A 108,635-nucleotide genomic window follows, 5' to 3' on the forward strand; every position below is an offset into this window, starting at 1 on the left:
GAGTCTCGACTTCGCTCGACACGAACGGGTGTGATCAGCTTCCGCGCATCCGCTTCCTGAGCGCCAGCGCATAGATCACCAGCGCCACGCCCGCGAAGAGGAACCACTGCACCGCATAGGCGAGGTGGTTGTTGGGGATGTCGTTCGGGTCAGGCCTCGCGTTGGCGTCCAGCCCGGCCACCGGCGGATCGGCCACCAACCTTGGTCCGGGTGCGATCCAGCCCGTCACACGGCCACCCTTCCAGACCGGCGTCGAAGGATCGCGCGACCAGCCTAGTACGACTGTTGCTGTCGAACCTTCCGGCGTCTGGCACTGCGCGGAATGCGCAAGGCCAGCTTCCCCCTTGGCATTGCGACCAGAGAGCGTCGTCATGCTGAGCACGATGTCGCAGTCAAGACTGCTGCGATGGTAATAGTTCATTTCGGCCAGCATCGGCGGAATGAGGAACGGCACTTCGGTGCCAGAGCTTTGCGCAGCCTGATACCGCGCCAGCATCGCTTCCTTCTGCCCCAGCCGGTCAAGCTGCCAGAGGCCGAGGTGGACCATGTAGGCGACCGCCAGCAGCACAATCAGCGTCGGCACAATCGGAATACGCTTCACGCCACAACTCCCGCCGCACGCAGCCGCGCTATCAGCAAGGCCGCCTTCATCAGCCGCAGTGTGCCGAAGATCACGCCCGGCACCACCACCACGATCAGCGCCAGCATCAGCCACAAAGGCGGGCGCACCAGATCATCGAGCTTCAACGCCCCCGCAATCAGCAGGAATGTCAGCGGCAGCAGCACGAAATAGAGCCCCCGCCCGCGCGGTTCATAATCCTCAAACACCAGACCGCAGGCCCGGCAGGACGGCGCAAAGGCTGCGGGCGCATCCCACAAGCTCCGCGCCCCGCAGCGGGGGCACAAACCGAAAAGGGCAGCGCGGGTAAGCCCGCCCTGCCCTTTCGTTGCTTGTTCGGTGCTGTCTGTCACCGGGAACCGATCACTCGATCGGCGCGCCCCAGCCGCCCCACACGTAGATGGCGACGAAGAGGAACAGCCACACGACGTCGACGAAGTGCCAGTACCACGCCGCCGCTTCGAAGCCGAAGTGCTGGCGCGGCGTGAAGTGGCCCTTGTAGGCGCGCGCCTGGCACACTGCGAGGAAGATGGTGCCGACGATCACGTGGAAGCCGTGGAAGCCGGTCGCCATGTAGAACGCCGAGCCATACGTGTTCTCGCCGAAGGGGAACGGCGCGTGCATGTATTCGTAGGCCTGGATCGAGCTGAACAGCAGGCCGAGCGCGATAGTCGCCCACAGGCCGGTCTTGAGGCCTTCACGGTTGCCGTGGATCAGTTCGTGGTGCGCCCAGGTCAGCGTCGTGCCCGAGCAGAGCAGAATCAGCGTGTTGAGCAGCGGCAGGTCGAAGGGGTTCATCACCGCTTCGATGCCCTTGGGCGGCCACTTGCCGCCGACCACTTCCACCAACTGGTTGGGGAACAGCGAGAAATCGAAGAAGGCCCAGAACCAGCCAACGAAGAACATCACTTCCGAAGCGATGAACAGGATCATGCCATAGCGCTGGTGCAGCTGCACGACCGGGGTGTGATCACCCGCATGCGCTTCCTTGATCACTTTGCCCCACCACGAGAACATCGTGAGCGCGACGCCGAACACGCCGAGCCACAGTGCGATCTTGCCGCCGGCCATGCCGTGCATGGCAAACACGCCGCCGCTCGTCATCGTGAGCGCGGACAGCGCGCCGACGAAGGGCCAGATGTCCGGCGGCAGAATGTGATAATCGTGGTTCTTCGTGCCGGCCATGTTCGTCTTTTCAACCCCCGTCTTTTGGGACTTGCCGGATCGCCGCCCGAAGGCACGATTCAGCTTGTTTGCAAACGCCTTTATCGAGGCCTTGCGGTGCGGTCCAGAGGCTTTCCTACCTCTTGCCACCCTGTTTTTCAGGCGGTGCGGCCACGCTGTCCGCTGCTTCCATGAAGGTGTACGAAAGCGTGATCTCGGGAACGTCCTTCGCGTTCGGGTCGTTCAGCATCTCGGGATCGACGTAATAGATCACCGGCATGCGAACTTGCTCACCGGGTTCGAGCCGCTGCTCGTTGAAACAGAAGCACTGGATCTTGTGGAAATAGGCGCCGGTCTGCTCCGGTGTGACGTTGAAGATCGCGCGGCCGACAATGGGCCGGTTCGAGGTGTTCTTCGCGATGAAGAAGGCCATCTTGCGCTCGCCGATGTGCCCGTCCTGCGTCACCTGCTCCGGACGGAACTGCCATGGCATGCCCGAGGTCACGTTGCCATCGAAGCGGATCGTGATCGGGCGCGCGGTGGTCTTCACCGAAGCCGCCTGCGCCGCTGTCGCGCGCTGGGTCGTGCCGTTGAAGCCCGTGGCCTGGCAGAACATCCGGTAAAGCGGCACCGAGGCAAATCCGAGGCTGAGCATCGCCGCCGCGCCGAACGCAGCGATCGCGGCAACCTTGCGGTTGCGCCGGTTTGCTACATCGAGCGCCAGCGCCATCAGGAATGCTCCGCCTGCTCTGTGCCTTCTGCCGGTGCATGTTCCGGCTTGGCGGTGATCTTCACGATGGAGATCGCGAAGAACAGGACCACCAGGAAGCCGAGGATCAGGCCCATGACCTTGTTGCGCTCACGCTGGCGCGCGCGCAGCGCATCGGTTTCAGCAGCAGTGAGCGGGCGGTCATTGAAAGGCTGGTTCATGCTTGCAGACCCAGGATCGTCGCGAAGCGGTCGGCGACCAGCATCGCGAACAGGATGAACAGGTAGAAGATCGAATAAGCGAACAAGCGCTTCTCCGGCTTCATGCCATCGCCGGGGGCCGAGGTGCGCAGGCCCACCTTGAACGACAGCCACAGGAACATCCCGCTGAGCAGGAGCGCGGAAAGGCCATATATCCAACCCGTTCCGCCGATGAACCAGGGTGTCATCGAAAGCGGAAGCAGCACGGCGGCATATGCCAGAATTTGCCACCGGGTGGAGCGTTCGCCTGCCACGACCGGCATCATCGGGATGCCCGCCTTGGAGTAATCGATCTGCACGAACAGGGCGAGTGCCCAGAAGTGTGGCGGTGTCCACATGAAGATGATCAGGAACAGCAGCACCGGCATCCACGTGATGTGGCCGGTCACCGCGATCCACCCGATCAGTGGCGGAAACGCGCCCGCACCGCCGCCGATCACGATGTTCTGCGGCGTGCGCGGCTTGAGCCACACGGTGTAGAGATAGGCGTAGTAGAAGATCGAGAAGGCGAGGATCCCCGCCGCGAGCCAGCTGATGGCGAGCCCCATCGTCATGACCGAGATGCCCGAGAGCGCGAAGCCGAAATCGCGCGCGGAAGTGCGATCCATGCGGCCGCCGGGAATGGGGCGCTTGGCGGTGCGCTTCATCACCGCATCCAGATCGGCTTCCCACCACTGGTTCAGCGCCGCAGCGCCGCCTGCGCCCACTGCGATGCACAGGATCGCGGTGAAGGCGAGCACGGGGTGGATGGTGCCGGGCGCCGCCAGCATGCCGCACACCGCGGTGAAGATGACGAGCCGCATCACGCCCGGCTTGGTCAGCGCGAAGAAGTCGCGCCAGTCGGCGGGCATGATCAGGGCCTGAGGGTTCGCGGTGGTCATGATGGGCGGCCTATAGGCCTGCATTCCGTGAAGGGAAAGCGAAACGGCACCGGGCTTTGGTGCCAAAGTTTGTCTCATGGGACGACCAACGCAAAAGGGCCCCGGATCACTCCGGGGCCCCTCTGTGTGTGCAGACCCCCAGTTGAAACCGGGTATCCGATCAGTGCGCGTGCGCGTCCTCGATCACCGGGAGCGTTTCGAACTGGTGGAACGGCGGCGGGCTGGAAAGCGTCCACTCGAGCGTGGTGGCGCCTTCACCCCAGTAGTTGCCTTCCGCCTTCTTGCCGGCCACCAGCGAGTAGCCGATGTTGACGAAGAAGATCACCATCGAGGCAGCCATGACCATGTAGCCATTGGTTGCGATCGTGTTCCAGAACTCGAACGCCGGGGCGTAGTCCGGATAGCGACGCGGCATGCCCTGAACGCCGAGGAAGTGCATCGGGAAGAAGATCAGGTTCACGCCGATGAAGAACACCCAGAAGTGCAGGTGGCTGAGGAACTCGCTGTGCATGCGGCCGCTCATCTTCGGGAACCAGTAGTAGAACCCGGCGAAGAGCGAAGTGACCGCACCCAGCGACAGCACGTAGTGGAAGTGCGCCACGACGTAGTAGGTGTCCTGGAGGTTGTCGTCGATGCCGCCGTTGGCGAGCACCACGCCGGTCACGCCGCCGACGGTGAAGAGGAAGATAAAGCCGATTGCCCAGACGAGCGGCGACTTGAACTCGAGGCTGCCACCCCACATCGTCGCGATCCACGAGAAGATCTTGATGCCGGTGGGCACCGCGATGACCATGGTGGCGGCGGTGAAGTACATCTTCGTGTTAACGTCGAGGCCGGTGGTATACATGTGGTGCGCCCACACGATGAAGCCCACCGCACCGATCGCGACCATGGCGTAGGCCATGCCGAGGTAGCCGAACACCGGCTTCTTCGAGAAGGTCGAGATGATCTGGCTGATGATGCCGAAGCCCGGCAGGATCATGATGTAGACTTCGGGGTGGCCGAAGAACCAGAACAGGTGCTGGTAGAGCACCGGATCACCGCCGCCAGCCGGGTTGAAGAACGTGGTGCCGAAGTTGCGATCGGTGAGCAGCATGGTGATCGCCGCGGCCAGAACCGGGAGCGAGAGCAGCAGCAGGAACGCGGTGACGAGCATCGACCACACGAACAGCGGCATCTTGTGCAGGGTCATGCCCGGTGCGCGCATGTTGAAGATGGTGGTGATGAAGTTGATCGCGCCGAGGATCGAGCCAGCACCCGCAAGGTGCAGCGAGAAGATCGCGAAGTCGACCGCCGGGCCGACCGAGCCCGAGGTTGAAAGCGGGGCATAGACCGTCCAGCCCGTGCCTGCGCCCATGCCGGTACCACCGGGCATGAAGGCCGAGATCATCAGCGAGCAGAAGCCCGAGACGGTCAGCCAGAACGAGATGTTGTTCATCCGCGGGAAGGCCATGTCCGGCGCGCCGATCATCAGCGGGACGAACCAGTTGCCGAAGCCGCCGATGAGAGCTGGCATGACCATGAAGAACACCATGATCAGGCCGTGGGCCGTGATCAGCACGTTCCACAGGTGGAGCGTCGCGTTGAAGTCCTGGTCGTTGCCGCCAAGGAAGTGGGTCCACCAGCCGAGATACTGGATGCCCGGGTGCGCGAGTTCGGCGCGCATGATGCCCGAGACGCCGCCACCGATGATGCCCGCGATAATCGCGAAGATCAGGTAGAGCGTACCGATGTCCTTGTGGTTGGTCGACATGAACCAGCGCGCGAAGAACGCGGGCTTGTGGTCATGATCGTGCGCCTCGTGGTGGGCGTCGAAGCCTTCGTGGGCTGGAATGCTGGCCATGGTGGTCTAACCTTGTCCTCGAAATCTGTTACGCTGCGGGCGTGGTCTTGGCGGGCGCTGCGGCCGCCGTGGTGGTGGCGCCGGCCGCCGGAGCACCGACAGTACCGCCCTGGGTCTTCACCCACTCTTCGAACTTGGGCCGGGGCAGCGCCTCGACCACGATCGGCATGTAGCCGTGGCGGGCACCGCACAGCTCGGAGCACTGGCCGTAGTAAACGCCCGGTTCCTTGATGAAGAGCACCTTCTCGTTGATGCGGCCCGGCACGGCGTCGAGCTTGAACCACAGCGAGGGCACGGCGAAGGCGTGGATCACGTCTGAACCGGTCGTCTGCAGGCGGATCGGCTCACCAGCGGGGACGACCATGCGGTTGTCGGCGGCCAGCTGCGGCTGCTCGCCGCGCTTCAGCGCTTCCGCATCGGGCAGAATGTTCGAGATCACCTCGAAGCCGCCGTTGTCCGGATACGTGTAGCCCCAGTACCACTGGTAACCAGTGGCCTTAACCGTCAGCGCGCCCTTGGGCGCGGGCGCATACTGGTGCGCCAGCAGGCGGATCGAGGGCACCGCGATCACGACGAGGATCAGCACCGGAACAACCGTCCAGATGATCTCGATCGTGGTGTTGTGGCTGGTCTTCGATGCGACCGGGTTGGCGGCGCGACGGAAGCGGACCATGACCAGAAGCAGGAGGAGCAGGACAAAGAGCGTGATCACGACGATGACCGGCATCAGCAGGTAATCGTGCATCGCCAGGGCTTCCTGCCCGATCGGCGAATACTGATCCTGGAAGGTCCACGCCTTGGCGACCGGCTGGCCCTTGCCATCGGTCGGCTTCATCGGGGTGTAGGAACCCTTGTCCACCGGCGCGGCAGCATCTGCCGGAGCGGCGCTGGCGGCGGGAGCAGGCGTCACTGCAACCGGGGCGGCAGGCGCCGGAGCCACTTCGGCTGCGGGTGCCGGAGCGGCAGCAGCCATGGCCTGGGGCGCGAATGCAAGCGCGGCAGCCAGGCTGAATGTCCGGATCGCACCCGTCACGGCGCGGGCAACATGGGAAAGACTCATCGTGTGCAACTCTCGATTTTTTGCTTCTGCGCCGGACCTTTGCTCCGACACTCCACACCCCAAATCCCTTAATTCAAGGGGGCCTATACGCGCGCTCGCCCCAAGCCTCAAGCGCCTCAACGTATATTTTTGGGGCAATGGGGTTTGCCCTAAAGCTCTAAGGCGCAAGCGAATAACGGGAATCGAGCAGTCCGGCATAGCGCCGCGCCCCTCCCTTCGCTATTGACCCACCCCTGAAGCACCTCCTGCGGGCTCCGACGCCCGCTCATGATGAGACAACCATGCTCGAAGACGAGATCCTCTCCGAATTCCGCGCCAGCGAGGCCCTGCTAGAGGGGCACTTCCTGCTCTCTTCGGGCCGCCACAGCGCGCACTATCTGCAATGCGCCCGCGTGCTGATGGACCCGATGCGTGCCTCTCGCCTTGCCGCCGCACTCGCCGCGACTCTGCCGCGCGAACTGCGCCAGCAGATCGGCAAGGTCATTTCGCCCGCGATGGGCGGGGTGATCATCGGCCACGAAATGGGCCGTGCGCTGGGCGTCGAGGCCATGTTCGTCGAGCGCCCGACCGGCACGTTCGAACTACGGCGCGGCTTTTCGCTCAAGGCCGGCGAGAAGGTGCTGATGGTCGAGGACGTCGTGACCACCGGCCTTTCCAGCCGCGAAGCCATCGCCGCGATCGAGGCGGCGGGCGGCATCGTGGTGGCCGGCGCGGCGCTGGTCGATCGCTCGGGCGGCACGGCAGACCTCGGCGTGCCGTTCTACCCGCTCGTCAGCCTCAGCTTCCCGACCTACGCGCCCGACGAGCTTCCACCCGAACTCGCCGCGACTCAGGCGATCAAGCCCGGCAGCCGCGCCGCCTGATGTTCGCGCAGGTGAGAGCCGCTGCGGGAGCCCTGCCAAGGTGCATTCTGGGCGCGCTGCTGGTGTCGATCATGGCGCCGATTGCCGTCGCGCAGACGCCGGACACCGGCACGGCTCCTGCGATCAACGAACCGCGCCTGGCCGCTGTCATCAAGGCGGCAGACTTTGCCGGCACGCTGCTCATCGCCCGTGGCGACCGAATCCTGCTCGAACGCGCATATGGGATGGCCGAGCCCGGCGGGACCGCGCCGCACCGGCTTGGCCGGATCTGGCGCTGGGCGTCGGTTACCAAACAGGTCACCGCCACGATTGCCATGCAGGAAGTCGCCGCAGGCCGGCTCGATCTCGACCAGCCGATCGCGCGCTATCTGCCGCGCAGCCGGGCACCCCACGCCGATACCCTCACCTCGCGCATGCTCATGCAGCACGTCTCGGGCCTGCGCCACGCAGACGATTTTGCGCCGCAGGACAATGACGGCTGGGCCTATTTCTACAGAGCGCCACTTGGCAGCCCGGCCACCGGCGTCACCTGGTGCGAAGGACCGACCGGCAAGCCCGACAATGTCCCGCCAGCGGACTTCCGCTATGGCGATTGCGATTTCATCATGATGGGCGCGGTGCTCGAAGCGATCACCGGCAAGACCTATGCCGCGCTGGTCGAGGAGCGCATAGCGAAGCCGCTCGGGCTGCGTACTTTGGGCGTGTTTCCCAAGGCCCCGTCCAAACTCTCCAGATCAGCTGTCGCGGGATTCGAAGGCGATAAACCTGAGTCGCGCGCTTTCCATCTTGCCAATTTCGGCCCGGCTGGTGCGCTCTATGGGACCACGCATGATCTTCTGGCGTTCGACCGCGCGTTGATGTCAGGCAAGCTGCTGCCACCCGCCCAGCGCGCCGTGATGTGGACAGGCCAGCCGCGCTACGGATACGCGGCGCTCGGGCAATGGTCCTATGAAGCCGCGCTCAAGGGATGCGAGGGCGCAGGCGTGCACCTTGTCGAACGACGCGGCCATATTGGCGGGGTATCCTTGCGAAACATCATTCTTCCGGAGCTTGATATGGTGGTGATCATGACCTGGAACCGCGGCAACGCCGAGGAGGCTTTCGGCGAAGTGTGGCAGCAAGCCGGGCTGACGCACGACGTTCTGGCCGCAGCTTTGTGCAAGTCATTGTGACACAGGGCATCATGACACAGCAGACCTTCTCCAACGCCGGCAGGCTGCAGCGCCTGCGGCTCGGCGTGAACATCGACCACGTCGCCACGATCCGCAACGCGCGCGGCGGGGAACATCCCGATCCGGTCCGCGCAGCGCAGATCGTCGCCGAAGTCGGCGGCGATGGCCTTACGGCGCACCTGCGCGAAGACCGCCGCCACATCCGCGACGAGGACCTTGCGCGCATCCAGGCCGCGACCAACCTGCCGCTCAACCTTGAAATGGCCGCGACGGAGGAAATGCTCGCCATCGCGCTGCGGCACAAGCCGCACGCCGCCTGCATCGTGCCCGAACGGCGCGAGGAGCGCACCACCGAGGGCGGGCTGGACGCCGCCGGCCAGCACAACCGCCTCGCCCCGATCGTCAGCCGACTCGCCGATGCCGGCATCCGCGTCAGCCTGTTCATCGCTCCCGATCCGCGCCAGATCGAAGCGGCGATGAAGCTCGGCGCGCCCGTCGTCGAACTCCACACCGGCGAATACGCGCACGCTGAGGGTGAGGCCCGCGCGGTGGAACTGCGCCGCATCGCGGACATGGCCGCGCTGGCCGCCAAGAACGGCATCGAGCCCCACGCCGGCCACGGCCTCACTTACGACAACGTCAGCGCCATCGCCGCGATTCCCCAATTGGCCGAGCTTAACATCGGCCACTACCTGATCGGCGAGGCGATCTTCACCGGGCTCGAAAACGCGGTGCTCAGGATGCGCGAACTGATGGACGCGGCACGGTGAGGAGCGGGCGGTGAGGAGCGGGCAGTGATCATCGGCATGGGCTCCGACCTCTGCAACATAGAGCGCATCCAGGCCTCGCTCGACCGCTTCGGCGAGCGTTTCGTGCAGCGCGTGTTCACGCCAACAGAACAGGCCAAGGCCGCGCGCCGCTCCTATACCAAGGCGGGCACGCTGGCGAAGCGCTTTGCTGCCAAGGAGGCGTTCTCCAAAGCGGTCGGCACTGGCTTCAAGGCGGGCGTGTTCATGAAGGACATCGGCGTGGTCAACGCGCCCTCCGGTGCGCCGACGCTGGCGCTGACGGGCGGCGCCGCCGCGCGCCTTGCCGCGATCACCCCGGCGGGGCATGTGGCGGTGGTTCACCTGACGCTCACCGACGATCACCCATGGGCGCAGGCCTTCGTCGTGATCGAGGCGCGACCCCTTTCTGAAGGTGCTGCTTGAGCGACATTACCGAAACCGCGCCGGTCCCCGAAGCAGAGCAGCCGGAAAACACGGCACCCGAAAGTGGAGCTGGCGAACCCGAGGGCACCAACTGGCTCGCCGAAATGCGCGGCCTGCTGCTCATGCTGCTGGCGGTGATCGGCTTCCACAGCTTCGTGGCCAAGCCCTTTTACATCCCGTCGATTTCGATGATGCCGAACCTGCTTGTCGGCGATCAGCTGGTCGTCTCGAAGTATCCCTATGGCTGGTCGTGGGTTTCGGCCTCGATGCACTTCCTGCCGCGCTCGAAGACGCGCATTCTTCCCTCGACTCCGGCCTATGGCGATATCGTCATCGTCGTCCCGCCGGATCGCGATGAGGACTATATCAAGCGCGTCGTCGCGCTGCCGGGCGACCGAATTGCCGTCGTGAACGGCCAGATCATCCTCAACGGCAAACCCGTGCCGCAGATCGCCGAAGCCCCGCTCGAGCTGCCGGTCGATCCCAACCAGCCCTGCGATCCCGATGATTTCGCCGGACTTCGTTACCGCGCGGCAGACGGCAAGCAGGTCTGCGAATTGCCGATCTTCCGCGAAACCCTGCCAAACGGCGCGACCTACCGGATCATCGATCACCGCCAGCAGCCGCTCGACAACTATCCCGAGACCAAGGTCCCGGCAGGCTATGCCTTCCTGATGGGCGACAACCGCGATCATTCTGCCGACAGCCGCGCGCCGATCATCGAAAAAGGCCTCGGCGGGCCGGTTCCGCTGGCCGATATCGGCGGGCGCGCCGAATTCATCACGTATTCGCTCAATGGCACCGAGACGTGGAATCCTTTGACATGGTACGGTGCCTTGCGGGGTAACCGCGCTTCGCTCAAACTGCGACCGATGATCCTGCCGCAAAGGGCCCCGACCAAGCGATGAGCGACGTACCGACCACCGTTCCCGAGACCGCCCCGCAGCACAGCGCCGGGCCCACCGATATCCGCGACGATCTCGTCCGGCAGGAAATCAAGCGCGCGGCGGTGTGGATCGGCATGGCCGGGCTGGCCGCCCTGGCGGTATATCTTGCGCATCCGCTGCTGGTGATCTTCGGCGGTTTCGTGTTCGCCATGCTGATCGACGGCGGTCAGCGGCTGCTCGGCCGAGTGCTGCCCATCGGACGCTCATGGCGCGTGGCGGTGGTCCTACTGCTGACGGTCGCTTTCCTTGTCTGGGTGGTCGAGTTTGCCGGCAGCCAGATCATGACCCAGGCCGCAGAAATGCCGCCGCTCGTCACCCGGCAGGCCCAGCGCGCGCTCGATTGGGCCTCTGCGCATGGCCTCACCATGGGCCGCAGCGATGTCAGCAGTCTGGTGCAGCAACTGCTCGGCGGGGTCGGTCAGGTGACTCAGGCGCTCGGCGGGCTGTTCGGCGGCGTCACCACGCTGCTGATCATCGTCATCCTCGGCATCTATTTCGTGCTCGAGCCCGATCTGTACCAGCGCGGCCTGGCGTGGATGCTGCCGGCCGGAAGCCGCGAGTACTTCCACGGCACCACGCACCGCATGGGCCGCACGCTGCGCATGCTGCTTGCGGGGCGCATGCTCGGCATGGTGATCGAAGGCGTCGCCACCTGGATCGCACTCGCAGTCTATGGCGTGCCGATGGCCGCGCTGCTTGGCCTGCTCACCGGCCTGCTCGTGTTCCTGCCCAATATCGGCGCGCCGATTTCGGGCATTCTGATGATCCTCGTCGGCTTCTCGGGCGGCACGGCGATGGGGATCTACTGCATCATCGTCTACGTCGTGGTGCAGACTGTGGACGGCAACGTGATCGTGCCCATGGTCGCCAAGCGCACTGCCGATCTTGCCCCGGCGCTCGTGCTGGGCGCGCAGTTGATCTTCGGCGTGCTGTTCGGCATCCTCGGCCTTGCGCTCGCCGATCCGCTGGTGGTCATGCTGAAAATCGCGCTCGAACGGCAGGCCGAACACAACACCCGCCGCGTAGAACAGACAGAATAGGCGTCGATGGCCCGCAAGTTCCTCTATTTCATCGCGCTGCTGATCGTCATGGTCATCGCCGCGCTGCTGGCCCTGCGCATCTGGTCAGTCGAACTGACCCGGTTCGCCTTCGTGCCGCGCGGCGCCTTCGAAGCGCAGGCGCCCTTGCGCGCAGGCATCTACGACGATCCAGCCATGTGGGTATCACGCCCCGGCACCGCCAATGATCCCGCGCAGTATCACCCCGAAGGCACCCCCGCCGCACCGCAGGGCAAGGCCTTTGTCTTCTTCATCCACCCGACGAGCTACCTCGCGCGCGATCACTGGAACGGCCCGATCGAGGACGAGGACGCGCGCTATCGCACGGCCCTGTTCATGCGCGGCATGGCGAGCGCCTTCAATGGCGAAGCGGCCGTTTTCGTACCTTACTACCGGCAGGCAGCCTTCGGCAGCTTCCTCGTCAACCGGCCAGAGACGCTGAAGGCCCGCGCGGTTGCCTATGGCGACGTGCGCGCTGCGTTCCGGACCTTCCTGGCCCAAGTTCCCGCTGGCGCGCCCATCGTGCTCGCGGGCCACAGCCAGGGCGCGATGCACCTCATGCACCTGCTGCAGGACGAAGTGAGGGGCAAGCCTCTCGCCAGCCAGATCGTCGCGGTCTACGTGATCGGCTGGCCGGTCTCACCCGCGCACGATCTGACCGCGACAGGCTTTCCCGCTTGCGCTGCGCCCGTTTCTTTCGGCTGCGTGATGAGCTGGATGAGCTTTGCCGAACCGGCCGACGCAGGCCAGATGCTCGACACCTACCGCGCCGAGCCGGGGCTTGATGGCAAGGCCAAGGGCAGCGAACCCGTGCTGTGCACCAATCCGCTGACCGGCGGCGCCGCGCCCGACGCACCCGGCGCAGCCAACCTCGGCACCATGCTCCCTTCGATGGATCTCAAGACGGGCAAGCTCTTGAAGCTTGGCATCCCTGCCCGCTGCGACGCGAAAACGGGATTGCTGATGATCGGCGACCCACCGGACCTCGGCCCCTATGTGCTGCCCGGCAACAACTACCACGTCTATGATATCCCGCTGTTCTGGGCCAATGTCCGTGCCGATATCGCGCGGCGCGAGGCATCATGGTTCACGCCGGTCGAATGATCACCACCAGTGCGGCCGAACTGCGCGGCGCCCTGCCCGAAGGCGGCGCGCTGATGGGCCTCGATCCCGGCACCAAGACCATCGGTGTCGCGCTGTGTGACCGCGACTGGCGCTTCGCCACCGCCGGCCAGACGATCCGCCGCCGCAAGTTTGCGCAGGACAAGGCCGAACTGGCAGCGCTGATTGCCGCGCGCAGCGTGAAAGGCCTCGTCATCGGCCTCCCGCTCCACATGGACGGCGGCGAAAGTCCGCGCAGCCAGGCCGCCCGCGCGATGGCGCGCAACCTTGCCGATCTTGGCCTGCCCATCCTGCTGTGGGACGAACGCTGGACCACGCAGGCCGCCGAACGCGCGATGATCGAGCAGGATTTCAGCCGCGCAAAGCGGGCGGAACGCATCGATTCGCACGCCGCCGCGCTCATCCTGCAAGGCGCGCTCGATGCCATGGTCGGCAGTGCGTTCTGACTTCAGGCCACAAATGATGGTTGTCAGCAAAGCGGCACCCCGGCAGGACGTCAGCCATGAGCAAGGATGAGAAGGCCGCCGGCCTCATGAAGACGATCATGCCGGAAGGGTTCGTGTTCGATCCCGAACGCGGCGCCCGCTGGTTCACCCGCGCTGGCCACACCGGCTTCCTCGGCATGGAATATCACGATCACGGCGAGGACTGGATCGAGCTTGCCCTGCCCTGGCGCGAGGATCTCGTCGGTGTAGAGGAAACCGGGGTGCTCGCCTCGGGGCCGATCATCAGCCTGCTCGACAACGCCACCTCGATGTCGGTCTGGACGCGGCAGGGCACTTTCAACCCGCAAGTCACGCTCGACCTTCGCATCGACTATGTGCGCGCCGCCACGCCGGGCAAGACGGTGATCGCGCGCGCCGAATGCTATCAGGTGCGCCGCTCGATGGCCTTCGTGCGCGGGATCGCCCACGATGGCGACATAACCGATCCGGTCGCGCACACCGCCGGCATCTTCATGCTGGTGAGCAGCGAAGGGTGGTCGAAGCCATGAGCGGTTACAATCTGCCTCCCTATGCCCGAACCATGGGCATGGAAGTCGATCACATCGAGGACGGCGCGCCGGTCATCGCGATGGACTTTGCCGAGCGTGTGCAGGGCCGCCCGGGCTTCCTCCACGGCGGCGCAATCGGCGGACTGCTGGAGATGGCCGCCCACGCTGCCCTCCGCGCAGAGCTCGATCGGCAGGGCAGCGCATCCCGCATCAAGCCGGTCAACATCAGCATCGAATATCTGCGCGGCGGCGTGCAGGAACGCACTTTTGCGCGCGGCGAGGTCATCCGCGCCGGCCGCCGCGTGGCGAACGTCCGGGTCGAGGCCTGGCAGGGCGACCGCAGCAAGCTGGTCGCCAGCAGCTGGATGAATTTCCTGCTCGCTGCGCCCAAGGAAAGCTGACCGTAAATGGCATAATTGCGGCCCGTAAGGATGCACGCTGCCGCACCCACGGCCGAATTGTCTTGCAATTTTTGCACAGGCTTCTAAAGAAAACTCGCCTCACGTCGATTGCGACGGAATTTGACGGCTGCTTTGTCAGCGTCCTTTCCTTTTCAAGATGCCTGGCTTTTTCAACCGGCAAGCGCCGGTCTTTCCATGCTGCTCTCGTTGAAGTGAGACGGGCATCGACGTTTTGATTTGAGCTGCAGGAACCCGGTTCCGGCATCTCCGACTCCCTCGATTTCCTTTCAAGTGACGACCAGACGCACGACCCCGTCGGCATTCGCGCCGGCGGTCACTCCCGTTTCTTGAAAGGAAGCGACCATGACTATCGGAACCGTAAAATTCTTCAACGAAGACAAGGGCTATGGCTTCATCCAGCCGGATGACGGCGGCAAGGACAGCTTCGTCCACATCTCCGCCGTGCAGGCCGCAGGCCTCGCCACGCTGAGCAAGGACCAGCGCGTCAGCTATGACGTCGAGACCGGCCGCAATGGCAAGGAATCGGCGATCAATCTCGCCAGCGCGAACTGATCGAGGCGAGCCCGCAGCAGCCAGTTCGCTGGTCGCTGCGGGCGCCTACCTTCCGCCTGCCTCTTTTGCGGAGTCGACGTAGATGGCGTTGTCCTATGAATTTCTCGTCGAACGCGCCGATCAGGCGGCAACCGAAGCATCGGGTGCCAAGCTCGACAACGTGCGTGATCGTGCGCTGCGTTCCGAGAAGGCATGGCGCGCCATGGCCGATCAGCTGCGCGAAGTTGCCGAAGGCCGGGAACGTTCGCGCCTGGAACGGCTCGCCGACAGCCCCAGTCCGGCCTGAATGACCGATCTGCCCGATCTTGATCTTCCCCAGCTCTTTGCGGCGCTGGAAGTCTCTGACATTTGTGCGATCAACGGCATCGCCAGCCTTGCCAACATCCTGCGCCAGCGCGGCATGCTCACGATCACCGAAGCATCGGCGCTGCACCAGAGCATGAGCCTGCCGCTGAGCCTCCCCCGCCACGCAAACAATCCGGCGGTGCAGGAACTTCAGCTACACCTCGACCAGCTCTTCGCGCACATCGTCGCGCCGGACTAGGGTTCGATCACCACCACGATGCCGCCTTCGGGCTCGGCATCCCCGGGCGCAATGCGCATCGCATCCGCCCGCACCCGCGCCAGCACCGCACCCGGCACCAGCGGACCCGCCACAACTGCATCGGCCTGCCCCAGCAGCCGCGCCTCGCGCAGTGTCAGATCATCGGGATCAGGTGAGCGCAGCCGGATCGTGAACCGGCCAGCCGCGCCATCCGCGCCGCCCTCCAGCCAGCCCAGCACCCGCGCCGCGCCACCTTCACGCAGCGGATCGAGCGCGCCGCCATCTTCCAGCGCCGCATCGAGCGCGCGCCTGCGTTCCGGCCCTGTTGGCCAGCGCGAACGCATTGCGCCGCGCGCCGCGTAGAGCGCTTCCGCCAGCGCCCCCAGCCCTTGCGGCAACAACCGTTCCAACCGTAGCCGCAGCGCCTTGGCGAGCCCCGCCGAAGCCCCGCCTGTGCCCACCGCGATCAGCACGGGCGCACGGTCGATGATCGAAGGCGTGGTGAAATCGCACAGCGCCGGCTTGTCGACGACATTGACCAGCAGCCCTGCCCCGCGCGCGCGGATCGCATCGGCCTCGCAGGCCCGATCGTCCTCGTGCGCGATGAAGGCCAGCCGCGCGCCCGTATCGATGCCTTCGGCCAGATCCTCGATCACTTTGCCGCCCGCGCGCAACACCAACCGCCGCTTCGCCTCCGCCGCCTCGCCATGGCCCAGCACCACCACCGGCTGCCCGGCAAGGCGATGAAACAGCGGGAGGCTTGGGAGCGTCATGCGAAACGCCTATGCTGTGCTGGGTCCTTCGACAAGCTCAGGACGAGCGGACCTAAGGGCAAGACCCAAAGACCCACGCACGGCAAACCCCACGTCCGCTCACCCTGAGCTTGTCGAAGGGTGCTAGCGCACCGCCAGCCTCACAGCAGGAAGGCCGGCACGCGCTCGGCAGACAGGATGGTCGAAGGCTCGATGCGGTCGGCCACCACCGCCCACTTTGCGCCATCCACCATCACCTCGGGCACCATGGGGCGCGAGTTGTAAGTGTTCGCCATTGTCGCGCCATAGGCGCCGGCAGTGCGGAATACCGCCAGATCACCCCGCGCCACTACGTCGATTTCCCGCGCCATCGCAAAGGTGTCGCTCGATTCGCAAATCGGGCCGACGATATTGGCGGTCATCGTCTCGCCCTTCGGCGTCACCGCGCTGAAATCGTGCCACGCGTCATACATCGCCGGGCGCGCGAGATCGTTCATCGCCGCATCGACGACCACCCAGGGATGCAGCGCGCCCTGCTTCACGCGCACCACTTCGGTCAGCAGCACGCCGGTGTTGCCGGTGATCAGCCGCCCGGGCTCGAACATCAACGTCACGTCCCAGTCCTGCGTCACGCGCGCGACCATCGCGGCATAGTCCGCCGGTTGCGGAAACACTTCGCCCGCCCTGTAGGGCACGCCCACCCCGCCGCCGAGGTCCATGTGCGTCACCGAAAAGCCTTCCGCCCGGATCGCCTGCATCAGCGCCCCGGCCTTGGTGAAGGCCGCTTCCAGCGGATCGAGCCGCGCAAGCTGGCTGCCGATATGGAGCGCGAGGCCGCGCAGATCGAGGCCCGGCAGCACGGACAGCCGCGCATAGATGCCCGCAGCACGATCGTAGGGCACGCCGAACTTGTTTTCGGCCTTGCCGGTCGAGATCTTGGCATGCGTGCCGGCATCGACATCGGGATTGATGCGCAGCGTCGCGGTCGCGGTCAGCCCCATGCTCGCTGCGATCTCGGCGAGCTCCTCGCCCTCTTCCTCGCTTTCGAGATTGAACTGTCCGCAGCCCGCCTGCAGTGCCCGGCGCATTTCCGCCGCCGTCTTGCCCACGCCCGAGAACACCACATCCGCCGCCGGAATACCCGCCGCGAGCGCACGGTCCATTTCGCCTGCCGAGACGACATCCGCCCCATAGCCTTCCGCCGCCAGCACCTTGAGCACGGCGAGGTTGGGGTTGGACTTCACCGCAAAGGCGAGGTGAACCTTGGGCAGCACCGAGAGCGCATCGCGGAACACCCGCGCATGGCGCGTCAATGTCGCGCGCGAATAGACATAGACCGGCGTGCCGACTTCAGCCGCGATCAAGGGCAGCGGCACGTCTTCGGCATGAAGCACGCCGCCGCGAAATTCGAAATGATCCATCGGGGTATTCCTGGAAACTGGGGTCCGGCGCAGGGCCAGAGCAGGGTTCTATTCTTCCGGCGGCAGATCGAAGGGATCGTCCTCGCGATCCTCCGAGCGGCTGCGCAGCTCGATATTGCGCTGCGGTTTCGCCTGAACCGGCGGGGTCAGCAGCACGTCGGGCCCGGGTTTGTCCTCGCGGCCAAAGGGCGCGGGGGGCAGGGAGTGACCTTTGAGCGGCATGAGCTCGCGCCGCGCGCCGCAGCCCGCCAGTGCGGTGCCCAGGGCAGCCAGCAGGATCAGGGTGCGAAAGTTGCGCATCAGGCCTCGATGTCCTTTGGCAGCCCCAGCGCAACACGCGCCTCGGCCACGCGCTTCCTTACCTCGTCCGGCGCGGTTCCGCCATGGCTGGCGCGCGCGGCCACACTCGCCTCGACCGAAAGCGCGGCAAACACGCGCTCATCAACCCGCGGATCGATCGCCTTGAGGTCTGCCAGCGCCAGCTGATCGAGCGCTACGCCCCGGCTTTCCGCCAGCTTGACCGCGCTGCCGGTGATATGATGCGCCTCGCGGAAGGGGATGTTCGCCTGCCGCACCAGCCAGTCGGCCAGATCGGTCGCGGTGGCATAGCCAAGCTCTGCCGCGCCGCGCATGCGCGTCGTGCGGAAGGTCGCCTCGGCCACCATGCCCGTCATCGCAGCAATCGAAAGCGCGAGCAGCGAGGCCGCCTCGAACACCGGCGGCTTGTCGTCCTGCATGTCCTTCGAATAGGCCAGCGGCAGGCCTTTCATCGTGATCATCAGCGCCGTCAGGCACCCCACGATCCGCCCCGCATGCCCGCGCACGAGTTCTGCCGCGTCGGGGTTTTTCTTTTGCGGCATGATCGAGCTGCCGGTCGAAAGGCTGTCCGGCAGGGTAACGAATCCGAAGGGCTGGCTCGCCCAGATCACGAACTCTTCGGCAAGACGCGACAGGTGAAGTGAACACTGCGCCGCCGCCATCAGGAAATCGAGCGCGAAATCGCGGTCGGACACCGAATCCAGGCTGTTCGCCGTCGGCCCGTCAAAGCCCAGCGCCGCTGCCGTGGCATGCCGGTCGATCGGGAAGCCCGTCCCCGCCAGCGCCGCCGCGCCCAGCGGGCACTGGTTCATCCGGATGCGCGCATCGGCAAAGCGCGACCGGTCCCGCCCGATCATCTCGTAATAGGCCATCAGGTGATGCCCCAGAGTCACCGGCTGCGCGGTCTGCAGATGGGTGAAGCCGGGCATGATGCTCGCAGCATGCTCGCCCGCACGCGTCACCAGAGCCACCTGCAACGCCTCCAGCGCCGCACCGGTCTGGTCCACCGCATCGCGCACCCAGAGCCGGAAATCGGTCGCCACCTGATCGTTGCGGCTGCGCGCGGTGTGCAGCCGGCCTGCCGCCGCACCGATCAACTCGGCAAGCCGGCTCTCGGTCGTCATGTGGATGTCTTCGAGATCCCAGTTTTCGGGCACCCCGATGGCCTCATATTCGGCTGCAACCTGATCGAGACCGCCCGCAATCAGCGCCGCATCTTCCGCCGTCACGATCCCCTTCTGACCAAGCATGGCCACATGGGCCTTTGACGCGGCGATGTCCTGCCGCCACAAGGCCTTGTCGAAGGGAATCGAGGCGTTGATTTCGCGCATGACGGCCGAAGGGCCCGCCGCGAAGCGCCCGCCCCACATCTGGTTGGAGCCTGAATTGCCGCTCATGTCCCCAAGTACCTCTTCAAGGCGTCCGTCTGCCAAGTTGCTACTGCCAATGGCGCTTCTCGCCACCGGGCTTCTCGCCGGGTGCGATAGGCAAACCCCGGCGGACACGCAACCGCAGAGCAGTGCATCCGCCCCCGCCCCACCCCCAAAAGGCGCTGCCGCAGAAGGCGCACCCGCTGACGGAGAGGGTCCGTTCAACGGCACGCTCGACATCAGCAATCGCGGCGCCGCGCTGCCCGATTTCACCTTTACCGATCCATCGGGCAAGAAGGTGCGCACGGCCGATCTCAAGGGCAAGCCGCTGCTGATCAACCTCTGGGCGACCTGGTGCGGACCCTGCGTGCTCGAAATGCCCACGCTCGATGCGCTGGCCGCAGCCAAGGCCGGCAAGCTCACGGTCCTTACCGTCTCGCAGGATCTGGATCAGGCGAAGGCGGTGGATGCCTTCTTCAAGGACCGCAAGCTCACGCATCTCGCGCCCTGGCTCGATCCGGACAACGCCCTCAGCCAGCATTACAACACCGGCGTTCTGCCCACCACCGTGCTCTACGATGCCGCTGGCAAGGAGGTCTGGCGGATGATCGGCTCGCACGATTGGGCCGGCCCGCGCACCGATGCGATGCTGGCTGATACGCTGCGCTAGAGCAGATTCCGATCCGATTGCATCGGACCGACTGCTCTAGGCATTTGTTCTACCGCGTTTTCCGAGCCAGCAGGTGATTCCACCTGCTTCGAAAACGCTCTAGCCGGTCGCGCCGGTCGCGCCGGTCAGCCGGTGAAGGCGATCCTTGATCGCCAGCTTGAGCTTTTTCAGCCGCATCAAGCGCCAGCGATCGGGCGCCTTGCGCGCCTGCTCGCGCCCGATTTCGGTCTCCAGCCGGTGGTGAACCAGCGATAGCCGATAGTCTTGTGCATGCATTGCCTCTCTCCTCATCCGAATGGTCGGTTCGAGCCGGCCCGGTGCAGTCCTGAAGTGTGGGGGGGATTGGACTGTCCGGGTCGGCTCGATGCGGTCCGACATCGCAGCTGCCTGCGGGGGGAGGAGACAGCTGCCAGAGGGGCCCGGTCCGCACGTGATGAGATAACGTTGCGGCACCCGGGCAGCCAATCGGATTTGCTGCGGGCGGCCTATAAGCAAAGCCTATGGCGCAAAGGACCAGCGAAAACCGGAATGGGGCAAACCGGAATGGTGGGCGGTGAGGGGCTCGAACCCCCGACCCTCTCGGTGTAAACGAGATGCTCTACCAACTGAGCTAACCGCCCGGCGCGCCGGAACCCGCGCATTTAGGGCATATCGCTGCACAGTCAACCTGAGCATTTAAGGATCAGAACGGAATCAAAAGGAACGAAGCGGCACCTGGAGTCCCGACATAGTCCCGACCAAACATCAGGAATAGCGGTCGTCCAAATCAGCCTCGAAGCGATCGTGCACCGTTGGGTTTGGCCATTAATGAAGAGGCGCAGACGCCTCTGGCCAAGCCTCACGCTGACGTGCACAAAAATGCTGCTTTGTCGTGTAAAGCGAATCTGAACTGATGCCTTAACGTGAAGCGATTAGGGAGACTACTCCAAATGCCGCAGGCGAACGCGCAATGAGAATGGACGAAAGCCTAGAGCCAGTTACCGCCGATATTACCCTCCGCCCGATCCGGCTCGGCTTCCTAGTCAATACGCGTGACAATGCCTCGATACGGCGCGTGATGCGCATAGCTACGACGATGTGGGGTGGTGTCATGTGTCCCATCATCCCTGTCTTGAAGCGGCACCCAAACTCTAGGTCGAGTTATCAGCCGCAGGAGCATCCGCGGCAGATCAGCCGGGGTTACATTCGCTTCTTCGAGCCGGACTTGCTCGTCCCGACGAAATCCGAACAGCTTGATGCGATTGGAGTCAGTGAAGCGCCAAACTGGTTTGCCCGTATGCGCTTTTTGAATTTCGATGATCTTATTCGTGAGGATCATGGGATGGCTGCCGACCTCAACGTTGGAACCAACATATCCCATATTTACCGCCAACTCTTCTTTGAAGAATTTCAATACAAAAAACGCACAGATCCGCAAATCCTGTACTTCTCGAAAGGATCCGCAAAAGAAACAGCATTTTTTGAGGCAGCTTTTGGCTATTTCCCGACCGACTTAAGGCTAGCCTATATAGAGGATACTTACCAGCAGGCGTTCGAAGCCAAGCTGAAGCCGCCCTCATTTGATACTTGGCTAGAGATTGCCGAGGGGCGGGCGGGTTACCCCCTATATTACACGACGCGAGGTGCCAAAATTCGTCATGCCAATCGGTCAGAACCGTCAATTTTTATCTTCGATCCGGCTAGCGGGAATGATTTAATAGATTTCTGGAATTTTCGTCTATTTACGCCCGATGTGGTTCCAGTGAACGCTGATTGGCTAGAGCAGTCCCGCGACTTCATCTTGCGCCATATCAGGACTAACTATCGCCTGCTGCCGACGAATCCTAACGGCGTTATGATCCGCACCTCGATTCATGTCTCACGGTCTCTAGACGTGGAGGCCGTGCTTAAGCGCCTTGATCTGCCTGTGGAGAGTTTGGCGGATCACAGCGTAAGCGTTCAGGGATGGTATCAACCTATCTGGCAGGAACCCGAAGCGGATGAACGGATCTGGCGTCCAGGCGCAAGCACTATGTCGCTCAAGTCGCGCCAGGTGCAGCTTACGCCGAGCGGCAAAGAATCGATCATGGTGCAGTTCCCCGTGCAGGCACCAGATTTCGAGGTGAATACTAGGGGTAAAGGCGCGAGCTTCGTTAACGTTGTTAAAGTTCGACAATATAGTGACGCCAAGCAGATTGCCGAAGCTTTGCCCGCCGCAACGTTCGATTGCCGAGACAGCTATCCGGTCCGTGGAATGGGTGATCAATTCGTCTCGCGAGAAGGCTATATCACTTTCCATCGCTATGCTCATGATGACTCCCATCTGCGTCTTGCCTCACCCAAACAAGCCATCCTATCGTGGCTCAAGGCACGCGATATCGTCGCCGCGCCGTCCGATGCCGGACGGGTCGCCGAGCAAGTTATCAATTCAGTCGGCGGGCTAAGTGGTTCGCGCATATTTGCTGAGAGGACGATCATCGAGCTCCTTAACAAGATGGCGCGCAGCCATACGGAGTGGAACGACGGTTCGACCGATGAATATTCCGACAAGACTGCCTCGGTAAGCGATTGGGAAAGGGTGCTCGGCCCCATTCAGAAGAAGTCGTTCGGACATTGGAAGACTCTTAATCGACTTGTGGCGGATGGACTGCTCCAGCTCGGCTTGGCGCCTCGTTGCCCGCACTGCACGCAAGAAAACTGGTACAGCCTAGATGATGTTGGAACACAGCTTTCATGCGCACGTTGCACTAAACCATTCCCCTTCCCCCAAGGCAGTCCAAGCTCGAAGCTTTTCAAATATCGAGTTGTCGGCCCGTTTGCGACGCCCGGCTTTGCCAGGGGCGGCTACGCGGTCGCGCTCACGCTTCAGTTCATTGAGCACGAGCTGGGAGGCATGAATGAGTTTACCTATGCAACAGGCCTTGAGCTAACCCATGCCGGCGGCAAGAGTGAAACCGACTTTTTCGCTTGGTATGGAAAGGACCGGATCGGAAAGGCAGCGCGCGATCCCATTACCATCGTCGGTGAATGCAAAAGCTTCGCGAGTGAATCCTTTAGACCCAAGGATATGGCGCGCTTTCGCGAATTGGCGACCCTACTTCCAGGCTCATATCTGGTGGCGGCATGCCTTAAGGACGAGCTTTCTCAATCTGAAATCAAAGGATTGAGAGCTGTTGCGAAGTGGGGATGGACCCAGGTTCGACCAAGTCCGCTTATCGTGCTGACCGGGATTGACCTTTTTGGGGACGGACCACTCGCCGACAATTGGGAAAGGGCGGGTGGCGCACGTGCCGACTACCTGAAAGGCAACCAACATATTGTCGATTTTGCTACCTTGGCGGATGCCACCCAGCAAGCAGTCTTGGGAATGAGTCCGGAGGAAGTAGCGGCCATGCGCTACAAGCGATCGCGCGCGTTGGCTGCGAAACGAGCACGAGCCCAAAGGGAAATCTAGAGCGGGCGATGGTTTGTCCAATATGCGCAAACATTGCGCTTAGAAGGTCATCTTGATCAAGATCGGCTAATTGCCTTCGCTGCACACAAACTTAACGCTAAAAGTCCGGGCGGGTATCGGGAAACCCATCACATTCATCACATTGGCGGATTTCTGCGGGTTTCAAGCATCACAAATCGCATCACCTCTTCATCACCATGTGAGGACATTTGAACATCACATGTGAAAAATAAAAAAGCGCGGAAATCCGCCATTCTTCAAAAATGTGAGGTCGGATGTGAGGGTAAGTGAGGATAGGATCCTCACCATGAAAACGGCAGATTTCTGCGGTGCTCCGAAGCGGAATCTGACCATGTGAGGAATGTGAGACGTTTGCCGACGCCCCCTTATCCCTAGCGTGCTACAGGCTTTCCGGCCCCTGACTACAACGCGCGTCAATCTGCGAACGCGCACGTATGCTCCAATACCTACACAAGGGCCGCAATTCTTGATGCTCGAAAGCGTAATTTTGGCATCTGAAGCGCGCGGGCGGGGCGTGGGGGCAAGCGCGGCGCGCGGGGTCGAGGAGGGGTGCTCGGGCTCGCCTCGGCTCTGAGGGGGTGGTACGCTCCGCCCATGCTCCTCCTCGCCCTCTCGCTCGCCGCCACGCCCGTCTGCATCGCCCGCGTCCATGATGGCGACACGGTGCGCCTCTGCAGCGGCGAGCGCATCCGGATAGAGGATATCGACGCGCCGGAGCTCTTCCGCTCCGAGCGCTGCAGCCCTGCCGCCATGCGCCGCCTTGAAGGTAGCGCCAACCCGCCCTGGTGCGATTACACAAAGGGCGAGCGCGCCCGTGACGCACTCGCCCAGTTCCTGGCTTCAGGCCCGGTCAAACTCCAACGCACCGGAACCGATCATTATGGCCGCACGCTGGCCCGCTTGTCGGTCAATGGCGTCGACGCAGGCCGCTACCTCATCAGCCGGGGCCTCGCGCACCGCTGGCGCTAGTTCGAGATGATCAGCTCGCTCGCCATCTTGCTCTTGTCCATCCCGCCCAGCGTATAGCGCACCTCGGCGCCCTCCATGGCGAACCCGGCGAATATCTCGCGCACGTCCGGATGATCATTGAGCGAGAGGATGAACCTTCCCTTCAGCCCGCGCAGCAGCTCGGCCATGGCGGCAAACTCATCCCGCCCGAACATGCCCTCGCCATAGTCGCGCTCGCACCCGTAGTAGGGCGGATCGAGGTAGAACAGCGTGCCCGCCCGGTCATAGCGGCGCAGGAAGTCCGCCCAAGGCAGCCGCTCGATGATCACCCCCGCAAGGCGCTCGTGCGCGGCCTCGATCATCGGCGCCAGCTTGGTGATATCGAACCGCGCCGGCGCGCCGTGCACCACGCCAAAGGTGCGGCCGCGCACCCTGCCGCCAAAGGCAAGGCGCTGCAGGTAAAGAAACCGCGCCGAACGCTCCAGATCGGTGAGCGTCGCCGGATCCTGCGCGATCAGCTTCTCAAACCCGGCGCGGCTCGTGATCTGCCACCGCAGCATTTCCATGAAGGCCACATAGTGCCGCTGCAGCACGCGAAAGAAGGTCGAGACATCCTCCGACCAATCGTTGATCACCTCGCCACCGGGCCGCATGTCGCGCCGGAAGAAGACCCCGCCCATGCCCACGAAGGCTTCGGCATAGGTCTCGTGCGGGGTGTCGTTGATCCGCGCCACCAGGCGCTTGGCGAGGTTGCGCTTGCCGCCGATGTAGGGTGCGATCGGGCGCACGGGATCGACCGGCGAAAGCTCCATTTCGGAATGGGATAGGGTATTCATAGGGACTGGACTCCTGTCGCGTTGTTCCGCATCCGTTCCACCCCCGGCCGGGGAGCGGGACGGACCGATTCGGGCTCGGTCGGTTCGTGGCGGAGTCCAGTCCGCCGGCTTGGGCTGCGCCAACAGCCCGGCCCCCGCTCGCACCGCTGGGTGGAGTGGGGAAACTCGTCAGGCCTTCGTGGTCGCCGCCGGCGTAGTCGCCACCAGCTTGGCAAAGTCCGGCTCGGCAAACCCGATCGCGGGCAGCCCCAGCCAGTCGTTCACCTCCAACATGCGCTGCTGGATCGGCACGATCTCAAGGTGGTAGAAAGTCCGCGCGGCATCCACCACGTTGCCGAAGCCGCCCGTGTTCTTGGGCACTATGCCGCACAGCACCGGCGGCGTGCGGTGCGCAGCCAGCATGTCCTGCGCGGTCACATCCTTGATGCCGAGGAATTCGTCCTTCGCGCCCACCTCGCCGATCGGCAGGATCTTCACGCCGTTTTCCTTGCCCTTGGGGATGTGCAGGAAGAAGTTGCGGAAGTTGCCAGGCCCCTTGGATTGGCGCATCGCCTCGCGCAGCGTCTTGCTGTCCTTCTCGGAAAACCCCTCTTCGGAGACATAGAGGATGTACCCCGCGTGGCTGCCGTTGATGTAGTATTTCCGGCGAAACAGCGTGGCGCTCTCGTTCAGCAACCCGCTCTGCAGCGCGCTGAGATATTCGGGCATCCCGTAGATTTCCTGCATCGGATCAGGCTCGGCCATGTGGTGCACCCGGCCCGGCGCGAATTGGGTCGCATCGGCAGAATTGTAGGTGCGCGGGGCAAACCAGAAGGTGTCCGGCTCCACCCCCACGCGCGTCCAGGCTGCAGGTGCTGGCCGCAGCAGCGCCGGGCGCCCGGCCAGATTGGGAACGTCTTCCAGATAGGCATTGCCGAAGATCAGCCAATCGAGCGCCCATCGCGCGAAATCGCCCTTGCTCAGCCACCGGCTCGCAACGAACGAACCCACCAGCATGTTGCGCTTCAGCAGGATCGGGCTCTGGTGGTGCGGTGCCATGCGATAGGCGCGGCCAAGGCCTGCCGGGCTGATCGGCGGCTCATACCAGCGCCCGTTGTGCGCCACCTCGAACAGGTCGAAAATCTCGCGCCGATCCAGCACGCTCACCGCATCGCCAAAGGCAAACGCGGCGATATTGGAAGGCGCTTCCACCGTCTGGGCGGTGGTCTCAGTCTTGCGGCTCATCGAAGATCTCCAGCGTGGAACCCCCGCCCGGCACCTCTGTGGCGTCGAGCGGTTCGAAGAACAGGGCATGCATGATCGCCCAGGCGAGGTCCGCATGGCCGACATTCCCGGCGCGCCCGGCGGTATAGGTGATGCCCTGCTTGGTGATCTCGGGGCGGATCGCCATGAAGGCCCCCACCACATCGAGCCACCCGGCATCGAATTCGAGGCGCCCGGCAGTGATCACGTTCTTGGCCTTCAGCACCATCTGGCTCTTGGTCAGCGGCGAATAGTGGATGGCCTCGGCCGTCGGGAACCACTTGCACACCAGCTGGTGCACCGCCTTGCCCGCGCCGGTGGTGTCGATCGCGATGCGCGTCACGTTGTAGCGCTGCGTCATCTCGCGAATCGCATCGGCCTGCGCATCGAACTGCAGGCCCTTCAGGCGCAGCTTTTCCAGCACGCGGAACTTGCCGCCGGGCTTAAGCGGCGCCGCCAGCGCCACCAGCGCGGCATCATCGCCCGTCCCGCTCTCGCTGGCGTTGGGATCATAGCCGAGCCAGACCTCGCCCTCGTATTTGCGCAGGGCATAGGGCTGGAAATCGCGCCACACCTCCCAGCTGTCGACCAGGCAGCGCCGCATGACTTCGAGCGGGAACATCGACTGGCTGTCATCGAGGAAGATGCAGCGGAACAGGTTGTCGAATTCGTCGACCGAGTATTCGCGCTGCAGCTCCTCGACGTCGACCAGGTCGAAGCCCTTGGCCACCGCATCGAACACGTTGACGATCTGGCGCCAGATCCCGTCCGGCCCCATCGCGCCGTCTTTCAGCGCCTTGTGCGATAGGTCGATCCGCACCTTGTCGGCCTTGGCGCGGCGGCGGTTGAAGCGCTCGCCGCTCCACATCGCATAGGCCTCGTGCGCCAGGGTGCTGGGCGTGGAGAACAGCGTGCGCGTGTAGATCTTGTGGGTCGCCATCGCCGCGGCGACCTTGAACAGCTCCTCGAACCCGTAGATCCAGAAGCTCTCATCGATGATCACATCGCCGTGGTAGCCCTGCGCCGTGCGGTAATTGGTGCCGAGGAAGTACAGCTCGACCGGCTCCAGCACCTTCGATGCCCCAAAGTCGTCTGCGCCGTCGCCCTCGATCACCCCGCGCTGGATGCAGATCGGGTCGCCCTTCAGCGTCACCCCGCACACCTTCTGCACCCACTGCACGATGTAGGCGCGGAAGATATTGGCCTGCGCGCGGCTCGCCGAAAGGAAGATCTGGTTCTTGCCGGTCTCCAGCGCCACCAGCAGCCGCTCGCGGGCGAAATACCATGTCGCGCCGATCTGGCGGCTCTTCACGATCATGCGCGTGCGCAGGCTCGTGGTATTCAGCCAGTCTTCCTGATGGCCGAAAAGGCTCGCCTCCATGTCCGCGCGCAGCAGCGCGGTCATTTCGGGCGTGATCAGGTTCTTCTCAGCGTCCTTCTTCGCGTTCGCCGCCTTGGCCCCGTTGCTGCGCTTGGGATTGAGGTCAGCCTCGTTGCCGCCCTCGCCCTCATACTTTCGCTGGCGGGCAAACCGCTCGAACTGCCGCCCCAGCAGGTCGATTTCCTTGAAATCGTGCCCGGTCTTCTGCTCCTTCGCGATAAGCTGGCTGTAGCGGACCCAGAGGCACTCCTCGGCGCGTTCCACCGGGCTGGCCTTGTCCCACCCGTGCCGGATCTTCCAGCTCGCCACCGTGGTGTAGGGGATGGCCAGCTCATCCGCGATCTGGGTGATCGACCAGCCCCGCCAGTAGAGCGAGCGCGCCTCAAGCCGCTTGGCCACCACCGCCGGCAGCGAAACGACAGGCGCAGCCAGTGCCCCGGGTGCCTCATCGGCCTCGGGGGCTTCGTCCTCCAGCGGGTTATCATTGTCCGGCGGCAGCTCCATGCGGCGGCACGCTATGGCCCGCTGCCCCTCGCGGCCCATGCCCGCCTGTTGTGACCCTGCGGGGCACAACGCGCCCGCGTTGCAAGGTTGCCGCGCCGAATGCCTTTTGCACCCGTCCGGCCCGGCTGAACCGCCCAGCCAGCCAAACCCGAACCGGAGCATACCGATGGCAAAGACCCGTTTCTTCCGCGTCGCAGTCGAAGGCGCCACCACCGATGGCCGCGCGATCGACCGGCAGTGGCTGCTCGACGCGGCCGAAACCTACAACCGCGACACTTATGCCGCGCGGGTCAACCTCGAACACGTTCGCGGCATCACCGCCGATGGCCCGTTCCAGGCCTATGGCGATGTGCTCAGCCTCAAGACCGAGACGGTCGATCTGACCGTTGGCGGCAAGACCGAAAAGCGCCTCGCCCTCTTCGCCGAGATCGATGCCCTCGATCCCCTGATCGCGATGAACAAGAAGGGCCAGAAGCTATACTCCTCGATCGAGATCGCGCCCAACTTCGCCGGCACCGGCAAGGCCTATTTCGTCGGCCTGGCCGTCACGGACAGCCCCGCCAGCCTCGGCACCGAAATGCTGCAGTTCGCCGCCACGCAGGGCGAAAACAGCCCGCTCGCCCACCGCAAGCAGGACAAGGCCAACCTCTTCACCGCCGCCGAGGAAGTGACCATCGAACTGGCCGAAGCCGAAGCTGCAGCCGATCCTGCAACCGGCTTCCTCGCCACCATCGCTCGCTTCGTGGAAAGCCTGTCGGGCAAGCCCGCCATCGTGTCGCCGCCGGTGCCCCCCTCCCCGCCGGCGGCGGCGCCCGAGGAAGGCGCACAGGCCGCTGCCTTCGCCGCCATCGGCACCGCGATGACCGAAATGGGCAACTCGCTGCAAGCCTTCATGCAGGCCAGCAACCAGCGCGCCGCCGCGCTGGAAACGCAGGTGAAGGGCTTCGCCGAGCTGCTCGAAAAGACCCCCGCGAACAAGTTTCAGCAGCGCGCCCCGGCCACCGGCGGCAACGCAGACACCATCAAGACGGACTGCTGATCCCGCCTCCCCGAACACGCCCGCCAGCCTGCTCAAGACCCGCGCCACCCCACCAAGGAAGAGACCATGCGCAACGAAACCCGGCTCCGCTTCAACGCCTATGTCAGCCAGATCGCGCTGCTGAACGGCATCGACGATGCCACCACCAAGTTCTCGGTCGATCCGGCGGTCGAGCAGCGCCTCGAAGTCAAGATGCGCGAATCGTCCGAGTTCCTCGGCATGATCAACGTGATGCCGGTGATCGACCAGACCGGGCAGACGCTCGGCCTCGGCACCACCCGCACCATGGCGGGCCGGACGGACACCTCTGGCGGCACCCGCCGCAACCCGTCCGATCCCACCGGCAACTCGGAAACCAACACCTATTTCTGCCGCCAGACCAATTTCGATTGGTCGCGCCGCTACGCCCTCATGGATGCCTGGCGCCACCGCCCGGACTTCGAAACGCTGCTGCGCGATGAAATCCTCAAGCAGCAGTCGCGCGATCGCATCATGATCGGTTGGAACGGCACCTCGGCTGCCTCGACCACCGATCGCACCGCCAACCCGCTGCTGCAGGATGTCAACGTCGGTTGGCTCGAGAAGATCCGCGATACGGCGCCCGCCCAGGTGCTGAGCGACGGTGGCCTCACCGTGAAGACCAACGGCACCAACAACGCCGCGCTCAAGGCGATCTACGTCAAGCCCGGCGCGGTGCTGTTCGATGCGAGCGTGGCCTACAACGCCACCGGCGGCTCGGCCAACGCGGCGGCAGACTACAGCTCGCTCGATGCCCTCGTGCTCGATGCCAAGCGGCTCCTGCCCGAATGGCATCGCGGCAACACCGATCTGGTGGTGATCGTCGGCCATGATCTGGTGGACGACAAGTATTTCACCATCGCCCAGACCACCGGCGCAACCGCGACCGAGGTCGAGGCAACTGACCGCATCCTGCGCTCGGACAAGCAGATCGGCGGGCTCCCGGCTGTGCGCGTGCCGTTCTTCCCGGCCAACGCCCTGCTGATCACCACGCTCAAGAACCTCTCGATCTACTATCAGGAAGGCACCCGCCGCCGCTTCCTGAAAGACGAGCCGGAATACGACCGGATCGCCAACTACGAGAGCGTCAACGAAGACTACGTGGTCGAGGATTACGAGCTGGTCGCCTTCGTCGAGAACATCGTCATCGGCGCCGCCCCGGCTCGCCCGGCGCCTTAAGCCGCATGAAAAAGGGAGGCGGGTCGTATCGCCTCCCTTTCCCGCCCCTCCCGCGTTGCGCACCTGGCGGAACGGGAGGGGCAGGTTCTCCCACCACCAAGGAAGCGCCGCCCATGTCCTACAGCCCCGCCCTCGCCCATCGCCAGCGTGTCCTCGCCAGCCTTGCCGCCGGCACCGCCGCTGCCACCACCGGCGCGCCTGCCATGCCCACCGAAGGGCCTGCCGCCAGCGAATACCAGCTCCTCCTCGCCGCGCTGGGCATCGATCTCAATGAACTGCGCAGCATCGAAAGCGTGGAGCGCAAGATCGAGGCCAAGCGCAGCATGATCGAGCGCTACCGCCCGTGGGTCGAAGGCGCGCTCTCTGGCGAACAGGCCGCGCAGGATGAGATCGTCACCACCATGCTGGTCTGGGCGATCGACGTCGCCGATTGGCCCTATGCCCTCGCCATCGCCGCCCATGTGCTGCAGCACGGCCTCGCCCTGCCCGAACACTATGTGCGCAAGCCCGCCACCCTGATCGCCGAGGAATTTGCCGAGGCCGGGCTCAAGACCCCGCCGCAGATCGATCTCGATACCCTGCAGAAGGTCGCCGCGCTGGTGGCCGGTGCAGACATGCACGATCAGGTGCGCGCCAAGCTGGAGAAGGCCCTCGGCCTCGGCTTCATGGCCCGCGCCGAAGTCTTCGATCCCACCGCCGAAAGCGCCGTCGCCGGCGGCAAGGGCGCGCTGCTCGAAGCTGCCCTCGCCCACTTCAACACCGCGCTCGGCCTCAACAAGGCCGTGGGCGTCAAGAAGCTGATCGAAACCCTCACCCGCGATCTCAAGAACCTCGCGCCCGCCACACCTATCGAAGAACCCAGTTAACCGAGCTGCGCCACCCGCGCCGGGGGGCGGGCAAGGCCGGAGGTAGCGTCCCCGAAGGCCGAAACCCTCACCCCCCGTTAGAACCCGAGGCCACATGACCTTCGTCACCGTCCCCCCATCGCCCGCCTCGCCGCCCGAATCGACGGTGGCGGGCGATGGCTGGTGGCCGGAGATCGATTGCAACGCGATGCGCGATCAGCTGCGCCTCGGCGATACCGTGCCGCACGCCCGCCTTGTCGCCGCGATCGAGGGCGGGCTCATCACGGTCGATGGCGAACTCGCCGATTGGCGCGCCGCGCGCGAAGCCGAAGAGATCGCCTCGCTCGAAGATTTCGAACCGGAGCGCACCCTCGGCGGCAAGAGCCGCGCCGTGCTGCTCTGGACCCGCGCCGTGCGCTTCGCCGCCGCTGCCGAGCTGGCCGAGCTGCACCGCGACATGACCGCGACCGCCCACGGCCAGGCGCGCGCCGATGATGAACAGCTCACCGCCGCCGATTATCGCCGCTTCTGCACGCAGGCCGTCCGCGATCTCATCGGCACCCCCCGCTGCACGGTGGAGCTGATCTGATGACCAGCGAACTTCTCACCGAAGCGGAAAGCGCGGTGCTCCAGCAGACCGCCGAGCTTTGGAATGCCTTTCTCGCGCTGCCTGCTGTTCATCCGGCGGAGCATATGGAGCTGTGCAGCAAGATCCATGATCTGCAGCGCATGATCTTGGCCCGCCCTGCGATGCGAGAAGTTCGCGGCAAGGATCCATGGCCATGACCACCACCGCTACCGCCCGCGCCGGGGATACCCTCGACCTCATCTGCTGGCGCGCGCTGGGAACCACCGGCGGCGGCGTGGTCGAGGCCGCGTTCGAGCTCAATCGCACCGGCACCGCCAGCCTCGCGGAGCGCGGCGCTGTCATCGCAGAAGGCACAACCGTTGTCCTGCCCGATCCGCCCACCGTTGGCGCATCTGGGGCAAGCGCCAGCACCCTCGAAACCGTGAACCTGTGGGATTGATATGGGCAGCGACCTTCAAGACTGGGGCGAATTCCTCTTCTGGTGGATCGCCAGCCTTTTCGCCTCCACCACCGTGGTGGTCGCCAAGCTTGGCCTGAAGCTCTACGGCGATAGCGCCGATATCCCGACCGATCCGGTGATCGCGGGGCACTGGGCGCGCCGCCGCCGCTACATCGCCATCGCCGAGCTTTCTGCCCTTCCCGCCTTCGCCACCGCTTCGGTGGTGCTGGTGAGCTACTACCACCTCAACCCCGTCGCCGCCGTGCTGCTCGCGATGGCGCAGGGCTTTGTCGGCTTCCCCCTCCTGCTCGATGGCGCTGCGATCCTGTTCAAGCGCCGCATCGGCCTTTCTCAGGACACGACCAATGGGTGACCTGGTCCTCGTGCTTGTTTCGATCGCCAGCCTTGGTGGCGCGGCCACGGCCCTCGGCCTTGCCTTCCGCCACCACTGCAAGCTCCTCATGCACGATCTCACCCGCCCGCCCGAATGAAGAAGCCCGCCTCCCTGCGCGCCATGCTCGTGGCGCTGATGCCCGAACTGGCGCGGGATGCCGATCGGCTCGCCATGTGGATCGAAAAGGGCCGCGTCCGCTCCCGGCTCGGCAGCCACGGCTTCGCATGGGAATACCAGCTCACCGTGCTGCTCAAGGAATTCGCCGGCGATCCCGCCGTGCCCTTCTTCGCGGTGACGGAATGGCTGCGAGATCAGCAGCCCGACCGGCTCGCCCCCGGCGGCCAGAACGGCTTCGCGTTCGAGGTCGATATCCTCGATAGCCAGACCTTCGATGTGCAGATCGTGCTCGATCTCGATGAATGCGTCGCGGCAGAGCCGCAGGGCGAGGGCCGCTGGAACCTCACCCCCATCGATCAGCCCGTGCCCATCGATCCCGATGGCGAGCTGCTGCGCCCCGGCCCGGTCCTCTCGATCTGGCATGATGGCGAGCAGCTCGCCCCGCTGCCCGAACTATGAGCGAGACAAGCGCCGAGGGCCTCGATGCCCTCGCGCCCTGGCTGGGCGGCGTGCTGCAAAAGCTTGAGCCGGGTGAACGGCTCGGCCTCACCCGCAAGATCGGCAAGGCCCTGCGCGATGCCAATGCCGCCCGCATCCGCGATAATGTGCAGCCCGATGGCACGCCGATGGAGCCGCGCAAGAGCAAGCGAGACAAGCGCGGCCGTCTGCGCAAACGCCGGGGCCGCATGTTCCCCAAAACCTCGCTCGCCCGCAATTTGCGCGCCTTCGCCCGCCCGGATGAGATCGAGGTGACCTTCCGCCCGCTGGTGGCCGGAACGGCGGCGGTGCACCACTATGGCCTCACCGCGCCGGTGGATGCGAAGATCCCGAACTCGATTGAAGTGCGCTACCCCACGCGCCGCCTCCTCGGCTTCGCGCCGGCGGATCTGGAATTGATCGATCAGGAAGTGGGAAGCTGGCTCGCGCGCTGATCGGCGCGCCCTAAAGCGCCGCCGTGCCCCACATCAGCGCGATGATCGGCAGCGCGATCAGGATGCCCAGCACCGCGCCATCGCGCGCCACGCCCCATAGAATTGCACGGCGAGTGGGGCGGGCGCTCATGCCTCGTTCCTTGAAAGCTGGCCGTTCTGCGCAAGGCGCACCGGCCCGCCGATTACCGGCTCACCCCTCGGCCAGCGGATCGCGATGCAGCGCGCCTTGCCGATGCGGGTGATGCTCACCGAATTGCCCTGGTTGCCGCCCAGCACATGAAAGGCGGTCTCATCCTCGCCCACGTAGAACCCCACATGCCCGCCGCCCTCACGCGCGAAGACCAGCACGGCACCGGGTGCAACATGCGTGCTGCGCAGGTTCGCCTCCCAGTCCGCCCAGGCCCGCGCGCGGAGGTATTCCGTGGGAATCGAAAGCCCGGCCTCCTGCATCACGATGGCTGCGAAAGCGCCGCACCACGGGGTCTCGTCATCCTTCACCCACGATTTCAGCTTGCGCAGCCAACCCATGATCGTGGGGCTGTGGCGCGGCCCCGGGATCTCGCGCACGCCGATCTGGCTCCGCGCGAAAGTCAGCCAGCGCGGCTCGGTCATGGCAGCACCTCGGCAGGTTCGATCGAGGTTTCCGACCACGCATTCTCGCGCGGCCCTTCGGCGGGGTCTTCCCACGCGATCACATAGCTTGGCTCGGCTTCGAGGTACTCGGTCCGCGCCACGATCTTGCCGACAAGATCGGTGAGCGGCACCTTGACATCCGCGCTCATGGCAAACCTGAAAATGTCGTCAGTCATCGCAAAGTCCTCTGCTTAAAGCGGTGGGCGCGCCGTCAGGCGCCAGTTGGAATTCGGTCCATCGAACCTGAAGCGGCAGGCGTAGGCTTCCGGGATGGTCGCCAGCGTGGTGCTGCCCTGCTTGACCACCCAGTTGAACGTGCCGCCGCTGCTGCCGCCGCTGCGGAAGAATTCGGCCTCCTCCCCGTCTGCCGCCCCGATCGTTTCCAGCGTGATCGTGCGTTCCTGCGTGATCGGGACGGACAGGCGCTGGCTCACCCGGTCGCGTCCGGCACGGAAGGAAAAGTCGGCATTGCCACGGGTCTGCACGCCAAGGGTGCGCGGCCGGGCGGTGATATCGTCCAGCGTCACGGTGCCGCCGGTGGAAAGGTTGGAGAATGCCCGGATCGTGCCTTCCGTCCGCGCATCATCGACCCACACGCCGCTGTAGATGAAGGTGACCGCTCCGGTCGCAATGCTCGTGGAAGCATAGGCGGCGTTTGCGGTGGACGGGCCGATCTGGCCGCCCCCGGTGATCTCGATCCCGTGCGCGCGCGATTTCAGCACCGCGCCATCGAGCAGGTTGAAACCGTTCGTCGTCGCCATGACGATCTTGCCGCCGTCGAAAGTCAGCCCGGTGCTGACGTTCATGGAAGCCGGGTCGCGCACCGTGGTGTTGACGTATTCGGTAACGCACCCGCTGTTGGTGTTGCCGGGGAAGCCGGATGTGCTGGTCCCCATGTTCACTTCGCTGTTGTGAACGGTGAGGAAGTTCCACCCGTTGCCCACGTAGAGGATGTTGTGCAGCGAGGAATTGCGGATGTTGACCTTGTGGCTGCCGCTTCCGGCAAACCGCGTGCCGACAAACGAGAGGAGCGAGTTGGCCGAAGTCGCCGCCGCGCCATCGGGGATCGAATTGCGATGGCGGAAGTTGCTGATCTCAAGGCGGCTGTTGCGGCAGGCATCGACGCCGTAGCGGATGCCGACCTGCAGGTTGGTCTCCAGCCCGTCGATCGTCACATTGGTCCCGCGCGCCTGCACCGCGCAGTTGAGGCCGCTTTTGGGCTGGCCGGGTGCGGCAGTGTTGTGCGTGCCAAATGCCTTGATGTTTTCGAAGCGGACCTGGTCGCTGAAGGTGTGCGTGTCCCAGGTCGCCGCGGTGCACGAAATACCTTCGCCAGTGACAGAAATCCGCCGCACCACGCCGCCGCTGAAAGTCAGCGGATAGGCAAGGCCGGTGGCGGTGCCGACAATGATATCGGAATAGGCGTGGCGTACATTGCGCGCATGGACCTCGACCGTGCAATCGGTGCTGCCCGCCGCCACGCACACACCGTAGCCGAAGGAATTGTTCGCTTCGTCATCCCGCAGATCGCGCACCTTCGCGCGGACCCGCGCGCCCATGCACGAAAGCAGCATCACCCCGCGTGAAGAGTTCGCCTCGATCCGCGCGTCGATGTCGGCGCCGACATAGCCCTCCAGGCGCATCAGATCGCGCGTCGTGCTGATCTCGCCGCCCATCCCGACATTGATCACGCAAGGATTATTGCCCAGCTTCGCAATCGTGCCCGACGCGCTGTAGAGCCAAAACTCGGCAAGCGCGCGATCGAGGTAGATCGTGCTGCCATCATCGGACTTGCCAATCACCTTCGCCGTCTCGGCCAGGTTGGTCTGGTTGGTCAGCACCCCGTTGCCGCCATCGGCCACCAGCACGCCATCCCCGTTGATGTACTGGAAACGGTTCCACACGCTGTCGGACAGGTGCACGTAATCGCCCGCCGAAAGCTCATCGTAAGCGGTCGAATTGACCTCAAGCGCCGTGATGTAGCTGCCGGTGCCGCTGGGATACTGCACCAGCAGCGATGGCGCGGCGGTCCAGTTCCCCACGATGGTGAAGGCCTCGCGCGCGCGCAGGCCGGCGCCTCCCCCCGTGATGTTGAGCAGCCCGTCGCCCTCGCTCAGGATCACGCAGTAGCCGTTGAAAACCGCAAGCGTGGACAGCGAAACAGGCCGGTCGATCAGCAGCGGGCGGCGTTGCAGGCTGTGCTTGGTGATCATCGCGGCCACCTGCGTCGCCTCGTCTCCGCCGCCCGAGGCATAATCGCGCGAGAAGTAGATCGGCCCCGCCGAATAGAGCACCTCGAGCCTCTGCCCGGATTCGAACGCGACGCGCGATGCACCCGATGCACCGGGAGTGCTGCTTTCCAGCTCGTCACTGCGTACCCGCGCGGAAAACTCGTCTGCGGTCAACGCCTCCACATGCGGGGAAATCGCGGAGCGGAAGGCAGTCACATCAGGCCCGGAAAGGCCTTCGATGGGCTTGGGACTGGGCATGGCAATCCTTTGGTCGGAACGTCGCGCCCTCCTCCTCCCGCACCCATGCCCCGCCCCGCCACTGCGCGGCGTTGTGCGCTTCCCCCGCACAACGCGCGGGCCTAGGCGCGCGGGCCTTCCCCGGCGGAAACAGCCGCCATGGCAAGCAGCACTGACAGTTTCACCGGGGTCGACCTCAGCCGTCTGCCCGCACCCGATGTGATCGAGGCGCTCGATTTCGAAACCCTGCGCGCCGCGTGGATCGCGGACTTTCAGGCCAAGTTTCCCGCCTTCGATGCCACCGTCGAAAGCGATCCGATCGTGAAGCTCTGCGAGGTGGGGGCCTACCGCGAGCTCGTGCTGCGCCAGCGGGTCAACGATGCGGCCCGCGCCGTCATGGTCGCCTATGCGCGCGGCGGCGATCTCGATGCGCTGGGCGCGCTGTTCGAGGTCGAACGCTACATCGTCACCCCGGCCGATCCCGGCACCGGCACCCCCGCCGTGCTCGAAAGCGATGAGGATTTCCGCCGGCGCATCGTGCTCGCGCCCGAAGGCTATTCGGTCGCCGGGCCATCGGGGGCCTACATCTTCCACGCGCTGGGCGCCTCCGCCGATGTCGCCGATGCCAGCGCCACCAGCCCCTCGCCGGGCGAGGTTGTCGTCACGATCCTCGCCCGCAGCGGCGATGGCACGCCGTCTGAAGGCCTGCTCGATACGGTGGAGGCCGCGCTCACCGCCTCCACCGTCCGCCCGCTCACCGATCACGTCACCGTTGCCGCCGCCGAGCTGCTGGAATTCACGATCGAGGCGACGATCACCTTCCGCGCCGGGCCAGACAAGGCCGTGGTGCTCGCCGCCGCACAGGCCGCCCTTGACGATTACCTCGCCGTCTCGCGCCGTCTGGGCCGCTCGGTCACCCGCGCGGGGATCATCGCCGCGCTGTTTGCCAGCGGCGTCCAGAATGTCGCGCTGGCCGATCCTGCCGATGATCTGGTGCCCACCGCGCTGCAGGTGGCCATCTGCACCGGCATCACCATCATCGATGGCGGCACGGCGTCCTGATCGATGCCGCCCGCCCTCTCCATCCTGCCGCCGAACAGCACCGCGCTCGAACTGGCGACCGATCTGCTGGCCGCCCAGCGGCTCGATGGCATCGGCTCCCCGCTCCGCACGCTTTGGTCCGCGCAGGATTGCCCGGCAGAGCTGCTGCCCTGGCTCGCCTGGGCGCTTTCGATCGATCAGTGGGATCCGGCATGGCCCGAACGCACCCGGCGCGCCCGCATCGCGCAGGCCATCGCGGTGCAGCGGCGCAAGGGCACGCTCGATTCGGTGCGCCAAGTCATCGGCACCTTCGGCGGCAACATCACTTTGCGCGAATGGTGGCAAATCACCCCGCCCGGCACCCCGCACACCTTCGATGTCACCCTGTCACTGCCGGCGGAAAGCGAAGGCACCGCGCCTTCCTCCGCGCTGGTCGATGCCGTGGTGGCAGAGATCGAGGCGACCAAGCCGCTGCGCAGCCACTTCACCTTCACGCTCGCCCAGCGTGCCCGCGCGGGCATCGGCCTGCGCGCCGTCTCCCGCCCGGTGACTTACGCGCGCCTTGCCGTGGCCAGCCCGGTCGATCCCGCGCCCGCCCCCGCCTTCTCCCTCACTCTCAGAGGCATGCCGCTGTCCCTCGGCGGCGATGTCCTCACGTTCGGAGCCTGATATGCCGCTCAACCTGATCGTGACCGATGAAGGCCGGGGACGGCTGCTCAATGCCCAGCTCACCGGCACCGATGCCGTCACCATTGTCGAGGCCGGGCTTTCCGCCAGCAGCTTTACCGCCAACCCCGGTATGACCGCACTGCCGGGCGAGATCGCGCGGGTGGCAACCGTGGGCGGCACCGCCACGGCGGAGGACACCATCCACGTCTCGATCCGAGACGATGGCGGCGCGGCCTACAGCCTGCGCTCCTTCGCGCTCTATCTCGATGATGGCACCCTCTTCGCGATCTACGGCCAGTCCTCGCCGATCCTGGTGAAGACGGCGGATAGCGCTGCCCTCATCGCGGTCGATTGCATTTTCGCCGATATCAACTCCGCCGAGCTGTCGTTCGGCGCCACCAACTTCCTCGATCCCGATGCAACCACTACCCGCAAGGGCCTGATCGAGATCGCCACCAATGCCGAGGCGCAGGCCGGGGCCGATACCGTCCGCGCCGTCACCCCCGCCGCGCTTGCCGCCGCGCTCTTGCCCCTCCTCCTCGCGCGCGATGGCGCTGGCTCGGGCATCGATGGCGACTTGCTCGATGGCCAGCAGGGCGCTTGGTACGCTGATATCGCCGCCCGCCTCGGCTTCACCCCGGTCAACCGCGCAGGCGATACGATGACTGGCCAGCTTGCGCTGGTCGGCGATCCCACCCTTGCCGCCCACGCCGCGCGCAAGGCCTATGTCGACAACATGGTCGCCGCCGCCGCGATCCTCGCCCGCCTGCTCACCGTCGATGGCGCGGGCTCGGGCCTCGATGGCGACTTGCTCGATGGCCAGCAGGGCGCATGGTACGCTGATATCGCCGCCCGCCTCGGCTTCACGCCGGTCAACCGCGCCGGCGATACGATGACCGGCCAGCTCGCGCTTGTTGGCGATCCCACGCTGCCCGCCCATGCCGCGCGCAAGGCCTATGTCGACAACATGGTCGCCGCCGATCGCATTCTCTTCAGACTGCTAACCGTCGATGGCGCGGGCTCGGGCGTCGATGCCGATCTGCTCGATGGCCAGCATGCCAGCGCCTTCGTGCCGCTTAGCGCCTTCAGCACCGGCAGCAACGCCAATGGGCGCTGGTGGAGGATGCCGGACGGCGCGGGCAACACCGTGCTCGAACAGCACGGCCGGGGCACGGGGACGAGCGGCCAGCAGACCGCCACCATCACCTTTCCCAGCGCGTTCTCCAGCACCGACTATGATCTCCAGCTCACCGCGATCATCCCCGGCGTCGGCGATTACGATAACTTTGTGCAGGAGGTTGATGGCACCCGCACCGTGAACGGCGTCACCGTCTATGCGCAGGACCCCTCCAGCGGCGGCTCCGGCAGCCTCTCCGGCTTCCGCTGGCGCGCCAAGGGCTATTGATCCTCGAACCTGAGTAAGATCCATGAAAGCCACGATTGGCCGCTACAATGCCGCCGCACGCACCGTCGCCGTTAAGTTCGAGCACCTGGGCGTTGTCCACCGCCGCCCCGTCAACGCCTGCCACAAGAGCGATGGCAAATACGATGCAGAGGCTACCGGCGCGCGCGTCGCCGAACTTGCAGCCGGCGTGGCGCAAAAGATCGAGTTCGGTGCGATCAAGGGGGACTAACCTCTGCTCCCTAGTCCGCAGATTCACAAGCCGTCCCGGTTTCAGACCAAAAACATGATTGGGGTCAGGCGCCCGGCAATCCTTTCCATTCCTGAAAAACACTGCGTCAGTGCTTACAAGAGCATAACTCCACCGACCAACCAAGTGCCTATAATCGGGACATACAATAGTTTATCCGCAGCATCGACTCTTCCATTTTGGAGATATATTTCGATTCTCCGAAGCGAATCAACAAGCTCCGGAGATTCCTATGCTCGGCGTACTCAAGGTCGGATCAGAGTTCCTCGTCAACACCGAGACCGCAGGTGGGCAAGGCGGACCCACGATTACTGGCCTCGCGAATGGCGGCTTTGTAGTGACGTGGACCGATAGCAGCGGGACGTTGGGAGATTCCAGCTACACTAGCGTCAAGGCCCAGATTTTTTCTGCTGACGGCACTAAATTTGGTAGCGAATTTCTGGTAAACACCACGACAATTGGCTACCAAAGACAACCTACTGTTACCACGCTTACAAATGGTAACTTTATTATTACATGGAATGATTTTGATCTTTCGGTAAAAGCGCAGCTCTTCCAATCAGACGGCAGTCGAATTGGCAACGAGTTTTCAGTGAACACGGAATTGAAGGGCTATCAAATTGACCCGCAAATTACGGGACTGAAAAATGGAGGTTTCGTTGTAACTTGGTATGATACGAGCTTAACGTTAGGTGATTCAAGCAGCTACAGCATTAAGGCACAGGTCTTTAACGCCGATGGCACGAAAGTTAGTGGCGAGTTCCTGGTCAATACTACAACCAAAACGGACCAAACCAACGCCAGAGTCACCGGACTGACCAATGGCGGGTTCGTGATCTCGTGGGACGACAAGAGCGGGCTTAATGGCGACAGCAGCGGCTTGAGCGTAAAAGCGCAGGTTTTTGCGGCTGATGCCACTAAGGTTAACAGCGAATTTTTGGTCAACACACAAACAGCGGGCGATCAAGCCTACTCGAGTATCACTGGTCTGACGAATGGCTCTTTCGTCGTGACATGGACAGACTTAAGCCGAACGCTCGGCGACTCGAGCCTGGAAAGCATCAAGGCGCAGATTTTTTCTGCTGATGGCATGAAGATCGGCAATGAATTCTTGGTCAATACACAAACATCGAGCGGCCAAGCTCTGCCCAAGATCACAGGTCTACAGAATGGCCAGTTCGTAATCACATGGGTCGATTTCAGTGGTACGTTGGGCGATCCAAATGGTGCAAGCATCAAAGCGCAGGTCTTCAACGCCGATGGTTCGAAAGTGGGCGGGGAGTTCCTGGTCAACACCAACACGGGAAACAACCAGAACTTACCGAGCATTACCGCCCTATCGAATGGCGGCTTCGTTGTCGCCTGGGGTGATGAAAGCCACACTTTGGGCGACTCAAGCGATTCCAGCGTCAAGGCCCAAATGTTCGGCTGGGGCTCCTACCCTGTCATTACCTCCAACGGGGGCGGCTACCTCGGATCCGTATCGATCAAGGAAAATACCACTGCGGTCACCAAGGTAACCGCAACCGATAGTGATCCCGGCACTACGCTGACGTACTCCATCGCTGGCGGCGCTGATGGAGCCCTGTTCAAGATTGATCCTGCGACTGGCGATCTTTCTTTCAAATCTGCAGTCAATTTTGACACTCCTGGTGATGCAGATGGCAATAACGTCTATGAGGTGAAGGTTCGAGTTTCGGACGGGTCTCTGGCGGACTGGCAGGAGATCTCCGTCACGGTTACCAACGTCAACGAAGCGCCGGTAATCACCTCAAATGGCGGTGGGGCGACAGCGACCTTGTTGGTGGCTGAGAACGGCACGGCGGTAACCACGGTCACGGCGAATGACGTCGATCCTGGCACCACCCTGGCCTACTCGATTGTCGGCGGAAGCGACGCGGGCCTCTTCAAGATCAACGCACAAACCGGCGCACTTACTTTCGCGGCCGCACAGGACTTCGAAGCCCCAAAGGATGCAGGGCTGAACAATGTCTATGATGTCATCGTGAAGGTTTCGGATGGCCAGCTGACTGATACCCAGGCTCTGGCGATCACCGTCACCGATGTGGTCAATGAAGTGCTCACCGGCACTTCGGCCGCCGATACGCTGACCGGGGCCGGCGGTAATGACACGCTTTGGGGCGGCGTCGGCAACGACAAGCTCATCGGCAATGGTGGCAACGATGGGCTCAACGGCGGAACCGGTGCCGACATCATGGATGGCGGCACCGGGCACGATACCTACTTCGTGGACGATGTTGGCGATCAGGTGATCGAACTCGCAGGGAACGGTAGCGACACCGTAAAGGCGAGCATCAGCTACACGCTTGGGTCTGCCGTCGAGAACCTAGCCCTCACAGGCGCAGCAAACCTGACCGGCACGGGCAACGATCTCTGGAACACCTTGATAGGCAATGATGGCGACAACCTCCTCACGGGGCTCGGAGGCAACGACACCATCAATGGCGGCGCCGGGAGCGACACTCTGCTTGGTGGCCTTGGAAAGGATGTTCTTACGGGCAGCACCGGCCGAGACTTCTTCGTTTTCAACACGGCTCCGGCAACCGCCAACGTTGATACCATCACGGATTTCAACGGGAGCGAGAACGACAAGGTCCAGCTCAACAAGACGATCTATAGCGGTATTTCCCACACGGGAGCGCTTACCACAGACGAGTTCTACGCGGCGGCCGGTGCGACTTCGGCCCACGATTCCACAGATCGGGTGATCTACGACACGACCACGGGCAATCTCTACTACGACGCTGACGGCATGGGCGGCGTTGCGGCGGTGCAGATCGCGCTAATGGGAACAGTCAATCACCCTACGCTGATTTATACCGACATTCAGATCGTTGTGTGATCTGGGTCTTGGGCAACGCATCTCGTCTTTAGCGATCAGCGCGGGATAAAATCCAGCAACGCCATCGGCACGCGTTGTTCCAGTTAACGGCACAACGCGCGCGGGTGGCGCGGCGGGCCGGGCTCGGTCTTTGTGCGCCTCATGCGCAGCCCCGAATCCACCCCCAGCGATCCTGACGAGCTGATCCGCTTTGGCCGGATCGCCTCGGTCGATCTCGTCGCCGCGCGCTGCACCGTCACGCTCGATGAAGATGGAGCGACGGGTGAGGCTGTCACCGGCCCGATCCGCTGGATGGAAGGCCGCGCGGGTGCCACCCGCATTTGGTCGCCGCCCAGCGTGGGCGAGGAAGTCATCCTGCTCTGCCCCGGCGGCATGATTGGCAATGCCGTGGCGCTGCGAGGGCTTGCCAACGCCGAGAATCCCCCGGCCAGCAGCACGCGCACCGAAATGATCAAGTTCGCCGATGGCGCGGTGCTATCCTACAATCCCGAGGGCCATGCGCTGGCCTTCGCCCTGCCCGGCGGGGCGACGCTTGCGATCACCGCACCCGGCGGCATCACCATCGAGGGCGATATCACGCTCACCGGCAGGCTCACCGCCAGCGATGATGTGATCGCCAGCGGCAAGAACCTCAAGACCCACACCCACGGCGGTGTCTCGGCAGGCAGCAGCCTCACAGGCGCGCCGTCATGACCTCGCTGACAGGCATGGACCGCAGCACCGGCAAGGTGCTTTCCGGCGATGCGCACCTCGCGCAGTCCATCGGCGATATCATCTCCACGCCGCTCGGCACCCGCCCTATGCGCCGCGAATATGGCTGCCTGCTGCCCGAGTTGCTCGATCGCCCGCTCACCCGCGCCACGCGCCTCCTCGCCTCGGTCGCCATCGCCATGGCCGTGGCCCGGTGGGAACCGCGCGTGATCGTCCGCAAGGTCGAACTCGGCGGCGAACTGGTGCTGGGGCAGCTCAAGGTCACCATCATCGCCGCGCGCGCCGATCAGGCTGCCAACGCCCTCACCCGCCTCACCATCCCGCTCTCGCCTTCCACCTGAAACCCCACAGGAGCCCGTCATGCTGCACGGCATCAAGACCAACGTCCTCACCGAAGGCACCCGCGCCATCGCGGATAGCTCGACGGCCGTCATCGGCCTGATCGGCACCGCGCCCCTCGCCGATGGCGATGTGTTCCCGCTCGCCACCCGCGTGCTGATCACCGATGTGCGGGCTGCGCTGGCCGATATCGGCACCACTGGCACGCTCCCCGCCGCGCTCGCCGCCATCGCCGATCAGGCCAGCCCGGTGATCGTGCTGGTGCGCGTTGCTGTTGATGAGGAAGACCAGGACGCTCTGGTGAACGCCGGCGCGGATCTCCTGCTTTCGGCTGAAACCCAGCTCGCCGTGCGCCCGCGCATCATCGGTGCCCCCGGCCTCGATACCGCGCCGGTCACCGCGCATCTTGTCACCATCGCCAAGGCGCTGCGCGGCATGGTCTATGCCGCCGCAATCGGCGCGAATGTCGCCGATGTGATCGACTATGCCGCAGACTTCGGCGACCGCGAGCTGATGCTCATCTGGCCGAACTTCACCGGCGGTTTCGCGGGCGATGCCGTGGCCCGCGCGCTCGGCCTGCGCGCCCAGATCGATCAGTCGCAGGGCTGGCACAAGACGCTCTCGAACGTGGTGGTCGGCGGCGTCACCGGAATCGCAACGGACGTGACCTTCGATTTCCAGAGCGAGACCACCGATGCCGCGCTGCTCAACACTGCTGGCGTCACCACGCTGGTGCGCTTCGGCGGCGGCTTCCGCTTCTGGGGCAACCGCACCCGCAGCGAGGAACCGCTGTTCGCCTTCGAAAGCGCCACCCGCACCAGCCAGGTGATCGCGGATGAGATCGCCTATGGCCTCGCGTGGGCGGTGGACAAGCCGATGACCGCGCGTCTGGTCCGCGATATCGCGGACACGATCAACGCCCGCCTGCGCAAGCTGGTGAGCCAGGGGCGGCTGATCGGCGCCAAGGCCTGGTACGATCCCGCGCTCAACAACCCTACCGATCTCGCCGCCGGCAAACTGGTGATCGATTACGATTTCACCCCCGCCGCGCCGCTCGAGGGGCTCGAACTCAACCAGCGCATCACCGATCGCTACTACGCCAACCTCGCCCAGCAGGTCGCCGCGTAAGCGCGCCCCACAACCCCTTTTCGGAGCATAGGCCATGGGTTTCCCCTCCAAGCTGAAGAACCTCAACTTCTACATCGATGGCTCCGGCTATCTGGGTGAGATAGAGGAAGTCGAACTCCCCAAGATCATGCTCAAGGTCGAAGATTTCCGGGGCGGCGGCATGCTCGGCCCGGTTGATATCGACATGGGGCTCGACAAGATCGAGCTGGGCATCACCATGGCCGGGCTCATCGCTGGCGCGCTCCGCCAGTTCGGTGCCCCCGCCGTCGATGCCGCGCTCACCCGCTTCGCCGGGGCCTATCAGAACGACCAGACCGGGCAGGTCCAGGCCGTGGAAATCGCCTGCCTTGGCCGCTGGAAAGAGATCGACTGGGGCAACGCCAAGGCGGGCGACAACACCCAGCACAAGTACAAGCTCGGCTGCAGCTACTACAGCCTCACCGTCGACGGCGTGCAGTGGATGGAGATCGATCTCGTCAACGCGATCTTCGTCGTCTTCGGCGTCGATCGCTACGCCGAGATCCGCGCCGCGATCGGAGCCTGACCAACTTCCTCCCGGTGGCTGGCGGGCACGCCGGGAGGGAGACCTTCTGCCCGCTGAAACGAAAGGCCCGCTGCCATGACTGACTTCAACACCCTGCCACCGCCTGTCACTGCCCTGCTGACGCTTCAGAACCCGATTGTTCGCGAAGGCGGGCCGATCACCGTGCTCACCCTGCGCAAACCCAAGGCGAGCGAGCTGCGCGGGCTCAATATCCAGAGCCTTATGGTGGGCGATGTCACCTCGGTCATCACCCTGCTGCCGCGCATCTCCATGCCGATCATCACCGCGCACGAAGCCGCCCAGCTCGAAGCGGAAGACATCGCGGAGGCGGCAGGGACCATCCATCTTTTTTTCGTGACCTCGGCACAGAAAACTCTGATCGAGGAAGCGATGGGGGCCTCAGCGCCGAGAGCATGATGGCCGATATCGCTGCCATCTTTCACTGGCCGCTAAGCGAACTGGCGGCGCTGGATCTGGCAGACCTGATGACGTGGCGCGGCCTCGCCATCGATCGCTGGAACCGCATGAACCGAACGGAGTAACCCGGTGGCCGACAACAAGCTCTCGCTGATCGTGTCGTTCGTCGGGCAGGACAAGCTCTCCGGCGCGCTGCGCAGCATCATCGGGCTGGGCCGCAGCGGCACGCAGGCGCTGCGGCCCATGTTTGCCGAGGCAAAGAAGCTGAAAAGCGAGATGGCCGATCTCGACCGCGAGATCGCCAAGGCCACCGGCAACGTCACCCCTCTGATCAGCCGGCAACGCGCGCTGGCCGATGCCATGGCGCGCGTGAACACCCAGATCGAGCGGCAGAAGCGCATCAACGTGATCGATGGGGAAAGCTCCCGCATCGCCGCGCGTGGGCAGGGCCTGAAGGCGAGCGGCGCTTCGAACGTGATCGGCGGGGCATCGCTCGCCGCACCCTTCATTCTCGCCGGCAGCGCAGCTATGAGCTTCTCCAGCGGCATGGTCGATATCCAGCAGAAGGCCGAGCTTTCCAACGCCGAAACGGCGCAGATGGCGCGCAATATCCTCGCTGCCGCCCGCGCTGCCCATGCGCTGCCCGAGGATCTGCGCGGCGGGGTGGATGTGCTCGCCGGCATGGGCCTCGATCCGCGCCAGGCCGTGGCCATGATCGGCCCGATCAGCCGCCTCGGCACCGCGTTCAAGGTCGATATCGCCGATGGCGCGAATGCCGCGTTCTCGAACCTCAACAACCTGAAGGTTCCGATCAACGAGACCTCCCGCGCGCTCGATATCATGGCCGCCGGCGGCAAAGCGGGCGCATTCGAGGTGCGGGATATGGCGCAATACTTCCCTGCGCTCACCGCCTCGGCCCGCGCGCTCGGGCAGCAGGGCGTAAGCGCCGTGGCCGATCTCACCGCCGCGCTACAAATCGCCCGGCGCGGCACCGGCGATTCCGCCACCGCCGCCAACAACGTCCAGAACCTGCTGGCCAAGATCAACAGCAAGAGCACCGCGCAGGCCTTCCAAAAGAACTTCGGCGTCGATCTGCCCAATGCCCTGAAGCGCGCCTATGCCGAAGGGAAGACCCCGCTCGAAGCCATCGCCGATATCACCAAGAAGGCCACCGGCGGCGATCTCTCCAAGCTGTCGTTCGCGTTCGAAGACATGCAGGCGCAGGGCGCGCTCCGCCAGCTCATCCTCGACATGGGCGATTACCGGAAGATCCGCGACCAGATCTCGACCGGCTCCGCCGGCACGGTCGATGCCGCCTTCCGCCAGCGTGAGGCGCAGGATGCCAGCATCGCGTGGCAGGCCTTCAAGGGCAGCGCCTCCGAGCTGGCGATCACGCTCGGCACCACTGTCCTCCCGGCGGGGACTCGAGTCCTCGGCATGGTCAACAGCCTGATGATGGGCGTGGGCCAGTGGGCGCAGGCGAACCCGAGGCTGGCCAGCGGCCTTACCACGCTGGTCACCGCGCTGATTGCCACCCGCATCGGCTTCGGCGCGCTGCAATATGCGCTCGGGGCCGCGCTGGGGCCGTTCTCCACCCTTTGGGGCGTGGTGATGAAGTGGCGCGCACTGGGCTCGCTCGCGGCCGTCTTCCCGCAGGTGGCGCAGGCCTTCGGCGTGCTGCGCATGGCCGCGCTGTTCATGGCGCGCGGCATGATGCAGGCGGGGCTTATGCTGCTCGCTAATCCGATGGTTCTCGCCGTGGTCGCGATCGGCGCGGCCGTCGCCCTCGTCGCCTATCTGGTCTATTCGAACTGGGGCAAGATCCGGACTGCGTTCGCCACCGGGTGGCAGTGGGTGAAGGATACGCTCTCCGCCGGGCCGGGCTGGCTTTCCAATCTTGGCTCCATGATGATGAGCGGCCTGCTCTCGATGATCGATCCCTTCGGCCTGCGCAACCGGCTGCTGGAGGTAGCGCGCAACGGCGTGAACGCCTTCAAGGCCTTCTTCGGCATCAAGTCCCCCTCGCGACTCATGATGGCCATGGGCGGGCACATGACAGCCGGTCTGGCCTCCGGCATCGATCAGGGCGGCAGGGCTCCTCTGCGCGCCATGGGCCGCATGGCGGGCGCCGTGGCAGGCGCTGGCGCGCTCACCCTCGCCGGGCCGTCCTTCGCCGCCCCCGGCCCCGCCGGCGGCGCTGCAGGCGTGCGGGGCGGCCTGACAATCGGTTCGATCGTGATCCACCAGCAGCCGTGCGAAGATGCCGAAGCACTTGCAGACCGGATCATCCGCCGAATCAAGGCTGAACAGGCCCGCTCCCGCCGCTCAAGCTTTCAGGATGACTTCTGATTGGTTCTGTTGGACCAAAGCGAGATTTATGGCTTCAACAATTGAAGACCAGAAAACGGATCTTTTGACGTCAATTGATCAGTAGAAGCCGAAAGTCCTGATGACCTCATACCGCCTGCACCAATGCTGTGGGGAACGACAAAATCAATTCGGAGCAAGAGCGTAGTCTGCGCAACCCGTTCGACCTGGGAAAGCAGTCGCAAAAAGCGTCATGTCCTCAATCTTCGCCATACGCATGCTCCAATTGCCGATCGCCGAGGAATTGGCCGTAGCGGGCTTGCGCTGGCTTTCTAGCCGCAGATTCATCAACCATAATGGCTGACCCGTTGAAACTGAAGGAGAAACTAGCCGAGCGAGAAAACTGATGCTCTTGTCATCCTGGCGGACAAAGCACCCTGAGCGAAATGACAAAGCCGACAACTTCTCCGCGACAAACCGCGCATTTGCAGATTCGTCAAGCGCAGCTAGCCCAAAGTCGGGATCGAGGTCGATTGTCGGATGTGGCGCGAGAGAGAGCATGGACTGATACGCCCGAACGCGGACCTCACTGGAATCAGACTGCGCCATGATCTGGAACAGTGCACTCATGAATGTGCGAAGAGCAGGTTCGCTCAGATCGGCAAGCCCAGGCTTTGGATCAACGACGGTGCCCCGTCCTACATCCGAAGATTGATCCGTGGAGTCGCTAATGGCTTGGCTAGGTTCTGGAAGCTTAAGGCCATAGACGGCGAAGGTTCCCATCCACTTTTTCAAGCAGTTTGTCTCGCGCAAATCTGCTCGGAGGATACCGCCCGCGCTCATGAGCGAGGCCCACATCATTGCCGCTACATCATGTGAGTTGGTTCCCTGCGCAAGAACTGCCGCTTCGACAACACTGCAGACAGCCTCGAAATCGGCTGGTTTGATATCGACCTGCTGCAATCTGTCGAACTGGCCAGAACTAGCAGCCTGCAATTGCGCGCGGACTTTCTTGCCTGCCAACTGACGAAGCAGGAGATCGTTTGCCGAGCCAACATCGGTACGCCCCCGAAAGGGGAACAGCGGCCGCTGATCGGCGAATGGAAAGTCGCCAAAGATACTTGCCCGCCGCACCAGCTGGAACGTAATTCGGCCCGACCGATCTTGTTTTGAAGGGTCAAAACCGAACGTGAAGTCCGCCCCGGCGTTTTTTTCAAAGCTAAAGCCTAGCTCAAGCTTGCTGTCACCATTAGTGTCGAAGTTATTAGCGATGTCTTGCTCTATAGGCTTTAGCGCAGCAGAAGCTGTATTCAATCCAGCAGAGACAAGAAATCCCGAAACTCCAAACCCGGTTGCCACCGATACAAATTTATTGAATGTGCCCAGTATGTTCGAGGATTGATCCCTCGATGATCTGTAGGTCAAAATTACTCTTATCGGATTTGAATCTGTATCCAGCGCAAAATATGGTGTCGCCTGCTGCATGTCTACAAAAGCATTACTAGACTCTATTTTCAGCCCTTTTCTTTCATCAATTGAAAACATCGACACCGGTATAATCGCAATTTTGTTTGATCCTTGATAAACTTCGGCAATCAAAGCACCGCTTTTTGTATTAGACATAAAGAACCGGCCAATCCAATTCTTCCAATTTCGCTTTCCCGCCTTTACGGCTTGCTCGGTCACCGAGGTTGGAGGAGAGATCTGCACATATATCGCGCCGTAGTCCGCGTCCGTTCTCACTTTCTCTGGCGGTGTCAAAAGGCAGGCGTGACCAGACAGGTCATCGATACAACCTGTCAGAACTTGAATGTCCTGGGCTTTAGCAGGTGCGGCCAAAGCAAAACAGGCGAATGCAAGAACAAACTTACTACGCATAGAGTTTCCCTTCGCTCCAACCCGGCTCAGATAATCTTCGTGGACAGTACCAGACTGACAGACCGGAGATCATGCTCAAAACGGATTAATGCCAATAGTCCTATCATCAGATAGGCCAAAGGCCTCCGCGGTTAGAGGACCAACGTATCTCCAATCGGCAACTTCGCCAGGTGACATATCGACCGAAGCAGATCCCGCCACGAACGCCATGTCGCGCCCAATCCGAAGATGGCGCTGTTTGTGATGCTCTTTATCTTCAGGTGGCAAAGATGCCCTAGAAATCGCGAGCCGTCGCCGAGCAGCACTGGCACCTGCCGGGAGTGCCCGAATAGCGGCCTCTGCGGCCACTAAATCAGTCGTATACTGCGTACCGCGGTCCAGAAAGAACACCCAATCGATCTCGGAAATGGGTAGACTGAGCTTAGAGTAAACACTTGCAAGCCGAGCAGCGACGTTCTTGTTCTGAACTGCGTATTTTGCGTCATAAGCCGCTATAACGTCTTTATCTGAGCCCAGAATCTGAAACGCGGCAGGCCATAGGCTGTATCGATCATCAGCACAGAATTCGCTCTCCAAATCGCGTTGCGCTGAGGCTGTCAAAGGCCTAGGAAGCGAAAGAAGCAGATCTGCACCACGCTTGCCAGCCGACACGGGCCTGTTTTTTGCACAATAGTCTTTTCGCCAAGCATACTTTGCAGGCGTAGCGAAAGCAGTAGAAGCAAAGGCCGCCCTGACCTTCTCTGCTCCACCCGGCTGCTTGATCACGGTCTGTATGATCGCCTGAATTTCTCCCCCCTGCGCCAATGTAGCGCCGAACGGACCCCACGTTCCATAAGCATATGGGTCCGCTGGTTGCCCTACGTTCCAGAGAAATCGCGTATAGTCTGTGCCCTCATAGTTGTAGGTAATCACCCGGCTTCTGTCAGCGATGGATGGAAATGGCTCATTCATCAGCTTTGACCATAGCTGAGGCGTAAGCTTACGGGCAAGATCCGGTCCATCGCTCGTCTCATACCCCTTGCAGCGTCGAAGGCGCGCAATGCCGTCAGCGGTATTTGAACCCAGCTTCTGATCTACCGAGATTGTCTGCACTCCGCAGGAAACGAGGGCCTTAGCCAATTCCGCTTGGAAGCGCCCCAATGGCCAGGCCGCTGATGTCTTGACCATAGGCGAAAATTCAACTGTCTGGCCACCTGCTCGGTTGCCACACATAATAAGCAAAGATGCAAAAATGGCGAGATACACCCGCTGTTTCATAACCCCCCCCACAAGGCGAATCAGGTTGAACCAGTATGACCGAATTTGCATCTCCCGCCATAAAATCCTGCAAGGTTCCTTTACCACTGATCAGCACATTATCCGATCATAGCGCCCCTAATTCTCAATACTAAAACCCGGGTCGCTAATTTCTCGCTTTTCGCGCCCGAGATCGCCTGACGCATTTGTTCCAAAAACTCGCAGAAAAATTCATCAATCACTTAATTCTTAATTCTTCGTAATTTTTCTAGTATTTAGAAATATTCATCGCTTATTTCATAGATTGTGATTTTTAGTCGAACAACTACTGAACCTTGATTACAGGCCTTCAAGGTATTAACTTTACGCCATGCTCGCAGCCCTTGGCCTCTTCGTCTTCGATACCGACACCACGCTGTTCGAAAAGATGCAGCGCGAGCGGGATTGGCGGCACCCGCGCACCGATCGTTTCGGCGCGCGGCCGGCGGCGCAGTTTGCCGGGCCGGGTGAGGACCGCGTTACCCTGTCCGGCACGCAGGTGCCCGAGCTGGTGGGCGATTACTACGCCCTAGAAACCCTTGCCCAGATGGCGGCAGAGGGCGAGGCATGGCCGCTGGTCGATGGCTACGGCAACGTGATCGGCACCTTCACGATCGAGCGGCTCACCGAAGACCGGGGCAACCTCCTCGATCGGGGCGAGGCGCGCCGCAATGATTTCACCATCGAACTCAGCCGGGTGGATTGATGGCCAGCGTGCCGCCCCAGACCGCGCCGTTCGTGCAAGCCCGCGCCGCCTGGCGCGTCACGCTCGATGGGCAAGACCTCACCGCCACCTATGCCCCGCGCCTGCTGTCCCTGCGGCTCTCCGAGAAGCTGGGCGAGGAAGCGGATGAGCTGGAGATTGCGGTGGATGATAGCGACGGCCTGTTCGCGCCGCCGCCGCAGGGCTCCATCCTCACCGTGGCGCTGGGCTGGGATCGCGGCTCGCAGGTCTCCACCGGGCTGGTCGACAAGGGCAGCTTCACGGTGGATGAGGTGAGCTGGGAAGGCCCGCCGGACAAGGTAACGATCACCGCCCGTAGCGCGGATCTGAAAGGCGATTTCCGCAAGCGCAAGACGCGCATCTGGCAGGGGCAGACGGTGGGCGCGGTCATCGGCCAGCTCGCCGAGGATAATGGTCTCCAGCCCCGCTGCCACCCCGATCTCGGCGAACGCGGCGTAGGCGTGGCAGAGCAGCACAACAAGTCCGACATGCAGTTCCTGCGCGATCTCGGTCGGCATCACGATGCCGTGGCCACGGTCAAGGCGGGCTGCCTCATCTTCGCCCCGCGCGGCAGCGCCACCACGGGCACCGGCAAGGCCATCCCCGCCGCCGTGATCCCGCGCAGCCGCTGCGCCGAGGCGAGCTGGCGCCGCTCGAGCCGCGAGAAGGATCAGGACGGTGCCGAAGCGCAGTGGCACGATCCCGACGAAGGCAAGCGCAAGACCGTGCGCGTGGGCGGGACACGCAAGAAGCGGCTCAAGGGGATCTACGCGAGCGAGGAAGATGCAGCCACCGCCGCCCAGTCCGAATTGGGCCGCCAGAAGCGCGCCAGCGCCACGCTCGAAGTCACCCTCGCCTGGGGCAACCCGCTGCTCACCCCCGGCACGCCCATCGAAGCCACCGGCTTTCGCGCCCACATCGACCGCGAAAGGTGGCAGATCGCCAGCGCCGATCACACGATGGATTCGAGCGGCCTGAAAACCCGGCTGAGCATGGAGTTAAACGCTTAGCATAGCAGGGCCTAATTAACAGCATTGCTGAAGCCATCAAAGAACTCTTGAAGCACAGAATTCAGGACCAATACCCGATCAAGGGATAAATCACATTCGACAACCTGTCCATTAACCGTATTTTGATACCTGTTTCCGACAATAACGTCTGTCATACCCAAGTATCCGCCCTCAAGTATGTCAAAGTCGCTTGACGTGCTCTCTCGGGCATACGTGCGTTCCTTTTTTTCCGGGGTCGATTGTAGTTCGCCTGCATGCGCTACAGAAAGGCGAAGGCTCTCAATCGAAGGAAACTCGGTCCTGAACCGTTTCCGAGCGCTCGCAAGCTTATCATAATCCACAAATTTGGAAAATTCAGGAGCAATGTGTTTGAAATGAAGTCCTTCCATGACCTTGCACAAATGGTAAAGTGCCATCGAGGCTTCTCTCCCGCCCATAGGCATCCAGTCCATCATTAAGGACCGGCCACTAAAGTCTCGATCAAAATTACTCGAATAGGCGAATAGCGCGACGCTCGCGGCAAACTGTCTTGCAAAGCGAGATGCTTCCTCAAGTCGCCCAAGAACAAACTTTACTGCGGCACGTTCCTCGATTGGAGCCCGGGCTAAGGTGATCGGCGGAGCCTTCGGCGGGAGGAACTGATCCGGTAGTTGAACGTCCATCGGCTTCCCTCTTCTTGATCCGCACAGTGTCGGTTTGCCACTTTTGCGTCAGATGCCTGCGTACATGCTCAACAGGCCCCTGCTTGCGTCGCCCCATACCGAGCCTGGCTTACCGTGAACTTCTCCCCAGCAGACGATGAGAGCTGCTCGACCAGCCCCTTGCACGAGAAGCCCGACATGTTGAGGTACTGCTTCGCGCTGCGGGCAGCCTGTTCTTTCCAGTCGATATCAAGGCTATCTACCGCAGCAGTGGCATCGGCAACATCGAAGCCCTCGCCAGCCGAGGAAGAGAGCTGATCGATCAACCCCATCCGCGAAAAACCAGACATCGAGATGTACTGCGATGCCGACCGCGCCGCATTCTGCTGGGCGAAGGTCAGCGAGCTTGTTGGTTCTGCGGCAACGATAGCAGCAGGGGTAGATGGTGCGGCTTCGGTCTTGCCTGAGGCAGGCTCGACGGTTGTTGGCTGGGTTGTGTTCTTCTCTGGGGAAATACTGCCCCAGAGATAGATCCCCCCAACAATAGCCACCAGAACCGCGCAGCCGAAATTTCGGCCGTCATTTGCCGCCTTGAGACGCCGCGCGACTTGTTCGGGAGTGTACTCGCCTTGGCAAAAGGGACATCGCGATGCGGAGGCGTCAATGTTCTTCTTGCAGTACTCGCATTTGGTTTTTGTCCCCATCTGCCCCTCCGAATCCTAGAATCACATCTTCCGAAAGAACGCCACCACCCGCCCGAGCACCTGCAGCTCACCGTCGTGTGCGACCTGATCAGGGATCGCCGGATTGTCAGAATGCAACATCACGCCGCCGCCCTTTGCGGGGCTGATCCGCTTCACCATGCCCATGCCGCCATAAGCGACTGCCCAGACCTTAGCGGCGATGTTCACAACCTTCTGCGAGGTATCGATCAGGAGCACATCGCTATCGAGCAAGGTGGGGAACATTGAATCGCCGATGCCCTGCGCGAAGAACAGCTCCTCGGGCCGCGCGCGGGTGTGCTGGCGGATGAAATCCCGCCCGAACGGCCGCATCGTCTCGGTTACCGGCATATCCAGATAGGTGGCGCCGAAACCGAACGTGAGATCCAACTCGCGGATCTCGACAACGTCCGACAGGCCAGCATCGTCTTTCGGGATTCCTCTGAAATCACGCCGCATGCCAGGCAGCTGATCGGGGATATCCGTCACGCCGGTGAGAAAGTCCGGTGTGGTTCGAAGCGCTTGCGCGATCTCGACCAAATGGTTGGTCCGGCGCGTCTCGCCACTGATCAACCTGCCGATCGACGGCTGCTTCATTCCGGCCGCACGCGCAAGAGCGCTCTGGGACAAGCCCAGATCGCGCATCCGCCCCTCGATTCTCTTGCCGATCACCTCCGCCATGTCTGCAGTCTATGCAGACACGTATAGCACCGCACCCAACTTTTACGTTGATTATCTATACGCAAATGTATAGTTAGAGCGCTATGGACGTTGAACCATCCCGGTACGAAGCACTCCTTCAGGCCCGATCCGCTTACCCGAGCGATCAGGCGATGGCCCACGCGCTCAGCGTGTCGCAGCCGACAGTCTGGCGCTGGCTCAATCAGTCTCGGCAGCTTCCCGCCGAGAAGGTTCTCCTCGTTGAGGAACTCACCGGCGTTTCGCGCCACCATCTTCGCCCCGATATCTATCCGCCAGATCTGGGCCCATCGCCCCGCTGGCACGGCGTAGATGGCGCAGTTCCGTATGTCGCTTTCAATCTGCGAACCGGATTGCAGGATCGCGCCGCATGACCAAACGCCGCGAACCTCTCACCTTCCACCGCGCGCTCACCGTCATCGCGGCGCGCATTGGGTGGGACAAGTGCGCCATGCTGGTGGGCCGCAGCGAGCGGCTTGTGCGCATGTGGTCTGATCCCGATGCGGACAGCGAGATCTCGATCATCGATGCCCTGCGGCTCGATAGCGCATACCTCGGCTCGGGCGGCGATCATGCGCCGTTCCACCAGGTCTTCACGCTGCAGCTCGAACTCGCCACGCGCGATGCGACTTGCCCCGATCTCGCCATCGCAGCCGGCCGCGCCGCGCGCGAAAGCGGGGAGGCGATCAGCGCCCTGATCGATGCCGCCACCACCAACGATCCCGCCAAGCGCCGCACCGCGCGGCGCGAAGCGGAGGAAGCGATCGAGGCGCTGACAGACGGCATCGCCGCGCTCGATCGGCATGGCGCGGCAGAGGGATGAGCGCGATGGGGGGAGCCTGGGACACTCACGAGAGCATCGGCGTTGAGCCCGCGATCGTGGAAATCACCGATATCGCCGATCAGCCGAGCAAGTCCGGCGCGCTGCGCTGCCCGCATTGCTCCTGCATCGGTCGCCGCCGCACGAGCCGCGAGATCACGCCGACGCACCGCGAGATCTACTACCAGTGCAGCAACATGTTCTGCGGCCACGCATGGCGCGCCAGCGAGCATTACGATTGGGGCCTGACCCCCAGCGCGATCCCGAACCCCAAGGTCGATCTGCCCTTGCGCGTCCCCACCCGGCAGGAGGTGCTCGAAATGCTGCGCCCCGCAGGGGACCCGAGCCAGCCCGAACTCTTCGGCCCCGGCTCCAGACCCTTTGAACCGCCCGGCTAAGCCCGGCCCGCCTTCCTACCAAGCCCCGCCCGCTATCCGCCCACCGGACCCCGCTTCCGGTGACGCCCTCTCTTTGCCCGCCGCCTTCCTGAAAGCCCCCATTTTTCATGCGCGACGATATCCGCACCGAAGTTCTGGCCAACATCAAGCGCGACTATAAGTTCGACGCGGAGAAGGGCGATTGGCTGCAGAAGGGCCGCTGCCCCCAATGCAACAAGCGCGAGCTTTATACCTCTAGCACCAAGCCCTGGGTGCTGCGCTGCGGGCGGCAAAACCGCTGCGGGTGGGAGGGCGAGGTCCGCGACCTCTATCCCGAGATCTTCGACAACTGGTCGAACCGCCACCAGCAGACCGAGACGAACCCCAACGCCGCCGCCGATGCCTATCTAAGCCATGCGCGCGGCCTCGATCTGCGCCTCCTGCGCGGCAGCTACAGCCAGGAAACCTATCACGACCGGGGCCGCAACCTGTCCTCGGCCACGGTGCGCTTTCTGCTCCCCGGCGGCAGCCACTGGGAACGCCTGATCGATCAGCCGGGCCGGTTTGAGAAGAAGGCCCATTTCGCGTGGGGCAAAAGCTACAAGGGCCAGTGGTGGCAGCACCCCGCGCACACGATCGAGCAGCTTGCCGCCGCCAAGGAAATCTGGATCGCGGAGGGCATTTTCGATGCCGCCGCGCTGGTGCAGGCCTTCGGCGGGGCCGAGCTGCACGATGCCGGCCTCGCCGCCGTTTCTGCGATGTCGGTGAACAACTATCCCGAGATCGCGCTGGATGCCCTGCGCAAGGCCATCGCCAACGGGCCGACGCCCACGCACCAGCCCCGTCTCGTCTTTGCCTTCGATATCGGGAAGGCGGGCGCGGACTACACCCGCAAATACGTTAAGCGCGCGCGCGATGAAGGCTGGGAAGCCACCGCCGCGCAGCCCCGGCCCGAGGGTGAGGACGACAAGCTCGATTGGAACAACCTGCTGGTCCGCGAGCGGCTGACGAAGAAGCACCTCGAGGAATACCGCCAGAACGGCGCGGTCCTGATCGCCGCCGATGCCTTCGAGAAGGCATGGATGATGTGGCAGCAGAAGGAGCGCACCAGCTTCCCGCTCACCTTCCAGAACGAGATGTACTGGGCGGAATTCAGCCCCAAGAAGATCGCCGATACCTACAAGGAATTGCAGGAAAACCCGGACTGGGAAGATCGCGATCCGAAGGAAATCCGGCAGGAAGCCGCCGAGCAGGCGGGTGCGATCACCCGCATCTGCAACGCCAGCTTCCGCACCCTCTATTTCCAGCGCAACCCCGCGACCGAGGAATCGCTCTACTACCTGCGCATCGATTTCCCGGTCGACAAGCCGCCGGTCAAGGCGGGCTTTTCCGGCGGAGCGATGTCCGCCAGCGCCGAGTTCAAGAAGCGCATGATCTCGGTCGCCTCGGGCGCGGTCTGGCGCGGCAGCGGCGAGCAGCTCGATCGCCTGCTCGAAGCGCAGACCCGCCGGATCAAGACGGTCGAGACCCTCGATTTCACCGGCTACGACCGCAGCCGCGAAGTCTATGTCCTGGGCGGCATCGCGGTGCGCCGGGGCCGGGTGTTCGAGCTCAACGAAGAGGACTTCTTCGACTTCGGCGATTGCAGCCTGAAGCTCGCCACCACCGAGCGCCTGCTGGAGATCGATTACGACAGCCAGAAGGTGCCGACCGACTGGTTCCCGGTCCTCATCGATGCCTTCGGTGAGAACGGCCTCATCACCACCGCCTTCTGGATCACCAGCCTCTTCGCCGAGCAGATCCGCGCGGAGACCAAGAGCTTCCCCTTCCTCGAAATGTCCGGCCTGCCCGGCACCGGCAAATCGACCGCGCTGGAGTTCCTCTGGAAAGTCACCGGCCGCGAGAATTACGAAGGCTTCGATCCCACCAAGGCCACCGCCGCCGCGATCGCGCGCAACCTCGGCAAGGTTTCCAACCTGCCGGTGGTTCTGATCGAGGGCGACCGCAGCGATAGCGCGCCGCATTCGCGCCGGTTCGAGTGGGAGGAGCTCAAGAGCCTCTACAACGGCCGCGCCACCCGCAGCCGCGGCGTCAAGAACGGCGGCATGGAGACGTTCGAACCGCTGTTTCGCGGCGCGATCATCATCGCCCAGAACGATCCCGTCATGGCGACGCCAGCGGTGCTCGAACGCATCATGGGCCTGCACTTCGACAAGAGCCGGTTCAGCCCGGAAACCAAGGCCGCAGCCGAAAAGCTGGAGCGCTGGCCGGTGGAGGAGCTTTCCGGCTTCGTCATCCACCTGCTGCGGCGCGAGGCCGATTTCATGAAGATCTGGCGCGATTGCTACCCGCGCTATTTCGACGAGCTGCAGCGCACCACCGGCGTGGGCAACGTCCGCCTGCTGCGCAACCATGCCCAGCTCGCCGCCGGGCTCACCGCCATGCGCTGCATCCTGAAGATGTCCGAAGGGCTGCACCGCGCCGGCCTCGAATTCATCGCCGAGATGACGCGCCAACGGCAATTGGTGACATCGAGCGAACACCCGGTGGTCGAGAAGTTCTGGGCGATCTTCGATTACCTGGTCGAGATCGAGCCGCCCGCGATCGAGCGCCCGCTCAACAATAGCCGCAAGCCCGAGAGCGAGATCGCGGTCAACCTGCCGCAGTTCTTCGAACGCTGCCGCGCGCACGGCCAGACCCCGCCGAGCGAGGACGATCTGCGCCGCCACCTGAAGGCCAGCAAGGGCCGCAAGTTCATCACGCAGAAGAGCGTGAACAGCCCCAGCGGCAAGTTCTTCCACTGCTGGGTCTTCCAGCGCCCGCTCTCCGAAAACCCGGTCATCTGAAGAAGGAGCATACCGATGCGACCTGCCCCCAAACGTGCCCTGATCATTCCGAACATCCCCGCCTTCGAATGCGGTTGTGGCACCGTCCACAACAGCGCCGATGGCAAGCTGCCGGTGGGCTGGACCCAGCGCACGGGGCAAGTCTGGTGCACCGATTGCACCCGGCTCGGCATCCCCACCCGCACGATCCTCGCCGGCGGCTATCCGCGCCGCAACCGGCCTGCACCGTCGAAGAGTGCCGCATGATGGCCCGCGCGCTCATCATCCCGCGCCTTTGCGCAGCCGCCGCACCTGCTGGCTTCCCCTATAACCACCGCACGCTGGCGGAGACGGATGCCTCCGATCCGGCGATCTGGCGCGAGGTCAATTTCCGGCACTTCGAAGCCTTGCATGGCCCCGAAGAGCGCAACTTCGAAATCGACGGCAGCAGCCATGCCAGTACCCGCGATTTTGCCGAGCGCCTCGCCAATGCCCGGCAGTGGCGCATCGACAACAAGCCGTTCTTCGATGCGCTCTATGGGCCGGAAGCGTCCTGCTCGTGCGGTGCGGCATGAACACCCCGGTCATGAACGGCGAATTCCACATCGCCGGAGATCCCGCCGCGCTCGAAAGCTGGCCGGTCTGGCCGTCCACCGCGTTCGATTATGCCGCGCTCCTCGCCCAGGCCGAAACCAGCCTCGCCCGGCGCGAGCAGGCCTATCCCGAATGGATCCGCAAGGGCCTGATCGCGGGTGACGCGGCAGAGGCCGATATTGCCGCCTGGCGCCTGCTGGTCGCCGAATGGCGCTGGATCGTGCGGGAAGAGGGCGAGCTGCCCCCGGTGGATACGCTCCACGCCCGCCGCGCCGCCGTCGACCTGTCGATCGAGCGGATCGAGGCCGAGGCGCGCCGCCGCCACAGCGCCGAACTCGCCGATCAGGCTGCGCTTCTCCACGGCCTGCGCTGGCACCTTGCGCGCACCGATGGCCTCATTCCCCGCGTCCACCGCATGGCCGCGATCACGCGCCTGCTGCGGGCGGATGCGGCCAGCTTCAGCGAAAGGCCAGCCCCTACAGAAAGGAAAGCCGCATGAACGCCGCCGGCATCCAGCAGGCGGGCAAGCTGCTCGCCTTCGCAATTCTCGTCTTCACCGTGCTGCACTTCGCCGAACGCATCATCGCGGGCCTCGTGCAGTGCCCCTGCGTGGGAGCCTGCCCGTGGCGCTGATCCCGATGGAACCCGAACCCCGCCCGCACCGCTGGCGCTTCGTCGCGGTCTATGTGGTGCTCATGCTGATCACGATGGCGATCGGCGCGACGGGTGGCCTGCTCGACATGTGGGGGCAGCCATGAAGCGCCAGATCCCCGTTCCCATCCAGAACGCGCGCCGCTGCGAACTCTACGAGCTCAATGCCCAGCGCATGCTCACCCATGCCGAAGCGGCCGAGCTGGAGAGCCTCGAACACCGGCTCTACATGCGCGTCTGGCACCAGCAGCAGCGCGATGCCGAAATGGCCCATCGGGCAAAGCTGCAAGCGCAGATCGTCGCGCAACGGGCTGCCGGGCCAAGGCGTCATGTCGCGTGAGCGTCTCACTCAGGCCGAACGCTGGCGCCGCCACCGCGCCGCCTTCGAACTCGCGCTCGAACTGCGCTGCACCCCGGCAGAGGCCGAGCAGGAGCTGCAACGCCGCGAAGCCCGCGCGAAGTGGGAAGCCAGCAACGCCCGCTTGCAGGCCAAGATGAACGGCCACCCGCCACCGTGGCCACCACACCCTCCACGGCCCCCTGCACCGCCACCATCCCCTCCAAGGCCCTACGAACCCCCGCCCTGGATGCTCTTCGACTGACTGCGAAAGCCACGGAACAGGTATGAGAAGCTCCGACCGCAGCAGCCTGCCGCTCTTGCTCACCGAAGCCGAGGCTGCCGAACGGCTGCGGCTCTGCCAGCGCACCTTGCGCAAGGCCCGGCAGGAGGGGCTGCTGCACTATGTCTTGATCGGGCGCGCGGTGCGCTACACTGTTGCAGATCTCGAATCGTACATCGAAGCCCTCCGCCAGCAGGTGCCCGCCCAGTGCCTACGATCAAGTCAGCAGCCCGCCCGCAAGGCCCATGGGAAGCGCGCGCGCACCGGCGGCGAAATCATCCCTTTCACGGCCCGCGCCGCGCGCAGGTAAGCGCGTGACGGTCTGGAAGCCCAAGGGCAAGCCCAACTGGCACTACGAGTTTCAGTTCAAGGGCGTTCGATACTATGGCAGCACCGGCTGCACGTCGAAGCGCCTCGCCGAACAGTTCGAACGGCGCGAACGGCAGAAGGCCGCGCTGCCCGATCTCCAGCGGCCAGAGATCACGCTCGATGAAGCTGCGGGGCTCTATCAAGACCATGCCGAGAGCCTGCCGAGCTGGCCCACCATCCGCTACATGATCACCGCGCTGGTGGCCGGCCTTGGCGGAAATCGCCTACTCTCCACGATCACCCAGCGCGATCTGCAGATCTACTTCGCACGGCGCCGCGATGAACGATCCAACGCCTCGGTAAACCGCGAGATCGAGAACGCCCGCTCGCTCTGGCGCAGGGCCAAGGATGCCAGGTTCGAAGTGGGTGAGATGCCCACTTGGGGCACCCTCATGCTCAAGGTGCCGAAGAAGCCCCCGCGCGAACTCGATCTGAAAGAGGAGGAGGGCCTCTTCGCCGAGCTGCGCGAAGACCTCGCCGATGCCGTCGATTTCCTGCTCAAGTCAGGCTGGCGCCGCGCCGAGGTGCTCGGCCTGCGCTGGTCCGATGTGAAGTTCCCCACCAAGCAGGCCGCGACCCGGATCAAGGGCGGCGATACCGTCATGCGCCCGCTAACCACCACCCTGATCGAGATCATTGCGCGGCAGCCCCAGGCGGGGCCGTTCGTGTTCACCTATGTCGCCCAGCGCACCAAGCCCGCCTTCGTCGACAAGCGCGGCCGCAAGCACCCTGCGCGCCTCGCCGGGGAACGCTACCCGCTCACCCCCACCGCACTCCGCCGCCCCTTCGCCCATGCCAAGGAAGAGGCCGGCATCGATGATTTCCGGATCCACGATTTGCGCCATACGCGCGGCACCCGCATCGTCCGCGCGACGGGATCTCTGGCAGCAGCAAAGGAAGCCCTGAAGCACAAGCGCATCGAAACCACCCTGCGCTACGCCCACGTCCTAGACGAAGACGTCCGCAACGCCCTTGATGCATCAGAGTACCGACATAGTCCCGACCGGAAGACTGCGGAAAAGCGGAAAGCCTAAGGCCCTCAACGCTTTAGATCAGCATCCACATCCCCGTGTAAACGAGATGCTCTACCAACTGAGCTAACCGCCCCGGCATGCCGGAAGCGGCGCTATTGCTAGGTTTTGGGTGCTTCGTCAATCGGCGCTAGAGCACCCTGCGCCCGGACGGCTGCTGTTCCGGCACCTCGCCGCCCACGGTTTCGATCAGTTCTTCGGGCGAAATGGGTTTGTGGAAGGCAACGCCCGCTTCATGCCCGTTGCTCCACACCACCTGACCGAAAATCTCCTGCGCCCCCCAGCGCAGCAGCACATCGCGGCCCTGACGCGGTGGGATGGTGCGCAGGCTCACGCGCGCGCCTGTTTGCGAAAGGTCGCGCAGTTCGCCATCCATGCGGCTCGCCACGGAGATCAGGATCATCCGTTGGCCGGCAGCGACTCGCGCATAGCGGCGGCGATTGCCAAACCGGTCGCTGCGGTTCTTCATTGGCGTCATCGCCCTCGCTCCTCCGGCAAGCAGGCGACGGCGAAGCGGTCGGTCATGCGGCGATCCCCAGCGACTGGTCGAATCCAAGGTCTACGCCCGCACTCACGCTCTGCAGGCACGATGCCACATCGACGCCGCGCTGGCGGATCGCCCAGTTCCGGCACCAGTCAAGCGCATCGCAGGTCTCGACGAATGCCCGCCGCTCGCTGCGATTGATCCAGCGCAGCGCCAGCGACCAGTCACACAGCTTGAGCCAGAGCGCGCGATCGTGGCGGAAGCTCTGTTCGATCGCGCAGACGGCCTCCAGATAGGCATTGATCGAGATCTGGCCCGCTTCGTATTTGCCGAAGGCATCCTCCAGCGCGGCCAGAACCCTTTCATAGCGGTCGGCGTGCAGCCGGATCCGCCGCTGAAGCATTTCCATTACGAACTGCATTGCGATCCTCATTTTATCTTCAAGGTGTTAGAGCAATATTGGCGGTCGTGATGTTGAGCGTGTTGTTCAGTTGGTTGCTGAAAGTGTGCAGCGAACCGATGATCGCCACCGAGATCAGCGCAACGAGGAAACCCATCTCGATTGCGGTGGCGCCGCTCCGGTCTTCCACCAGCAACCGGTGCAGCAACCGCTTGATCATGATCTCGGAACAGGGGCGGACAGCCACTGCTCCTCCAGCGCGCCGAGCGCCTGCCAGTCTACCGCCCGGCGCGAATCGTCGCGCCGCAGCGTGGCCCACTCCAGCGCGTGCAAGGTCACCGAAATCCGCTCGGCAATGCCGATGTGGTCGGCCGGCGCCTTGAAGGTCTTCAGCGTATCGATGGCCTGATACATCCGGCCTCGCAGACCGGGCGTGACATAGCCGAAGCCATTGGCTTCCCGGACCACCCGATAAATCGCCCCATAGCTTTCGCGCACTTCTTCCATAGCGACGCCTCCCCCGCTGATGGAGACATTGTGTAGGAGCCGCGCCTTAACCGTGCGCTTTAACGACCATCACCAAATGGACTGATGATCGAGGACACCGTGAAAGGCCCGCCGCCAAACTGAAGACGGCGCTTCACCCTGCTATTTATTTATATTTATCAATGTTTTACGCGGAATTTCTGGCACTGCCATGATTGGCGCGCACGCACAAAGGCAGCGCTCCTCCGCAGCGCCATCGCCCTGCGCAATCGTGAATCCTGCCAAATGTACGTATTAACACTCGGTCGCAGCCTCTGAACCTGACCGCGCTTGCGATCAATGCTCCCGCGACGCGCCGGCCATGGGCGCGCGAGCGCGCATGATTCTGCAGGAGACACAATTCGTCACAAATCAGACGACGGTAGGCAATCAAATGACACCATCGGAGCAGCAGCCCCATTTGCAACGGAGTCGCTCATGCTGCTTGCCTCGCTTGCTCTGTCCGCCGCCCTGCTCGCTTCCCCGCCTGCTCCCCCGTCTGCGCTTGCCCCCGCAATCGCTCACGCTGCCCCGGCACCCTGCAATCCCGATGCGATGAAGAGCATTGCCTGCACCGCGCAGCGCCACACCCCCTCGCCGCGCGCGGCGGCATCCGTGCCGATCGCCTGCAATCCCGATCCGCTCAAGGGCGCGGCCTGCCATGCCCACGTCGCACAGGCCCGCGCCGAAACCCGCAGCAACACTGCGCGCGGTGACGAACTCGCCGCAGTGGATTGAACTGTTCATGCGGGGGGCTTGCCGCCTCCCCTGCCCCCCTCTAGGCTCGGAACACGGCCATGACTGCACCTTCCATTCTGCTGGTTGAAGACGACGTTTCGCTCCGCATGCTGACCGCACGCGCCTTGCGTGAGAACGGCTATGCCGTCCGCACGGCGGCGACTGGTGCCGAAATGTGGGTCATGCTCGAAGCCGAGCCCGCCGAACTCGTGGTCCTCGATATCATGCTGCCCGGTGCCAGCGGGATCGAACTGTTCCGCAAGCTGCGCCGCCAGAGCGATGTGCCGATCATCTTCGCCTCGGCGCGCGGCAGCGAAGAAGACCGCGTGCTCGGGCTCGAACTTGGCGCGGATGACTACATCGCCAAGCCCTATAGTGCGCGCGAGCTCATCGCGCGGATCGGCGCGGTCTTGCGGCGCGGCGGCGGCGAGGGCGTCGCCAAGGGTGACGAACGCACCAGCGAAGTCCACTTCGAAGGCTGGATTCTCTCGCTGTCGCGCCGCGAGCTGCGCTCGCCCAGCGGCGCGATGGTCGATCTCACCGGCGCCGAGTTCGATCTGCTCGCCACCTTCGTCAGCCACCGCCAGCGCGTGCTCGGGCGCGAACGGCTGATCGAACTTTCGCGCACACGGCTGGGTGACAGTTCGGACCGCAGCATCGACGTGCTGGTCAGCCGCCTGCGCCGCAAGCTTTCCGCCAGTGGCAGCGAACCGCCGATCGTGACGGTGCGCGGGGTTGGCTACATGTTCAAGGCGGAAGTCCGGCGGGGTTGAAACGCCAGTATCGCCTGGGATTTCGCCGCCTTGGCCTGACCGAACGGTTGCTGGCGATCCTGCTGCTGGTCGCCGCTGTCGATTTCCTCGCCAATACCTTCCTGTTCGATTCCGCAACGACCACGGCGGTGCAGCGCGACGATGCCGCGCGCATCGGCGAGCATCTGGCCCTGGCCGCCCGCGCGATTTCCCGCGAAGCGCCCGAGCGGCGTCCCGAGGCGGTCCGCGCACTTTCCTCGCGGCGCTTCACGCTCGAATGGTATCCCCGCGCTCCGCGGGTGGCAGCGACATCGCAGGATACGGCCCTGACGGCTCGCATTCTCGCGGCTGGACCCGCGCTGGCGGAGAATGGCCAGCACCTCTTCGTTGAGCACGCGCGCGGCAGCCGCGATGTCGCCGGCACGCTCGTCATGGCAGATGGCAGTGCGCTTGGTTTCGAAACGTATGCTGGCGAAGTGCGGCTTCAGCTTTCGCTCTGGCAGATCCTGCCGATGCTGCTGCCCACGCTGGTGCTCGGCGCGCTGGCATGGTTCATGTTCCGCGCGACGATGCGATCGTTGCAACACCTTGTCAGCGCGCTTCGGCACATCGAAACGCCGAGTCTTGGCGGCCTGCCAGAACAGGGCCCTGATGAAGTGCGCCGCTTGATCCGCGCTTTCAACCAGATGCAGCGCCGCATCCAGCGCCAGCAGGCCGAGCGCACCCAGTCCATGCTGGCCATCGGGCACGACTTGCGCACACCGCTGGCGCGGCTCCAACTGCGGCTTGATGGCGCCGGGCTCGATGACGAAACGCGCGCCGAGCTGGAACACGATATCGGCGAGATGCGCCAGTTGCTCGAATCGCTGCAGGCCTTTGTCGAGGCTGGCGGCACCCAGATCCCGCCGCAGCGCATCGATATCGCGATCATGGCCGCCACCCTGGTCGATAGCGCCGCCGATCAGGGCCTCGATGCGCATTACGATGGCCCCGAGAGCTGCGAGATCATGGCGCGCGCGGTCTCGATCCGCCGGGCGCTGGCAAACCTTATAGACAACGCGCTGCACTATGCTGGCAATGTCCGCGTCTCACTGGCGAGCGAGCCCTATGCCGTTGTCATCCGCATAGAGGATGATGGCCCCGGCATTCCCGAAGACCGCATGGAGGACGTGTTCCAGCCCTTTTTCCGGCTCGACACCGCCCGCACGCGCGATACGCCGGGCATGGGGCTGGGCCTTGCCATCGTGCAGGCAGCGGTCAAGCTGGAAGGCGGCACCCTCTCGCTGATCAACAAGCGCCAGCTCGATGGCGAGGGCACGGGACTGGCGGCCGTGATCAGCCTGCCCCTGCCGGCAGCGGCGAATCCCACCTGACTCCCTCGCTGTTGCAAAAACATCGCAGCCCGGTTTTTTTGCACTGCAGCACGCCTAGCAACATTACGACACCATCCAGCAATCAAGCAGCAAAATCGTTACCGTAAGTATTACTTCACCGCACCGGACGTAGCACCAGTTGGTGAGATGCTACGCGGAGTGTGGCCGCAGGCAGGAACGGTATCCTTAATCTCGGGCTCAGCCCCAGGGAGGTCGTTCCACATGAATTTCCGTCTTGCCACCATGGCACTCATGACTGCCGTTTCCGCGCTGGCCGCTACTGCGGCGCATGCCGAAGAAACCGCGCCTCCCCCGGCTGTGACCGTCTCGGGCACCGTTGCACTCGTTTCCGACTACCGCTTCCGCGGCGTCTCGCAGTCGAACGGCGGCGCAGCCGTTCAGGGCGGCATCACTGTCACCCACGAAAGCGGCGCCTATGCGGGTTTCTGGTCGTCGAACCTCGCCGGTTGGGGCACCTTCGGCGGTCCGAACCTCGAACTCGACCTCATCGCCGGCTACAAGGTCCCCGTCGCCAAATCCGTTGCGCTCGACGTCGGCCTGACCTGGTACACCTATCCCGGCGGCTCCAGCAAAACCGCCTTCGTCGAACCCTATGTCAAGGTTTCCGGCACGCTCGGGCCGGCCAGCGTCACCACCGGCGTGGCTTATGCCCCCAAGCAGCAAGCGCTGGGCAAGTGGTACAACTCGGGCGCCTCAGCCGTTGCAGGCGTGTATGATAATCCGGGCGCCAAGACGGACAACTTCTACGTGTGGACCGACGCCGCTGCCGGTATCCCTTCGACGCCGGTCACCCTCAAGGGCCACATCGGTTACTCGAAGGGCAACTCGGGCCTGGGTCCCAACGGCACCAGCGTCGCGCCGACGGGTGAATACGTCGATTGGCTGCTGGGCGCGGATATCGCACTCGGCAAGCTCACGCTCGGCCTTGCCTATGTCGATACCGACATCAGCGATGCCGAGGCAGCCTACCTGCAGCCCAACTTCTCCTCAACCAAGAACGGCAAGACGATCGCCGGTTCGAAGTTTGTGGCCTCGATTACCGCTGCATTCTGATCGTTTTCACGAGGTACGCAGCCTGTCCCCTCGGCCTGATGGTCGGGGGGACCTTTTTGCTTCCCCTCAAGCAATGCGGCCAAGCGGCTGCACCAGCTTCGATCACCAGCCAGACGGGCGGACTGCAAGCGAACGCGCTGCAGACACGGCTCGCGCTTTATCGCAAGGCACCGGCTGGCAAACTCACAATGACAGGGAAACAGGTGCGAACCTCCCGGTGAAGCGGGGGGGACCAGAAGGCTCGCACCCATTTGCGACCGCGAAGAGGAGCTTTGCTCCATCGACCCGATGGCTCAGAGGTGGGCTTCGCCCCCCGCGCCCTCAACCTGTCCCGGAGGGCAAATCACGCCACTTTGGCAGGGTTCGCAGCCCCTTCGGGCGAATCAGGTGCACTGCCGCCAGATCGGACGTCAGAGCCCCGCTTCGATCGCCATGCGGATGGCGTCCGCGCTGGTGCGAACGCCCAGCGCGCGCAGCACCGCCGCGCGATGGAGCTTGACCGTCCGCTCGCTCAGCCCAAGCTCGTAGGCGATCTGCTTGTTGAGCCGCCCGGCTGCGATGCATTCGAGGATCTCGCGTTGCCGGCGCGAAAGCGAGGCGACCTTCTCGCGCGCTTCCACCGCGCGGGCGCTCGGCACCGCATCGGCTGCCCCGGCGATTTCCACCTGGCTGCCGAGGAACCATTCAAGCTCCCCCGCAGCATCGAAGATCGGCGCGATCATCACTGCGTTGCGGAACGGGGTCCCATCGCGTTTATAGTTGAGCAACTCGACCATCACCGGCACGCGTGCTGCGATGCCATCGCGCAACTGTGCGGTCAGTTCCGGTTCGGTGCCCGGGCCGCGCAGGAAACGGCAATTGCGCCCGATGATTTCATCGCGCCCATAGCCGGTGAGTTCCATGAAAGCCGCGTTGCAATCCACGATGGGATTGTCCGGCAAACGCGGGTTGCTCACCACCGCGGCCACCAGGCTGTTCTCGATCATTGCGCCAATTGCCATATTCTTTCCCTTCGGCTCCGGAGCGCCGCGCGCAATTGCCCTTAGGTCCATGTTCCCAAAAACCGGCCCCGTCCCGATCCTTAGAGCCAAGATTGCTGCGTGGGTAAACCCATTTGCGACGGTGCTGCAATATGTGCCGCGCGGATTTCTGCCCTTTTTCTGCAGCGAGTGCGTGGTCCATTCCGGCGCGCAACTTCCTCTCGTCCACGGAGCGCACGCATGAATTACGTAAATCACGAGTTCGAAGCGCGCGACGAGGACGGAAAACTGATTGTTCCTGAACCTGTTCAGGAAGCAATCCGCACGCTGCTGCGCTGGGCGGGCGATGACCCGGAGCGCGAAGGCCTTACCGACACGCCCGCACGCGTCGGCCGTGCATGGCGCGAATATTGCGCCGGCTATGAGGAAGACCCCGGCATCCACCTGCGCCGCACCTTTAGCGAAGTTGCAGGCTATGACGAAGTCGTCCTGCTGCGCGACATTCCGTTCCAGTCGCACTGCGAACACCACCTCGCGCCGATCACTGGCACAGCATCGATCGCCTACCTTCCCCGGAACCGCGTCGTCGGCATCTCCAAGCTGGCGCGAGTGCTCCACGGCTTCGCTCGCCGCCTGCAAATTCAGGAACGGCTGACCAGCGAAGTCGCCAACTGCATCTGGGACAATCTTCAGCCACATGGCGTCGCCGTGGTGATCGAGGCGCAGCACGGCTGCATGACCGGTCGCGGCGTTCGTACGCCAGGCGTCGGCATGGTCACCAGCCGCATGCTCGGCTGCTTCCTCGAGGATGACAGCAGCCGCAAGGAAGTGCTGTCGCTGATGGGCCGCAAGTAACGGCGATCAGATCCATGCGTAGCGTTGCCATCATCGGGGCCGGGATTGCGGGCCTCTCATGTGCAGATGTTCTGGCAAAGGACGGCTGGCGGGTCACTTTGTTCGACAAGGGCCGCAAGGCTGGCGGCCGGATGTCGTCGAGGCGGGTCGAGACCCCACACGGCGAGGCGAGCTTCGACTTCGGCGCACAGTACTTTACCGTTCGCCATGATGGTTTCGCGGCTGAAGTCGCCCGCTGGGCCGATGCCGGGCTGGCAGTCCGCTGGCCCGATGCGGGCGCTGACGCGTGGATCGGCGTTCCCGCCATGAATGTCGTGGTGCGCGAGATGGCGGCGCGGCACGAAGTGCGCTTTTCGCACCACGTCAGCGGCCTTGCCCGAGAGGGCATGTCATGGCGCCTCCTTGGTGAGGGCATGCCGACCGAACAATTCGATGCTGCCGTCCTTGCGCTTCCTGCCGAGCAGGCCGCACCGATTCTGACGCTCCACGATTTCGATCTGGCCCGCACGGCATTGTTCGCGCGTTCGCAGCCGTGCTGGACCGGCATGTTCGCCTTCGACAGCCCCCTGCCCCACGGCGAGGACATCCTGCGCAACCACGGCATCCTCGCCTGGGCCTCGCGCGATAACGCCAAGCCCGGTCGGCGCGGACCGGAGAGCTGGGTGGTCCAGGCCACACCGCAATGGTCGACAGCACATCTCGAGCGCAGCCCAGAGGAAATCGCGCCCCTTCTGCTCGCTGCCTTGCATGAAGCGACCGGAGCGCATGCCCATATGCCGCTCGCTCATTCCGCGCATCGCTGGCGCTACGCCTTGTCAGCCGGCACCGGGCTTGGCTGCCTGTGGAACGAGCAGCAGCGCATCGGCGCCTGCGGGGACTGGCTGCTTGGCCCGCGCGTGGAATGCGCCTGGATCTCCGGCCGGATGCTGGGCGAACGCATCCTGGGTGCCGCGCGCGAAGCCGCCTGAGCTGGAGGTTCGGCGGCTGGAGGCGGAGATTGACGAGCCCCGCAAAATGCCCCTGCGAGGCTCCATCGCTACTGGCCCAATTCGCCCAAGCTCCGGATAGAAAAGTTGCCAGTTTCGTATGGGTACACGGCACCATGGGCCAAACAGCTTCCGAGAGGCGTGGAGCTGGGCGAGTGGGCACAATCGCGCCCAACCCTCCCTGCTCGTCGGGTGATCGCCGCTAGGCCGGGCTCAGACCAGCATCGCCGATGCCGAGCCCAGCTCGGCGAAATAGCGCGCCATCGCATCAGCAGCCTTGTCGGTCAGCGTGATGAAGGCGCGGCGGCGATCGGTCTCGTCGTCAACGCGCTGGAGCAGACCCGCGTCGGTCATCTGGCCAATCCAGCGCAGCGCGGTCGTCGGCGGCACGCCCGAGGCGATGCAGAGCGAGGTGACCGAGACGCGCACGTGTTCGGCGCGCGCAGCAGTGAGATCGAGCAGCATGTCCCACGCCGGATCGGCGAAGAGATCACCTTCGAAGAAGCGCGCGCGCAGTTGGCGCTGGCGGATGATCTTGCGGACGAGCCGCGGATCGGGAAGCGGCGGGCGGGCGGCGCGAACCAGCCGGTCCGTGCCATCGTCAAGTCGCGCCTCGTCACCGGAGTCATCGAAGCGGAACGCCGAAGCCTGCGCCGTCGCAGCACCTGAACCGGACGAGAGCGCCTCAAGCTTCTGGGCAATCTGGCCGACCTGTTCGGTAAGGCGCAGCAGCGCGAGCCGGTCTTCCTCCGAAAGCTCACGCACGCGGTTTCCGGCCCGGGCCAGCGTGCGGCCCAAGGCGATCACGCGGTCAGCACGGCTGGGGGTGACGAGGATCTGCGCTTCGCTCTGATCAAGGCAGCCGAACACATCGTCGAGCGAGCCGATGCTGGTCGAGACCACCAGTTGCGATCCGCTCTTCGCCGCACGCAGATCGAGCCGGGCGAGCGCAGCGAGTTCGGCGCCGTCGATCACCGGGCAATCGACCAGCACGAGATCACCCAGCGCCGGACCGCCTTCCGAGCCGAGCAGATTGCCGAGATCCGCCGTCTGCGCGATACGCAGGCCGGCCGCCACCGCGTCTTCCTCCATCTCGGCCCGCAAATAGCTGCGGTCCGCGAAGATGGAGACAGCCAGAGCCGATGTGCCGCGATCCTGCACGCGGCCCTGAAGCCTGCCCTCCACCCGATCGCGCATCTCCACCACGGGCGGTGCTCCTGCATCGCCATTGCCGTAGTCGAACTGCCTGGCAGCCTGTCCCATTGAAAGCGCACTCCGTAAATGTCCGTATACGAACAAGAGTGGAACAAAACAGGCTCAGGTCAAGATCAAAAAGCTCCAAACTGGATGCAGGCCAGGGGAACACCTCCGGCAGAGCCGACACGATCCCCGCAAATCCAACGGTTTGATCCGCGCATCGCGGATGCATTCCGCATCGCGGCAAAATGGGCTGCAACCGCGCGGAACATGCACTTTCATCCCGGCCAGGGCGCGCATCCGCTCCGATTCGGCGTGGCCGTTGTCAGTCGATGAAAGGATCGCGCACGAGGATCGTGTCCTCGCGCTCCGGGCTGGTCGAGACAAGCGCGACCGGGGTTTCGATCAGCTCCTGCACGCGCTGGATGTACTTGATCGCCTGCGCCGGCAGGTCCGCCCATGAACGCGCGCCGGCGGTCGTGCCCTGCCAGCCGTCCATTTCCTCGTAGATCGGTTCCACCGCGGCCTGATCGGCAGCATGGCTCGGGAAATAGTCCAGCACCTTCCCGCGCAGGCGGTAGCCGGTGCAGATCTTCACCTTGTCGAACCCGTCGAGCACGTCGAGCTTGGTCAGCGCAATCCCGGTCACGCCCGAGATCGAGCATGACTGGCGCACCAGCACCGCATCGAACCAGCCGCAGCGGCGCTTGCGCCCCGTCACCGTGCCGAATTCGTGGCCGCGTTCACCCAGTTGCTGGCCAACTTCGTCTTCCAGTTCGGTCGGGAACGGGCCCGAACCAACGCGGGTGGTATAGGCCTTGACGATGCCGAGCACGAAACCGGTCGAATTGGGGCCAAGGCCCGAACCCGATGCCGCCGTGCCCGAAACGGTGTTGGACGAGGTGACGAAGGGATAGGTCCCGTGATCGACATCGAGCAGCACGCCCTGCGCGCCTTCGAACAGGATGCGTGCGCCGGCCTTGCGCACCTTTTTCAGACGCTTCCACACCGGCTGGGCATATTGCAGCACGAAGGGCGCAATCTCGCGCAGCTCTGCCAGCAGCGCGGCGCGGTCCACTGGCGGCTGGCCGAAACCGGCGCGCAGCGCATCGTGATGGGCGCAGAGCCGGTCGAGCTGCGAATCGAGTGCATCGAGGTGCGCCAGATCGCACACCCGGATCGCGCGGCGGCCAACCTTGTCCTCATAGGCCGGGCCGATCCCGCGCCCCGTGGTGCCGATCTTGCCGGAACCCGCCGCCGTCTCGCGCAGGCCGTCGAGGTCCCGGTGCAGCGGCAGGATCAGCGGGCAATTGTCGGCAATCGCAAAGTTTTCGGCATGGATGCTCACGCCCTGCCCGGTCAGCTTCTCAATCTCCGCCTTGAGCGCCCACGGATCGAGCACCACACCGTTGCCGATGATCGAAAGCGTGCCCCGCACAATGCCGGACGGCAGCAGCGAAAGTTTGTAGACCGAACCGTCCACCACCAGCGTATGGCCTGCGTTGTGACCGCCCTGGAAGCGCACCACGGCATCGGCGCGGCTAGCCAGCCAATCGACGATCTTGCCCTTGCCCTCATCGCCCCACTGGGCGCCGATCACGGTCACGTTGGCCACGGCTCACGCTTTCATTCTGTTGCAGTTCAAAGTCGGCTGGCGCCCTAGGGGAGTGTGGCGCTGAGGGCAAGGAAAAGGGGGCGCCACCAGCTTATGGGGGATGGCCATGCGAATTCATTTCGATTATCGCCGAATTATCGAATCAGGAGCCGAGCTTGACCGTATCTCTTGCCCTGCCCCGCGCGGTGGATCTGCTATCGGCGCTGGCACAAGGGCACCGGCTCGCCGTGTTCCGACTGCTGGTGAAGGCCGGACCTGAGGGCCTGCCCGCCGGCGTGATCGCGCGCGAAGTGGGCGTGCGGCCCAACACGCTCTCGACTCACCTCGCGATCCTTGATCATGCCGGATTGGTCCATGCCCGGCGCGAGGGCCGCTCGCTGATTTACTCCGCAGACTATGCCGCGATGCGCACGTTGATGAGCTTCCTCGCGGAGGATTGCTGCGGCGGAAGGCCGGAAATCTGCGCGCCGCTCGCTGAACTCGCGCCCGACTGTGGGGCCTGTGCATGAGCCTAGCGCGGCGGATCGTGGCGGAAGGGCTCGGCACCCTGCTCCTGCTCGCCGTGGTGGTCGGCTCCGGCGTGATGGGCGCGCGGCTTGCGGGCGGCAACGATGCCATCGCGCTCCTGGGCAACACGCTCTCGACCGGTGCGGGGCTCGTGGTCCTGATCCACATGTTCGGCCCGATTTCCGGCGCACACTTCAATCCCGCGGTGACCCTGGCGACCGTGCTGCGCCGTGAGCTCAGTCCGGTGGACGCGTTTGGCTATATCGCGGCGCAAGTCATCGGCGCGGTGCTGGGCGTGTGGCTGGCGCATGCGATGTTTGCACTGCCGATACTGCAGATCTCCGCCCACACGCGCGGCGGTTGGGCGCAGGGCCTTGCGGAACTGGTCGCCACATTCGGACTGCTCGGCACGATCCTCGCCGTCTCGAAGCACCGCCGCGAGTTCACGGCTGTGGCGGTGGGGCTCTACATCACATCGGCCTACTGGTTCACCGCCTCAACGTCTTTCGCCAATCCGGCGGTGACGCTGGCGCGCGGGCTCACCGATACGTTTGCGGGCATCGCGCCCGCATCGATCCCCATGTTCATCGCCGGACAGCTGGCTGGCGCGCTTGCCGCCCTTGCCGTGTTCGGCTGGCTTCTGGCAGAGGACCACGCATGACTGACAGCTTCCCGATCACCATCTACCACAACCCCAAGTGCGGCACCTCGCGCAATACGCTGGCGATGATCGAGGCGGCGGGTTACGCGCCCACGGTCGTCGAATACGTCAAGGCCGGCTGGACGCGGCCGCAGCTTGACCAGATCCTTGCCGACATGGGCGCGGCACCGCGCGAAATCATGCGCACCAAGGGCACCCCGGCGGAGGAACTCGGCCTGACCGATCCCGCTGCCAGCGACGAGGCCATCCTCGCCGCGATGGTGGAGCACCCGATCCTGGTGAACCGGCCCATCGTGGTGACGCCGAAGGGCACCAAGCTGTGCCGGCCTTCGGAACTGGTGCTGGGCCTGCTGGACCGGAAGCCCGAGAGCTTCACCAAGGAAGATGGCGAGGTCGTGAAGCTTTAAAGCTTCACCGGCTCGCCGCCGCGCAGCTCGTGCGTGCAGCCGAGCGTGGCGGCGCTGTCCGCCTCGCTCAGTGCGGCGACCGTGCGCCAGCCGATGCTGCGCAAGCGGGCAGCGACATCGCGGTCATGCCCGAAGGGCAAGAATACGCTTTCCGGCGCCGGTTCGGCTTCGGCCACCTGCGCGATCAGGGCGTCAGGATAGAGCGAGAAGCCGGTCGCGACTTCGCCCTCACCGCTACCTGCGATGCGATAAGTGCCGCCGCGGCCGAGCGCGCCGCGCACCCCATCGGCATAGAGCGTAAAGCCCAGCCAGGACTGATACTCGAAGCCGTGGCGCTCCGAAGGATCGAGCGTGAGCCGCGCGGTGCCGCCCAGCGTTGCGGCAATCTCGCGCAGCGCGGCGATGCGGCTGGCGAGCGCGCCGCCTGCGTCGATGGCGGCAAGCTTTTCAATCGCCGTATCGAAATCGCCGGTGGCGTATAGCAGCGGGACATAGGCCTCGCCGCCCGCATCGACGAGCCCGCCCGCATCCTTGGTATCAAGCTCGCGCCGCACCGCCTCGATCTGCTGCGGCGCCAGCGGGAAGGCCTTGGCAGCAAGGGTATCGACGAGATCGGGCAGCGTGAAATCGACGCTGACGCCTTGCGCGCCGGCGGCCTGCAACGCCTCGATGGCGATGGACACGACCTCGGTGGCCGCTGCGACATTGTCCGTCCCGATCAGCTCTGCGCCGCACTGCAGCCGCTCGCGCGCCGGATCGAGCGCATCACCCTTGATGGTGAGCACCTGCCCCGCATAGCACAGCCGCAGCGGGCGCGCGGCGGCGGCGAGGCGCGTGCCGGCAATGCGGCCGATCTGCGGCGTATGGTCGCTGCGCAGGCCCATCATCCGCAGGCTCGCCGGATCGACAAAGCGGAACATGCGCCGCTGGTTGATCCCGTCCATCCGCGCGGCCAGGCTGCGCTCGAACTCGATCATCGGCGGCAGCACGCGGTCATAGCCGTGGCCGTGCATCACGTCCTGCAAGCTGCGCATCACGCGCGTGGTCGCGGCGGCTTCGCGCGGGAGACGGTCTTCGAGGCCCTCGGGCAGGAGATCGGAATTCGGTTCGGTCATGGCAACGGCGCCCTAGCCCACGGCGCGCGAGAATCGAACCCCAATTGCGCGGGTTGGGTGCGGCATGTGCTGCCCCACACCGACCTGTCGGAATTCCTTACGGTTGACACAGTTGACACAGTCCTGAGGAATAACTGCATTCGATTAGTGGAGTGAGTTTGATCGGCCAAGGCGATCAATGACGGCAGTGCTGGCGGTTGGGGTGGCAGCATGGGTCAGGTGGCTCGGCACTGTGGGGCGGACACGCAGAGCCTTGCAGATTTGGGGGATGTAGGAAAGTTCGTGGGGGGCGCCGGACAGGCAAGATGCTGCAGCGCCCCCCTTTCGCCGGTGCGGCTTAGGCCTGAAGAACCTCTACCCTGAAACGAAAATCCCATGCGGATGGGCCGCATGGGATTCTCTTGTTCGGCAGCCTGAACGGCCGACTCTTACATCTTGACGTTCACTTCCACGCCAAACGTGCGCGGATCGTTGAAGAAGCCGGTGATACCGGCAGTCGGAGAGCCTGATTTGTAGAACAAATGCTGTTCGTTGAACAAGTTGCGCGCCCAGGCCGAAACTGTCAGCCGTGCGCTATCATTGCCCATGTCGATATCAGCGATGGCAATCCGGCCGTTCATGACAAACGCGCTCTCACCCTTCGGCTGCGCAAAGCGCACCGCCCGGGTGCGGGTATCGAGCAGCGAGTCGGTGTAGTTGGAATAGAAGCCTGAATCATAGTTCCCATCGAGATGGGCTCTGACCGTAAAACCATTCAGGGGGAGTTCGTAATCGATCGACCCGCTGGCGGCGTATTCAGGCGTATAAACCTGATAGATCTTCTGGGCGGCCGTGACCGAGACAATCTGGCCGTTGATGCGCTGCTGGAACGGGTTCACCGTGTCGGGGATCTTCACGCTGGTATAGGCAAAGCTGCCCGAGAGCGTCAGGCCTTCCAGCGGCATTACGGTCAATTCGGCCTCAATCCCCTTGAGCCGCCCGGTGCCGGGGGCATTGACCGTGTCAGTCGTGGTGCGCGTGGTGACGACCCGCACGCCATTGACGAAATCCTCATACTGGCCGCTGAAGTCGAGTTGGATGTTCTTGTAGGAACCCGTGTACGCCGCGATATTGAAGCGCGCGCGGTGATCCCAGAACTCGGTCTTGGCGCCGATCTCGAACATCGAGACAGTCTCTGGATTGAACGTAGCGTAACTCAGCGATCGCGAGTTCGCGCCGCCCGAGCGGTAGCTGGTGCTCCACTTCCCGTAGAGATGGAGATCGCGCGATGCATCGACGCTGAGATTGACCAACGGGTCGACCCGCGATTTTGAATAATCGAGCGGGATCTCTGCCGGCGGATTGCCATTGATTCCAGCCGGAAGCGCGCCATTGACCGTGAACAGCCGCCCCTCCTTCTTGTCGCGCGTCCAGCGTGCGCCAAGCGTCAGATGCAGCATGTCGGCAGCGATCGGCGGCGTGTAGGTGCCCTGTCCATAGGCCCCGATGCTGGTGGTGGTGACATGGCTGGCGCGCTGCACCACATAGGGCGAAAGCGCTGACGTGGGATACCCGGCCAGGTCCACCGTGAAAGCGCTACCCGCCGCGTCCGAAAAGCGTGCCACGAACGGCGCCTGCGCGTCATCCTGAACGCGCTCCTGATAATAGAGCGCGCCAGTGGCAAATTTGATCCGGCCAAACTCGCCAATTGCCTGAATTTCTTCGCTGAACTGGTTCTGGCGGAAGGCCGCAAGGCTGTAGCGCTGGAACAAGGCTCCAGTAAAATTGGCCGCAGGCCGGGTCACGAACGACGATGCAGCGGCAGCGTTGTCGAATTGGGTCTGGGTCATTTCGCGATAGGCAGTGATCGACTTGAGCAGCAGCTTGGGCATCACCTGCCATTCAAGGTTGAACCGGCCCCCGGTCGTCTTGCCGACGCTTGGCTGCTGGATCGCCCCCACCGCCGCAACGCTGACGCGCTTCGGCTGCAAGGGAGTGGCCGCTGCGATGACATAGGCCGCAATGGCAGGGTTGTCAGGGCCCGAGGCCGGGACTGCGAACGGGGCACTGACGAGCTGCTGGTACAGCGTGCTGGTTGCATCATAGGAGGAGTCGAACGAAAGATCGGCGGTGACCGTATCGGTCGGCTTCCACAACAGTTCGACATGGCCGCCGCGGCGATCGTAGCTGTTGAAATCTGATTGGCCTGCGAGCGGATTCTTCACAAAACCGCCGCGACGTGTGACGATGCCATCCAGCTTGAGGCTGAAGTTGCTGAAGCTGGGCAGGTCGAGGTGAACCACCCCGTTATAGCTGCCATAGTTACCGACCCCGACCGTGGTATTGAGCTTGAATTCGCCGCTGGGCCGCTTGGTGGTGATGCTGACCGCGCCGCCTTCCGTGTTGCGACCGAACAAAGTGCCTTGCGGCCCCTTCAGCACTTCGATGTTCTCGACATCGAACATGGCCGCGCCAAGCGCCTGCGGTCGGCCGAGGTAGACCCCGTCGATGTAGACCCCGACACCCTGATCGCGCGCGGGCTGGTTGCTGTCGGACAGCACGCCGACGCCGCGTACGTTGATGATCAATGCGCCCGGCCGCGAGAAGAACGGGGCCACGCGCAAGCTGGGGATTGCGCCATCGCTGAGATCCACCAGCGACTGGACGTGACGATTGACCAGCGCGGCGCTGTCGAGCACCGAGATGGCAATCGGGGTCTGCTGCAAGTTCTCCGGCCGCTTTTGCGCCGTGACGATGATTTCAGTGAGCCCACCTTGCTCGCCCGCATCGGCAGCTGCTGCATCATCTGACGTGGCGGGAGCCGCCTCTGCGGCAATCGCCTGTGTAGAAACGCCTGCGAGCAACACAGTCAGAATCTGCGCGGCCAGAATCTGCGCGGCAAGTGTTTTCAATGTTGGTTTCATCGTGTGCCCCCTGAAACAAGCAGTAAACAGGGGTTTCCGATCACAGCATTTCGCTAGACCGCCCTGCCCCTCAGGCGGCGCATCTAAGGACTGACAGTGACACTTCAGCGGCTGATAGAAGGCAAAACGAAGACACTGAATCGGATACAAATAGAACCGATGTGACTGCTATCGAAATGTCACAAATCATCTTTACGCGATGGTCAAAATATTGGCCAATGAGAGCGGGTTCGCTATTCTCGGCACATCTCGTGAAGGATTTATCATGAAAACCGGCGCGCTTCTCGGCCATGGTATGGTGCCAGTGGCAATCATGGCCCTCCTCTCCGCACAACCGGTGGCGGCCAAGGTAACCGGGGCGGAAGTCATTCGCACGGCGGACGGGACGCTGACCGTGCGGTGGCAAGCGACGGGGCCGGTCGACGTGCTCGTGGCCAGCGACCCCCAGGCATCGGTGAAAGACGCGCAAGTCGTCTCGGCAGCCGATCTTGACGGCAGCTTTATCGACAAGGAGGGAAGCACCGAGGCGCGCCGCTTTTTCACGATCCGGGATCGCCAGGACGGCAGCGCAGTGCATGTGGCCGAAAGAGTGCTACCCTTGGAGCAGGGCTCGAACTTCCGCGACATTGGCGGTTACCCGGCGGCAGGGGGCAAGACGATCAGGTGGGGCACGATCTATCGGTCGGGCGCAACCCCGCTGCTGACCGTGCAGGATCAGGCCCGCATTCGCGCGCTGGGCCTGCGCAACATGATCGATCTGCGGTCTGACGAAGAGCGCGTCCTCGCGCCCTCCAGAATTGACGGCGTGGCCTATTCCGCCATCGGCTACCAGATGGGTTCGATGATGAATACGGGCGCTGCGATGCGCAATGGTGCGGCGCTCTATCACAATTTCCCCAAGTTCTTCGCGCCGCAATTGAAGGTCATCTTCGACAAGCTCAAGCGAAACGAAGGTCCGCTGGCCTTCAATTGCTCGGCTGGGCAGGATCGCACCGGGTTTGCATCGGCCATGGTGATGTCGGCGCTGGGCGTGCCGCGCGATGTGATCGTGCGGGACTATCTGCTCTCAACCGAATATCGCCGGCCGCAGTTTGAACTGCCGCGCATCAACCCAGAACTTTACAAGGACAACCCTGTCGCGCTGATGTTTGCGCGCTATCAAGGCGCGCCCGGCGCAGACAAGCCGCAGCCGTTGCTGGAGGCAGACGGCACCCCCTATCTCGCCGGGGCCTTTGCCGAGATCGAGACCAAATGGGGATCGGTCGACAATTACCTCAGGGACGAAATCGGCCTCACCGCGCAGGATATCGCGGCGCTGCGCCGGAGCTACCTGGAGTAACGCTGGCGGATGACGACTGCGGCCAGAAAGCGAGGCGTCGCCGTAACCCCACTCACCCCAGCACGGAAAAGCTGCTCGCGCGGTTGATGGGGCGGAGGCGGGAGAAGGCGGCGAGGCCCACGTCCCGGCCCGTTGCGGGCAAGCGGAACTGCAAGGGCGTCCGGTCGTGGTCGGCGCCGTTCATCACGCTCTCGATCAGATGGCCCATCAGGCCGCCGACAAGCGGCGCGTTCTTGAACTGGTTGCCGCTGGTGCCGACGGCGGTGAAATAGCCATCGATGTCGCTCCTGTCGTAAACCGGGATCCAGTCCTCGCTGACGTCATAGAGCGCGGCGAAGCCTTGGGCCGTGTTGGGAATGCCGAGGTGCGGGAAACGCAGGGCGGCGCGCCAGACCTGATTGGTCCATTGGTCGGTGAGGCTGGTCTCGTAGTCCTCGCTGTCGAGATATTCGAGCACGTCGCAGGCCGGTTCGAGCGAGCCGATCAGGAGACGGTCCGCCTGGTCCGGGCGCATGTAGATGCCGGCGTCGGCGTCGGTCATGACGAAGCGCAGGCTTGGCCCTTGCGGGGTCTGCGGCATGGGGATGGTGGCGACTTCCTGCCGCAGCGGGCGGGTGCTGATGTGCTCCGGCTTGTGCGCGCCGGCGAGGCCGTTCACCCAGCGCGAGGCGGGGCCGGCGGCGTTGATGACGATGGGGGTGTGGATCAGGCCGCTCTTGTCGCAGGTGAGGCCGGTGATCTTCCCGGCGGACTGGTGGATGGCCAGAACGGTGTCGTTGAAGCGGAAATGGCCACCGGCGCGCTCCACGGCCCCGGCGATCTGGGCGGTCGCCAGCTGGGGATCGCTGATATAGCCGCCGGTGGGGCAGAAGATCGCGCCGGTGATCGGATCGCCCGCGGTTTCGCCGAACGCAGGGTCATCGATGCGGCGGGCGGGGCTGAATTGGCGGAGGTCCGCGCCGGGGAGCCATTCGGGAAGCTCGCCCGGCCCGACATCGGTGAAAGGGACGCCGACTTCGCGCAGAACCGCACGCGTGCCGGTGAGCTGGCGATTGTCCACCGCTTCAAGGACGAGGCAGCCGCATTCGTTGTAGTGCAGCGCGGAATCGGGGCGGTAGCCGAGGTACTCCTCCCAGTTCTGCCAGGCGAAGTGCGCTTCATAGGCGAGCGCGGTGCCGTCGATGGTCGAATAGTAGGGCCGGATGATCGCAGCAGACCAGGATGTGGAGCCGTGCCCCGGTGCAGGGCCGCGGTCGACATTCAAGGTGCGGTAGCCGCGCCGCGCCAGATCGAGCGCGATGGCGCAGCCGATGACGCCGGCACCGATGATCACGGCGTCGTATGCAGTGCTTTCGGGCATTGAGGCTGGTTCCCCTCTCCCAACCCTCTCCCCTGAAGGGGAGAGGGCTCTCAGGATATCAATGGAAGATATCGGTCCAGAGCATCCACTTGCCGTTCACCAGCTTGTAGACGACGACAGCGGTGACGTTGGCGTGGACGGAGTTAGCGCCCTTGGTGTCGTATTCGACGCGGGAGATTTCGCGGATGTAGGTGGGCGAGAGGCGCTCGGTTTCGAGGACGGTGAGCTTGAGGTTGGTGATCGCGGTGGCCGCGCCGGTCCACCATGCGGTGATATCCGCGCCCTTGTAGAGCTTGTTGTCGCCCGGGAGCATGGTGGCGTCGGCTGCGTACATCGCGCCGACGGCGGCGGTGTCGCCCTTGTTGAACGCAGCGGCGAGCGCGTCATCCGCCGCCTGGATCATCGCATTGTCGTTGGCGAGCGCCGGTGTTGCGGAGAAAACGAGTGCGGCCGCGGCGAGAAGTGTCTTGCGCATGAGAAGTGAGCCCCCTTGGGAATGGTCCCCGAAGGAGGAGGCTATGGGGCTTTGTCCGGCGCGTCAAACACCGCGCGGGGATGCGCCCCGAAGGGCGGGCGTAGCGCCGGCATCCTTCGACAGGCTCAGGTTGAGCAAGCACGGAAAAAGGGGACAGTCCCCATTTAATCTGCCCGCCGGAAGCGGCACATTAAACAGGAACTGCCGATACTTGGAGCCGATAAAATAGGGACTGTCCCTATTTTTAGAACTTCAGCGCGCGCACCGTGCGGACGCCGGGGACGGTGCGAGCTTCGGCCAGCACCGCCTCGGTGACGGGGCTATCCACCGAGAGCAGCAGCACCGCCTCACCGCCGGCCTCGCGGCGGCCGAGGTGGAAAGTGCCGATATTGATGCCAGCCTTGCCGAGCAGCGTCCCGATCGAGCCGATGAAGCCCGGCGCATCCGAGTTCACGATATAGAGCATGTCGCCCGCCAGATCGGCTTCGATGCTGATGCCGAAGATTTCAACGAGGCGCGGCTGGCCGTTGGCGAACAGCGTGCCCGCGACCGAACGGTCACCCTGCGCGGTGCCGACGGTGACGCGCACCAGCGTGTGGTAATAGCCTTCGCGGTCATGCCGCACTTCGCGCACGTCGAGCCCGCGCTCCTTGGCGAGGAAGGGCGCGTTGACCATGTTCACGGTCTGCGAATACTGCTTCATCAGACCCGCCAGCACCGCGCCGGTGATCGGCTTCTGGTTGAGCTGCGCGGCGGCGCCTTCCACTTCGATGGCGATCTTGGTGAGGTTGTCATGCGCGAGCTGGCCAACAAGGCTGCCGAGGCGTTCGGCAAGCGCCATGTAGGGCTTGAGCTTCGGCGCTTCCTCGGCCGAGAGCGAGGGCATGTTGAGCGCATTGGTGACGCCGCCGGTCACGAGGAATTCGGCCATCTGTTCGGCCACCTGCAGCGCGACGTTAACCTGCGCTTCCGTGGTGCTTGCGCCGAGGTGCGGGGTGCAGATGAAGTTCGGCGTGCCGAACAGCGGCGATTCCTTGGCGGGCTCGGTCTCGAACACGTCGAGCGCGGCGCCGGCGATATGGCCGGCATCCATCAGGTCCTTGAGCGCGGCTTCATCGATCAGGCCGCCGCGCGCGCAGTTGATGATGCGCACGCCCTTCCTCGTCTTGCCGAGGTTTTCGCGGCTGAGGATGTTCTTCGTCTCGCTGGTGAGGGGCGTGTGCAGCGTGATGAAATCAGCCTTGGCGAGTAGTGTATCGAGGTCTGCCTTTTCGACGCCGATCTCGATCGCGCGTTCGGGGGTGAGGAAGGGATCGTAGGCGACGACCTTCATCTTGAGGCCGAGCGCGCGGCTGGCGACGATCGAGCCGATATTGCCCGCACCGATCAGGCCGAGCGTCTTGCCGGTGACTTCGACGCCCATGAAGCCGTTCTTCGGCCACAGGCCCTGCTGGGTCTGCGCATTGGCTTCGGGGATCTGGCGGGCGAGCGCGAACATCAGCGCGATGGCGTGTTCGGCGGTGGTGATCGAGTTGCCGAACGGGGTGTTCATCACCACCACGCCCTTGGTCGAGGCATAGGGGATATCGACGTTGTCGACGCCGATGCCGGCGCGGCCGATCACCTTGAGGTTCGTCGCGGCATCGAGGATCGCCTTGGTCACCTTGGTCGAGGAGCGGATGGCGAGGCCATCATAGTCGCCGATGCGGGCGATCAGCTCTTCGGGGGTTTCGCCGGTGATGACGTCCACGTCGCAGCCGCTTTCGGCGAAAATGCGCGCGGCGTTGGGGTCCATCTTGTCGGAAATGAGTACGCGGGGCTTGGTCATGATTGTCTCCCTCTCCCCTTCAGGGGAGAGGGCCGGGGAGAGGGGAACTGGTCTCGTCCGGCCCTGTGATGGTTGGAAAAAGTCGGAAAGGTGGCGCTTGTGCCCCTCTCCCAACCCTCTCCCCTGAAGGGGAGAGGGCTAGCAGGGATCAGGCGGAAGCGGTGGCCTTGACTTCGGCCCAGGCCCAATCGAGCCAGGGGCCGAGATCGGCGATATCCGCCGCATCGACGGTGGCGCCGCACCAGATGCGCAGGCCCGGCGGGGCATCGCGGTAGCCGGCGATGTCATAAGCCGCGCCCGCGTTTTCGAGGAGGCCGGCAAACGCCTTGATCAGGGCTTCGTCTGCGCCTTCGACGGTGAGGCACACCGAGGTCATCGAGCGCGAGGCGGGATCGGCGGCGAGGTGGCCGAGCCAGCTGCGTTCCTGAACCAGCTTGTCGAGCGCGGCGGAATTGGCGGCGCAGCGGGCCTTGAGGCCTTCGAGACCGCCGACCGACTTCGCCCATTCGAGCGCGAAGATCGCGTCTTCCACAGCGAGCATCGAGGGGGTGTTGATCGTCTCGCCCTTGAACACGCCCTCGGTGAGCTTGCCCTTGGAAACGAGGCGGAACACCTTGGGGAGCGGCCAGGCGGGGGTATAGGTTTCGAGGCGTTCGACCGCGCGGGGGCCAAGGATCAGGACGCCGTGGCCGCCCTCGCCGCCCAGCACCTTCTGCCAGGAGAAGGTGGCGACATCGATCTTGTCCCACGGAATGTCGTCGGCGAAGACCGCGCTGGTGGCGTCGGCGAAGGTCAGGCCCTCGCGGTCGTCGGGGATCCAGTCGCCATTGGGGACGCGCACGCCCGAAGTGGTGCCGTTCCAGGTGAAGAGCACGTCGGTCGAGAAATCGACGACGGACAGATCGGGCAGTTGGCCGTAATCGGCGCGGATGATCGTGGGATCGATCTTGAGCTGCTTGACCGCATCGGTGACCCAGCCCTCACCAAAGCTTTCCCACGCCATCGCGGTCACGCCGCGGGCGCCCAGCATCGTCCACATCGCCATTTCGAAGGCGCCGGTGTCAGACCCCGGAACCACGCCGATGCGGTGCGTATCGGGCAGCTGCAGCACTTCGCGCATCAGATCGATGCAGAGCTGCAGACGCGTCTTGCCGATCTTCGAGCGATGCGAACGCCCGAGCACTTCGGTGGCGAGTTTGGCGGGATCGTATCCGGGCGGCTTGGCGCAGGGGCCGGACGAGAAGTGAGGGCGCGCAGGCTTGCGCGCAGGGGTAGGTGCAGTCATGTAGTCTCTCCTTGCAGAGAGCACGCGCGGCGTTGGGACCGCGTGGCCCGGCGCCGTGCATAGTGGCAGGGGTGATCCTGTCAACCTGCGTTAGGGGGCGGGGCTTCCCTTAAGCTTGTTCCTAATCGCAAATTAACCATCGGCGCGGCAGAATGGCAGCATGGCCCGTCCGCTCGCCCTCACGCTTGCGCTCACCCTGCCGGTGCTGCTCGCCGGCTGCGTCGGCGGATCACCGCCGGCCCCGCGCCCCGTGCGCACGGCGACCACCTGGAACCCGCCCGCTGCGCCTGACAGCCGCATGTGCCTCGCCAATCTCAGCCAGAAATATGCGAATTTCACCCCGTTGCCGGACCAGTATTATGGCGCGGGCTGTTCGGCAGTGGGCGCGGTGCGAATCGCTTCGCTGCGCAGCGATGGCGGCATGCTCCAGATCTCGAACCTCGGCCCGGTGACCTGCCCGCTGGCCAACACCCTCTCCGGCTGGGCGCGCTTTGGCGTGGACCGCGCGGCGCGGGCGATTCTCGGCAGTCCGCTGGCGCGGATCGAGACGATGGGCAGCTATGCCTGCCGCACCGTTGCCGGCACATCGCGCCTTTCCGCCCACGCCAGCGCCAATGCCGTCGACGTCAGCGGCTTTGTGCTGGCGGACGGGCGGCGCATCACCGTCCTGCGCGATTGGGACAGCGAAAACCCGCAGATCCGCGCGTTCATTGCCACGATCCGGACCAGCGCATGCAAGCGTTTCGGTACGGTGCTGAGCCCTGAGTACAACGCCGCACACCGCGATCATTTCCACCTCGAGGTCGGCGGCGGCAGGCCGTTCTGCCAGTAGATGCGGTCCGGCTGCAGGGGCGCTGAAATCCACGCTGTGCCGTTATAAACATCTCTTCGCTTGCCGTTCTCAACCAAGTTTGTTGAGTTGCGTATCGGGCCAGGTGGGGTTGCAATGATTCGTTACGTTTACGCGTTCGGTTTGCCGGGTGTTGTCATTTGCCTGCCGCAGGAAGCGGCCACGGGGAGCGTAGCCTGATGCGCATGCGAGGCTCCCCGCGCCGTCCGCAGGGATGGGTCGAACTGCCAACCCTGCTGCTTGCTGCGGCCATCTATGGCGGATGGCTGGCCCTCACCTGGTGGCATGAAGCGCTGCCCGGTGCCGTGCTGTTCGTGGCTGGCGGCTGGATCAGCGCCTGGCACAATTCGCTGCAGCACGAGACGATCCACGGCCATCCGACGCGCAGTCCGCTCATCAACACGCTGATTGGCTGGCCGCCAATCAACATCTGGCTTCCCTACGAAATCTACTACCGCAGCCACGTGGCGCACCATTCCACGAGGCTGACGACCGATCCGTTCGACGATCCGGAATCGAAGTATGTCGCCAGCGAAGGCAGCCTGCTGTGGTGGAGCGAGCGCGTGCAGCAGACGCTCATCGGCCGGCTCGTGCTCGGTCCGCCGATCGTGGTGGCGCGGACGCTGGTGGAAGAACTGGCCCGGCTGCGACATGAACCCGGCGCTTTCCTGCGCGATTGGCTGCCGCATGGCGCGGGCGTGGCCGTGATCCTGGTCTGGCTGAACTGGTGCGGCCTGGGCCTTGGCACCTATCTGCTGTACTTCGTCTATCCCGGCACCGCGCTTTCCATGCTGCGCAGCCATGCCGAGCACCGCGCCGATCCCGATCCGGCGCGCCGCGCGGCAACGGTCGAGCGCGGCGGGCTGCTCGCGCTGCTTTATCTCAACAACAATCTCCATGCGGCGCACCACGCCCGGCCGGATCTTGCATGGTACCGCTTGCCGCGCTTCCACGCCGCGCGGCGCGGCAAGGTTCCTGCCGGCCCGGTCTATCGCTCCTACGGTGCCTTGCTGCGCCGCTTCGCCCTGCGCCCGCACGACGAACTCGTTCATCCTGACTACAAGCCATCCGGGGGATGAGCGGCCCGGTCGCCTCGCTGGGCATGTACGATCACCCCGCCCAGCGCGCCGCCAACGATTCGCTCTGGCATTGGATCGCGGCCCGCCTCGCGGCGCAAGGCGTGCGTGACGTGCCTGCCAGTCTTGAGCGGACACGCGCCCCGGATGTGCTCTGGCCGGATCCGGCGCTGCTGTTCGGACAGGCCTGCGGCTATCCTTTCGCGCGCTTTCACAAAGGCCACCTGCGCGTGCTAGCCGCACCCCGCTATGGCGCCCCGCATTGCGAAGAGACGCGCCACAGCAGCGTGATCGTCGCCCGCGCCGGGGATGCACGCACGGCGCTGGCGGACTATCGCGGCGCGGTCGCGGCGATCAATGAGCCTGCGTCGAACACCGGCGTGAACCTGCTGCGCCATACCATTGCCGACCAGTGCGGACCCGGCCCCTTCTTCGCCGGCTTTGTCCGCACCGGCGGCCATGTCGCCAGCATGCGCGCAGTCGCGGCGGGCGAGGCGGAGTTGGCCGCGATTGACGCGGTGACCTTTGCCGCCGCCGAGGCGAGCTATCCCGGTCTGCGCGAAGGGCTGAAGGTCATTGCGGTTTCCCGCAAGGTTCCCGCCCTGCCCTTCGTGACCGCGCGGGCAACGCCGGAACCGGTCGCGCAGCTGGTGCAGGAGGCGCTGCTGGCGGCGATGCATGCGCCGGAACTGGCGGAGACCCGCGCGGACCTACTTCTGCTGGGCGCCGAGCCGATCGATGCTGCGGCCTACGACGAGGTGCTGGAGCTGGAGCGCATCGCGGATGCCGCCGGCATCGCGCGTCCGCAGGGCTGAGCGCGCGCGGCCTTCCCATGACATTTGCCGCCGGTTAGCATGCTGCGATGCCGATGATCCTTTCCGCACTGGCGCTGGCTGCAGCCACCCCGCCGCCACCACCGCCACCCTCATCACGCGAACAGGTCGTGATCGGCAGCGACAATGTCGATCTGGCCGGCGCGGGCGATCTGCAGTTCTATTCGGAATCCGATCCGGTGCTGGCGGCCATGGGCGTCACCACCTTTGGGCCGGGCGATACGGAGCTCGGAACCGCCCGGATCACGTTCAACCGCCAGGGCCGCGCGGTTGCCTGCGTTCCCGGCGAAACCGGCAGCACGGCGCGCGGGGTGGCAGCGCTGTGCGAGCAGATCAAGGCGAAGGGGGAGTTCCGGCGCAACTTCGGCTTTGATCTGCCCTATGATACCGGACAGCTGGCGGTTGCGTTCTGGGGCCGAACTTTGCTCACCCCGCTGGATCCGATCGTGATCCTGCCTGCCGGGAAGGGCTACGATGTCACCATGGTGATGATCGACGGGCGCTGCCAGATCGAGGCCAATCCGTTTTCCGAGTGGCAAGAGGCCGAAATCTGCGCGGCCTGGACCCGCGCCGGGCGGCCCGGCTTCGCGCCGCTGCCGTCGGGGGCTGCGGTGCCGCCCCCCGCCCCGGTTCGCCCGAATGTGCGAAGGGCCGCGCCGCGCAAATCGGCGGGCCGGCCGGTGCGCGCTGCCGCCCGATCCACTCGCCCGGCTGCTGCACCGGCGCGCGTCCAGATCGCCTATATCGCGATCCGGCTGGGGCCGAACCGCAGCGAGATCACGGTCGGCCAGCGGCTGATCTGGCGCGATGTCGATATAGTCTATCCCCAAGTGCCCTTCGACGAACGCCCGCCGATCGGAACTGGCAACGGTTCGCTGGAATCAAAGGTTTCCGAGAATGACTATCCCAGCCTAGCGCTGCGGGAGGAGATCGAGGGCAAGGTCAAGATCCTGGTGGGCTTTCGCCGCGATGGCGAACCGGCGAGCTGCCGGCCGATCGGATCATCAGGCACGGCCTATCTCGACAACATGACCTGCAAGGTCGCGATGCGCCGCCTGCGCTTTGCCTTCAGCGACAGAATCTCGGACTTTTCGGGCCTGCGATATGAAACCAAGGATTTCCGCTGGGTGATCCCGGAGGACTAACGGCAGGCGCCGGAGCCGGAAAGGAAGCTTCAGGCCGCCATATTGCCCAGACCGGTGGCCTCGATCCGCAGTCGCACGGCTTCGGCAGCGTGGCGGGCGCCGAGCTTGCCCATCATCTTCATGCGGTGGATCTCGACCGTGCGCGGGCTGATTTCGAGATCACGCGCGATGGCCTTGTTGCTGCACCCTTCGGCGAGGCGATCGAGCACTTCCCGTTCGCGCATCGAGAGGCGGGCAATGCGCTGGCGGGCTTCCGCCGCGCGGGCGCGCTGCTGGCGCTGGGCATCGGCTTCGCGGGCGCAGCGGGCCACCGCCTCGTTTAGCGGGGCGATCTGTTCGGGCACGGTGAGATAATCGAGCGCGCCAGCCTTGATCGCGGCAACCACCGCGTCGATCGTCGGCGCTTCGGCGATCGCGATGATCGGCAGCCACTGCCCGGCGCGCATCATGGCAGCGACGAGGCTGGTTATCCCCTCGCCCACCGGCTCATCCTGCGCAAGGACAAGACCGCCCGCCGGCGCATGGCTGAGCAGCTCATCCGCGTGGGCATAGATTTCCGCATGATGCCCTGCGGCAAATGCGAGACGAGCGAGCTGGGCCCGGCGGGCTGTGTCGCTATCGAGGACATGGAGGGTGACGCGTTCGATCATGGGTTAACCAAACCATGAACACCGGCCACCACGCCAACGGGGTTAGTTTCGTTCTGAACCCACAAGCGCCGCCAAGCGGCGATACCTACCTAAGTACCTAAGGGAATCATACTCGGGAATGGACCCAATAACCCCGAATTGGTGCTTAGTAGCGCCCCTTCGGCGCAGCCCGGAGAACGAACCGATTTGGATAAGTGTTTATCCGTATAACCGGCTGCGTTAACGAAACCGGCTGCGGATCAGGTCACCGGATCATCAAAGCTGTAGTCCGGCAGCGAATAGAACGCCGAACGCAGCGCCTCGCCCCAACTTGAGGATATCAGCTTGAAGAACGGGTCTTCCGCCGTGATCCGCTTGTGGTGCAGCGGCTCGAACCGGTCGCGCTCGATCACCATGAGATCGAACGGCAGGCCGACCGAGAGATTGGCCGCCAGCGTCGAATCGAACGAGACCATGAGCAGCTTGACCGCGTCCTCGAAGCTCATCGTCTTGTCATAGCCGCGCACGAGGATGGGGCGGCCATACTTGGTCTCGCCGATCTGGAAGAAGGGCGTATCGAACGAGGCTTCGATGAAATTGCCTTCGGGATAGATCAGGAACAGGCGTGGCTCCATGTCCTTGATCTGGCCGGCGACGATCATCGAGGCGGTGAAGCGCGGGCCTTCGCCCTGCATCCCGGTATCATCCTGCCGCCCCTCGATCACATCGCGCAGCAGGCGGCCGACAATCGTCGCGATCTGGAACATCGTCGGCGCATCGAGGATCGATGGCCTCCGCTCGCCCGGTGTCTTGTTGCGCTCTTCCAGCTGGCTGATCACGGCCTGCGTGGTCGCCAGATTGCCTGCGGTCATGATCGAGATGATCCGCTCGCCCGGAACGGACCAGGTGAACATCTTGCGGAACGTGGAAATGTTGTCGACGCCCGAGTTCGTGCGGGTATCGCTCATCAGCACGAGGCCCTTGTCGAGCACCATCCCCACGCAATACGTCATTGGTCCTGCCCCTCGTTGTCTGGCGTCGCCCGGACTCGCGTGCGAGGTCACTGTTCCACACGCTGCTGCGCGACGGCAAGCTTCACGTGCAAGGTTTCGTCATAGGCACCGTAGCGGATGCCGGTGACGGGGGCAGCATCGCGATAATCCCGGCCCGTCGCGACACGGACGTAATGCGGATCGGGCGAGATTCCGTTGGATATGTCAAAGCCAACCCAGCCGAGCCCATCGACCATGGCCTCGGCCCAGGCGTGGCCGGCATCCTGCTCGACGCGGTCCTTCATCATCAGGTAGCCGCTGACATAGCGCGCCGGCACGCCCAGCGCGCGCGCCGCCGCGATGAAGACGTGGGCATGGTCCTGGCACACCCCGTGCCCGGCGGCGAGCACAGCCTCGGCGTTGCTCGCGGTATCGGTATGGCCCGAGCCATATTCCACCGATCCACGCACGAGGGCGGAGAGCGAGTGGAGCTTTTCCAGCGTATCCTGCTTGCCCGAAAGGCCCGCAATCAGCGACCGCAGCCGCGGGCCGCCGCTTGTCAGCTCGGTCGGCTGGCGAAAATGCCACAGCGGCAGGTAGCCCGCGTGATGGCCGACGATGCCAGCCTTGTCGTTGGTATCGACCACGCCTTCGCAGCGGATCGTCACTTCGGTCACGCCCGGCTCGAACGCGATCAGGGTGACGTGGTTGGCGTTCTCGTCATCATACTCGACTTCCTGCCGCGCGCCTTCGAGCCCGATCTTCCACGCTACGATCGATTGCCCCGCGCTGGTCTTGGGTGTCAGGCGCAGACGTTGCTGCCCCCGCGCCGCCGGGGCGGAGAACGTATAGTGCGTGGTATGATCGACCCAGAGTCGCAAGCGGCCGTTTTCCCTTAATCGATGAAGCGCCTAATCGATGAACCGATAGTCGTACTGGATCTGGTTGGCGAGCCGCGTGTTCCGGCTGATGAACTTCGCGATGTATTCGTGCAGGCCCTGCTCGAAGATCGCGTCGATCGTGATCGTGTGAAGATCGCAGTCCGCTTCCTGCAGGATGGCATGCGCCTCGGTCTCGCAGCCATATTCGCGCGCGAGGTGGGCGAGGTTCGAGCGCAGCTTGCCGTAGCAGAACGCCAGGCTGCGCGGGAACCGGCTATCGAGGATGAGGAACTCCGCAATCCCGCGCGCTTCCATACGGCCGGCATTGAGCCAGCGATAGGCGCGCTCCCCCGCGAGGCTGCGCAGCACGTTTTCCCACTGCACGTTATCAAGGCTGGAGCCGACATAGGAAATCGAGGGCAGTAGCACGTAGTACTTCACATCGAGAATGCGCGCGGTGTTGTCCGCCCGCTCGATGAAGCTGCCGATGCGCGCGAAATTGTAGATCTCGTTGCGCAGCATGGTGCCTTCCATCGCGCCGCGCACCTGAGTCGATTGGCGGCGGAGCGTATCGAGCACCGCACCGAGCCGCGTTTCGGCGACCGGCCTGGCCAGCAGCTCACGCATGCGCAGCCAGCTGTCGTTGACCGATTCCCACACCTCGCGCGTAATCCCGGCGCGGACCATGCGCGCATTGGTGCGCGCCAGTTCGCACATGGCGAGGACGTTGCCGGGGTTATCCTTGTCGCGCAGGATGAAGTTGATCACGTTCGGTCCGGCATAATCGGTGCCGAACTTTGTCTCGTAGAGTGCGCGCAGCCCGAGCGTGACGATGACCGAGCGCCACTCGTCGCTGGCATCGCGCGCATCGCGGGTGAGCGCCATGCGGAAGCCCGCCTCGATCAGACGCGCGGTGTTTTCCGCCCGTTCGAGGTTGCGGAACAGCCAGAAGATGCCGTTGGCGGAGCGGCCTAGCATGGGGTGGCCCGCATATCAGTCATCCAGCACCCAGCTGTCCTTGGTGCCCCCACCCTGCGACGAGTTCACCACCAGCGAGCCCTTCTTGAGCGCGACGCGGGTGAGGCCGCCGGGCGTGATGTCGATCCCGCCGGGGGAGACGAGCACGAAGGGCCGCAGATCGACATGGCGCGGGGTGAGCCCGCCGCGGCCAAGGATCGGCACGGTGGAAAGCGACAGCGTTGGCTGCGCGATATAATTGTGCGGCCGCGCGGCAAGCTTGGCGGCGAAGGCGGCGATTTCCTTCTTCGTCGAGGTCGGCCCGATCAGCATGCCATAGCCGCCCGAGCCGTGGACTTCCTTCACCACCAGTTCCGAGAGATGCTCGAGCACATACTTGAGCGCATCCGGCTCCGAACAGCGCCAGGTCGGCACGTTGGGGAGGATGGGCTTCTCGCCGGTGTAGAATTCGACGATTTCGGGCATGAACGAGTAGATCGCCTTGTCATCGGCGATGCCCGTGCCCGGCGCATTGGCAATGGTGATCCCGCCCGCGCGGTAGACGTCCATGATGCCCGAGACGCCAAGCTGGCTTTCAGGCTTGAACGACAGTGGATCGAGATAATCGTCGTCCACCCGGCGGTAGAGCACGTCGATCGGCGTGTAGCCCTGCGTGGTGCGCATGGCGATGCGGCCGTTCTCGATGCGCAGGTCGCTGCCCTCGACCAGTTCGGCGCCCATCTGATCGGCGAGGAAGGCGTGTTCGAAATAGGCGGAGTTGTAGATGCCGGGCGTGAGCACCGCGACGACCGGTTGGTGGCCCTTGGCGGCGGGCGGCAGGCAGGCGGCGAGGCTGCGCGCAAGGCGGCGCGGATAGTCCGAAACCTCGCGCACGCGCACCCGCGTGAACAGTTCCGGGAACATCGCCATCATCGTCTCGCGGTTCTCCAGCATGTAGGAGACGCCGGAGGGCGTGCGCGCGTTGTCTTCGAGGACCATGAAATCGTCCTCGCCGGTGCGGACGAGATCGATGCCGACGATGTGGGTGTAGACGCCGCCCGGCGGCGTGAAGCCGACCATCTGCGGGAGGAAGGCCGGGTTCTTTTCCAGCAGGCGCGCGGGCAGGCGGCCCGAACGGACGATTTCCTGCCGGTGGTAAAGATCATGCAGGAACGCATTGAGCGCCCGCACCCGCTGCTCGATCCCGCGCGAAAGCCGCCGCCACTGGTGCGCGGTGATGATGCGCGGCACCATGTCGAACGGGATCAGCCGCTCCTCGGCGTCCTCGCTCCCGTAGACATTGAAGGTGATGCCGGTGCGGCGGAAGAACGCTTCAGCCTCCGTCCCCTTGCGGCGCAGCAAGTCTGCCGGCTGATTGGCATACCATTCTTCATACCCGCAATAGGCCGGGCGCACCGAGCCATCGGCGGCAAACATCTCGTCATAGGACGAGGGCGAGGCTGCTTTCATGCGATCATCCCGATGCGCCAAAGCTTGCACAGCGCGCGGCCTTTGCCAAGCGCCATGCTGCACTTGCGAGACAAATTCGTAACTGAACTGCGCCGCAATGGGTTTCGCCGCTTCGCGCTTGCCTTGGCCGTGCCAAGGTGACACGTTTAACCGCACGGCTAATTTCCGGGAGAGAGCAAGCCATGGGCGAGATCCATCACCGCACCTGCCATATCTGCGAAGCCAATTGCGGCGTGCTGGTGGAGGTGGAAGGACGCCGCGTCCTCTCCATCAAGGGCGATCCCGACAACCCCCTCTCGCGCGGGCACATCTGCCCCAAGGCGACCGCGCTGGAAGACCTGCAGAACGATCCAGACCGCCTGCGCACGCCGCAGAAGCGCGTGGGCGAGGAATGGCACGAAATCAGCTGGGAGCAGGCCTTCCGCGAGATCGGCGAGAAGGCACGCGCCATTCTCGCACGCGATCCCGCCAGCACGGCGACTTATGTCGGCAATCCCAATGCGCATTCCTACGGCAATGCACTCAACGCGCATCACCTGACCAAGGCGCTCGGCACCAGGAACCAGTTTTCCGCGAGCACGGTGGACCAGATGCCGCACCAGGTGGCGAACCTGCTGCTTTATGGCCATGCCAGCATGTTCGGCATTCCGGATATCGACCGCACGGAGACGCTGATCATCATCGGCGGCAATCCGATGGCATCCAACGGCTCGGTCTGGACTGTGCCGGATTTCCGCAATCGCGTGCGGGCGCTGAAGGCGCGCGGCGGCCAGCTTGTCGTGATCGACCCGCGCCGCACCGAGACCGCCAAGATCGCCGACCGGCACGTGTTCGTGCGCCCCGCGAGCGACGTGTTCCTGCTCGTCGCACTGCTCAAGGCGGTGATGGCGCGCAGGCCCTTCCAGCCGGTGCAGGACTTCGTGACGGGGCTTCCCGAAGTGTCCGCGCTGCTCGCCCGGTTTGATGATGCGGCGTGCCTCACGGCCTCCGGCGTTGCGGCCGAAGACGTGGCGTGGCTGGCAGAACGGCTGACCTCTGGCCCCGCCGCGCTCTATGGCCGGCTCGGCATCGCCACGCAGCGGCACGGCACGCTCAACGCATGGCTCATCGCGCTGATCAACATCGCCGCCGGGCAGCTCGACCGCGAGGGCGGCACCGTGTTCCCGATCCCCGCGCTCGATACGATTGCGATGCTGCCGCGCGGCTCGCTCGGCAAGTTCACCTCGCGCGTTTCGGGCCACAAATCGGTGCTGGGCGAATTTCCCGCCGCCGCGCTGGCCGAGGAGATCGAGACGCCGGGCGAAGGCCAGATCAAGGCGCTGTTCGTGGTCGCGGGCAATCCGGTGCTTTCGACCCCCAACGGCCCCCGGCTCGACAAGGCGCTGGCAGGGCTGGAACTGATGGTCTCGGTCGATATGTACCGCAACGCCACCAGCCGCCGCGCGCACTATATCCTGCCGCCGACGGGGCCCCTGGAGCGCGACCATTACGGCCTGTTCCTGCTGCCGATGGCGGTGCGCAATGTGGCTGTCTATTCAAAGCCCACGCTGGAGCGCGAGGACCCTGCCAGCCTGCACGACTGGGAAATCCTGCGCGGCCTTGCCCAGGCCATCAGCGGCCAGCCGGTGCAGGAGCCGACCCCGCGCGAGGCGCTCGATCATCTGCTTCGAACCGGCCCCTACAAGGTCTCGCTCGCCGATGTGGAAGCCGCGCCTTCAGGCCTCGATTTCGGGGTGCCGAAGACGGGCATTCTCCCCGATCGCCTGCGCAGCGACGGCCAGACGATCGCCTGCGCCGTCCCCGCTTTCATGGAAGCGCTCGCGGCGCTGGAGGTGGAGGTGCCCGAGACCGGCAAGCTGACGCTGATCGGGCGGCGGCATTTGCGCACCAACAATTCCTGGCTCGCCAACAGCCACCGCCTGACCAAGGGGCCGAACCGCTGCACGCTGATGATCCACCCGCACGATGCTGCGCCGCTGGGCCTTGAAGACGGCGACATGGCGGCTGTCCGCTCATCCTCGGGCGAAGTCATCATCCCCGCCGAAGTGACCGAGGACATGATGCCGGGCACGGTCTCGATTCCCCACGGCTGGGGGCATGATCTGCCCGGCGTGGCGATGCAGGTGGCACGCAGCCGCGCCGGAGTCAGCGCCAATGCGCTCACCGAATCCGGCGCGCTCGATCCGCTTTCGGGCAACGCCGCGCTTTCGGGCGTGCAGGTGGAGGTGGCAAGAGCGGCGCTGGAAGCGGCGGAATAGCCGCCTACTTCTCTTCCTTGCCGGTGCATTCGCCGTTGTGCTTGGCGTTCAGCTCCATCTGCATCGACATCGGCTTGCCCTGCGGCCCCATGCCGCCAATCGACATCGTCATCTGGTAGGTCTCGGGCGTGTAGCTGCCGACCATGGCCATGGTCTGCACCCCCTGCTCCGCCTTGCACGTCATCTTCGCATCGATCTTGCCGCCGCCCATGCTGAAGGTGTCATACTTGCAGCGCTCGTCGGCCTGGCCGAAGAACTTGGCGTCGGGCTTCTCGGCCTCTTCCTTGGTGAGGCAAGTGGCAAAGGTGCGGTCCTTGCCGAGGACCTTGCCCATCATTTCCCTGGCCTCGGGCGGCATGCCTTCCATCTCGATCTTGACGAACTTCATCGTCGATTCCCAGCGCCCGGGATTGAACCGCAGCCCGGCGTCGGACACCTTCTTGGCAACGTCCGAAACGCTTTCGTTGGTGGCGGTCACCGTTTTCCCGCTGCCACAGCCGGCCAGCGCCAGTGCGGTGGAAAGAGCCACGAGTGGCAGAAGGGGCAGGCGCATGGGTTCAGGTCCTCTCGCTGATGTGATGACAGGGCTAACACCCGCGCGGCGGTTTTCCAATGATCCGCCTCACCGGCCTAAAAGCCGTAGAGCAGGGTGAGCCGACTGGTGGTGTCCGTCAATGTGCGCGCGACTCCCGAGCCGGCTTCGTGCTGCAGCGTGTAGGAAAGCCGGGCCTTGAGCTTGCTGCTCAGGCGCGAATCCAGCGCGGCCAGCGTGTAGTAGGTGCGGCGGACCGCATCGAAATAGGTGCTGACTTCCTGGCTGTAGTTCAGCGTGGGGGTGAGCCTGATCTTGAGATCGGCAAGTGCAACCGCTGAAAGGGTCTGCTCCTGCGGCCCCTCCACAGGCTGGGTCACGCGCAAGGCGGGGCCAGCCTTGATGCTCAGCTTCCGGCCGTCCCCCTCCAGCAGATTGTACCCGAGCCCGGCTGACAGGCTGTACCGGTCAATGAAGCCCTGAAAGCGGTCACGCTCATACTGGCCGAGGCCGAACACATAGCCATGGTCATCGAACTTGTAGTTGGGCTCAAGCGTCAGCCGGATCTGGTTTCGCGTCACTTCGTCCGAAGTCTTCTGGTAATCGATCCGGCCCGATGTGGCGACGCGCCAGCGCCCCTTCTCCGCGACCACGGTGAGGCGCCCGACAAAGCCCGAACCCGGCGCGCTGCCGGTGCTGACGAAGGCCCCTAGTTCGCCTTCGCCGCTCCATTTGACGGGCATGGCGAAGAGGGCGGGCTGCAACGGCTCGGGATCCTCAAGCGGAAGCTCGACCTTGACGTCCCTTCTCGCCAGCGGGAGGGGCTCGGCCAGCCACGCCAGCGCGCTGCGGCGCAGGGCCCAGGCCGATATGGCGGCCTGTGCTTCGGGGTGTGTCTGCTGCAGATATTGCACCAGCGCGTCGAGCGCGCGCGGATCGTGCGAGGCTTCGACCGCTGCCAGCACGTCCGCCATCGCGGGGGGCAATGGCCCCGCCGCCGGCACCGCATCCTGCGCCATCACCGGCGCCGAGGGCGGCAGGACGGCGAGGACCGCGACCGCGATGATGCGCTGAGAGACCTGCAGTTCCCTGATCCTTCACATGCCGCAAGGAGGCTTGCGGTGGTCACGCTACCACCGGGCGTGATATAGCAAACGCCGCCCCATGCCTATCCGTCGCGGCGCAGGCAGCCGGCCATGCCGACGTATTCAGGGCCGCTTCCGGGTGCAGGAAAAGGTATAACGGGCAACGCGTGCCGATTGCATGGACGCGGTTTGTTCCCCATATTCGGCGGATGGCCGAACTCGTGATCCGCAGGGGCTTGGAAGAGCCCGATACCTCTGAAAACTTCGTTCCGCACAAGCCCGTGCGACCCGAGAAATCGGAAGGCGGGCGGCCGTTCCGCGTTGTCTCCGAATACCAGCCGGCGGGCGACCAGCCGACCGCAATTGCCGATCTCGTCGCCTCGGCGAAGGAGGGCGAGGTGACGCAAGTGCTGCTTGGCGTGACGGGCAGCGGCAAGACCTTCACCATGGCCAAAGTGATCGAGGAACTGCAGCGCCCCGCGCTGATCCTTGCGCCCAACAAGATCCTTGCTGCGCAGCTTTATGGCGAGATGAAGAGCTTCTTTCCGGATAACGCGGTCGAGTATTTCGTCTCCTATTACGACTACTATCAGCCCGAGGCCTACGTGCCCCGGTCGGACACTTACATCGAGAAGGAAAGCTCGGTGAACGAGGCGATCGACCGGATGCGCCACTCCGCCACGCGCGCGCTGCTGGAACGCGACGACGTGATCATCGTCGCCTCGGTTTCGTGCCTCTACGGCATCGGCTCGGTCGAGACCTATTCGGCGATGATCTTCGATCTCAAGGTGGGCGACACGGTCGACAACCACGAGATCATCCGCAAGCTGGTGGCGCTGCAGTACAAGCGCAACGATGCCGCCTTCCAGCGCGGCAATTTCCGCGTGCGGGGGGACAATCTGGAGATTTACCCATCGCACTATGAGGACATGGCCTGGCGCGTGTCGTTCTTCGGGGACGAGATCGAGGCCATCAGCGAGTTCGATCCGCTGACGGGCAAGGCCGGCACGAAGCTTTCCAAGGTCCGCGTCTACGCCAATTCGCACTATGTAACGCCGGGGCCGACGATGAAGCAGGCGGCGGATGCGATCCGCTTCGAGCTGACCGAGCGGCTCAAGGAACTGGAAGCGGAAGGGAAGCTGCTGGAGGCGCAGCGACTGGAGCAGCGCACCAACTTCGACCTCGAAATGATCCACGCGACGGGTAGCTGCGCCGGAATCGAGAACTATTCGCGCTTCCTTACCGGGCGCATGCCGGGCGAGCCGCCGCCGACGCTGTTCGAGTATCTGCCGGACAACGCGCTGCTGTTCGTCGACGAAAGCCACCAGACCGTGCCGCAGATCGGGGCGATGAGCAAAGGCGACCACCGCCGCAAGATCACGCTGGCGGAATATGGCTTCCGCCTGCCAAGCTGCATCGACAACCGCCCGCTGCGCTTCAACGAATGGGACGCGATGCGCCCGCAGACCGTGGCTGTTTCGGCAACGCCGGGGCACTGGGAGATGGAGCAATCGGGCGGTGTGTTCGCCGAACAGGTCATCCGCCCCACAGGCCTGATCGACCCGCCGGTGGAGATTCGCCCGGTCGAGGACCAGGTGCAGGACTGCATCAACGAATGCCGCAAGACGGCCGAGGCCGGCTACCGAACGCTCGTCACCACGCTGACCAAGCGCATGGCGGAGGACTTGACCGAGTTCATGCACGAAGCGGGCCTGCGCGTGCGCTACATGCATTCGGACGTGGAGACGCTGGAACGCATCGAACTGATCCGTGACTTGCGCCTCGGCGTCTATGACGTGCTGGTGGGCATCAACCTGCTGCGCGAGGGGCTTGATATCCCCGAATGCGGGCTGGTGACCATTCTGGACGCGGACAAGGAAGGCTTCCTGCGCAGCGAAACCTCGCTGATCCAGACCATAGGCCGCGCCGCGCGCAACGTGGATGGCCGGGTAATCCTCTATGCCGACCGCATGACCGGCAGCATGGAACGCGCGATTGCCGAGACCGACCGCCGCCGCGAAAAGCAGCGCGCCTACAACGAACTCCACGGGATTACGCCCGAATCGATCAAGCGCGACATCCACGACATCGTGGCCGACACCGCGAGCCGTGATGGCGTGCTGGTCGAGATCGAGACGGAAGGCGGGGCCAACAACCTCGTCGGCCACAACTTGCGCGCCTATATCGAGGAACTGGAACGCAAGATGCGCGCGGCAGCGGCGGATCTGGAATTCGAGACCGCCGGGCGGCTGCGCGATGAGATCCGCGCGCTGGAAGCGAGCGAACTGGGGCTGCCCGATGGCGAGAAGAAAGCGCCGATTGTGGGGCGGAGCAACGAAGGCAAGCCGGGGACAAGGAAGACGCGGTTTGGGAAGAGCCAGAAAAAGTGGGGGAAGTAGCATCCACCTCGCACCGCACGCGGATATCTATCCACCGCGCTGCGCCTTTCCCTATCTTGCGCTGGCCTTGAAATTCGGCTGCTTGGGTCCGACCTCAGTGCCGCGGCGATGATCGGGGCCTAAAAGGATGAAGCTTTGATTTCGCGTGTCGTCCCTCCCCTGCTGGTCCTGCTGCTGGCGGCCTGCTCGTCCTCTTCGGCAACGACCACGGCGGGCAAGGATGGCCCGGTTGACGGTGTGCGCGTCGCCATGCCGGCAGATAGCCCCGCGCCCCCCGCCATGCGCGCGCCGGATGCCAAGGGCGCATGGGCCGCTACGCCGGATGCCGCCCGCTTCGGCTATCCGGGTGAGGCGCCGCTGCTCAGCCTTGAATGCCGCCAGGGTTCGCTGGTCGTCACCCGCAATGTCGCCGCGCCCATCGGGGCCGCCGCGCTCTTCGCGCTGCAGGGGAGCGGTTATATCCTGCGCCTGCCGGTCGATGCGACGGCAGTCGCGGGCCAGCGCGGCTATGTCTGGCAGGGCGCGATCCCGGCCGATGACAAGCGCCTGACGCTGTTCAAGGCAAAGTTCGTCGGCACGCTTCCGGGCGGCGGACATATCGCAGTGCCTGCCAGCGAAGTCCCCGGCGGGCTGATCAAGCGCTGCGCCGCGAGGGAATCCTGAGCGCTTAAAGCTTGCCGAACTTCGCTTCGTAGGCGCCGGTATCCCCGCTCGAAAGCAGCTTGGCCTGCTCGATCCAGTTGTCCCGCGTCGCGCGGCCCGCAAAAGCTCCCAGCTGCGCGTCGATCCGCGCCACATCCGCTTCGGTCCACGCCGCGATCTCGGCATAGCGCGTGACGCCGAGCGCCCGCAGCGCAGTGCTGATCTTGGGGCCAAGGCCCTTGATCCGGGTCAGGTCGTCGCCTTCATCCGTGGCGGGCGGCGGCGCTTCGGCGAGCACCGGCGGCGGCGCAATCGCGGCGGCGGGCGGTGCATCGATCAGCGTCGAATTGCGCGCGGCGGGCGCGGCACCTTCGGACAGGACATCGCGGTACTCGCGCTTTTCCGGCAGCGCTTTGCCGCGCCGCAACAGGAAGACCAGCGCCAGCACCAGCAGCACGGCAATCGCGCCGACCAGAACCGCGTTTGCCTGAATCCATTCCATCATCGATCACCCCAAGACTTGCCGGACCTGTCCGGCGCTTTCCCATGCGCAGCGGCTGAAGCCAAGACCTCCCGCTTCAGAGCGTCTGCTTGCGGAACAGGATGCGGTCTTCCGGCCCGAAGCCGCGCCGCCAGATCACCGCGCCATAGACGCCGAGGATCGCGGGGATGCCGAAGGCAAGCTCGACCCATTCGGGCATGAGCTTTGCCGCAAAGCCCACCAGCACCGCCGGCGCCGCAGCCCAGATCAGCGCCCAGCGCCAGTTGCTGATCCGCTCACCCAGCAGGCTGCCGAGCAGCAACGATTTGGCGAGCGACGCGCATCCCAGCGCAATCGCCAGCGCGGCGGCTGCTCCGGCCGCCTGGATCAGCGGATCGAGCCCCGCCCGCCGCGCCGCCAGCATGAAGCCCACGGTCAGCGCCGCCTGCAGCGCGATGGTGGCAAGGCTGATCCACAAGTTGCGCAGCCGCGCGATGTAGATGAGCGCCGCCTCGCTCACCACGGCGGTGGCGGCGGCCACTTCGGCGGCGAGCAGCAGCGCCAGCGCGGCGGTTCCGGCCACGAAGCCCGGCCCCACCAGCCCCATCACCGCCGCGCCCGGAATGCCCAGCGCCAGCGCCACCCCGGCCTGCGCTGCGATGATCCAGAAGCCGACCTGGCACACCTGCCGCGCCACGGCGGGGAAGTTTCCGCCCTGCAGATTGCGCGTGATCACCGGGCCAAGGATCGGCTCGAAACTGGTCTTGAGCTTCTGCGGCAGGGTCGCGACCTGCTGCGCCACGTAGTAGATGCCCACGACCGCAGGCGGCGCCTGAAACACGCCGAGCAGGAACAGATCGAGCTTGCGCGTGCCCCATTCGATCGCATCCGCGCCGGCCAGCGGCAGGTTGCTCACCGCCAGCCGCAGGAGATCGATCGGGCGCGGCGACCACTGGCGCGGCAGGCCATAGCTCCTGAGCAGGGGCACGAAGGCGGTCAGCGTCGCGGCAAAGATCGAGGCGACATAGGCGAGGATCAGCCCGGATTCACGGATCGAAAGGAAGGTGAAGCCCGCCAGCCACACCGCTCCCGCCACGATGGACAGCGTCCACGGCTCGACCACCGACCGCGCCCGCACCGTCGCGCCGACATCGAAGCGATAGGCCAGCGCCGCCAGCGCGATATCGCCCAGCGCGATCGGCAGCACGGTGAGCGGCAGCAGGCGCTGGAGCGGGGTGAAATGCCCGCTCGGGAACATCGGGGCCGGGAAGATATAGAGCAGCGCCGCCAGCACGGCAGAGACGAAGCCCGACAGCAGCAGCGCATCGGCAACCACTTCGGCGCCGTCGCGATCGTCGCTCGCCAGCTGCTGCGCCAGGCCGCGCTTCTGGCCAAGCGTGGCCAGCTGCGCCGCCAGCTCCACCGCGATGGTGGCCGAGGCGAAGCGGCCCAAGTCCTCTGCGCCATACAGCCGCCCGGCGATGAACAGGAACGGGATGCGCGCGGCAAGGCGAAGCAGGAAGCCGAAGAAATTGGTCCGCCCGCCCTTGGCCAGCGCGGCAATATCCTGCTGTTCGGCGGAGAGGGGGGCGGCGGCTTCAGCCAAGCGGGGCCTCCGCACGAAGCGGGCGGGCCAGCAGCTGCGCCACCAGCGCGCGGGGCGAGATAGCGCCATCGAGAAGGGCGGCAACTCCGGCCGCAATCGGCATGGCGATGCCGCGTTCATCGGCGACGCGCACGAGCACCGGCGCGGTGAACGCGCCTTCGGCCACGGTGCTGCGCTCCGCGAGCAGGGCCGCCGCGCCGCCGGTGCGGTCGCCTTCCGCGCCGAGCGCCATGCCGAGCGCGAAATTGCGGCTTTCGGAGGAGGAGCAGGTGAGCACCAGATCGCCAAGGCCCGAAAGGCCCGCCAGCGTTTCGCCTTCTGCGCCCATCGCAAGGCCGAGGCGCTGCATTTCGGCAAAGCCCCGGCTGATCAGCGCCGCGCGGGCGTTGGCGCCAAGGCCCAGCCCTTCGACCACCCCGCAGGCAATCGCCAGCACGTTCTTCACCGCGCCGCCGATCGAAGCGCCGATCACGTCCGCCGAATAGTAGGGCCGGAATGAGGGCCGCGCGATGACGGGCGAAAGCCGCGCCCATTGCGCCTCCCCCCCGGCGCAGGCGAGCGTTACGGCGGTTGGCAGTCCTTCAGCCACCTCATGCGCAAAGGTCGGCCCGGAGAGCACGGCCAGCGCCGCACCCGGTGCAGCGGCGGCGGCCACCTCGATCATCAGGCGGCCCGTGCCCTGCTCGATGCCTTTGGCGCAGAGCACGATGTCGGTTCCCAGCGGCGCAAGCTGGCCCAGCACCGTGCCGAGATGCTGCGCCGGCGTGACCAGCAGCAGCACCGGCAGCACGGCGAGATCGGCGAGAACGCTGGTCGCGCGGATCGTCGGATGGAGCGCAGCCCCCGGCAGGAAGCGGAGATTGCGATGCTGCGCGTTCACCGCCTCGACCACATCGGCCTCGCGCGCCCAGAGCAGCACGTCGCGGCCATCGCTCGCGAGCACTTGCGCCAGCGCCGTGCCCCATGCGCCGCCGCCCACGACGCCGACTTGAGCCGCCTCGCTCATGCCTTCACCCCCGCGCCGCGCACCGGCTCCGCATCGGGATCGAGCGGCCAGCGCGGGCGCGCCAGCACGTCGAGCGAATCGGTGAGGCCGGCGGCAAGACGCTCCGCACCGGCCCAGCCGATCATCGCCGCGTTATCGGTACACAGCTTCGGCGGCGGCGCGACGAGGGGCAGCCCGGCCTCCTCCGCAAGCGCCGTCAGTGCGCCGCGCAGGGCCGCATTGGCGGCAACCCCGCCCGCGACAACCAGCGCCGTCACCGGCCTCGCAGCCGCCATCGCGCGGCGCGTGCGATCGATCACGCAATCGATCGCGGCCTGCTGGAACGATGCGGCGATATCCGCCGTCTGGTGGATGCCGGCATCATGGGCGCGCATCACCGCGCTTTTCAGGCCCGCGAAGGAGAAATGCGGCTCCGCACTACCCAAGAGCGGGCGCGGCAGCGGGACAGCCCTGGCATTACCTTCGCGCGCCATCCGCTCCACCGCCGGGCCGCCCGGAAAGCCCAGCCCGAGGATCTTCGCGGTCTTGTCGAACGCCTCACCCAGCGCGTCGTCGATGGTCGTGGCGAGGCGGCGATACTGGCCCAGTCCGCGCACTTCGAGGATCTGGCAATGCCCGCCCGAGGCGAGCAGCAGCAGATAGGGGAACGCGAGGTCCGGCTCCGCCAGCCGCGCAGACAAGGCGTGGCCTTCAAGATGGTTCACCGCCAGCAAGGGCCTATCCGCCGCCATCGCCAGTGCTTTCGCCGTTACCAGCCCGACCATGACCCCGCCAATCAGGCCCGGCCCCGCCGTGGCGGCAATCGCATCCATGTCCGCCAATGTGAGCCCCGCGTCTTGCAGCACCGCGCCGACCATGGGCGCGAGGGTTTCGGCATGGGCGCGCGCGGCGATTTCTGGCACAACACCGCCATAGGGGCGGTGTTCCTCATCCTGCGAGGCGATGCGCTGCGCGACAATGCGCGCGGCGAGCGTGGTGCCCGCCCCGTCGATCACGGCGACGGCGGTTTCGTCGCAGGAGGATTCGATGCCGAGGATCAAGGCCATGGGAGACTTTCCCTTAGAGACATTCCCCGTTACGGCAAGTGACGCATGAACACGTCCATAACGCCCACCGCTGCAAACCCGCTCAAACTGGGTACGCGCCGCTCTCCGCTCGCCATGGCTCAGGCCGAGGAAACCCGCCGCCGGCTCTGCGCCGCGCATGGCTGGGAGGAGGATGTGATCGAACTTGTCACCGTGGTTGCCAGCGGCGATCAGGTGCTTGATCGCCCGCTCGCCGAAATCGGCGGGAAGGCGCTGTGGACCAAGGAACTCGATGCCTGGCTGGCCGATGGCAGCATCGATTTCGCGGTCCATTCGATGAAGGATGTGGAAACCGAGCGCCCTGCCACGCTGATGATCGCCGCCGTGCTCCCGCGTGAGGATGTGCGCGATGTGCTGGTCGGCGCGGAGAGCGTGGCGGCCATTCCCGCCGGTGCGCGGGTCGGCACCAGTGCCCCGCGCCGCGCCGCGCAGATGCTCCACGCCCGCCCTGATCTCACCGTGGTCGGCTTCCGCGGCAATGTCGCGACTCGCCTCGGCAAGCTCGAAGCGGGTGAAGCCGACGTCACGCTGCTCGCCGCTGCCGGGCTGAACCGCCTCGGCCAGAGCGCGGTTGGCAGCCCGCTCCCGTCCGACACCTGGCTCCCCGCCCCCGCGCAGGGCGCCATCGGCGTCGAATGCCTCGCCGCCCGCGCCGATCTTGTCGCACTGCTCGATGCCATCGATCACAAGCCGAGCCACGCCGCCGTGATGGCCGAACGCGCCCTGCTGCGCGGCCTTGGCGGCACCTGCCACAGCCCGATCGCGCTGCTCACTACCGCCGAGGGCACGGACCTGACGCTGCGCGCCGCGCTGTTCAGCCCCGATGGGGCGGAGCGGATCGAGGCGAGCGCCACCTTCCCGGCGGGCGACAGCGATGGCCCCGCCGCGCTCGCCCGCACCCTGCTGGCCAGCGCGCCCGAGGCCATTCGCCGCCACTTCACCGGCAGCTGAGGCCGCCCGGGGATGATCCCGGTGATCGTGATCCGCCCCGAACCGGGCAACGCCGCCACCGTGGCCGCCGCGCGGACGCTCGGCCTTGATGCGCAGCCGTTCCCGCTGTTCGACATGGCTCCCGCGCAGTGGACCGCCCCCGATCCCGCGCCTTACAGCGCGCTGCTCGTCGGCAGCGCCAACGTGTTCCGACTCGGCGGCGAGGGCCTTGCGCGGCTCAGGGGCCTGCCCGTCCACGCTGTCGGCGCGGCCACCGCAGAGGCCGGGCGCGCGGCTGGTTTCACCGTGGCGTCGATTGGCGAAGGCGGCCTGCAGCCGATGGTTTCCGCCCTGCCGCCGGGCCGCTATCTGCGCCTGGCCGGCGAAAAGCGCGTGCCGCTCGCCATGCCCGTAGGCGTCGAGGTCGACGATGTGGTGGTCTATGCCGCTGCCGGCCTGCCGATGCCGCCTGCGCTCACTCGCATGCTGGCGAAACCCGCCGTTGTCCTGCTCCACTCCGGAGAAGCCGCCGCTCATTTCGCCGCAGAATCGGACCGGATCGGCGTGGCGCGCGGGCAGATCGCGCTGGCCTGCCTTGCCTCACGAATCGGGCCTATGGCGGGGCTCGGCTGGCAACACATTGAAATCGCAGAGACACGTACCGATCAAGCAGTGCTGGCACTCGCCGTGCAAATGTGCGAGAAAGTGTCACCAAGAGGACACTAACAACTGAAAAATGATCCTATGCAGGACATGACCTTTGGTTCGCCCCTAGCTCTGCAACGCAACCGATCTGGTCGCGGGCGGGCGGTGCTGGCTGTCCTCTTCATCCTCGCAGCGCTCGCTGGCGGCGCCTGGTACGGCTGGAAGACCGGCTGGCTCGAAGTGCACGTCTCGGGCCTTGCTGCCTCGCCAATCCCCGCGCCCTCGGCCTCGATGTCGCAGGCCGCCGCGCAGACCACTGCCAACCTCGCGGCGACCGATGCCGCGCTCACCGCCGCCGCTGCCAAGGTCTCCGCGCTCGAGCAGCGCCTTGCCGAACTCAACCAGCAGGCCGTCGCCGCAGCCGGTCAGGCCACGCAGGCCGAAGCCCTGCTGGTCGCCTTCGCCGCCCGCCGCGCGATCGAGCGCGGCCAGCCGCTCGGCTACCTTGAAGCCCAGTTGCGCGTGCGCTTCGGCAGCACCCAACAATCCGCCGTGGACCGCGTGATCGCCGCCGCCCAGAAGCCGATGACGCTCGCCATGCTGAACGAAACCTTCGAGAAGATCAGCCCGCAGCTAACCGGCGGCGCGCAGAGCGAAGGCACGTGGGACTGGCTGACGCGCCAAATGAGCGAACTCTTTGTCATCCGCCATGCCGACAGCCCCTCCCCCACCGCCGAAAGCCGCGCGATGCGCGTGCGCGAGGCGCTGGCCGGGGGCCGCATCGATGTCGCCATCGCCGAAGTCGAGCGGATGCCGGGCAAGGATGCCGCGACCGAATGGCTCGCCCATGCCCGCGATTTCGCAGCTGCGCAGCACGCGCTCGATCAGCTGGAAACCGCCGCGCTCTCCTTCCCGCCGACACCGCCGGTTGTGGCAAAACCGGATGCGGCTGCGCCCGGGCCAGTCGCCAGCCCCTCGCCTTCAGCCAGCGCGCCCGCCGCTTAAGCCGGTTGCAGCAGGCTCGGCAGCGCGCCGCTCATGCCGCGCGCCTCGTCCATGAAGAAGCGCTTGAGCGCCGGAATGCGCTGCACGCCCGCCATGCCCAACCGCCGGATCGCCGAAGGCAAGCGCCCCGGCACGCCGAACAGCCGCGTCAGCACATCGGTCGCCGCCGAGACCATGAAGGTATCCGCCGCGCGCCAGCGTTCGTAGCGCGCGAGCAGCTGCGCATCGCCCGGATCGAGCCCCAGCCGCATGCCTTCGGTCAGCACTTCCACCAGCGCCGCCACATCGCGCAGGCCAAGGTTCAGCCCCTGCCCGGCAATCGGGTGCATCCCGTGCGCAGCATCGCCGACGAGCGCGAGCCGGTCTGACACCATCCGCGCGGTGTGGTGGAA

Annotated in this window: 121 protein-coding genes and 1 tRNA gene (1 of these 122 running past the window's edge); 72 read left to right on the plus strand and 50 right to left on the minus strand. The window is 64.6% G+C overall.

Annotated elements, in window-relative coordinates; all coding sequences use genetic code 11:
- Positions 1-34 precede the first annotated feature (34 nt).
- From ACODS2_RS05515 to coxB, 8 genes are all read right to left on the minus strand, one after another.
- Positions 35-601: an SURF1 family protein gene (locus ACODS2_RS05515; RefSeq protein ID WP_488997921.1), complete on the minus strand. Its 567-nt coding sequence runs from the start codon at positions 599-601 to the stop codon at positions 35-37.
- Complete coding sequence (locus tag ACODS2_RS05520; protein ID WP_488997922.1) at positions 598-972, minus strand: DUF983 domain-containing protein; 375 nt, start codon at positions 970-972, stop codon at positions 598-600. Before ACODS2_RS05520 ends, ACODS2_RS05515 begins: the two co-directional genes overlap by 4 nt.
- A 10-nt stretch (positions 973-982) precedes the next feature.
- A complete protein-coding gene (locus ACODS2_RS05525; protein WP_488997923.1) occupies positions 983-1,804 on the minus strand; it encodes a cytochrome c oxidase subunit 3 in 822 nt (273 codons plus the stop codon).
- A gap of 115 nt (positions 1,805-1,919) precedes the next feature.
- On the minus strand, positions 1,920-2,513 hold the full coding sequence (locus ACODS2_RS05530; protein ID WP_488997924.1) for a cytochrome c oxidase assembly protein: 594 nt from the start codon (positions 2,511-2,513) through the stop codon (positions 1,920-1,922).
- Complete coding sequence (locus ACODS2_RS05535) at positions 2,513-2,713, minus strand: hypothetical protein (protein WP_298169525.1); 201 nt, start codon at positions 2,711-2,713, stop codon at positions 2,513-2,515. The genes ACODS2_RS05530 and ACODS2_RS05535 overlap by 1 nt, the downstream gene beginning before the upstream one ends.
- Entirely contained in the window at positions 2,710-3,633 is a 924-nt protein-coding gene (locus tag ACODS2_RS05540) for a heme o synthase (protein ID WP_298169522.1), read from the minus strand. Before ACODS2_RS05540 ends, ACODS2_RS05535 begins: the two co-directional genes overlap by 4 nt.
- A 160-nt stretch (positions 3,634-3,793) precedes the next feature.
- Entirely contained in the window at positions 3,794-5,476 is a 1,683-nt protein-coding gene (gene ctaD / locus ACODS2_RS05545) for a cytochrome c oxidase subunit I (RefSeq protein ID WP_488997925.1), read from the minus strand.
- Positions 5,477-5,504: 28 nt separating this feature from the next.
- Complete coding sequence (coxB, locus tag ACODS2_RS05550; RefSeq protein ID WP_298166347.1) at positions 5,505-6,536, minus strand: cytochrome c oxidase subunit II; 1,032 nt, start codon at positions 6,534-6,536, stop codon at positions 5,505-5,507.
- Positions 6,537-6,817: 281 nt separating this feature from the next.
- On the opposite strand from coxB, the gene pyrE reads away from it, so the two are divergent.
- From pyrE to ACODS2_RS05615, 13 genes are all read left to right on the plus strand, one after another.
- Positions 6,818-7,399, plus strand: a complete 582-nt coding sequence (gene pyrE / locus ACODS2_RS05555) for an orotate phosphoribosyltransferase (RefSeq protein ID WP_298166345.1) — start codon at positions 6,818-6,820, stop codon at positions 7,397-7,399.
- Positions 7,400-7,470: 71 nt separating this feature from the next.
- Positions 7,471-8,571, plus strand: coding sequence for a serine hydrolase domain-containing protein (locus ACODS2_RS05560; protein WP_488997926.1), 1,101 nt, complete (start codon positions 7,471-7,473; stop codon positions 8,569-8,571).
- 11 nt (positions 8,572-8,582) lie between these two features.
- A complete protein-coding gene (locus tag ACODS2_RS05565; RefSeq protein WP_488997927.1) occupies positions 8,583-9,341 on the plus strand; it encodes a pyridoxine 5'-phosphate synthase in 759 nt (252 codons plus the stop codon).
- Positions 9,342-9,365: 24 nt separating this feature from the next.
- A complete protein-coding gene (gene acpS / locus ACODS2_RS05570) occupies positions 9,366-9,782 on the plus strand; it encodes a holo-ACP synthase (protein WP_488997928.1) in 417 nt (138 codons plus the stop codon).
- Between the two features lie 104 nt (positions 9,783-9,886).
- Positions 9,887-10,690 carry a signal peptidase I gene (gene lepB, locus ACODS2_RS05575; RefSeq protein WP_488998596.1) on the plus strand — a complete coding sequence of 268 codons (804 nt, stop codon included), beginning with the start codon at positions 9,887-9,889 and terminating at the stop codon, positions 10,688-10,690.
- A complete protein-coding gene (locus ACODS2_RS05580) occupies positions 10,687-11,769 on the plus strand; it encodes an AI-2E family transporter (protein WP_488997929.1) in 1,083 nt (360 codons plus the stop codon). Before lepB ends, ACODS2_RS05580 begins: the two co-directional genes overlap by 4 nt.
- Positions 11,770-11,775: 6 nt before the next feature.
- Entirely contained in the window at positions 11,776-12,891 is a 1,116-nt protein-coding gene (locus ACODS2_RS05585; RefSeq protein WP_488997930.1) for a DUF3089 domain-containing protein, read from the plus strand.
- On the plus strand, positions 12,888-13,355 hold the full coding sequence (gene ruvX, locus ACODS2_RS05590) for a Holliday junction resolvase RuvX (protein WP_488997931.1): 468 nt from the start codon (positions 12,888-12,890) through the stop codon (positions 13,353-13,355). Before ACODS2_RS05585 ends, ruvX begins: the two co-directional genes overlap by 4 nt.
- Before the next feature lie 56 nt (positions 13,356-13,411).
- A complete protein-coding gene (locus ACODS2_RS05595) occupies positions 13,412-13,903 on the plus strand; it encodes a PaaI family thioesterase (protein WP_421837174.1) in 492 nt (163 codons plus the stop codon).
- Positions 13,900-14,304, plus strand: coding sequence for a PaaI family thioesterase (locus ACODS2_RS05600; protein WP_298166331.1), 405 nt, complete (start codon positions 13,900-13,902; stop codon positions 14,302-14,304). Before ACODS2_RS05595 ends, ACODS2_RS05600 begins: the two co-directional genes overlap by 4 nt.
- Before the next feature lie 363 nt (positions 14,305-14,667).
- Positions 14,668-14,877 carry a cold-shock protein gene (locus ACODS2_RS05605; RefSeq protein ID WP_067907594.1) on the plus strand — a complete coding sequence of 70 codons (210 nt, stop codon included), beginning with the start codon at positions 14,668-14,670 and terminating at the stop codon, positions 14,875-14,877.
- Positions 14,878-14,959: 82 nt separating this feature from the next.
- Positions 14,960-15,163, plus strand: coding sequence for a hypothetical protein (locus ACODS2_RS05610; protein ID WP_298166081.1), 204 nt, complete (start codon positions 14,960-14,962; stop codon positions 15,161-15,163).
- Positions 15,164-15,421 carry a hypothetical protein gene (locus ACODS2_RS05615; RefSeq protein WP_421837173.1) on the plus strand — a complete coding sequence of 86 codons (258 nt, stop codon included), beginning with the start codon at positions 15,164-15,166 and terminating at the stop codon, positions 15,419-15,421.
- Here the strand turns inward: ACODS2_RS05615 and ACODS2_RS05620 are convergent.
- The 4 genes from ACODS2_RS05620 to argH form a co-directional block, all read right to left on the minus strand.
- On the minus strand, positions 15,418-16,194 hold the full coding sequence (locus tag ACODS2_RS05620; RefSeq protein ID WP_488997932.1) for a precorrin-2 dehydrogenase/sirohydrochlorin ferrochelatase family protein: 777 nt from the start codon (positions 16,192-16,194) through the stop codon (positions 15,418-15,420). The two genes, ACODS2_RS05615 and ACODS2_RS05620, sit on opposite strands and share 4 nt — an antisense overlap.
- 140 nt (positions 16,195-16,334) lie before the next feature.
- Complete coding sequence (lysA, locus tag ACODS2_RS05625) at positions 16,335-17,594, minus strand: diaminopimelate decarboxylase (protein ID WP_488997933.1); 1,260 nt, start codon at positions 17,592-17,594, stop codon at positions 16,335-16,337.
- Between the two features lie 48 nt (positions 17,595-17,642).
- Positions 17,643-17,894 carry a hypothetical protein gene (locus ACODS2_RS05630; RefSeq protein WP_298166090.1) on the minus strand — a complete coding sequence of 84 codons (252 nt, stop codon included), beginning with the start codon at positions 17,892-17,894 and terminating at the stop codon, positions 17,643-17,645.
- Complete coding sequence (gene argH, locus ACODS2_RS05635; RefSeq protein WP_488997934.1) at positions 17,894-19,309, minus strand: argininosuccinate lyase; 1,416 nt, start codon at positions 19,307-19,309, stop codon at positions 17,894-17,896. The genes ACODS2_RS05630 and argH overlap by 1 nt, the downstream gene beginning before the upstream one ends.
- A 49-nt stretch (positions 19,310-19,358) precedes the next feature.
- Here argH and ACODS2_RS05640 point away from each other — a divergent pair, with 49 nt between their 5' ends.
- Positions 19,359-19,952 carry a TlpA family protein disulfide reductase gene (locus ACODS2_RS05640; RefSeq protein ID WP_488997935.1) on the plus strand — a complete coding sequence of 198 codons (594 nt, stop codon included), beginning with the start codon at positions 19,359-19,361 and terminating at the stop codon, positions 19,950-19,952.
- Between the two features lie 99 nt (positions 19,953-20,051).
- Here the strand turns inward: ACODS2_RS05640 and ACODS2_RS05645 are convergent, their stop codons facing one another.
- Together ACODS2_RS05645 and ACODS2_RS05650 are read right to left on the minus strand one after the other, a co-directional pair.
- The gene (locus ACODS2_RS05645) at positions 20,052-20,228 is read right to left on the minus strand and encodes a DUF465 domain-containing protein (protein WP_488997936.1); all 177 of its coding nucleotides are present in this window, start codon (positions 20,226-20,228) and stop codon (positions 20,052-20,054) included.
- 268 nt (positions 20,229-20,496) lie between these two features.
- Positions 20,497-20,572, minus strand: a tRNA-Val gene (locus ACODS2_RS05650).
- Positions 20,573-20,901: 329 nt separating this feature from the next.
- Between ACODS2_RS05650 and ACODS2_RS05655 the strand changes: the two genes are divergently transcribed.
- Together ACODS2_RS05655 and ACODS2_RS05660 are read left to right on the plus strand one after the other, a co-directional pair.
- Positions 20,902-23,385 (plus strand): hypothetical protein, encoded by a 2,484-nt coding sequence (locus ACODS2_RS05655; protein WP_488997937.1) that lies wholly within the window; start codon positions 20,902-20,904, stop codon positions 23,383-23,385.
- A 615-nt stretch (positions 23,386-24,000) separates the two neighbouring features.
- Positions 24,001-24,375, plus strand: coding sequence for a thermonuclease family protein (locus tag ACODS2_RS05660; RefSeq protein WP_488997938.1), 375 nt, complete (start codon positions 24,001-24,003; stop codon positions 24,373-24,375).
- On the opposite strand, the gene ACODS2_RS05665 is transcribed toward ACODS2_RS05660, so the two are convergent.
- From ACODS2_RS05665 to ACODS2_RS05675, 3 genes are all read right to left on the minus strand, one after another.
- A complete protein-coding gene (locus ACODS2_RS05665; protein ID WP_488997939.1) occupies positions 24,372-25,190 on the minus strand; it encodes a DNA adenine methylase in 819 nt (272 codons plus the stop codon). The two genes, ACODS2_RS05660 and ACODS2_RS05665, sit on opposite strands and share 4 nt — an antisense overlap.
- Positions 25,191-25,358: 168 nt before the next feature.
- The gene (locus ACODS2_RS05670) at positions 25,359-26,414 is read right to left on the minus strand and encodes a phage portal protein (RefSeq protein WP_488997940.1); all 1,056 of its coding nucleotides are present in this window, start codon (positions 26,412-26,414) and stop codon (positions 25,359-25,361) included.
- Positions 26,398-28,317, minus strand: a complete 1,920-nt coding sequence (locus ACODS2_RS05675; protein ID WP_488997941.1) for a terminase large subunit domain-containing protein — start codon at positions 28,315-28,317, stop codon at positions 26,398-26,400. The genes ACODS2_RS05670 and ACODS2_RS05675 overlap by 17 nt, the downstream gene beginning before the upstream one ends.
- A gap of 166 nt (positions 28,318-28,483) precedes the next feature.
- Here ACODS2_RS05675 and ACODS2_RS05680 point away from each other — a divergent pair, with 166 nt between their 5' ends.
- The 10 genes from ACODS2_RS05680 (at position 28,484) to ACODS2_RS05725 (ending at position 33,869) form a co-directional block, all read left to right on the plus strand.
- The gene (locus ACODS2_RS05680; protein WP_488997942.1) at positions 28,484-29,356 is read left to right on the plus strand and encodes a GPO family capsid scaffolding protein; all 873 of its coding nucleotides are present in this window, start codon (positions 28,484-28,486) and stop codon (positions 29,354-29,356) included.
- A 66-nt stretch (positions 29,357-29,422) separates the two neighbouring features.
- A complete protein-coding gene (locus ACODS2_RS05685) occupies positions 29,423-30,553 on the plus strand; it encodes a phage major capsid protein, P2 family (RefSeq protein ID WP_488997943.1) in 1,131 nt (376 codons plus the stop codon).
- 113 nt (positions 30,554-30,666) lie between these two features.
- On the plus strand, positions 30,667-31,419 hold the full coding sequence (gpM, locus tag ACODS2_RS05690; protein WP_488997944.1) for a phage terminase small subunit: 753 nt from the start codon (positions 30,667-30,669) through the stop codon (positions 31,417-31,419).
- A 94-nt stretch (positions 31,420-31,513) separates the two neighbouring features.
- Entirely contained in the window at positions 31,514-31,987 is a 474-nt protein-coding gene (locus ACODS2_RS05695; protein ID WP_488997945.1) for a head completion/stabilization protein, read from the plus strand.
- On the plus strand, positions 31,987-32,184 hold the full coding sequence (locus tag ACODS2_RS05700) for a hypothetical protein (protein WP_488997946.1): 198 nt from the start codon (positions 31,987-31,989) through the stop codon (positions 32,182-32,184). The genes ACODS2_RS05695 and ACODS2_RS05700 overlap by 1 nt, the downstream gene beginning before the upstream one ends.
- Positions 32,181-32,426 carry a tail protein X gene (locus ACODS2_RS05705; protein ID WP_488997947.1) on the plus strand — a complete coding sequence of 82 codons (246 nt, stop codon included), beginning with the start codon at positions 32,181-32,183 and terminating at the stop codon, positions 32,424-32,426. Before ACODS2_RS05700 ends, ACODS2_RS05705 begins: the two co-directional genes overlap by 4 nt.
- 1 nt (position 32,427) lies before the next feature.
- The gene (locus tag ACODS2_RS05710; protein WP_488997948.1) at positions 32,428-32,799 is read left to right on the plus strand and encodes a hypothetical protein; all 372 of its coding nucleotides are present in this window, start codon (positions 32,428-32,430) and stop codon (positions 32,797-32,799) included.
- Positions 32,792-32,917: a hypothetical protein gene (locus tag ACODS2_RS05715; RefSeq protein ID WP_488997949.1), complete on the plus strand. Its 126-nt coding sequence runs from the start codon at positions 32,792-32,794 to the stop codon at positions 32,915-32,917. The genes ACODS2_RS05710 and ACODS2_RS05715 overlap by 8 nt, the downstream gene beginning before the upstream one ends.
- A complete protein-coding gene (locus ACODS2_RS05720; protein ID WP_488997950.1) occupies positions 32,914-33,396 on the plus strand; it encodes a phage tail protein in 483 nt (160 codons plus the stop codon). Before ACODS2_RS05715 ends, ACODS2_RS05720 begins: the two co-directional genes overlap by 4 nt.
- The gene (locus ACODS2_RS05725; protein ID WP_488997951.1) at positions 33,393-33,869 is read left to right on the plus strand and encodes a phage virion morphogenesis protein; all 477 of its coding nucleotides are present in this window, start codon (positions 33,393-33,395) and stop codon (positions 33,867-33,869) included. The genes ACODS2_RS05720 and ACODS2_RS05725 overlap by 4 nt, the downstream gene beginning before the upstream one ends.
- 126 nt (positions 33,870-33,995) lie before the next feature.
- Here ACODS2_RS05725 and ACODS2_RS05730 read toward each other — a convergent pair whose 3' ends face one another.
- Genes ACODS2_RS05730 through ACODS2_RS05740 form a run of 3 tightly spaced genes read right to left on the minus strand, consistent with a single transcriptional unit; the run spans position 33,996 to position 36,991 of the window.
- Positions 33,996-34,481 (minus strand): TIGR02594 family protein, encoded by a 486-nt coding sequence (locus tag ACODS2_RS05730; RefSeq protein ID WP_488997952.1) that lies wholly within the window; start codon positions 34,479-34,481, stop codon positions 33,996-33,998.
- Positions 34,478-34,678 carry a hypothetical protein gene (locus tag ACODS2_RS05735; protein WP_488997953.1) on the minus strand — a complete coding sequence of 67 codons (201 nt, stop codon included), beginning with the start codon at positions 34,676-34,678 and terminating at the stop codon, positions 34,478-34,480. The genes ACODS2_RS05730 and ACODS2_RS05735 overlap by 4 nt, the downstream gene beginning before the upstream one ends.
- A gap of 15 nt (positions 34,679-34,693) precedes the next feature.
- Entirely contained in the window at positions 34,694-36,991 is a 2,298-nt protein-coding gene (locus ACODS2_RS05740) for a hypothetical protein (protein WP_488997954.1), read from the minus strand.
- Positions 36,992-37,129: 138 nt separating this feature from the next.
- Between ACODS2_RS05740 and ACODS2_RS05745 the strand changes: the two genes are divergently transcribed.
- From ACODS2_RS05745 to ACODS2_RS05800, 12 genes are all read left to right on the plus strand, one after another.
- Positions 37,130-38,032, plus strand: coding sequence for a baseplate assembly protein (locus ACODS2_RS05745; RefSeq protein ID WP_488997955.1), 903 nt, complete (start codon positions 37,130-37,132; stop codon positions 38,030-38,032).
- 3 nt (positions 38,033-38,035) lie between these two features.
- On the plus strand, positions 38,036-38,680 hold the full coding sequence (locus ACODS2_RS05750) for a phage tail protein I (protein WP_488997956.1): 645 nt from the start codon (positions 38,036-38,038) through the stop codon (positions 38,678-38,680).
- Position 38,681: 1 nt separating this feature from the next.
- On the plus strand, positions 38,682-40,085 hold the full coding sequence (locus tag ACODS2_RS05755; protein WP_488997957.1) for a hypothetical protein: 1,404 nt from the start codon (positions 38,682-38,684) through the stop codon (positions 40,083-40,085).
- Between the two features lie 22 nt (positions 40,086-40,107).
- The gene (locus ACODS2_RS05760; RefSeq protein WP_488997958.1) at positions 40,108-40,314 is read left to right on the plus strand and encodes a hypothetical protein; all 207 of its coding nucleotides are present in this window, start codon (positions 40,108-40,110) and stop codon (positions 40,312-40,314) included.
- Positions 40,315-40,564: 250 nt separating this feature from the next.
- On the plus strand, positions 40,565-43,195 hold the full coding sequence (locus ACODS2_RS05765; RefSeq protein ID WP_488997959.1) for a cadherin domain-containing protein: 2,631 nt from the start codon (positions 40,565-40,567) through the stop codon (positions 43,193-43,195).
- Positions 43,196-43,336: 141 nt separating this feature from the next.
- On the plus strand, positions 43,337-43,888 hold the full coding sequence (locus ACODS2_RS05770) for a phage baseplate assembly protein V (protein ID WP_488997960.1): 552 nt from the start codon (positions 43,337-43,339) through the stop codon (positions 43,886-43,888).
- Positions 43,885-44,247 carry a GPW/gp25 family protein gene (locus ACODS2_RS05775; protein WP_488997961.1) on the plus strand — a complete coding sequence of 121 codons (363 nt, stop codon included), beginning with the start codon at positions 43,885-43,887 and terminating at the stop codon, positions 44,245-44,247. Before ACODS2_RS05770 ends, ACODS2_RS05775 begins: the two co-directional genes overlap by 4 nt.
- A gap of 19 nt (positions 44,248-44,266) precedes the next feature.
- Positions 44,267-45,373 (plus strand): phage tail sheath subtilisin-like domain-containing protein, encoded by a 1,107-nt coding sequence (locus tag ACODS2_RS05780; protein WP_488997962.1) that lies wholly within the window; start codon positions 44,267-44,269, stop codon positions 45,371-45,373.
- A gap of 34 nt (positions 45,374-45,407) precedes the next feature.
- Positions 45,408-45,917 carry a phage major tail tube protein gene (locus tag ACODS2_RS05785; RefSeq protein ID WP_488997963.1) on the plus strand — a complete coding sequence of 170 codons (510 nt, stop codon included), beginning with the start codon at positions 45,408-45,410 and terminating at the stop codon, positions 45,915-45,917.
- Between the two features lie 75 nt (positions 45,918-45,992).
- A complete protein-coding gene (locus ACODS2_RS05790) occupies positions 45,993-46,334 on the plus strand; it encodes a phage tail assembly protein (RefSeq protein ID WP_488997964.1) in 342 nt (113 codons plus the stop codon).
- Positions 46,331-46,459, plus strand: a complete 129-nt coding sequence (locus ACODS2_RS05795) for a GpE family phage tail protein (RefSeq protein WP_488997965.1) — start codon at positions 46,331-46,333, stop codon at positions 46,457-46,459. The genes ACODS2_RS05790 and ACODS2_RS05795 overlap by 4 nt, the downstream gene beginning before the upstream one ends.
- 4 nt (positions 46,460-46,463) lie before the next feature.
- On the plus strand, positions 46,464-48,683 hold the full coding sequence (locus tag ACODS2_RS05800; RefSeq protein ID WP_488997966.1) for a phage tail tape measure protein: 2,220 nt from the start codon (positions 46,464-46,466) through the stop codon (positions 48,681-48,683).
- A gap of 144 nt (positions 48,684-48,827) precedes the next feature.
- On the opposite strand, the gene ACODS2_RS05805 is transcribed toward ACODS2_RS05800, so the two are convergent.
- Positions 48,828-50,519, minus strand: a complete 1,692-nt coding sequence (locus ACODS2_RS05805; RefSeq protein WP_488997967.1) for a hypothetical protein — start codon at positions 50,517-50,519, stop codon at positions 48,828-48,830.
- Between the two features lie 75 nt (positions 50,520-50,594).
- The gene (locus ACODS2_RS05810) at positions 50,595-51,776 is read right to left on the minus strand and encodes a hypothetical protein (protein WP_488997968.1); all 1,182 of its coding nucleotides are present in this window, start codon (positions 51,774-51,776) and stop codon (positions 50,595-50,597) included.
- 349 nt (positions 51,777-52,125) lie between these two features.
- Between ACODS2_RS05810 and ACODS2_RS05815 the strand changes: the two genes are divergently transcribed.
- A complete protein-coding gene (locus ACODS2_RS05815) occupies positions 52,126-52,500 on the plus strand; it encodes a phage tail protein (RefSeq protein ID WP_488997969.1) in 375 nt (124 codons plus the stop codon).
- Positions 52,500-53,528 (plus strand): contractile injection system protein, VgrG/Pvc8 family, encoded by a 1,029-nt coding sequence (locus ACODS2_RS05820; protein ID WP_488997970.1) that lies wholly within the window; start codon positions 52,500-52,502, stop codon positions 53,526-53,528. The genes ACODS2_RS05815 and ACODS2_RS05820 overlap by 1 nt, the downstream gene beginning before the upstream one ends.
- An 11-nt stretch (positions 53,529-53,539) precedes the next feature.
- Here ACODS2_RS05820 and ACODS2_RS05825 read toward each other — a convergent pair whose 3' ends face one another.
- The 3 genes from ACODS2_RS05825 to ACODS2_RS05835 all read right to left on the minus strand — a co-directional run bounded on the left by ACODS2_RS05825 (position 53,540) and on the right by ACODS2_RS05835 (position 55,572).
- On the minus strand, positions 53,540-54,190 hold the full coding sequence (locus ACODS2_RS05825) for a hypothetical protein (protein WP_488997971.1): 651 nt from the start codon (positions 54,188-54,190) through the stop codon (positions 53,540-53,542).
- A gap of 68 nt (positions 54,191-54,258) precedes the next feature.
- Entirely contained in the window at positions 54,259-54,873 is a 615-nt protein-coding gene (locus ACODS2_RS05830; RefSeq protein WP_488997972.1) for an Ltp family lipoprotein, read from the minus strand.
- 21 nt (positions 54,874-54,894) lie between these two features.
- Positions 54,895-55,572, minus strand: coding sequence for a S24 family peptidase (locus tag ACODS2_RS05835; protein ID WP_488997973.1), 678 nt, complete (start codon positions 55,570-55,572; stop codon positions 54,895-54,897).
- A gap of 83 nt (positions 55,573-55,655) precedes the next feature.
- On the opposite strand from ACODS2_RS05835, the gene ACODS2_RS05840 reads away from it, so the two are divergent.
- The 12 genes from ACODS2_RS05840 to ACODS2_RS05895 all read left to right on the plus strand — a co-directional run bounded on the left by ACODS2_RS05840 (position 55,656) and on the right by ACODS2_RS05895 (position 62,880).
- A complete protein-coding gene (locus ACODS2_RS05840) occupies positions 55,656-55,964 on the plus strand; it encodes a transcriptional regulator (RefSeq protein WP_488997974.1) in 309 nt (102 codons plus the stop codon).
- Complete coding sequence (locus ACODS2_RS05845; protein WP_488997975.1) at positions 55,961-56,413, plus strand: hypothetical protein; 453 nt, start codon at positions 55,961-55,963, stop codon at positions 56,411-56,413. Before ACODS2_RS05840 ends, ACODS2_RS05845 begins: the two co-directional genes overlap by 4 nt.
- Positions 56,414-56,418: 5 nt before the next feature.
- Positions 56,419-56,808 carry an Ogr/Delta-like zinc finger protein gene (locus tag ACODS2_RS05850; protein WP_488997976.1) on the plus strand — a complete coding sequence of 130 codons (390 nt, stop codon included), beginning with the start codon at positions 56,419-56,421 and terminating at the stop codon, positions 56,806-56,808.
- A 107-nt stretch (positions 56,809-56,915) separates the two neighbouring features.
- Positions 56,916-59,633, plus strand: coding sequence for a toprim domain-containing protein (locus ACODS2_RS05855; RefSeq protein ID WP_488997977.1), 2,718 nt, complete (start codon positions 56,916-56,918; stop codon positions 59,631-59,633).
- Between the two features lie 15 nt (positions 59,634-59,648).
- Positions 59,649-59,879, plus strand: a complete 231-nt coding sequence (locus tag ACODS2_RS05860) for a hypothetical protein (RefSeq protein ID WP_488997978.1) — start codon at positions 59,649-59,651, stop codon at positions 59,877-59,879.
- On the plus strand, positions 59,876-60,187 hold the full coding sequence (locus ACODS2_RS05865; RefSeq protein WP_488997979.1) for a hypothetical protein: 312 nt from the start codon (positions 59,876-59,878) through the stop codon (positions 60,185-60,187). Before ACODS2_RS05860 ends, ACODS2_RS05865 begins: the two co-directional genes overlap by 4 nt.
- Positions 60,184-60,705 carry a hypothetical protein gene (locus ACODS2_RS05870; RefSeq protein WP_488997980.1) on the plus strand — a complete coding sequence of 174 codons (522 nt, stop codon included), beginning with the start codon at positions 60,184-60,186 and terminating at the stop codon, positions 60,703-60,705. The genes ACODS2_RS05865 and ACODS2_RS05870 overlap by 4 nt, the downstream gene beginning before the upstream one ends.
- Positions 60,702-60,839 carry a hypothetical protein gene (locus tag ACODS2_RS05875; RefSeq protein ID WP_488997981.1) on the plus strand — a complete coding sequence of 46 codons (138 nt, stop codon included), beginning with the start codon at positions 60,702-60,704 and terminating at the stop codon, positions 60,837-60,839. Before ACODS2_RS05870 ends, ACODS2_RS05875 begins: the two co-directional genes overlap by 4 nt.
- Before the next feature lie 121 nt (positions 60,840-60,960).
- Complete coding sequence (locus ACODS2_RS05880) at positions 60,961-61,197, plus strand: hypothetical protein (RefSeq protein WP_488997982.1); 237 nt, start codon at positions 60,961-60,963, stop codon at positions 61,195-61,197.
- A complete protein-coding gene (locus tag ACODS2_RS05885) occupies positions 61,187-61,459 on the plus strand; it encodes a hypothetical protein (RefSeq protein ID WP_488997983.1) in 273 nt (90 codons plus the stop codon). The genes ACODS2_RS05880 and ACODS2_RS05885 overlap by 11 nt, the downstream gene beginning before the upstream one ends.
- 22 nt (positions 61,460-61,481) lie before the next feature.
- Positions 61,482-61,787 carry a helix-turn-helix domain-containing protein gene (locus ACODS2_RS05890; protein WP_488997984.1) on the plus strand — a complete coding sequence of 102 codons (306 nt, stop codon included), beginning with the start codon at positions 61,482-61,484 and terminating at the stop codon, positions 61,785-61,787.
- Positions 61,788-61,791: 4 nt separating this feature from the next.
- A complete protein-coding gene (locus tag ACODS2_RS05895) occupies positions 61,792-62,880 on the plus strand; it encodes a tyrosine-type recombinase/integrase (protein WP_488997985.1) in 1,089 nt (362 codons plus the stop codon).
- Between the two features lie 127 nt (positions 62,881-63,007).
- On the opposite strand, the gene ACODS2_RS05900 is transcribed toward ACODS2_RS05895, so the two are convergent.
- Genes ACODS2_RS05900 through ACODS2_RS05915 form a run of 4 tightly spaced genes read right to left on the minus strand, consistent with a single transcriptional unit; the run spans position 63,008 to position 64,268 of the window.
- Entirely contained in the window at positions 63,008-63,355 is a 348-nt protein-coding gene (locus ACODS2_RS05900; RefSeq protein WP_488997986.1) for a PilZ domain-containing protein, read from the minus strand.
- A gap of 43 nt (positions 63,356-63,398) precedes the next feature.
- Positions 63,399-63,770 (minus strand): hypothetical protein, encoded by a 372-nt coding sequence (locus ACODS2_RS05905; RefSeq protein ID WP_488997987.1) that lies wholly within the window; start codon positions 63,768-63,770, stop codon positions 63,399-63,401.
- Positions 63,771-63,801: 31 nt separating this feature from the next.
- A complete protein-coding gene (locus ACODS2_RS05910) occupies positions 63,802-63,981 on the minus strand; it encodes a Flp family type IVb pilin (protein WP_488997988.1) in 180 nt (59 codons plus the stop codon).
- Positions 63,978-64,268, minus strand: coding sequence for a hypothetical protein (locus ACODS2_RS05915; RefSeq protein WP_488997989.1), 291 nt, complete (start codon positions 64,266-64,268; stop codon positions 63,978-63,980). The genes ACODS2_RS05910 and ACODS2_RS05915 overlap by 4 nt, the downstream gene beginning before the upstream one ends.
- Before the next feature lie 456 nt (positions 64,269-64,724).
- Between ACODS2_RS05915 and ACODS2_RS05920 the strand changes: the two genes are divergently transcribed.
- The 4 genes from ACODS2_RS05920 (at position 64,725) to ACODS2_RS05935 (ending at position 68,223) form a co-directional block, all read left to right on the plus strand.
- Positions 64,725-65,024 carry a hypothetical protein gene (locus ACODS2_RS05920; protein WP_488997990.1) on the plus strand — a complete coding sequence of 100 codons (300 nt, stop codon included), beginning with the start codon at positions 64,725-64,727 and terminating at the stop codon, positions 65,022-65,024.
- A 59-nt stretch (positions 65,025-65,083) separates the two neighbouring features.
- Positions 65,084-65,797, plus strand: a complete 714-nt coding sequence (locus ACODS2_RS05925) for a response regulator transcription factor (protein ID WP_298165275.1) — start codon at positions 65,084-65,086, stop codon at positions 65,795-65,797.
- Positions 65,794-67,149 (plus strand): ATP-binding protein, encoded by a 1,356-nt coding sequence (locus tag ACODS2_RS05930; RefSeq protein WP_298165273.1) that lies wholly within the window; start codon positions 65,794-65,796, stop codon positions 67,147-67,149. Before ACODS2_RS05925 ends, ACODS2_RS05930 begins: the two co-directional genes overlap by 4 nt.
- A 222-nt stretch (positions 67,150-67,371) precedes the next feature.
- The gene (locus ACODS2_RS05935) at positions 67,372-68,223 is read left to right on the plus strand and encodes a TorF family putative porin (RefSeq protein WP_488997991.1); all 852 of its coding nucleotides are present in this window, start codon (positions 67,372-67,374) and stop codon (positions 68,221-68,223) included.
- A 410-nt stretch (positions 68,224-68,633) separates the two neighbouring features.
- Here ACODS2_RS05935 and ACODS2_RS05940 read toward each other — a convergent pair whose 3' ends face one another.
- Positions 68,634-69,224 (minus strand): LuxR C-terminal-related transcriptional regulator, encoded by a 591-nt coding sequence (locus ACODS2_RS05940; RefSeq protein ID WP_147160301.1) that lies wholly within the window; start codon positions 69,222-69,224, stop codon positions 68,634-68,636.
- 219 nt (positions 69,225-69,443) lie between these two features.
- On the opposite strand from ACODS2_RS05940, the gene folE reads away from it, so the two are divergent.
- A complete protein-coding gene (folE, locus tag ACODS2_RS05945) occupies positions 69,444-70,058 on the plus strand; it encodes a GTP cyclohydrolase I FolE (protein ID WP_292943672.1) in 615 nt (204 codons plus the stop codon).
- Between the two features lie 14 nt (positions 70,059-70,072).
- Entirely contained in the window at positions 70,073-71,026 is a 954-nt protein-coding gene (locus ACODS2_RS05950; protein WP_488997992.1) for an NAD(P)/FAD-dependent oxidoreductase, read from the plus strand.
- Positions 71,027-71,257: 231 nt separating this feature from the next.
- Here the strand turns inward: ACODS2_RS05950 and ACODS2_RS05955 are convergent, their stop codons facing one another.
- Together ACODS2_RS05955 and ACODS2_RS05960 are read right to left on the minus strand one after the other, a co-directional pair.
- Complete coding sequence (locus tag ACODS2_RS05955; RefSeq protein WP_488997993.1) at positions 71,258-72,307, minus strand: winged helix DNA-binding protein; 1,050 nt, start codon at positions 72,305-72,307, stop codon at positions 71,258-71,260.
- Positions 72,308-72,566: 259 nt separating this feature from the next.
- Positions 72,567-73,856: an adenylosuccinate synthase gene (locus ACODS2_RS05960; RefSeq protein WP_298165263.1), complete on the minus strand. Its 1,290-nt coding sequence runs from the start codon at positions 73,854-73,856 to the stop codon at positions 72,567-72,569.
- Between the two features lie 155 nt (positions 73,857-74,011).
- Here ACODS2_RS05960 and ACODS2_RS05965 point away from each other — a divergent pair, with 155 nt between their 5' ends.
- From ACODS2_RS05965 to arsC, 3 genes are read left to right on the plus strand one after another with little or no spacing between them, the layout of a single operon-like run.
- Positions 74,012-74,365: an ArsR/SmtB family transcription factor gene (locus ACODS2_RS05965; protein ID WP_298165261.1), complete on the plus strand. Its 354-nt coding sequence runs from the start codon at positions 74,012-74,014 to the stop codon at positions 74,363-74,365.
- Positions 74,362-75,024, plus strand: a complete 663-nt coding sequence (locus ACODS2_RS05970; protein ID WP_488997994.1) for an MIP/aquaporin family protein — start codon at positions 74,362-74,364, stop codon at positions 75,022-75,024. The genes ACODS2_RS05965 and ACODS2_RS05970 overlap by 4 nt, the downstream gene beginning before the upstream one ends.
- Positions 75,021-75,431: an arsenate reductase (glutaredoxin) gene (gene arsC / locus ACODS2_RS05975; RefSeq protein WP_298165259.1), complete on the plus strand. Its 411-nt coding sequence runs from the start codon at positions 75,021-75,023 to the stop codon at positions 75,429-75,431. Before ACODS2_RS05970 ends, arsC begins: the two co-directional genes overlap by 4 nt.
- Here arsC and ACODS2_RS05980 read toward each other — a convergent pair.
- The gene (locus ACODS2_RS05980; RefSeq protein WP_488997995.1) at positions 75,428-76,546 is read right to left on the minus strand and encodes an ATP phosphoribosyltransferase regulatory subunit; all 1,119 of its coding nucleotides are present in this window, start codon (positions 76,544-76,546) and stop codon (positions 75,428-75,430) included. The two genes, arsC and ACODS2_RS05980, sit on opposite strands and share 4 nt — an antisense overlap.
- 428 nt (positions 76,547-76,974) lie before the next feature.
- Positions 76,975-79,449: a TonB-dependent receptor gene (locus tag ACODS2_RS05985; protein ID WP_488997996.1), complete on the minus strand. Its 2,475-nt coding sequence runs from the start codon at positions 79,447-79,449 to the stop codon at positions 76,975-76,977.
- 265 nt (positions 79,450-79,714) lie between these two features.
- Between ACODS2_RS05985 and ACODS2_RS05990 the strand changes: the two genes are divergently transcribed.
- A complete protein-coding gene (locus ACODS2_RS05990; protein ID WP_488997997.1) occupies positions 79,715-80,788 on the plus strand; it encodes a tyrosine-protein phosphatase in 1,074 nt (357 codons plus the stop codon).
- A 52-nt stretch (positions 80,789-80,840) separates the two neighbouring features.
- Here ACODS2_RS05990 and ACODS2_RS05995 read toward each other — a convergent pair whose 3' ends face one another.
- From ACODS2_RS05995 to ACODS2_RS06010, 4 genes are all read right to left on the minus strand, one after another.
- Positions 80,841-82,148: an NAD(P)/FAD-dependent oxidoreductase gene (locus ACODS2_RS05995; RefSeq protein WP_488997998.1), complete on the minus strand. Its 1,308-nt coding sequence runs from the start codon at positions 82,146-82,148 to the stop codon at positions 80,841-80,843.
- A gap of 58 nt (positions 82,149-82,206) precedes the next feature.
- Positions 82,207-82,623: a DUF4440 domain-containing protein gene (locus tag ACODS2_RS06000; protein ID WP_421837147.1), complete on the minus strand. Its 417-nt coding sequence runs from the start codon at positions 82,621-82,623 to the stop codon at positions 82,207-82,209.
- A gap of 244 nt (positions 82,624-82,867) precedes the next feature.
- Entirely contained in the window at positions 82,868-84,451 is a 1,584-nt protein-coding gene (gene serA, locus ACODS2_RS06005; RefSeq protein ID WP_488997999.1) for a phosphoglycerate dehydrogenase, read from the minus strand.
- Between the two features lie 148 nt (positions 84,452-84,599).
- Positions 84,600-85,736, minus strand: a complete 1,137-nt coding sequence (locus tag ACODS2_RS06010; protein ID WP_488998000.1) for a phosphoserine transaminase — start codon at positions 85,734-85,736, stop codon at positions 84,600-84,602.
- A 160-nt stretch (positions 85,737-85,896) separates the two neighbouring features.
- Between ACODS2_RS06010 and ACODS2_RS06015 the strand changes: the two genes are divergently transcribed.
- The 4 genes from ACODS2_RS06015 to ACODS2_RS06030 all read left to right on the plus strand — a co-directional run bounded on the left by ACODS2_RS06015 (position 85,897) and on the right by ACODS2_RS06030 (position 89,640).
- Positions 85,897-86,568, plus strand: coding sequence for an extensin family protein (locus tag ACODS2_RS06015; RefSeq protein WP_488998001.1), 672 nt, complete (start codon positions 85,897-85,899; stop codon positions 86,566-86,568).
- 197 nt (positions 86,569-86,765) lie between these two features.
- Positions 86,766-87,665 carry a fatty acid desaturase gene (locus tag ACODS2_RS06020; RefSeq protein WP_488998002.1) on the plus strand — a complete coding sequence of 300 codons (900 nt, stop codon included), beginning with the start codon at positions 86,766-86,768 and terminating at the stop codon, positions 87,663-87,665.
- Positions 87,662-88,477, plus strand: a complete 816-nt coding sequence (locus ACODS2_RS06025) for a phosphate/phosphite/phosphonate ABC transporter substrate-binding protein (protein ID WP_488998003.1) — start codon at positions 87,662-87,664, stop codon at positions 88,475-88,477. The genes ACODS2_RS06020 and ACODS2_RS06025 overlap by 4 nt, the downstream gene beginning before the upstream one ends.
- A 53-nt stretch (positions 88,478-88,530) precedes the next feature.
- A complete protein-coding gene (locus tag ACODS2_RS06030) occupies positions 88,531-89,640 on the plus strand; it encodes an energy transducer TonB (RefSeq protein ID WP_488998004.1) in 1,110 nt (369 codons plus the stop codon).
- A gap of 29 nt (positions 89,641-89,669) precedes the next feature.
- Here the strand turns inward: ACODS2_RS06030 and ACODS2_RS06035 are convergent, their stop codons facing one another.
- From ACODS2_RS06035 to ACODS2_RS06055, 5 genes are all read right to left on the minus strand, one after another.
- Positions 89,670-90,290: a response regulator transcription factor gene (locus ACODS2_RS06035; RefSeq protein ID WP_298165231.1), complete on the minus strand. Its 621-nt coding sequence runs from the start codon at positions 90,288-90,290 to the stop codon at positions 89,670-89,672.
- Positions 90,291-90,529: 239 nt separating this feature from the next.
- Entirely contained in the window at positions 90,530-91,282 is a 753-nt protein-coding gene (locus ACODS2_RS06040) for a proteasome-type protease (RefSeq protein WP_298165229.1), read from the minus strand.
- 47 nt (positions 91,283-91,329) lie between these two features.
- The gene (locus ACODS2_RS06045) at positions 91,330-92,142 is read right to left on the minus strand and encodes a transglutaminase family protein (protein WP_298165226.1); all 813 of its coding nucleotides are present in this window, start codon (positions 92,140-92,142) and stop codon (positions 91,330-91,332) included.
- A 30-nt stretch (positions 92,143-92,172) separates the two neighbouring features.
- A complete protein-coding gene (locus tag ACODS2_RS06050; RefSeq protein ID WP_298165224.1) occupies positions 92,173-93,120 on the minus strand; it encodes an alpha-E domain-containing protein in 948 nt (315 codons plus the stop codon).
- 15 nt (positions 93,121-93,135) lie between these two features.
- Positions 93,136-94,569: a circularly permuted type 2 ATP-grasp protein gene (locus ACODS2_RS06055; protein ID WP_298165222.1), complete on the minus strand. Its 1,434-nt coding sequence runs from the start codon at positions 94,567-94,569 to the stop codon at positions 93,136-93,138.
- A gap of 182 nt (positions 94,570-94,751) precedes the next feature.
- Between ACODS2_RS06055 and ACODS2_RS06060 the strand changes: the two genes are divergently transcribed.
- Complete coding sequence (locus ACODS2_RS06060) at positions 94,752-96,827, plus strand: molybdopterin oxidoreductase family protein (protein ID WP_488998005.1); 2,076 nt, start codon at positions 94,752-94,754, stop codon at positions 96,825-96,827.
- A 4-nt stretch (positions 96,828-96,831) separates the two neighbouring features.
- Here ACODS2_RS06060 and ACODS2_RS06065 read toward each other — a convergent pair whose 3' ends face one another.
- On the minus strand, positions 96,832-97,380 hold the full coding sequence (locus ACODS2_RS06065; RefSeq protein WP_488998006.1) for a DUF3617 domain-containing protein: 549 nt from the start codon (positions 97,378-97,380) through the stop codon (positions 96,832-96,834).
- A gap of 77 nt (positions 97,381-97,457) precedes the next feature.
- Positions 97,458-98,378, minus strand: a complete 921-nt coding sequence (locus ACODS2_RS06070; RefSeq protein ID WP_488998007.1) for a DUF481 domain-containing protein — start codon at positions 98,376-98,378, stop codon at positions 97,458-97,460.
- 275 nt (positions 98,379-98,653) lie between these two features.
- Between ACODS2_RS06070 and uvrB the strand changes: the two genes are divergently transcribed.
- Positions 98,654-100,843, plus strand: a complete 2,190-nt coding sequence (uvrB, locus tag ACODS2_RS06075) for an excinuclease ABC subunit UvrB (RefSeq protein WP_488998008.1) — start codon at positions 98,654-98,656, stop codon at positions 100,841-100,843.
- A 135-nt stretch (positions 100,844-100,978) separates the two neighbouring features.
- The gene (locus tag ACODS2_RS06080; RefSeq protein WP_488998009.1) at positions 100,979-101,506 is read left to right on the plus strand and encodes a hypothetical protein; all 528 of its coding nucleotides are present in this window, start codon (positions 100,979-100,981) and stop codon (positions 101,504-101,506) included.
- 4 nt (positions 101,507-101,510) lie between these two features.
- On the opposite strand, the gene ACODS2_RS06085 is transcribed toward ACODS2_RS06080, so the two are convergent.
- The 4 genes from ACODS2_RS06085 to tsaD all read right to left on the minus strand — a co-directional run bounded on the left by ACODS2_RS06085 (position 101,511) and on the right by tsaD (position 105,624).
- Entirely contained in the window at positions 101,511-101,990 is a 480-nt protein-coding gene (locus ACODS2_RS06085) for a hypothetical protein (protein ID WP_488998010.1), read from the minus strand.
- A 73-nt stretch (positions 101,991-102,063) separates the two neighbouring features.
- Positions 102,064-103,572 (minus strand): lipopolysaccharide biosynthesis protein, encoded by a 1,509-nt coding sequence (locus tag ACODS2_RS06090; RefSeq protein WP_421837127.1) that lies wholly within the window; start codon positions 103,570-103,572, stop codon positions 102,064-102,066.
- Complete coding sequence (locus ACODS2_RS06095) at positions 103,565-104,578, minus strand: NAD(P)H-dependent glycerol-3-phosphate dehydrogenase (RefSeq protein ID WP_488998011.1); 1,014 nt, start codon at positions 104,576-104,578, stop codon at positions 103,565-103,567. Before ACODS2_RS06095 ends, ACODS2_RS06090 begins: the two co-directional genes overlap by 8 nt.
- Positions 104,575-105,624, minus strand: coding sequence for a tRNA (adenosine(37)-N6)-threonylcarbamoyltransferase complex transferase subunit TsaD (tsaD, locus tag ACODS2_RS06100; RefSeq protein ID WP_488998012.1), 1,050 nt, complete (start codon positions 105,622-105,624; stop codon positions 104,575-104,577). Before tsaD ends, ACODS2_RS06095 begins: the two co-directional genes overlap by 4 nt.
- A 45-nt stretch (positions 105,625-105,669) precedes the next feature.
- Here tsaD and hemC point away from each other — a divergent pair, with 45 nt between their 5' ends.
- The 3 genes from hemC to ACODS2_RS06115 are packed head-to-tail and all read left to right on the plus strand — an operon-like array spanning position 105,670 to position 108,243.
- A complete protein-coding gene (gene hemC, locus ACODS2_RS06105) occupies positions 105,670-106,614 on the plus strand; it encodes a hydroxymethylbilane synthase (RefSeq protein ID WP_488998013.1) in 945 nt (314 codons plus the stop codon).
- A 12-nt stretch (positions 106,615-106,626) separates the two neighbouring features.
- On the plus strand, positions 106,627-107,319 hold the full coding sequence (locus tag ACODS2_RS06110) for a uroporphyrinogen-III synthase (RefSeq protein WP_488998014.1): 693 nt from the start codon (positions 106,627-106,629) through the stop codon (positions 107,317-107,319).
- A gap of 27 nt (positions 107,320-107,346) precedes the next feature.
- On the plus strand, positions 107,347-108,243 hold the full coding sequence (locus tag ACODS2_RS06115; protein WP_488998015.1) for a hypothetical protein: 897 nt from the start codon (positions 107,347-107,349) through the stop codon (positions 108,241-108,243).
- Here the strand turns inward: ACODS2_RS06115 and ACODS2_RS06120 are convergent.
- Positions 108,240-108,635: the final stretch of a UbiH/UbiF/VisC/COQ6 family ubiquinone biosynthesis hydroxylase gene (locus ACODS2_RS06120; protein WP_488998016.1), read on the minus strand. 843 nt of this gene lie beyond the right edge of the window; the window shows 396 of its 1,239 coding nt (coding positions 844-1,239); its start codon lies off the right edge, out of view; the stop codon is at positions 108,240-108,242. The two genes, ACODS2_RS06115 and ACODS2_RS06120, sit on opposite strands and share 4 nt — an antisense overlap.

The sequence above is a fragment of the Novosphingobium sp. FG137 genome (genome assembly GCF_057809735.1).

Bases quoted from the DNA above. Each gene is read 5' to 3' on its own strand.
- ACODS2_RS05525 (WP_488997923.1), bottom strand. From the start codon at position 1,804: ATGGCCGGCACGAAGAACCACGATTATCACATTCTGCCGCCGGACATC.
- ACODS2_RS05530 (WP_488997924.1), bottom strand. From the start codon at position 2,513: ATGGCGCTGGCGCTCGATGTAGCAAACCGGCGCAACCGCAAGGTTGCC.
- ACODS2_RS05535 (WP_298169525.1), bottom strand. From the start codon at position 2,713: ATGAACCAGCCTTTCAATGACCGCCCGCTCACTGCTGCTGAAACCGAT.
- ACODS2_RS05540 (WP_298169522.1), bottom strand. From the start codon at position 3,633: ATGACCACCGCGAACCCTCAGGCCCTGATCATGCCCGCCGACTGGCGC.
- ctaD (WP_488997925.1), bottom strand. From the start codon at position 5,476: ATGGCCAGCATTCCAGCCCACGAAGGCTTCGACGCCCACCACGAGGCG.
- coxB (WP_298166347.1), bottom strand. From the start codon at position 6,536: ATGAGTCTTTCCCATGTTGCCCGCGCCGTGACGGGTGCGATCCGGACA.
- pyrE (WP_298166345.1), top strand. From the start codon at position 6,818: ATGCTCGAAGACGAGATCCTCTCCGAATTCCGCGCCAGCGAGGCCCTG.
- ACODS2_RS05560 (WP_488997926.1), top strand. From the start codon at position 7,471: ATGGCGCCGATTGCCGTCGCGCAGACGCCGGACACCGGCACGGCTCCT.
- ACODS2_RS05565 (WP_488997927.1), top strand. From the start codon at position 8,583: ATGACACAGCAGACCTTCTCCAACGCCGGCAGGCTGCAGCGCCTGCGG.
- lepB (WP_488998596.1), top strand. From the start codon at position 9,887: ATGCGCGGCCTGCTGCTCATGCTGCTGGCGGTGATCGGCTTCCACAGC.
- ACODS2_RS05580 (WP_488997929.1), top strand. From the start codon at position 10,687: ATGAGCGACGTACCGACCACCGTTCCCGAGACCGCCCCGCAGCACAGC.
- ACODS2_RS05585 (WP_488997930.1), top strand. From the start codon at position 11,776: ATGGCCCGCAAGTTCCTCTATTTCATCGCGCTGCTGATCGTCATGGTC.
- ruvX (WP_488997931.1), top strand. From the start codon at position 12,888: ATGATCACCACCAGTGCGGCCGAACTGCGCGGCGCCCTGCCCGAAGGC.
- ACODS2_RS05595 (WP_421837174.1), top strand. From the start codon at position 13,412: ATGAGCAAGGATGAGAAGGCCGCCGGCCTCATGAAGACGATCATGCCG.
- ACODS2_RS05600 (WP_298166331.1), top strand. From the start codon at position 13,900: ATGAGCGGTTACAATCTGCCTCCCTATGCCCGAACCATGGGCATGGAA.
- ACODS2_RS05605 (WP_067907594.1), top strand. From the start codon at position 14,668: ATGACTATCGGAACCGTAAAATTCTTCAACGAAGACAAGGGCTATGGC.
- ACODS2_RS05610 (WP_298166081.1), top strand. From the start codon at position 14,960: ATGGCGTTGTCCTATGAATTTCTCGTCGAACGCGCCGATCAGGCGGCA.
- ACODS2_RS05615 (WP_421837173.1), top strand. From the start codon at position 15,164: ATGACCGATCTGCCCGATCTTGATCTTCCCCAGCTCTTTGCGGCGCTG.
- ACODS2_RS05620 (WP_488997932.1), bottom strand. From the start codon at position 16,194: ATGACGCTCCCAAGCCTCCCGCTGTTTCATCGCCTTGCCGGGCAGCCG.
- lysA (WP_488997933.1), bottom strand. From the start codon at position 17,594: ATGGATCATTTCGAATTTCGCGGCGGCGTGCTTCATGCCGAAGACGTG.
- ACODS2_RS05630 (WP_298166090.1), bottom strand. From the start codon at position 17,894: ATGCGCAACTTTCGCACCCTGATCCTGCTGGCTGCCCTGGGCACCGCA.
- argH (WP_488997934.1), bottom strand. From the start codon at position 19,309: ATGAGCGGCAATTCAGGCTCCAACCAGATGTGGGGCGGGCGCTTCGCG.
- ACODS2_RS05640 (WP_488997935.1), top strand. From the start codon at position 19,359: ATGGCGCTTCTCGCCACCGGGCTTCTCGCCGGGTGCGATAGGCAAACC.
- ACODS2_RS05645 (WP_488997936.1), bottom strand. From the start codon at position 20,228: ATGCATGCACAAGACTATCGGCTATCGCTGGTTCACCACCGGCTGGAG.
- ACODS2_RS05655 (WP_488997937.1), top strand. From the start codon at position 20,902: ATGAGAATGGACGAAAGCCTAGAGCCAGTTACCGCCGATATTACCCTC.
- ACODS2_RS05660 (WP_488997938.1), top strand. From the start codon at position 24,001: ATGCTCCTCCTCGCCCTCTCGCTCGCCGCCACGCCCGTCTGCATCGCC.
- ACODS2_RS05665 (WP_488997939.1), bottom strand. From the start codon at position 25,190: ATGAATACCCTATCCCATTCCGAAATGGAGCTTTCGCCGGTCGATCCC.
- ACODS2_RS05670 (WP_488997940.1), bottom strand. From the start codon at position 26,414: ATGAGCCGCAAGACTGAGACCACCGCCCAGACGGTGGAAGCGCCTTCC.
- ACODS2_RS05675 (WP_488997941.1), bottom strand. From the start codon at position 28,317: ATGGAGCTGCCGCCGGACAATGATAACCCGCTGGAGGACGAAGCCCCC.
- ACODS2_RS05680 (WP_488997942.1), top strand. From the start codon at position 28,484: ATGGCAAAGACCCGTTTCTTCCGCGTCGCAGTCGAAGGCGCCACCACC.
- ACODS2_RS05685 (WP_488997943.1), top strand. From the start codon at position 29,423: ATGCGCAACGAAACCCGGCTCCGCTTCAACGCCTATGTCAGCCAGATC.
- gpM (WP_488997944.1), top strand. From the start codon at position 30,667: ATGTCCTACAGCCCCGCCCTCGCCCATCGCCAGCGTGTCCTCGCCAGC.
- ACODS2_RS05695 (WP_488997945.1), top strand. From the start codon at position 31,514: ATGACCTTCGTCACCGTCCCCCCATCGCCCGCCTCGCCGCCCGAATCG.
- ACODS2_RS05700 (WP_488997946.1), top strand. From the start codon at position 31,987: ATGACCAGCGAACTTCTCACCGAAGCGGAAAGCGCGGTGCTCCAGCAG.
- ACODS2_RS05705 (WP_488997947.1), top strand. From the start codon at position 32,181: ATGACCACCACCGCTACCGCCCGCGCCGGGGATACCCTCGACCTCATC.
- ACODS2_RS05710 (WP_488997948.1), top strand. From the start codon at position 32,428: ATGGGCAGCGACCTTCAAGACTGGGGCGAATTCCTCTTCTGGTGGATC.
- ACODS2_RS05715 (WP_488997949.1), top strand. From the start codon at position 32,792: ATGGGTGACCTGGTCCTCGTGCTTGTTTCGATCGCCAGCCTTGGTGGC.
- ACODS2_RS05720 (WP_488997950.1), top strand. From the start codon at position 32,914: ATGAAGAAGCCCGCCTCCCTGCGCGCCATGCTCGTGGCGCTGATGCCC.
- ACODS2_RS05725 (WP_488997951.1), top strand. From the start codon at position 33,393: ATGAGCGAGACAAGCGCCGAGGGCCTCGATGCCCTCGCGCCCTGGCTG.
- ACODS2_RS05730 (WP_488997952.1), bottom strand. From the start codon at position 34,481: ATGACCGAGCCGCGCTGGCTGACTTTCGCGCGGAGCCAGATCGGCGTG.
- ACODS2_RS05735 (WP_488997953.1), bottom strand. From the start codon at position 34,678: ATGACTGACGACATTTTCAGGTTTGCCATGAGCGCGGATGTCAAGGTG.
- ACODS2_RS05740 (WP_488997954.1), bottom strand. From the start codon at position 36,991: ATGCCCAGTCCCAAGCCCATCGAAGGCCTTTCCGGGCCTGATGTGACT.
- ACODS2_RS05745 (WP_488997955.1), top strand. From the start codon at position 37,130: ATGGCAAGCAGCACTGACAGTTTCACCGGGGTCGACCTCAGCCGTCTG.
- ACODS2_RS05750 (WP_488997956.1), top strand. From the start codon at position 38,036: ATGCCGCCCGCCCTCTCCATCCTGCCGCCGAACAGCACCGCGCTCGAA.
- ACODS2_RS05755 (WP_488997957.1), top strand. From the start codon at position 38,682: ATGCCGCTCAACCTGATCGTGACCGATGAAGGCCGGGGACGGCTGCTC.
- ACODS2_RS05760 (WP_488997958.1), top strand. From the start codon at position 40,108: ATGAAAGCCACGATTGGCCGCTACAATGCCGCCGCACGCACCGTCGCC.
- ACODS2_RS05765 (WP_488997959.1), top strand. From the start codon at position 40,565: ATGCTCGGCGTACTCAAGGTCGGATCAGAGTTCCTCGTCAACACCGAG.
- ACODS2_RS05770 (WP_488997960.1), top strand. From the start codon at position 43,337: ATGCGCAGCCCCGAATCCACCCCCAGCGATCCTGACGAGCTGATCCGC.
- ACODS2_RS05775 (WP_488997961.1), top strand. From the start codon at position 43,885: ATGACCTCGCTGACAGGCATGGACCGCAGCACCGGCAAGGTGCTTTCC.
- ACODS2_RS05780 (WP_488997962.1), top strand. From the start codon at position 44,267: ATGCTGCACGGCATCAAGACCAACGTCCTCACCGAAGGCACCCGCGCC.
- ACODS2_RS05785 (WP_488997963.1), top strand. From the start codon at position 45,408: ATGGGTTTCCCCTCCAAGCTGAAGAACCTCAACTTCTACATCGATGGC.
- ACODS2_RS05790 (WP_488997964.1), top strand. From the start codon at position 45,993: ATGACTGACTTCAACACCCTGCCACCGCCTGTCACTGCCCTGCTGACG.
- ACODS2_RS05795 (WP_488997965.1), top strand. From the start codon at position 46,331: ATGATGGCCGATATCGCTGCCATCTTTCACTGGCCGCTAAGCGAACTG.
- ACODS2_RS05805 (WP_488997967.1), bottom strand. From the start codon at position 50,519: ATGCGTAGTAAGTTTGTTCTTGCATTCGCCTGTTTTGCTTTGGCCGCA.
- ACODS2_RS05810 (WP_488997968.1), bottom strand. From the start codon at position 51,776: ATGAAACAGCGGGTGTATCTCGCCATTTTTGCATCTTTGCTTATTATG.
- ACODS2_RS05815 (WP_488997969.1), top strand. From the start codon at position 52,126: ATGCTCGCAGCCCTTGGCCTCTTCGTCTTCGATACCGACACCACGCTG.
- ACODS2_RS05820 (WP_488997970.1), top strand. From the start codon at position 52,500: ATGGCCAGCGTGCCGCCCCAGACCGCGCCGTTCGTGCAAGCCCGCGCC.
- ACODS2_RS05825 (WP_488997971.1), bottom strand. From the start codon at position 54,190: ATGGACGTTCAACTACCGGATCAGTTCCTCCCGCCGAAGGCTCCGCCG.
- ACODS2_RS05830 (WP_488997972.1), bottom strand. From the start codon at position 54,873: ATGGGGACAAAAACCAAATGCGAGTACTGCAAGAAGAACATTGACGCC.
- ACODS2_RS05835 (WP_488997973.1), bottom strand. From the start codon at position 55,572: ATGGCGGAGGTGATCGGCAAGAGAATCGAGGGGCGGATGCGCGATCTG.
- ACODS2_RS05840 (WP_488997974.1), top strand. From the start codon at position 55,656: ATGGACGTTGAACCATCCCGGTACGAAGCACTCCTTCAGGCCCGATCC.
- ACODS2_RS05845 (WP_488997975.1), top strand. From the start codon at position 55,961: ATGACCAAACGCCGCGAACCTCTCACCTTCCACCGCGCGCTCACCGTC.
- ACODS2_RS05850 (WP_488997976.1), top strand. From the start codon at position 56,419: ATGGGGGGAGCCTGGGACACTCACGAGAGCATCGGCGTTGAGCCCGCG.
- ACODS2_RS05855 (WP_488997977.1), top strand. From the start codon at position 56,916: ATGCGCGACGATATCCGCACCGAAGTTCTGGCCAACATCAAGCGCGAC.
- ACODS2_RS05860 (WP_488997978.1), top strand. From the start codon at position 59,649: ATGCGACCTGCCCCCAAACGTGCCCTGATCATTCCGAACATCCCCGCC.
- ACODS2_RS05865 (WP_488997979.1), top strand. From the start codon at position 59,876: ATGATGGCCCGCGCGCTCATCATCCCGCGCCTTTGCGCAGCCGCCGCA.
- ACODS2_RS05870 (WP_488997980.1), top strand. From the start codon at position 60,184: ATGAACACCCCGGTCATGAACGGCGAATTCCACATCGCCGGAGATCCC.
- ACODS2_RS05875 (WP_488997981.1), top strand. From the start codon at position 60,702: ATGAACGCCGCCGGCATCCAGCAGGCGGGCAAGCTGCTCGCCTTCGCA.
- ACODS2_RS05880 (WP_488997982.1), top strand. From the start codon at position 60,961: ATGAAGCGCCAGATCCCCGTTCCCATCCAGAACGCGCGCCGCTGCGAA.
- ACODS2_RS05885 (WP_488997983.1), top strand. From the start codon at position 61,187: ATGTCGCGTGAGCGTCTCACTCAGGCCGAACGCTGGCGCCGCCACCGC.
- ACODS2_RS05890 (WP_488997984.1), top strand. From the start codon at position 61,482: ATGAGAAGCTCCGACCGCAGCAGCCTGCCGCTCTTGCTCACCGAAGCC.
- ACODS2_RS05900 (WP_488997986.1), bottom strand. From the start codon at position 63,355: ATGACGCCAATGAAGAACCGCAGCGACCGGTTTGGCAATCGCCGCCGC.
- ACODS2_RS05905 (WP_488997987.1), bottom strand. From the start codon at position 63,770: ATGGAAATGCTTCAGCGGCGGATCCGGCTGCACGCCGACCGCTATGAA.
- ACODS2_RS05910 (WP_488997988.1), bottom strand. From the start codon at position 63,981: ATGATCAAGCGGTTGCTGCACCGGTTGCTGGTGGAAGACCGGAGCGGC.
- ACODS2_RS05915 (WP_488997989.1), bottom strand. From the start codon at position 64,268: ATGGAAGAAGTGCGCGAAAGCTATGGGGCGATTTATCGGGTGGTCCGG.
- ACODS2_RS05920 (WP_488997990.1), top strand. From the start codon at position 64,725: ATGCTGCTTGCCTCGCTTGCTCTGTCCGCCGCCCTGCTCGCTTCCCCG.
- ACODS2_RS05925 (WP_298165275.1), top strand. From the start codon at position 65,084: ATGACTGCACCTTCCATTCTGCTGGTTGAAGACGACGTTTCGCTCCGC.
- ACODS2_RS05935 (WP_488997991.1), top strand. From the start codon at position 67,372: ATGAATTTCCGTCTTGCCACCATGGCACTCATGACTGCCGTTTCCGCG.
- ACODS2_RS05940 (WP_147160301.1), bottom strand. From the start codon at position 69,224: ATGGCAATTGGCGCAATGATCGAGAACAGCCTGGTGGCCGCGGTGGTG.
- folE (WP_292943672.1), top strand. From the start codon at position 69,444: ATGAATTACGTAAATCACGAGTTCGAAGCGCGCGACGAGGACGGAAAA.
- ACODS2_RS05950 (WP_488997992.1), top strand. From the start codon at position 70,073: ATGCGTAGCGTTGCCATCATCGGGGCCGGGATTGCGGGCCTCTCATGT.
- ACODS2_RS05955 (WP_488997993.1), bottom strand. From the start codon at position 72,307: ATGGGACAGGCTGCCAGGCAGTTCGACTACGGCAATGGCGATGCAGGA.
- ACODS2_RS05970 (WP_488997994.1), top strand. From the start codon at position 74,362: ATGAGCCTAGCGCGGCGGATCGTGGCGGAAGGGCTCGGCACCCTGCTC.
- arsC (WP_298165259.1), top strand. From the start codon at position 75,021: ATGACTGACAGCTTCCCGATCACCATCTACCACAACCCCAAGTGCGGC.
- ACODS2_RS05980 (WP_488997995.1), bottom strand. From the start codon at position 76,546: ATGACCGAACCGAATTCCGATCTCCTGCCCGAGGGCCTCGAAGACCGT.
- ACODS2_RS05985 (WP_488997996.1), bottom strand. From the start codon at position 79,449: ATGAAACCAACATTGAAAACACTTGCCGCGCAGATTCTGGCCGCGCAG.
- ACODS2_RS05990 (WP_488997997.1), top strand. From the start codon at position 79,715: ATGAAAACCGGCGCGCTTCTCGGCCATGGTATGGTGCCAGTGGCAATC.
- ACODS2_RS05995 (WP_488997998.1), bottom strand. From the start codon at position 82,148: ATGCCCGAAAGCACTGCATACGACGCCGTGATCATCGGTGCCGGCGTC.
- ACODS2_RS06000 (WP_421837147.1), bottom strand. From the start codon at position 82,623: ATGCGCAAGACACTTCTCGCCGCGGCCGCACTCGTTTTCTCCGCAACA.
- serA (WP_488997999.1), bottom strand. From the start codon at position 84,451: ATGACCAAGCCCCGCGTACTCATTTCCGACAAGATGGACCCCAACGCC.
- ACODS2_RS06010 (WP_488998000.1), bottom strand. From the start codon at position 85,736: ATGACTGCACCTACCCCTGCGCGCAAGCCTGCGCGCCCTCACTTCTCG.
- ACODS2_RS06015 (WP_488998001.1), top strand. From the start codon at position 85,897: ATGGCCCGTCCGCTCGCCCTCACGCTTGCGCTCACCCTGCCGGTGCTG.
- ACODS2_RS06020 (WP_488998002.1), top strand. From the start codon at position 86,766: ATGCGCATGCGAGGCTCCCCGCGCCGTCCGCAGGGATGGGTCGAACTG.
- ACODS2_RS06025 (WP_488998003.1), top strand. From the start codon at position 87,662: ATGAGCGGCCCGGTCGCCTCGCTGGGCATGTACGATCACCCCGCCCAG.
- ACODS2_RS06030 (WP_488998004.1), top strand. From the start codon at position 88,531: ATGATCCTTTCCGCACTGGCGCTGGCTGCAGCCACCCCGCCGCCACCA.
- ACODS2_RS06035 (WP_298165231.1), bottom strand. From the start codon at position 90,290: ATGATCGAACGCGTCACCCTCCATGTCCTCGATAGCGACACAGCCCGC.
- ACODS2_RS06040 (WP_298165229.1), bottom strand. From the start codon at position 91,282: ATGACGTATTGCGTGGGGATGGTGCTCGACAAGGGCCTCGTGCTGATG.
- ACODS2_RS06050 (WP_298165224.1), bottom strand. From the start codon at position 93,120: ATGCTAGGCCGCTCCGCCAACGGCATCTTCTGGCTGTTCCGCAACCTC.
- ACODS2_RS06055 (WP_298165222.1), bottom strand. From the start codon at position 94,569: ATGAAAGCAGCCTCGCCCTCGTCCTATGACGAGATGTTTGCCGCCGAT.
- ACODS2_RS06060 (WP_488998005.1), top strand. From the start codon at position 94,752: ATGGGCGAGATCCATCACCGCACCTGCCATATCTGCGAAGCCAATTGC.
- ACODS2_RS06065 (WP_488998006.1), bottom strand. From the start codon at position 97,380: ATGCGCCTGCCCCTTCTGCCACTCGTGGCTCTTTCCACCGCACTGGCG.
- ACODS2_RS06070 (WP_488998007.1), bottom strand. From the start codon at position 98,378: ATGGCGCAGGATGCGGTGCCGGCGGCGGGGCCATTGCCCCCCGCGATG.
- uvrB (WP_488998008.1), top strand. From the start codon at position 98,654: ATGGCCGAACTCGTGATCCGCAGGGGCTTGGAAGAGCCCGATACCTCT.
- ACODS2_RS06085 (WP_488998010.1), bottom strand. From the start codon at position 101,990: ATGATGGAATGGATTCAGGCAAACGCGGTTCTGGTCGGCGCGATTGCC.
- ACODS2_RS06095 (WP_488998011.1), bottom strand. From the start codon at position 104,578: ATGAGCGAGGCGGCTCAAGTCGGCGTCGTGGGCGGCGGCGCATGGGGC.
- tsaD (WP_488998012.1), bottom strand. From the start codon at position 105,624: ATGGCCTTGATCCTCGGCATCGAATCCTCCTGCGACGAAACCGCCGTC.
- hemC (WP_488998013.1), top strand. From the start codon at position 105,670: ATGAACACGTCCATAACGCCCACCGCTGCAAACCCGCTCAAACTGGGT.
- ACODS2_RS06110 (WP_488998014.1), top strand. From the start codon at position 106,627: ATGATCCCGGTGATCGTGATCCGCCCCGAACCGGGCAACGCCGCCACC.
- ACODS2_RS06115 (WP_488998015.1), top strand. From the start codon at position 107,347: ATGACCTTTGGTTCGCCCCTAGCTCTGCAACGCAACCGATCTGGTCGC.